Source organism: Pseudomonas turukhanskensis (assembly GCF_027922365.1).
Lineage (GTDB): Bacteria > Pseudomonadota > Gammaproteobacteria > Pseudomonadales > Pseudomonadaceae > Aquipseudomonas > Aquipseudomonas turukhanskensis.
Window position 1 is genome coordinate 57,672 of the sequence record NZ_BSFN01000007.1, and the last position, 112,440, is coordinate 170,111.

The 112,440-nt window shown below is 60.6% G+C and carries 108 protein-coding genes and 4 tRNA genes (2 of these 112 running past the window's edge); 50 read left to right on the forward strand and 62 right to left on the reverse strand.

Translation table 11 applies throughout. The features are described 5' to 3' along the window. From nuoL to PKE98_RS13740, 21 genes are all read right to left on the reverse strand, one after another. On the reverse strand, positions 1 to 1,256 hold the 5' portion of the coding sequence (nuoL, locus tag PKE98_RS13640; protein ID WP_271195848.1) for an NADH-quinone oxidoreductase subunit L. 595 nt of this gene lie to the left of the window's left edge; only the first 1,256 of its 1,851 coding nucleotides appear in the window; it begins with the start codon at positions 1,254 to 1,256; its stop codon lies off the left edge, out of view. After that, positions 1,253 to 1,561, reverse strand: coding sequence for an NADH-quinone oxidoreductase subunit NuoK (nuoK, locus tag PKE98_RS13645; protein WP_108094510.1), 309 nt, complete (start codon positions 1,559 to 1,561; stop codon positions 1,253 to 1,255). The genes nuoL and nuoK overlap by 4 nt, the downstream gene beginning before the upstream one ends. After that, positions 1,561 to 2,067, reverse strand: coding sequence for an NADH-quinone oxidoreductase subunit J (gene nuoJ, locus PKE98_RS13650; protein ID WP_271195849.1), 507 nt, complete (start codon positions 2,065 to 2,067; stop codon positions 1,561 to 1,563). Before nuoJ ends, nuoK begins: the two co-directional genes overlap by 1 nt. 61 nt (positions 2,068 to 2,128) lie before the next feature. Next, on the reverse strand, positions 2,129 to 2,677 hold the full coding sequence (gene nuoI / locus PKE98_RS13655; RefSeq protein ID WP_373877856.1) for an NADH-quinone oxidoreductase subunit NuoI: 549 nt from the start codon (positions 2,675 to 2,677) through the stop codon (positions 2,129 to 2,131). Between the two features lie 12 nt (positions 2,678 to 2,689). Beyond that, a complete protein-coding gene (nuoH, locus tag PKE98_RS13660; RefSeq protein WP_108094513.1) occupies positions 2,690 to 3,697 on the reverse strand; it encodes an NADH-quinone oxidoreductase subunit NuoH in 1,008 nt (335 codons plus the stop codon). Next, positions 3,694 to 6,411, reverse strand: coding sequence for an NADH-quinone oxidoreductase subunit NuoG (nuoG, locus tag PKE98_RS13665; protein ID WP_271195851.1), 2,718 nt, complete (start codon positions 6,409 to 6,411; stop codon positions 3,694 to 3,696). Before nuoG ends, nuoH begins: the two co-directional genes overlap by 4 nt. Before the next feature lie 153 nt (positions 6,412 to 6,564). After that, positions 6,565 to 7,929 (reverse strand): NADH-quinone oxidoreductase subunit NuoF, encoded by a 1,365-nt coding sequence (gene nuoF, locus PKE98_RS13670; RefSeq protein ID WP_271195853.1) that lies wholly within the window; start codon positions 7,927 to 7,929, stop codon positions 6,565 to 6,567. Beyond that, positions 7,926 to 8,423, reverse strand: a complete 498-nt coding sequence (gene nuoE / locus PKE98_RS13675) for an NADH-quinone oxidoreductase subunit NuoE (protein WP_271195854.1) — start codon at positions 8,421 to 8,423, stop codon at positions 7,926 to 7,928. Before nuoE ends, nuoF begins: the two co-directional genes overlap by 4 nt. Positions 8,424 to 8,425: 2 nt before the next feature. Continuing rightward, positions 8,426 to 10,207 carry an NADH-quinone oxidoreductase subunit C/D gene (nuoC, locus tag PKE98_RS13680; protein WP_271195855.1) on the reverse strand — a complete coding sequence of 594 codons (1,782 nt, stop codon included), beginning with the start codon at positions 10,205 to 10,207 and terminating at the stop codon, positions 8,426 to 8,428. Positions 10,208 to 10,275: 68 nt separating this feature from the next. Then, positions 10,276 to 10,950 (reverse strand): NuoB/complex I 20 kDa subunit family protein, encoded by a 675-nt coding sequence (locus PKE98_RS13685; protein ID WP_271195856.1) that lies wholly within the window; start codon positions 10,948 to 10,950, stop codon positions 10,276 to 10,278. Between the two features lie 10 nt (positions 10,951 to 10,960). Continuing rightward, the gene (locus PKE98_RS13690) at positions 10,961 to 11,353 is read right to left on the reverse strand and encodes an NADH-quinone oxidoreductase subunit A (RefSeq protein WP_373877861.1); all 393 of its coding nucleotides are present in this window, start codon (positions 11,351 to 11,353) and stop codon (positions 10,961 to 10,963) included. 415 nt (positions 11,354 to 11,768) lie between these two features. Beyond that, on the reverse strand, positions 11,769 to 12,257 hold the full coding sequence (locus tag PKE98_RS13695) for a DUF4442 domain-containing protein (protein ID WP_271195858.1): 489 nt from the start codon (positions 12,255 to 12,257) through the stop codon (positions 11,769 to 11,771). A 251-nt stretch (positions 12,258 to 12,508) separates the two neighbouring features. Continuing rightward, complete coding sequence (locus PKE98_RS13700) at positions 12,509 to 14,104, reverse strand: isocitrate lyase (protein WP_271195859.1); 1,596 nt, start codon at positions 14,102 to 14,104, stop codon at positions 12,509 to 12,511. Positions 14,105 to 14,606: 502 nt separating this feature from the next. Then, positions 14,607 to 15,416 carry a secretin N-terminal domain-containing protein gene (locus PKE98_RS13705; protein ID WP_271195860.1) on the reverse strand — a complete coding sequence of 270 codons (810 nt, stop codon included), beginning with the start codon at positions 15,414 to 15,416 and terminating at the stop codon, positions 14,607 to 14,609. After that, entirely contained in the window at positions 15,413 to 16,066 is a 654-nt protein-coding gene (locus PKE98_RS13710; protein ID WP_271195861.1) for a DUF7931 domain-containing protein, read from the reverse strand. The genes PKE98_RS13705 and PKE98_RS13710 overlap by 4 nt, the downstream gene beginning before the upstream one ends. Before the next feature lie 7 nt (positions 16,067 to 16,073). Then, a complete protein-coding gene (locus PKE98_RS13715; protein ID WP_271195862.1) occupies positions 16,074 to 16,502 on the reverse strand; it encodes a GNAT family N-acetyltransferase in 429 nt (142 codons plus the stop codon). Further along, the gene (locus tag PKE98_RS13720; protein WP_271195863.1) at positions 16,495 to 17,661 is read right to left on the reverse strand and encodes a ribosomal protein uL16 3-hydroxylase; all 1,167 of its coding nucleotides are present in this window, start codon (positions 17,659 to 17,661) and stop codon (positions 16,495 to 16,497) included. The genes PKE98_RS13715 and PKE98_RS13720 overlap by 8 nt, the downstream gene beginning before the upstream one ends. A gap of 77 nt (positions 17,662 to 17,738) precedes the next feature. Further along, the gene (gene purB, locus PKE98_RS13725; RefSeq protein WP_271195864.1) at positions 17,739 to 19,109 is read right to left on the reverse strand and encodes an adenylosuccinate lyase; all 1,371 of its coding nucleotides are present in this window, start codon (positions 19,107 to 19,109) and stop codon (positions 17,739 to 17,741) included. A 130-nt stretch (positions 19,110 to 19,239) separates the two neighbouring features. Beyond that, positions 19,240 to 19,860: a high frequency lysogenization protein HflD gene (hflD, locus tag PKE98_RS13730; RefSeq protein WP_271195865.1), complete on the reverse strand. Its 621-nt coding sequence runs from the start codon at positions 19,858 to 19,860 to the stop codon at positions 19,240 to 19,242. Next, a complete protein-coding gene (gene mnmA / locus PKE98_RS13735; RefSeq protein WP_271195866.1) occupies positions 19,857 to 20,975 on the reverse strand; it encodes a tRNA 2-thiouridine(34) synthase MnmA in 1,119 nt (372 codons plus the stop codon). Before mnmA ends, hflD begins: the two co-directional genes overlap by 4 nt. A gap of 71 nt (positions 20,976 to 21,046) precedes the next feature. Then, a complete protein-coding gene (locus PKE98_RS13740; protein WP_271195867.1) occupies positions 21,047 to 21,487 on the reverse strand; it encodes an NUDIX hydrolase in 441 nt (146 codons plus the stop codon). Between the two features lie 322 nt (positions 21,488 to 21,809). Between PKE98_RS13740 and icd the strand changes: the two genes are divergently transcribed. Then, on the forward strand, positions 21,810 to 23,066 hold the full coding sequence (gene icd, locus PKE98_RS13745) for an NADP-dependent isocitrate dehydrogenase (RefSeq protein ID WP_271195868.1): 1,257 nt from the start codon (positions 21,810 to 21,812) through the stop codon (positions 23,064 to 23,066). Positions 23,067 to 23,147: 81 nt separating this feature from the next. Here icd and cspD read toward each other — a convergent pair whose 3' ends face one another. Continuing rightward, positions 23,148 to 23,414, reverse strand: a complete 267-nt coding sequence (gene cspD / locus PKE98_RS13750; protein WP_271195869.1) for a cold shock domain-containing protein CspD — start codon at positions 23,412 to 23,414, stop codon at positions 23,148 to 23,150. A 226-nt stretch (positions 23,415 to 23,640) separates the two neighbouring features. On the opposite strand from cspD, the gene clpS reads away from it, so the two are divergent. Next, entirely contained in the window at positions 23,641 to 24,003 is a 363-nt protein-coding gene (clpS, locus tag PKE98_RS13755; RefSeq protein ID WP_108094532.1) for an ATP-dependent Clp protease adapter ClpS, read from the forward strand. 29 nt (positions 24,004 to 24,032) lie between these two features. Further along, positions 24,033 to 26,303 (forward strand): ATP-dependent Clp protease ATP-binding subunit ClpA, encoded by a 2,271-nt coding sequence (clpA, locus tag PKE98_RS13760; RefSeq protein ID WP_271195870.1) that lies wholly within the window; start codon positions 24,033 to 24,035, stop codon positions 26,301 to 26,303. A gap of 71 nt (positions 26,304 to 26,374) precedes the next feature. On the opposite strand, the gene infA is transcribed toward clpA, so the two are convergent. The 4 genes from infA to trxB all read right to left on the reverse strand — a co-directional run bounded on the left by infA (position 26,375) and on the right by trxB (position 29,144). Continuing rightward, positions 26,375 to 26,593 carry a translation initiation factor IF-1 gene (infA, locus tag PKE98_RS13765; RefSeq protein ID WP_002553999.1) on the reverse strand — a complete coding sequence of 73 codons (219 nt, stop codon included), beginning with the start codon at positions 26,591 to 26,593 and terminating at the stop codon, positions 26,375 to 26,377. Between the two features lie 100 nt (positions 26,594 to 26,693). Then, on the reverse strand, positions 26,694 to 27,401 hold the full coding sequence (locus PKE98_RS13770; protein ID WP_271195871.1) for an arginyltransferase: 708 nt from the start codon (positions 27,399 to 27,401) through the stop codon (positions 26,694 to 26,696). Positions 27,402 to 27,455: 54 nt separating this feature from the next. Beyond that, positions 27,456 to 28,136 carry a leucyl/phenylalanyl-tRNA--protein transferase gene (gene aat / locus PKE98_RS13775; RefSeq protein WP_271195872.1) on the reverse strand — a complete coding sequence of 227 codons (681 nt, stop codon included), beginning with the start codon at positions 28,134 to 28,136 and terminating at the stop codon, positions 27,456 to 27,458. 60 nt (positions 28,137 to 28,196) lie between these two features. After that, entirely contained in the window at positions 28,197 to 29,144 is a 948-nt protein-coding gene (gene trxB / locus PKE98_RS13780; RefSeq protein ID WP_271195873.1) for a thioredoxin-disulfide reductase, read from the reverse strand. A 324-nt stretch (positions 29,145 to 29,468) separates the two neighbouring features. On the opposite strand from trxB, the gene ftsK reads away from it, so the two are divergent. From ftsK to cysG, 6 genes are read left to right on the forward strand one after another with little or no spacing between them, the layout of a single operon-like run. Then, positions 29,469 to 31,919 (forward strand): DNA translocase FtsK, encoded by a 2,451-nt coding sequence (gene ftsK, locus PKE98_RS13785; protein ID WP_271196033.1) that lies wholly within the window; start codon positions 29,469 to 29,471, stop codon positions 31,917 to 31,919. Between the two features lie 49 nt (positions 31,920 to 31,968). Then, positions 31,969 to 32,598, forward strand: a complete 630-nt coding sequence (gene lolA / locus PKE98_RS13790) for an outer membrane lipoprotein periplasmic chaperone LolA (RefSeq protein ID WP_271195874.1) — start codon at positions 31,969 to 31,971, stop codon at positions 32,596 to 32,598. A gap of 34 nt (positions 32,599 to 32,632) precedes the next feature. After that, positions 32,633 to 33,958: a replication-associated recombination protein A gene (locus PKE98_RS13795; RefSeq protein ID WP_271195875.1), complete on the forward strand. Its 1,326-nt coding sequence runs from the start codon at positions 32,633 to 32,635 to the stop codon at positions 33,956 to 33,958. Then, complete coding sequence (crcB, locus tag PKE98_RS13800) at positions 33,955 to 34,329, forward strand: fluoride efflux transporter CrcB (RefSeq protein WP_271195876.1); 375 nt, start codon at positions 33,955 to 33,957, stop codon at positions 34,327 to 34,329. The genes PKE98_RS13795 and crcB overlap by 4 nt, the downstream gene beginning before the upstream one ends. Positions 34,330 to 34,344: 15 nt before the next feature. Then, positions 34,345 to 35,625, forward strand: coding sequence for a serine--tRNA ligase (gene serS, locus PKE98_RS13805; protein ID WP_271195877.1), 1,281 nt, complete (start codon positions 34,345 to 34,347; stop codon positions 35,623 to 35,625). Next, a complete protein-coding gene (gene cysG / locus PKE98_RS13810) occupies positions 35,626 to 37,020 on the forward strand; it encodes a siroheme synthase CysG (RefSeq protein WP_271195878.1) in 1,395 nt (464 codons plus the stop codon). Positions 37,021 to 37,142: 122 nt separating this feature from the next. Here cysG and PKE98_RS13815 read toward each other — a convergent pair whose 3' ends face one another. From PKE98_RS13815 to PKE98_RS13845, 7 genes are all read right to left on the reverse strand, one after another. Next, entirely contained in the window at positions 37,143 to 38,141 is a 999-nt protein-coding gene (locus PKE98_RS13815) for a glutathione S-transferase family protein (RefSeq protein WP_271195879.1), read from the reverse strand. Between the two features lie 89 nt (positions 38,142 to 38,230). After that, the gene (locus PKE98_RS13820) at positions 38,231 to 39,229 is read right to left on the reverse strand and encodes a glycosyl transferase family protein (protein ID WP_271195880.1); all 999 of its coding nucleotides are present in this window, start codon (positions 39,227 to 39,229) and stop codon (positions 38,231 to 38,233) included. After that, the gene (locus tag PKE98_RS13825) at positions 39,226 to 39,561 is read right to left on the reverse strand and encodes a TusE/DsrC/DsvC family sulfur relay protein (RefSeq protein ID WP_271195881.1); all 336 of its coding nucleotides are present in this window, start codon (positions 39,559 to 39,561) and stop codon (positions 39,226 to 39,228) included. Before PKE98_RS13825 ends, PKE98_RS13820 begins: the two co-directional genes overlap by 4 nt. Next, positions 39,558 to 39,857 carry a sulfurtransferase complex subunit TusB gene (gene tusB / locus PKE98_RS13830; RefSeq protein WP_271195882.1) on the reverse strand — a complete coding sequence of 100 codons (300 nt, stop codon included), beginning with the start codon at positions 39,855 to 39,857 and terminating at the stop codon, positions 39,558 to 39,560. Before tusB ends, PKE98_RS13825 begins: the two co-directional genes overlap by 4 nt. Beyond that, positions 39,857 to 40,216 carry a sulfurtransferase complex subunit TusC gene (gene tusC, locus PKE98_RS13835; RefSeq protein WP_271195883.1) on the reverse strand — a complete coding sequence of 120 codons (360 nt, stop codon included), beginning with the start codon at positions 40,214 to 40,216 and terminating at the stop codon, positions 39,857 to 39,859. The genes tusB and tusC overlap by 1 nt, the downstream gene beginning before the upstream one ends. Before the next feature lies 1 nt (position 40,217). Next, the gene (tusD, locus tag PKE98_RS13840; RefSeq protein WP_271195884.1) at positions 40,218 to 40,610 is read right to left on the reverse strand and encodes a sulfurtransferase complex subunit TusD; all 393 of its coding nucleotides are present in this window, start codon (positions 40,608 to 40,610) and stop codon (positions 40,218 to 40,220) included. Positions 40,611 to 40,711: 101 nt separating this feature from the next. Further along, complete coding sequence (locus PKE98_RS13845; RefSeq protein ID WP_271195885.1) at positions 40,712 to 41,380, reverse strand: Bax inhibitor-1/YccA family protein; 669 nt, start codon at positions 41,378 to 41,380, stop codon at positions 40,712 to 40,714. Positions 41,381 to 41,510: 130 nt separating this feature from the next. On the opposite strand from PKE98_RS13845, the gene PKE98_RS13850 reads away from it, so the two are divergent. Further along, positions 41,511 to 41,598 (forward strand) — tRNA-Ser (locus PKE98_RS13850). 61 nt (positions 41,599 to 41,659) lie between these two features. On the opposite strand, the gene PKE98_RS13855 is transcribed toward PKE98_RS13850, so the two are convergent. Beyond that, entirely contained in the window at positions 41,660 to 42,022 is a 363-nt protein-coding gene (locus tag PKE98_RS13855) for a hypothetical protein (protein ID WP_271195886.1), read from the reverse strand. A 213-nt stretch (positions 42,023 to 42,235) separates the two neighbouring features. On the opposite strand from PKE98_RS13855, the gene PKE98_RS13860 reads away from it, so the two are divergent. Continuing rightward, the gene (locus PKE98_RS13860; protein ID WP_271195887.1) at positions 42,236 to 43,867 is read left to right on the forward strand and encodes a hybrid sensor histidine kinase/response regulator; all 1,632 of its coding nucleotides are present in this window, start codon (positions 42,236 to 42,238) and stop codon (positions 43,865 to 43,867) included. Between the two features lie 3 nt (positions 43,868 to 43,870). Here the strand turns inward: PKE98_RS13860 and PKE98_RS13865 are convergent, their stop codons facing one another. Continuing rightward, positions 43,871 to 44,515: a LuxR C-terminal-related transcriptional regulator gene (locus PKE98_RS13865; protein ID WP_271195888.1), complete on the reverse strand. Its 645-nt coding sequence runs from the start codon at positions 44,513 to 44,515 to the stop codon at positions 43,871 to 43,873. Positions 44,516 to 44,771: 256 nt separating this feature from the next. Between PKE98_RS13865 and gacA the strand changes: the two genes are divergently transcribed. The 11 genes from gacA to PKE98_RS13920 all read left to right on the forward strand — a co-directional run bounded on the left by gacA (position 44,772) and on the right by PKE98_RS13920 (position 52,786). Further along, positions 44,772 to 45,416, forward strand: a complete 645-nt coding sequence (gene gacA / locus PKE98_RS13870) for a response regulator transcription factor GacA (RefSeq protein ID WP_108094550.1) — start codon at positions 44,772 to 44,774, stop codon at positions 45,414 to 45,416. A 1-nt stretch (position 45,417) separates the two neighbouring features. Further along, entirely contained in the window at positions 45,418 to 47,244 is a 1,827-nt protein-coding gene (gene uvrC / locus PKE98_RS13875) for an excinuclease ABC subunit UvrC (RefSeq protein ID WP_271196034.1), read from the forward strand. A 33-nt stretch (positions 47,245 to 47,277) separates the two neighbouring features. Then, positions 47,278 to 47,835, forward strand: a complete 558-nt coding sequence (gene pgsA / locus PKE98_RS13880; RefSeq protein WP_271195889.1) for a CDP-diacylglycerol--glycerol-3-phosphate 3-phosphatidyltransferase — start codon at positions 47,278 to 47,280, stop codon at positions 47,833 to 47,835. A 65-nt stretch (positions 47,836 to 47,900) separates the two neighbouring features. Next, positions 47,901 to 47,976, forward strand: a tRNA-Gly gene (locus tag PKE98_RS13885). A gap of 43 nt (positions 47,977 to 48,019) precedes the next feature. Further along, positions 48,020 to 48,093: transfer RNA gene (locus tag PKE98_RS13890), tRNA-Cys, on the forward strand. A gap of 149 nt (positions 48,094 to 48,242) precedes the next feature. Continuing rightward, positions 48,243 to 48,328 (forward strand) — tRNA-Leu (locus PKE98_RS13895). A 231-nt stretch (positions 48,329 to 48,559) separates the two neighbouring features. Then, the gene (locus tag PKE98_RS13900; RefSeq protein ID WP_271196035.1) at positions 48,560 to 49,174 is read left to right on the forward strand and encodes a response regulator transcription factor; all 615 of its coding nucleotides are present in this window, start codon (positions 48,560 to 48,562) and stop codon (positions 49,172 to 49,174) included. 69 nt (positions 49,175 to 49,243) lie between these two features. After that, entirely contained in the window at positions 49,244 to 49,576 is a 333-nt protein-coding gene (locus PKE98_RS13905; RefSeq protein ID WP_271195890.1) for a hypothetical protein, read from the forward strand. Between the two features lie 147 nt (positions 49,577 to 49,723). After that, the gene (galU, locus tag PKE98_RS13910; protein WP_271195892.1) at positions 49,724 to 50,563 is read left to right on the forward strand and encodes a UTP--glucose-1-phosphate uridylyltransferase GalU; all 840 of its coding nucleotides are present in this window, start codon (positions 49,724 to 49,726) and stop codon (positions 50,561 to 50,563) included. Between the two features lie 219 nt (positions 50,564 to 50,782). Further along, complete coding sequence (gorA, locus tag PKE98_RS13915) at positions 50,783 to 52,144, forward strand: glutathione-disulfide reductase (protein WP_271195893.1); 1,362 nt, start codon at positions 50,783 to 50,785, stop codon at positions 52,142 to 52,144. Positions 52,145 to 52,150: 6 nt separating this feature from the next. Further along, positions 52,151 to 52,786, forward strand: a complete 636-nt coding sequence (locus tag PKE98_RS13920) for a trimeric intracellular cation channel family protein (protein ID WP_271196036.1) — start codon at positions 52,151 to 52,153, stop codon at positions 52,784 to 52,786. 66 nt (positions 52,787 to 52,852) lie between these two features. On the opposite strand, the gene PKE98_RS13925 is transcribed toward PKE98_RS13920, so the two are convergent. Further along, positions 52,853 to 53,263: a copper chaperone PCu(A)C gene (locus PKE98_RS13925; RefSeq protein ID WP_271195894.1), complete on the reverse strand. Its 411-nt coding sequence runs from the start codon at positions 53,261 to 53,263 to the stop codon at positions 52,853 to 52,855. Further along, complete coding sequence (locus tag PKE98_RS13930; RefSeq protein WP_271195895.1) at positions 53,260 to 55,647, reverse strand: tetratricopeptide repeat protein; 2,388 nt, start codon at positions 55,645 to 55,647, stop codon at positions 53,260 to 53,262. Before PKE98_RS13930 ends, PKE98_RS13925 begins: the two co-directional genes overlap by 4 nt. A 291-nt stretch (positions 55,648 to 55,938) precedes the next feature. Between PKE98_RS13930 and PKE98_RS13935 the strand changes: the two genes are divergently transcribed. Next, complete coding sequence (locus tag PKE98_RS13935) at positions 55,939 to 57,111, forward strand: MFS transporter (protein ID WP_271195896.1); 1,173 nt, start codon at positions 55,939 to 55,941, stop codon at positions 57,109 to 57,111. A 75-nt stretch (positions 57,112 to 57,186) separates the two neighbouring features. Here the strand turns inward: PKE98_RS13935 and PKE98_RS13940 are convergent, their stop codons facing one another. From PKE98_RS13940 to tauA (PKE98_RS13975), 8 genes are all read right to left on the reverse strand, one after another. Next, the gene (locus PKE98_RS13940; protein WP_271195897.1) at positions 57,187 to 59,142 is read right to left on the reverse strand and encodes an acetoacetate--CoA ligase; all 1,956 of its coding nucleotides are present in this window, start codon (positions 59,140 to 59,142) and stop codon (positions 57,187 to 57,189) included. Between the two features lie 105 nt (positions 59,143 to 59,247). Next, positions 59,248 to 60,018, reverse strand: coding sequence for a 3-hydroxybutyrate dehydrogenase (locus PKE98_RS13945; RefSeq protein ID WP_271195898.1), 771 nt, complete (start codon positions 60,016 to 60,018; stop codon positions 59,248 to 59,250). A 73-nt stretch (positions 60,019 to 60,091) separates the two neighbouring features. Continuing rightward, complete coding sequence (locus tag PKE98_RS13950) at positions 60,092 to 61,483, reverse strand: GntP family permease (protein WP_271195899.1); 1,392 nt, start codon at positions 61,481 to 61,483, stop codon at positions 60,092 to 60,094. Positions 61,484 to 61,993: 510 nt separating this feature from the next. Further along, the gene (tauD, locus tag PKE98_RS13955) at positions 61,994 to 62,827 is read right to left on the reverse strand and encodes a taurine dioxygenase (protein WP_271195900.1); all 834 of its coding nucleotides are present in this window, start codon (positions 62,825 to 62,827) and stop codon (positions 61,994 to 61,996) included. Between the two features lie 83 nt (positions 62,828 to 62,910). Next, on the reverse strand, positions 62,911 to 63,768 hold the full coding sequence (gene tauC, locus PKE98_RS13960; protein ID WP_271195901.1) for a taurine ABC transporter permease TauC: 858 nt from the start codon (positions 63,766 to 63,768) through the stop codon (positions 62,911 to 62,913). Continuing rightward, positions 63,765 to 64,559 (reverse strand): taurine ABC transporter ATP-binding subunit, encoded by a 795-nt coding sequence (tauB, locus tag PKE98_RS13965; protein ID WP_271195902.1) that lies wholly within the window; start codon positions 64,557 to 64,559, stop codon positions 63,765 to 63,767. Before tauB ends, tauC begins: the two co-directional genes overlap by 4 nt. Positions 64,560 to 64,679: 120 nt before the next feature. Beyond that, on the reverse strand, positions 64,680 to 65,654 hold the full coding sequence (gene tauA / locus PKE98_RS13970; RefSeq protein WP_271195903.1) for a taurine ABC transporter substrate-binding protein: 975 nt from the start codon (positions 65,652 to 65,654) through the stop codon (positions 64,680 to 64,682). A gap of 62 nt (positions 65,655 to 65,716) precedes the next feature. After that, complete coding sequence (gene tauA / locus PKE98_RS13975) at positions 65,717 to 66,691, reverse strand: taurine ABC transporter substrate-binding protein (protein WP_271195904.1); 975 nt, start codon at positions 66,689 to 66,691, stop codon at positions 65,717 to 65,719. Between the two features lie 484 nt (positions 66,692 to 67,175). Between tauA (PKE98_RS13975) and PKE98_RS13980 the strand changes: the two genes are divergently transcribed. The 12 genes from PKE98_RS13980 (at position 67,176) to efp (ending at position 81,589) form a co-directional block, all read left to right on the forward strand. Continuing rightward, a complete protein-coding gene (locus PKE98_RS13980; RefSeq protein WP_271195905.1) occupies positions 67,176 to 68,210 on the forward strand; it encodes an OmpA family protein in 1,035 nt (344 codons plus the stop codon). A 258-nt stretch (positions 68,211 to 68,468) separates the two neighbouring features. Next, positions 68,469 to 70,292, forward strand: a complete 1,824-nt coding sequence (locus tag PKE98_RS13985; protein WP_271195906.1) for a monovalent cation:proton antiporter-2 (CPA2) family protein — start codon at positions 68,469 to 68,471, stop codon at positions 70,290 to 70,292. Positions 70,293 to 70,752: 460 nt separating this feature from the next. Further along, positions 70,753 to 72,120, forward strand: a complete 1,368-nt coding sequence (locus PKE98_RS13990; RefSeq protein ID WP_271195907.1) for a glutamine synthetase family protein — start codon at positions 70,753 to 70,755, stop codon at positions 72,118 to 72,120. 80 nt (positions 72,121 to 72,200) lie between these two features. Further along, positions 72,201 to 73,490: an NAD(P)/FAD-dependent oxidoreductase gene (locus tag PKE98_RS13995; RefSeq protein ID WP_373877857.1), complete on the forward strand. Its 1,290-nt coding sequence runs from the start codon at positions 72,201 to 72,203 to the stop codon at positions 73,488 to 73,490. Between the two features lie 210 nt (positions 73,491 to 73,700). Then, positions 73,701 to 74,618, forward strand: coding sequence for an AAA family ATPase (locus tag PKE98_RS14000; protein WP_271195911.1), 918 nt, complete (start codon positions 73,701 to 73,703; stop codon positions 74,616 to 74,618). 10 nt (positions 74,619 to 74,628) lie between these two features. Continuing rightward, the gene (locus tag PKE98_RS14005; protein ID WP_373877862.1) at positions 74,629 to 75,591 is read left to right on the forward strand and encodes a DUF58 domain-containing protein; all 963 of its coding nucleotides are present in this window, start codon (positions 74,629 to 74,631) and stop codon (positions 75,589 to 75,591) included. Beyond that, positions 75,588 to 77,579 (forward strand): transglutaminase TgpA family protein, encoded by a 1,992-nt coding sequence (locus PKE98_RS14010; RefSeq protein WP_271195913.1) that lies wholly within the window; start codon positions 75,588 to 75,590, stop codon positions 77,577 to 77,579. The genes PKE98_RS14005 and PKE98_RS14010 overlap by 4 nt, the downstream gene beginning before the upstream one ends. Before the next feature lie 19 nt (positions 77,580 to 77,598). Further along, positions 77,599 to 78,366 carry a CHAD domain-containing protein gene (locus PKE98_RS14015; RefSeq protein WP_271195914.1) on the forward strand — a complete coding sequence of 256 codons (768 nt, stop codon included), beginning with the start codon at positions 77,599 to 77,601 and terminating at the stop codon, positions 78,364 to 78,366. A gap of 169 nt (positions 78,367 to 78,535) precedes the next feature. After that, positions 78,536 to 79,333, forward strand: coding sequence for an acyl-CoA thioesterase (locus tag PKE98_RS14020; protein WP_271195915.1), 798 nt, complete (start codon positions 78,536 to 78,538; stop codon positions 79,331 to 79,333). Positions 79,334 to 79,486: 153 nt separating this feature from the next. Next, complete coding sequence (locus PKE98_RS14025; RefSeq protein ID WP_271195916.1) at positions 79,487 to 79,696, forward strand: hypothetical protein; 210 nt, start codon at positions 79,487 to 79,489, stop codon at positions 79,694 to 79,696. A 147-nt stretch (positions 79,697 to 79,843) separates the two neighbouring features. Beyond that, positions 79,844 to 80,971: an elongation factor P maturation arginine rhamnosyltransferase EarP gene (gene earP, locus PKE98_RS14030; protein WP_271195917.1), complete on the forward strand. Its 1,128-nt coding sequence runs from the start codon at positions 79,844 to 79,846 to the stop codon at positions 80,969 to 80,971. A 45-nt stretch (positions 80,972 to 81,016) separates the two neighbouring features. Further along, positions 81,017 to 81,589, forward strand: a complete 573-nt coding sequence (gene efp / locus PKE98_RS14035) for an elongation factor P (RefSeq protein WP_271195918.1) — start codon at positions 81,017 to 81,019, stop codon at positions 81,587 to 81,589. A gap of 90 nt (positions 81,590 to 81,679) precedes the next feature. Here efp and htpX read toward each other — a convergent pair whose 3' ends face one another. From htpX to PKE98_RS14050, 3 genes are all read right to left on the reverse strand, one after another. Continuing rightward, positions 81,680 to 82,552: a protease HtpX gene (htpX, locus tag PKE98_RS14040; protein ID WP_271195919.1), complete on the reverse strand. Its 873-nt coding sequence runs from the start codon at positions 82,550 to 82,552 to the stop codon at positions 81,680 to 81,682. A gap of 89 nt (positions 82,553 to 82,641) precedes the next feature. Continuing rightward, complete coding sequence (locus PKE98_RS14045; protein WP_271195920.1) at positions 82,642 to 83,094, reverse strand: hypothetical protein; 453 nt, start codon at positions 83,092 to 83,094, stop codon at positions 82,642 to 82,644. A gap of 6 nt (positions 83,095 to 83,100) precedes the next feature. Further along, a complete protein-coding gene (locus tag PKE98_RS14050) occupies positions 83,101 to 84,312 on the reverse strand; it encodes a pyridoxal phosphate-dependent aminotransferase (RefSeq protein WP_108098109.1) in 1,212 nt (403 codons plus the stop codon). 173 nt (positions 84,313 to 84,485) lie between these two features. Here PKE98_RS14050 and msrB point away from each other — a divergent pair, with 173 nt between their 5' ends. Beyond that, a complete protein-coding gene (gene msrB, locus PKE98_RS14055; protein WP_271195921.1) occupies positions 84,486 to 84,878 on the forward strand; it encodes a peptide-methionine (R)-S-oxide reductase MsrB in 393 nt (130 codons plus the stop codon). 96 nt (positions 84,879 to 84,974) lie between these two features. On the opposite strand, the gene PKE98_RS14060 is transcribed toward msrB, so the two are convergent. Together PKE98_RS14060 and PKE98_RS14065 are read right to left on the reverse strand one after the other, a co-directional pair. Further along, entirely contained in the window at positions 84,975 to 86,153 is a 1,179-nt protein-coding gene (locus tag PKE98_RS14060) for an MFS transporter (RefSeq protein ID WP_271195922.1), read from the reverse strand. Between the two features lie 224 nt (positions 86,154 to 86,377). Then, on the reverse strand, positions 86,378 to 87,424 hold the full coding sequence (locus tag PKE98_RS14065; protein WP_271195923.1) for a LacI family DNA-binding transcriptional regulator: 1,047 nt from the start codon (positions 87,422 to 87,424) through the stop codon (positions 86,378 to 86,380). Between the two features lie 266 nt (positions 87,425 to 87,690). Between PKE98_RS14065 and PKE98_RS14070 the strand changes: the two genes are divergently transcribed. The 5 genes from PKE98_RS14070 to PKE98_RS14090 all read left to right on the forward strand — a co-directional run bounded on the left by PKE98_RS14070 (position 87,691) and on the right by PKE98_RS14090 (position 94,194). Further along, positions 87,691 to 89,928, forward strand: a complete 2,238-nt coding sequence (locus tag PKE98_RS14070; protein WP_271195924.1) for a TonB-dependent receptor — start codon at positions 87,691 to 87,693, stop codon at positions 89,926 to 89,928. Positions 89,929 to 90,130: 202 nt separating this feature from the next. Further along, positions 90,131 to 91,456, forward strand: coding sequence for an LLM class flavin-dependent oxidoreductase (locus tag PKE98_RS14075; RefSeq protein ID WP_271195925.1), 1,326 nt, complete (start codon positions 90,131 to 90,133; stop codon positions 91,454 to 91,456). 112 nt (positions 91,457 to 91,568) lie between these two features. After that, positions 91,569 to 92,609 carry an L-glyceraldehyde 3-phosphate reductase gene (gene mgrA / locus PKE98_RS14080; protein ID WP_271195926.1) on the forward strand — a complete coding sequence of 347 codons (1,041 nt, stop codon included), beginning with the start codon at positions 91,569 to 91,571 and terminating at the stop codon, positions 92,607 to 92,609. 2 nt (positions 92,610 to 92,611) lie between these two features. After that, a complete protein-coding gene (locus tag PKE98_RS14085; protein WP_271195927.1) occupies positions 92,612 to 93,928 on the forward strand; it encodes an aliphatic sulfonate ABC transporter substrate-binding protein in 1,317 nt (438 codons plus the stop codon). A gap of 17 nt (positions 93,929 to 93,945) precedes the next feature. Further along, positions 93,946 to 94,194: a DUF3077 domain-containing protein gene (locus PKE98_RS14090; RefSeq protein ID WP_271195928.1), complete on the forward strand. Its 249-nt coding sequence runs from the start codon at positions 93,946 to 93,948 to the stop codon at positions 94,192 to 94,194. Positions 94,195 to 94,254: 60 nt separating this feature from the next. On the opposite strand, the gene PKE98_RS27140 is transcribed toward PKE98_RS14090, so the two are convergent. Genes PKE98_RS27140 through PKE98_RS14100 form a run of 3 tightly spaced genes read right to left on the reverse strand, consistent with a single transcriptional unit; the run spans position 94,255 to position 95,630 of the window. Then, on the reverse strand, positions 94,255 to 94,341 hold the full coding sequence (locus PKE98_RS27140; protein ID WP_373877863.1) for a hypothetical protein: 87 nt from the start codon (positions 94,339 to 94,341) through the stop codon (positions 94,255 to 94,257). A gap of 33 nt (positions 94,342 to 94,374) precedes the next feature. Then, complete coding sequence (locus PKE98_RS14095; RefSeq protein ID WP_271195929.1) at positions 94,375 to 95,070, reverse strand: MOSC domain-containing protein; 696 nt, start codon at positions 95,068 to 95,070, stop codon at positions 94,375 to 94,377. Further along, positions 95,067 to 95,630 (reverse strand): MarR family winged helix-turn-helix transcriptional regulator, encoded by a 564-nt coding sequence (locus tag PKE98_RS14100; RefSeq protein ID WP_271195930.1) that lies wholly within the window; start codon positions 95,628 to 95,630, stop codon positions 95,067 to 95,069. Before PKE98_RS14100 ends, PKE98_RS14095 begins: the two co-directional genes overlap by 4 nt. A gap of 140 nt (positions 95,631 to 95,770) precedes the next feature. Between PKE98_RS14100 and PKE98_RS14105 the strand changes: the two genes are divergently transcribed. The 3 genes from PKE98_RS14105 to PKE98_RS14115 all read left to right on the forward strand — a co-directional run bounded on the left by PKE98_RS14105 (position 95,771) and on the right by PKE98_RS14115 (position 96,615). After that, on the forward strand, positions 95,771 to 96,001 hold the full coding sequence (locus PKE98_RS14105) for a thioredoxin family protein (protein ID WP_271195931.1): 231 nt from the start codon (positions 95,771 to 95,773) through the stop codon (positions 95,999 to 96,001). A gap of 66 nt (positions 96,002 to 96,067) precedes the next feature. Beyond that, the gene (locus PKE98_RS14110; RefSeq protein WP_271195932.1) at positions 96,068 to 96,322 is read left to right on the forward strand and encodes a DUF2024 family protein; all 255 of its coding nucleotides are present in this window, start codon (positions 96,068 to 96,070) and stop codon (positions 96,320 to 96,322) included. 8 nt (positions 96,323 to 96,330) lie between these two features. Beyond that, positions 96,331 to 96,615 (forward strand): Rho-binding antiterminator, encoded by a 285-nt coding sequence (locus PKE98_RS14115; RefSeq protein WP_271195933.1) that lies wholly within the window; start codon positions 96,331 to 96,333, stop codon positions 96,613 to 96,615. Positions 96,616 to 96,654: 39 nt separating this feature from the next. Here the strand turns inward: PKE98_RS14115 and PKE98_RS14120 are convergent, their stop codons facing one another. After that, the gene (locus PKE98_RS14120) at positions 96,655 to 97,668 is read right to left on the reverse strand and encodes an AraC family transcriptional regulator (RefSeq protein ID WP_271195934.1); all 1,014 of its coding nucleotides are present in this window, start codon (positions 97,666 to 97,668) and stop codon (positions 96,655 to 96,657) included. A 112-nt stretch (positions 97,669 to 97,780) separates the two neighbouring features. On the opposite strand from PKE98_RS14120, the gene PKE98_RS14125 reads away from it, so the two are divergent. From PKE98_RS14125 to PKE98_RS14135, 3 genes are read left to right on the forward strand one after another with little or no spacing between them, the layout of a single operon-like run. Continuing rightward, a complete protein-coding gene (locus PKE98_RS14125; protein WP_271195936.1) occupies positions 97,781 to 99,256 on the forward strand; it encodes a flavin-containing monooxygenase in 1,476 nt (491 codons plus the stop codon). Then, positions 99,240 to 100,178: an alpha/beta hydrolase gene (locus PKE98_RS14130; protein ID WP_271195937.1), complete on the forward strand. Its 939-nt coding sequence runs from the start codon at positions 99,240 to 99,242 to the stop codon at positions 100,176 to 100,178. The genes PKE98_RS14125 and PKE98_RS14130 overlap by 17 nt, the downstream gene beginning before the upstream one ends. A gap of 1 nt (position 100,179) precedes the next feature. Then, entirely contained in the window at positions 100,180 to 100,941 is a 762-nt protein-coding gene (locus tag PKE98_RS14135) for an SDR family oxidoreductase (RefSeq protein WP_271195938.1), read from the forward strand. Between the two features lie 106 nt (positions 100,942 to 101,047). Here the strand turns inward: PKE98_RS14135 and PKE98_RS14140 are convergent, their stop codons facing one another. Together PKE98_RS14140 and PKE98_RS14145 are read right to left on the reverse strand one after the other, a co-directional pair. Continuing rightward, a complete protein-coding gene (locus tag PKE98_RS14140; RefSeq protein ID WP_271195939.1) occupies positions 101,048 to 103,501 on the reverse strand; it encodes a TonB-dependent siderophore receptor in 2,454 nt (817 codons plus the stop codon). Between the two features lie 293 nt (positions 103,502 to 103,794). Further along, on the reverse strand, positions 103,795 to 104,592 hold the full coding sequence (locus tag PKE98_RS14145) for a cytochrome c (protein WP_271195940.1): 798 nt from the start codon (positions 104,590 to 104,592) through the stop codon (positions 103,795 to 103,797). Positions 104,593 to 105,264: 672 nt separating this feature from the next. Here PKE98_RS14145 and PKE98_RS14150 point away from each other — a divergent pair. Both PKE98_RS14150 and PKE98_RS14155 read left to right on the forward strand, forming a co-directional pair. Beyond that, the gene (locus PKE98_RS14150; RefSeq protein ID WP_271195942.1) at positions 105,265 to 106,470 is read left to right on the forward strand and encodes an acetyl-CoA C-acetyltransferase; all 1,206 of its coding nucleotides are present in this window, start codon (positions 105,265 to 105,267) and stop codon (positions 106,468 to 106,470) included. A 164-nt stretch (positions 106,471 to 106,634) separates the two neighbouring features. Next, the gene (locus tag PKE98_RS14155) at positions 106,635 to 108,779 is read left to right on the forward strand and encodes a 3-hydroxyacyl-CoA dehydrogenase NAD-binding domain-containing protein (RefSeq protein WP_271195943.1); all 2,145 of its coding nucleotides are present in this window, start codon (positions 106,635 to 106,637) and stop codon (positions 108,777 to 108,779) included. A 431-nt stretch (positions 108,780 to 109,210) separates the two neighbouring features. Here the strand turns inward: PKE98_RS14155 and PKE98_RS14160 are convergent, their stop codons facing one another. Genes PKE98_RS14160 through PKE98_RS14175 form a run of 4 tightly spaced genes read right to left on the reverse strand, consistent with a single transcriptional unit; the run spans position 109,211 to position 110,117 of the window. Beyond that, the gene (locus tag PKE98_RS14160; RefSeq protein ID WP_271195944.1) at positions 109,211 to 109,495 is read right to left on the reverse strand and encodes a hypothetical protein; all 285 of its coding nucleotides are present in this window, start codon (positions 109,493 to 109,495) and stop codon (positions 109,211 to 109,213) included. 44 nt (positions 109,496 to 109,539) lie between these two features. Further along, on the reverse strand, positions 109,540 to 109,731 hold the full coding sequence (locus tag PKE98_RS14165; RefSeq protein ID WP_271195945.1) for a hypothetical protein: 192 nt from the start codon (positions 109,729 to 109,731) through the stop codon (positions 109,540 to 109,542). 19 nt (positions 109,732 to 109,750) lie between these two features. Beyond that, on the reverse strand, positions 109,751 to 109,957 hold the full coding sequence (gene ptrC / locus PKE98_RS14170) for a type III secretion system co-regulatory protein PtrC (RefSeq protein WP_271195946.1): 207 nt from the start codon (positions 109,955 to 109,957) through the stop codon (positions 109,751 to 109,753). Between the two features lie 25 nt (positions 109,958 to 109,982). Then, a complete protein-coding gene (locus PKE98_RS14175) occupies positions 109,983 to 110,117 on the reverse strand; it encodes a hypothetical protein (protein WP_271195947.1) in 135 nt (44 codons plus the stop codon). Positions 110,118 to 110,462: 345 nt separating this feature from the next. Here PKE98_RS14175 and PKE98_RS14180 point away from each other — a divergent pair, with 345 nt between their 5' ends. Then, on the forward strand, positions 110,463 to 111,191 hold the full coding sequence (locus tag PKE98_RS14180) for an amidotransferase (RefSeq protein ID WP_271195948.1): 729 nt from the start codon (positions 110,463 to 110,465) through the stop codon (positions 111,189 to 111,191). Positions 111,192 to 111,277: 86 nt separating this feature from the next. Here PKE98_RS14180 and PKE98_RS14185 read toward each other — a convergent pair whose 3' ends face one another. Then, positions 111,278 to 112,297, reverse strand: a complete 1,020-nt coding sequence (locus PKE98_RS14185; protein WP_271195949.1) for a lipase secretion chaperone — start codon at positions 112,295 to 112,297, stop codon at positions 111,278 to 111,280. A 62-nt stretch (positions 112,298 to 112,359) separates the two neighbouring features. Further along, on the reverse strand, positions 112,360 to 112,440 hold the final stretch of the coding sequence (gene lipA / locus PKE98_RS14190) for a triacylglycerol lipase (protein WP_271195950.1). The gene runs 852 nt beyond the window's last position; 81 of the gene's 933 nt are visible here — the last part of the coding sequence; the start codon falls outside the window, past its right edge; the stop codon is at positions 112,360 to 112,362.

Genomic DNA, 112,440 nt, shown 5'->3' on the forward strand with positions numbered 1-112,440 from the left:
GCATACAGCAAACCGGTGTGGCCACTGGCGAAGGCTTCCCAGAGGATCTCATCCTTGGAGTAGAAGCCGGCAGTCACGAACGGCAGGGCGGCCAGAGCGGCACCACCGACGATAAAGCTGGCATAGGCCAACGGCAGTTTCTTCCACAGGCCGCCCATCTTGAAGATGTTCTGCTCGTGGTGGCAGGCAACGATCACCGCACCGGAGGCAAGGAACAGCAGGGCCTTGAAGAAGGCGTGGGTCATCAGGTGAAAAATCGCCGCGTCCCAGGCACCAACGCCCAGGGCCAGGAACATGTAGCCGATCTGGCTCATGGTCGAGTAGGCGAGGATGCGCTTGATGTCGGTTTGTACCAGTGCGGCGAAACCTGCCAGCACCAGGGTCACAGCGCCGACGATACCGACCAGCTCGAGAATTTCCGGGGTCAGCAGGAACAGGCCGTGGGTACGGGCGATCAGGTAGACGCCAGCGGTCACCATGGTCGCCGCGTGAATCAGTGCGGAAACCGGGGTAGGACCGGCCATTGCATCGGCGAGCCAGGTTTGCAGCGGCAGCTGGGCCGATTTACCGACGGCGCCACCCAGCAGCATCAGGGTCGCCCACCACAGCCAGGTATCACCAGCCACCAGTTTCTGTGGCGCCAATACCATCAGCTCCTGAATGTTCAGGGTGCCCAGGTGCTGGAACAGCAGGAACAGGCCGATGGCCATAAACACGTCGCCGATACGGGTGACGATAAAGGCCTTCAGTGCCGCGTTACCGTTGTTGCGGTTGCTGTAGTAGAAGCCGATCAACAGGTAGCTGCACAGGCCCACACCTTCCCAACCGAAGTAGAGGAACAGCAGGTTATCGCCGAGCACCAGGAACAACATGCTGGTGATAAACAGGTTGGTGTAGGAGAAGAAACGGGAGTAACCGTCTTCACCACGCATGTACCAGGAGGCGAACAGGTGGATGAGAAAGCCCACGCCAGTAACGACACCGAGCATGGTCAGCGACAGGCCGTCCAGGTACAGGGTGAAACTTGGCGCAAAGCCGTCTACCGACATCCACTGCCACAGCACTTGGGTGTACACGCCACCCTCCGGCGGGTTGACGTTGAATTGGTAGATCAGAAAGGCGGTGGTCAGGGCCGACAGGCCAACCGAACCCACGCCGATCAGCGCCGAGAGGTTTTCCGACCATTTGCCGCGGGAAAAGGACAGCAGCAACCAGCCGATCAGGGGGAACGTAAACGTCAGAAATAGAAGGTTCATCCGCGCATCTCGCTGGCAGCGTCGATATCGAGGGTGTGGAAGCGGCGATACAGCTGCAGCAACACGGCCAGGCCGATACTGGCTTCGGCGGCAGCCAAGCTCAGTACCAGAATGAACATGACTTGCCCGTCAGGCTGGGCCCAACGACTTCCGGCGACGATGAATGCCAAGCCCGCAGCGTTCATCATGATTTCCAGGCTCATCAGCACGAAGAGGATGTTGCGGCGCACCATCAGGCCAACCAGGCCGAGGCAGAACAGCACACCCGCGACGGCTAGGCCGTGCTCCAGGGGGATCGAATTCATCATTGGATTTCCTTCGCCTCTTGACGGCCGAGGTGGAATGCAGCGACCACCGCTGCCAGCAGCAGCATGGAGGCCAGTTCAACCACCAGTAGGTAAGGACCAAACAGACTGATACCGACGGCCTTTGGGCCAACCGTGGTCAAACCGACAGCACCAACGCTAGGGCTGCCAAACAGGACGTAGAGCAGCTCGGCCAGCAGCAGCAGGGCAAGAATGGCTGGGCCAACCCAGATGCCCGGCGTCAGCCAGGCACGTTCCTGGGTCGAAGCAGCCGGGCCGAGGTTGAGCATCATCACCACGAAGACGAACAGCACCATGATGGCGCCGGCGTAGACGATGATTTCCAGCGCACCGGCAAAGGGAGCACCGAGGCTGAAGAAGGTCATCGACACGGCCAACAACGAAATGATCAGGTAGAGCAGGGCGTGCACGGGGTTGGTGTTGGTGATCACTCGTAGAGTGGACACCACCGCCACGCCGGACGCGAAGTAGAAAGCGAATTCCATAGTCAGTTTCCCACGACGGATACAGGCAGCCAGCGGCCGGTCAGGATCAATTGAGTGCGCATTACGGCAGCAGCCCCTTGACGTTGATCGGCTCGGCTTCGTTCTGTGCCGCGCCCTTTGGTTTCCCGGCAATGGCCATACCAGCCACGCGGTAGAAGTTGTAGTCCGGGTTTTTGCCAGGGCCGGAAATCAGCAAGTCTTCTTTCTCGTACACCAGGTCCTGACGCTTGAGCTCGGCCATTTCGAAATCCGGCGTCAGCTGGATAGCGGTAGTCGGGCACGCTTCCTCGCACAGACCACAGAAGATGCAGCGCGAGAAGTTGATGCGGAAGAACTCCGGATACCAACGACCGTCGTCGGTTTCGGCTTTCTGCAAGGCAATACAACCGACCGGGCAGGCTACGGCGCACAGGTTGCAGGCTACGCAGCGCTCTTCACCATCGGGGTCGCGGGTAAGCACGATACGGCCACGGTAGCGCGGCGGCAGGTACACCGGCTCTTCCGGGTATTGCAGGGTGTCGCGGGGGCGGAAGGCATGGGAGAACACCATCACCAGGCTGCGAAGCTGGGTGAAGGTGCCATGCACGATGTCGAATACGTATTTGAGCATGGTCATTCTCCTTTACTGAGCCACGCCGGCCGGGGTGTTGAGCAACACCACGGCAGCGGTCACCAGCAAATTGATCAGGGTCAGCGGCAGGCAGAACTTCCAGCTGAAATCCATCACCTGGTCATAGCGCGGGCGCGGAATAGAGGCGCGCAGCAGAATGAACAACATGATGAAGAAGCCGGTCTTGAGCGCGAACCATACGAATGACAACGACGGCAGGATATTGAACGGGCCATGCCAGCCGCCGAAGAACAGGGTAACCAGCAGCGCCGAGATGAGCACGATACCGATGTATTCACCCACGAAGAACATGCCCCACTTCATGCCGGCGTATTCGATGTGATAACCGTCGGCCAGCTCTTGCTCGGCTTCCGGTTGGTCGAACGGGTGACGGTGAGTTACGGCCACGCCAGCGATAAAGAAGGTACAGAAGCCGAAGAACTGCGGAATGATGAACCACAGGTTTTGCGCCTGGTATTCAACGATTTCACGCATGTTGAACGAGCCCGCCTGAATCACGATGCCCATCAGCGACAGGCCCATGAACACCTCGTACGACACGGTTTGTGCCGAGGCCCGCAAGCTGCCGAGGAGGGCGAACTTGTTGTTGCTCGACCAACCGGCGAACAACACCGCGTACACCGAAAGACCAGCCATGGCGAAGAAGAACAGCAGGCCAATGTTCAGGTCCGCCACGCCCCAGGTCGGGGTGATCGGGATAATCGCGAAGGCGATCAGCAGGCAGCTCATGGCGACAACCGGAGCCAGGGTGAAAATCACCTTGTCGGCGAACGGTGGCGTCCAGTCTTCCTTGAAGAACATCTTGATCATGTCAGCAGCGATCTGAAACGCACCGAACGGGCCGACGCGGTTCGGACCATAGCGGTCTTGCCACAGTGCCAGCAGGCGACGTTCCACCCAGCTCAATAGCGCGCCGCAGACGACGACCGCGAGCAGAATGACGATGGCCTTGAGTACGGCGATGATCACGTCGATCACTTCAGGAGTGAACCAACTCATTGCGCGGCCTCCTGCAGCGAATCAGCTGTTTTGCCAGCAATCGCGGCGGGAATGCCCGCCAGACCTACCGGCAGGGCGACCAGACCGGCGCTGAGCTCTTCGCTTACACGCAGCGGCAGACGCAAGGTCTGCCCGGCCACGTTGAGGCTGACCAGCGCGCCGTCGTTCACGCCCAGGCGGGCGGCTTCGGAACTGGCGACAGCCACGTAGGCCTCTGGAATGCGCTGTTGTACCGGCGCGGCGCGCGAGGAGTTCTCTTCGCTACCAAACAGGTGATGCACCGGCACAACCTGCCAGGTGCCTGGCGCCGGGTTGAACGCGCCCGGTGCAGTGGCGAACCAGCTCAGACCATCACCTTTGCTTTCGATCAGGCGGGTGCCCGGGTCACCGGCGCGCAGGTGGCCGCCGACTTCGTCCTGGAATTTGTTCCAGGCTTGCGGCGAGTTCCAGCCCGGCGACCAGGCGAATGGCACCTGCTGACGCGGCTCGGCGGAGCCCGAGTAACCTTCCATGGAGAAGGCGAAGGCGGTGTCTTGGTCTTGCGGAGTGCGCGGTTCGTGCACGCTGATATTGGCGCGCATCGAGGTGCGACCGCTGTAACGCAGCGGCTCACGGGCCATTTTCAGGCCTTTGATGCGGAACGCGGCGCTCGGTGCGGCTTCGACGATACCGGCCAGCAACGGCGTGCTGGCAGCGGTGGCGGCGGTGACGTGGTCGAGCTGGGTCCAGTCAACGTCCTGGCCGAGCAGGGTGCTGCGTAGGGCGTGCAACCAGCGCCAGCCTTCGTGAACGAGGATGTTGGCGTCGTAGTAGGTGGGGTCGAACACCTGGAAGAAGCGCTGCGCGCGGCCTTCCTGGCTGACCAGGGTGCCATCGCCTTCGGCGAAGCTGGCAGCCGGCAGCACCAGATGGGCGCGGGCGGTGGTATCGGTTTGCTGGTGATCGGCCACGATCACCACTTTGGCAGCGGCAAGGGCAGCATCCACCAGGGCCTTGTCGGCACGGGTGTACAGATCGTTTTCCAGCACCACAATGGCATCGGCCTTACCGTCGACTACCGCTTGCAGCGCGGCGTCAGCGCAGTTACCGCCGAGCATGGTCAGGCCGAGGCTGTTGGCTTCGCCGACGACCAGGCTCAGCGAACCATTTTTCTCGCGCAACTTGAGGGCCTTGGCGATGTTGGCGGCCGCTTCGATTAGGGCCTTGTTGCCCAGCGAGGTGCCGGCAATGACCAGCGGACGCTTGGCCGCCAGCAGGCTGTTGGCGATGCGCTGAGCCAGTTCCAGAGCTTCGGCATCCAGGCCGGCAACGGCCGGGGCGCTGGCGTCGATGGCGTGGGCCACGGCAAAACCAATGCGCGCCAGGTCGTCGGGCGCGGCGTGCACGCACTCTTCGGCGACGTCATCGAGCTTGGTGGCGTCGAGGCTGGCGATGTACAGCGGGTTCAGCGCGTGCTGGCCAATGTTCTGCACGGCCGCGTTGAGCCACGGCTGAATCTTCATGGCTTCGGCCATGTCTTCGGCCTTACCTTTTACGGTCTGGCGCAGGGCCAGGGCGATGCGGGCGGCGGTCTGGGTCAGGTCTTCGCCGAGGACGAATACGGCATCGTGCTCTTCGATTTCGCGCATGTTCGGAATGGGCAGCGGGCAATTTTGCAGCACGTCCAATACAAGGCGCAGGTTGTCCAACTCGTTAGCTGCGATGCCTGAGTAGAAATGCTCGGCACCCACCAGCTCGCGCAGGGCGTAGTTACTTTCCAGGCTGGCGCGTGGCGAACCGATACCGACGATAGTGCGGCCGCGCAATAGATCGGCGGCAGTGTCGAGGGCCGAATCGACGCTCAGTTTCTGGTTGCCAGCCGTCAGCAGGGGCTGACGTGGGCGATCGGTCCGGTTGACGTAGCCATAACCAAAACGACCACGGTCGCAGAGGAAATACTGGTTAACGGAGCCGTTGTAACGGTTTTCGATGCGGCGGATTTCGCCGTAACGCTCACCGGGGCTGATGTTGCAGCCGCTCGAGCAGCCATGGCAAATGCTCGGCGAGAACTGCATGTCCCACTTGCGGTTGTAGCGCTCGGAGTGGGTTTTGTCGGTGAACACACCGGTCGGGCAGACTTCGGTGAGGTTGCCGGAGAACTCGCTTTCCAGCACGCCGTCTTCAACGCGACCGAAGTACACGTTGTCGTGAGCGCCAAATACGCCCAGGTCGGTGCCGCCAGCGTAGTCTTTATAGAAGCGCACGCAGCGGTAGCAGGCGATGCAGCGGTTCATCTCGTGGGCGATGAAGGGGCCGAGTTCCTGGTTCTGGTGGGTGCGTTTGGTGAATCGATAACGGCGCTCGTTGTGGCCGGTCATTACCGTCATGTCTTGCAGGTGGCAATGGCCGCCTTCCTCGCACACCGGGCAGTCGTGCGGGTGGTTGGTCATCAGCCATTCGACGACGCTGGCGCGGAACGCCTTGGACTCTTCGTCGTCGATGGAAATCCAGGTGTTGTCGGTGGCGGGGGTCATGCAGGACATGACGATACGACCGCGGGTGTCGTTTTCGTCGGTGTACTGTTTCACCGCGCACTGGCGGCAGGCGCCGACGCTACCGAGCGCCGGGTGCCAGCAGAAGTACGGAATGTCGAGGCCAAGGGACAGACAGGCCTGTAACAGGTTGTCAGCTCCATCGACTTCGAGCGCTTTGCCGTCTACGTGGATAGTGGCCATATTCAAGTTTCTTCGTTGGCCCGTTGTTGGTCTGGGAAACCCGCGTTGTGTGCGGTTTTCGCCACCCTCAACTGGCGGGCGTGGCTAATAGAATCACGGTTCGATGGGGCCAGAGCGCTGGGTGAAGCATTCACTGGCCGCCGTCGCTAAAACTCAGGCGCTGACAAACTGCACAGGCGCCACCGGGGCTGCGCTGCGGGAAATCCCCGCTTCGAACTCCGGTCGGAAATATTTGATCGCGCTGCCCAGTGGCTCCACGGCACCCGGTGCATGCGCACAGAAGGTTTTGCCAGGGCCGAGGAAGTTGACCAAGCCTTCGAGGGTTTCGATATCGCCGGGTTGCCCCTTGCCGGTCTCGATGGCGCGCAACACTTTCACGCTCCACGGCAGACCATCACGGCACGGCGTACAGAAACCGCAGGACTCACGGGCGAAGAACTCTTCCATGTTGCGCAGCAGGCCGACCATGTTGACGGTGTTGTCCACCGCCATGGCCAAGCCGGTACCCATACGCGTGCCGACTTTGGCAATGCCGCCGGCATACATTTGCGCGTCGAGGTGCTCGGGCAACAGGAAGCCGGTACCGGCACCGCCGGGCTGCCAGGCTTTGAGGGTGAAGCCGTCGCGCATGCCGCCGGCGTAGTCTTCGAACAGCTCGCGACCGGTCACGCCGAACGGCAGCTCCCACAGACCAGGGTTTTTCACCTTGCCGGAGAAACCCATGAGCTTGGTGCCCATGTCTTCGCTGCCCGGACGGGCCAGACCCTTGTACCACTCGATGCCGTTGCCAACGATGGCCGGCACGTTGCACAGGGTTTCAACGTTGTTGACGCAGGTCGGCTTGCCCCACACGCCGACAGCGGCAGGGAAGGGCGGCTTCGAGCGAGGGTTGGCGCGGCGGCCTTCGAGGGAGTTGATCAGCGCGGTTTCTTCACCGCAGATATAACGCCCGGCGCCGGTGTGCACGAACAGCTCGAAATCAAAACCGCTGCCGAGAATGTTCTTGCCCAGCAGGCCGGCGGCCTTGGCTTCCTCAACGGCGCGGTTGAGGTTGGCGGCGGCATCGACGTATTCGCCCCGCAGGAAGATGTAACCGCGATAGGCCTTGAGCGCCCGCGCACTGATCAGCATGCCTTCGATCAGCAAGTGCGGCAGCTGCTCCATGAGCATGCGGTCTTTCCAGGTGTTGGGTTCCATTTCATCCGCGTTGCACAGCAGGTAGCGGATGTTCATGGATTCGTCTTTGGGCATCAGCCCCCACTTCACGCCCGTGGGGAAGCCGGCACCACCACGGCCCTTCAGGCCGGAGTCTTTTACGGTTTGCACGATCTCGTCCTGCGACAGATCGGCGAAGGCTTTGCGCGCGGCGGCATAGCCGTCTTTGGCCTGGTATTCCTCCAGCCACACGGGCTGCGCGTCATCACGCAGGCGCCAGGTGAGCGGGTGGGTTTCCGGCGTGCGGGCAATGCTGTTGGCCGGGCCGAAGGAGGTCAGGCGGTTGGTCGAAGCGGACGTCATACGTAAGCCTCCAACAGTTTCGCCACGCCGTCGGCTTGTACGTCGCCGAAGGTATGGTCGTCGATCATCAGCGCTGGGGCCTTGTCGCAGTTACCCAGGCAGCACACGGGCAGCAGGGTAAAGCGGCCGTCGGCAGTGGTTTGGCCGAGACCAATGCCCAACTGCTGTTGAATGCTGCTGACCACGGACTCATGGCCGCCGATGTAGCAGACCATGCTGTCGCACACACGAATAACGTGGCGGCCGACCGGCTGGCGGAAGATCTGGCTGTAGAACGTGGCCACACCTTCAACGTCGCTGGCAGGAATGCCGATGATTTCGCCGATGGCGGCAATGGCGCCGTCCGGCACCCAACCACGGGCTTTTTGTACGATCTTCAGCGCTTCGATGGAGGCCGCGCGCGAATCCTCGTAGTGGTGCAACTCATGCTCGATGGCCGAACGCTCGGCATCGCTGAGGGTGAAACGGTCGGTTTGAATCAGCGTGGTAGTCATAGTTAGCGGTCCACGTCAGCCATAACGAAGTCGATACTGCCCAGGTACGCGATAAGGTCCGCGACCATGCTGCCGCGGATCACCGAGGGGATCTGCTGCAGGTGCGGGAAGCTCGGCGTACGAATACGGGTGCGGTAGCTCATGGTGCCGCCATCGCTCGTCAGGTAATAACTGTTGATGCCCTTGGTCGCTTCGATCATCTGGAAGCTCTCGTTGGCCGGCATGACCGGGCCCCACGACACTTGCAGGAAGTGCGTGATCAAGGTCTCGATGTGCTGCAGGGTGCGCTCTTTGGGCGGCGGCGTGGTCAGCGGGTGGTCCGCCTTGTACGGGCCTTCCGGCATGTTGCGCAGGCACTGGTCGATGATCTTGATGCTCTGGCGCATTTCTTCCACGCGCACGATGCAGCGGTCGTAGGCGTCGCCATTGACGGCCAGCGGCACTTCGAATTCGAAGTTTTCGTAGCCCGAATAAGGGCGTGCTTTACGCAGGTCGAAGTCCAGGCCGGTGGAGCGCAGGCCGGCACCGGTAATACCCCATTCCAGGGCTTCCTTGGTGTTGTACTGGGCAACGCCAATGGTACGGCCACGCAGAATGCTGTTTTTCAGGGCGGCTTTTTCGTATTCGTCGAGGCGTTTTGGCAGCCATTCAACGAAGTCTTTCACCAGTTTTTCCCAACCGCGCGGCAGGTCGTGTGCCACACCACCGATGCGGTACCAAGCCGGGTGCAGGCGGAAACCGGTGATGGCTTCGATCACGGTGTACGCGCGCTGGCGGTCGGTAAAGGTGAAGAACACCGGCGTCATGGCGCCGACGTCTTGAATGTAGGTACCCAGGAACAGCAGGTGGCTGGTGATGCGGAAGAACTCGGCCATCATGATGCGGATAACGTCGACCTTTTCCGGCACCTTGATTCCGGCCAGCTTCTCGACCGAAAGCACGTACGGCAGGTTGTTCATCACGCCGCCGAGGTAGTCGATACGGTCGGTGTACGGAATGAAGCTGTGCCAGGACTGACGCTCGGCCATCTTCTCGGCGCCACGGTGGTGGTAACCGACTTCCGGCACGCAATCGACGATTTCTTCACCGTCCAGCTGCAGCACGATGCGGAAGGCACCGTGGGCCGAAGGGTGGTTGGGGCCGAGGTTGAGGAACATGTAGTCCTCGTTCTCGTTGCCGCGCTTCATGCCCCAGTCTTCCGGGTTGAAGCGGGCGGCTTCTTCTTCCAGGTTCTGCTTGGCAACCGAGAGGCTGAACGGGTCGAACTCGGTGGCGCGTGCCGGGTAGTCCTTGCGCAGCGGGTGACCCTGCCAGGTCGGCGGCATCATGATGCGGGTGAGGTGCGGGTGGCCGGCAAAGGTGATGCCGTACATGTCCCAGACTTCGCGCTCGTACCAGTTGGCGTTGGGCCAGATATTGGTGACGGTCGGCAAGTTGAGGTCGCGCTCGGACAAGGCGACCTTGATCATCACGTCACTGTTACGCTCGATCGACATCAGGTGGTAGAACACCGTGAAGTCGGCGCCCGGCAGCCCGCGGCGCTGGGTGCGCAGGCGCTCGTCGACGCCGTGCAGGTCGTAGAGCATCACGTAGGGTTTGGGCAACTGACGCAGGAAGGTCAGTACCTCGATCAGGCGTTCACGGGCCACCCACAGCACCGGCATGCCGGTGCGGGTTTGCTGCGCGGTAAACGCATCGGCGCCGAAGCGCGTGTTCAGTTCGTTGACGACGTCTTGGTCGTCTGCCTTGTAAGGCGGGATGTACAGAGCGGTGTCTGCAGTCATGGTCTCGGTCGCTATCAGTCAACGTAAAGGGTGAATCCGGCGGGCTTTCTGGGTAAGAAAAAGCTAGATCACACTTCGTCGGGGCTGCGCAGGTTGGTTACCTGAATACGCTGTTCACGGCGCTGTTCCTTTTGCGACGGCATATCGGCGCGGTACACGCCTTGTTCGCCGACGACCCAGGAAAGAGGGCGACGCTCCTGGCCAATCGATTCCTGCAACAGCATCAATGCCTGCAGGAATGCTTCTGGGCGCGGAGGGCAGCCGGGCACGTAAACGTCCACGGGCAGGAATTTGTCCACCCCCTGAACGACAGAGTAAATATCGTACATGCCGCCGGAATTCGCGCAGGCGCCCATGGAGATAACCCACTTGGGCTCGAGCATTTGCTCGTACAAGCGCTGAATGACCGGAGCCATTTTTACAAAACAGGTACCTGCGACCACCATGAAGTCGGCCTGACGGGGTGATGCACGAATTACTTCGGCACCAAACCGGGCGATGTCATGGGGAGCGGTAAAGGCAGTCGTCATCTCCACGTAGCAGCAAGAGAGACCGAAGTTGTACGGCCACAGGGAGTTCTTACGCCCCCAGTTGACCGCACCGGTCAGTACGTCCTGCAATTTGCCCATGTAGATGTTTTTGTGGACTTGATCCTCTAGAGGATCGGAAACGGTCTCCCGTTCGCCGATCGGATACTGCTCATTCGGCGCATCCGGGTCGATCCTGGTGAGTTTGTATTGCATCGCCAAAGCCTCATTGTTTTAGCTTCGCCTGCCGCTTGCGACGACCTTCGGGAGCCCAATCAAGAGCACCGATGCGCCATAGGTAGACAAGACCTGCCAACAGAATTGCTATAAAAACTGTAGCTTCAATAAAGCCGGCCCATCCGCTTTCGCGAACAGACACCGACCAGGCGAAGAGAAAGAGGGCTTCAACGTCGAAGATCACGAAAAGCATCGCGACCAGATAGAATTTTGCCGACAGGCGCAGGCGCGCGTTGCCGGTGGGCAGCATGCCGGATTCGAATGGTTCGTTTTTGCTGCGACCCCAGGCCTTGCTACCGAGCAGGCTGGATACACCGAGCATGAAGGCACACAGGCCAACAACACCCAACAGGAAGATGGCAAAGCCCCAGTTGTGGGACATGGTCACGACGGCTTCAACAGGCATGCCGGTACTCCTTAGACAAGCATCGGCGAAATCATGGAAAGTGAAAGTTGCTGGTTCTCAATGCTTAGCCAGCAATCTAATTTTCGTAATTTTATGCGTGTCTGGCTTAGTAAGTAAATTTTTCCTTATAAAAAATTAACTTACGGGCCAACATGTTAGCGCTGCAAATCGCGCAAAGCCCCGTGCGACGGGGTTATGGCGCTTTCTAAGTCCTTAGTCGTATATCCGCGATTTTGTTGTTTATGACTGCAAAGTGTGCTCTAGATGATATTCATTGTTATTTAGAGGGTTTGCATTCACGTCTGACTGCTCAAACAGGATAGTTGCTGTTTGCATAGATGCGAGCGAAGCCCGTGGGGGAAGTAAGCAGCGATGTTACGGTTGTGGTGGATCAACGCTTTTTACTCACCCAGGCCCACAGCATTTCGCAACGAATCGGCTCGATTCCAGCCTCGTCAGTCACCGTTACGCTTACTACGACTTCGCCTTTTTCGTGCGTGCCAATGGCTTCAATCTGTTGCGCGGTTAGCACGGCGGTTGCCTGCAATGCGCCAGTGGCGCGCTTCAGATAATCCACCTTCAGGCTTTTGATCAGCGGCAGTTTGTCGTCCGGCACATTCATGCCCACCAGAAAGCCGGTCGCGGATTCGGCCAGTAATACCATTGCCGCAGCATGTACGCCGTTGATGTGGTTTTGCACCGGGCGGCGGTTGGCGAGGCTCAACACGGCGCGGTCGAACGTGAGTGAGTGCACGCGCACCTTGGCGGTACTGGCGAATTTCACCTGAGAGCCGAAAAGCAGGGAGAGGGCAGGAGTGCGCAGGGCGTGCGGCAGCTTGCTGATGAGGGTGACGGCGCGGTTGAGGCGGTTGGTGGGCATACGGGGCTCCTGATGAGGGGGGAGCCTATGTTCGGCGTCGCCTGCGGCTCAACCCAACCTACGACGGGACACGCGCCAGTGTAGGAGCGAGCTTGCTCGCGAACCCTAAAAGCGGAGCGCTTCGCCAGCAAGCTGGCTCCTACAAAGAGAAAGTCACGTGCTGGATATTTTCATCAGGCATAAAAAAGGCGAACCGAAGTTCGCCTTTTTCTTCACACCTTGAGCCGAGGCTCAGGAGTCAATTCCGTGAATCAATGGAATTGGTTCATGGTGTTGTCTTTACCGCTTGCTTTCAGAGCGGCTTCGCCAGCGAAGTACTCTTTATGGTTGTCGCCGATGTCGGAGCCAGCCATGTTCTGGTGCTTGACGCAGGCGATACCCTGACGCAGTTCCTGACGCTGAACGCCTTTCACGTAGGCCAGCATGCCTTGGTCGGCGAAGTAGCCTTTTGCCAGGTTGTCGGTGGACAGCGCAGCAGTGTGGTAGGTCGGCAGGGTGATCAGGTGGTGGAAGATACCAGCCTGTTGCGAGCCGTCGCGTTGGAAGGTACGGATCTTCTCGTCGGCAACCTGAGCCAGCTCGGTTTCGTCGTAGTCGACGCTCATCAGCTTGGCGCGGTCGTAAGCGGAAACGTCTTTGCCTTCGGCAACGAATGCATCGAACACTTGCTGACGGAAGTTCAGGGTCCAGTTGAAGGACGGGCTGTTGTTGTAAACCAGCTTGGCGTTCGGGATTACCTTGCGGATCTCGTTAACCATGGCAGCGATCTGGCCAACGTGTGGCTTCTCGGTTTCGATCCACAGCAGGTCAGCGCCGTTCTGCAGCGAGGTAATGCAGTCCAGGATGCAGCGAGCTTCGCCGGTGCCAGCGCGGAACTGGAACAGGTTGGAAGGCAGGCGCTTAGGACGCAGCAGTTTGCCGCCACGGTTCAGAACCACGTCACCGTTGTTCAGCTCGGAAGCCGAAACTTCTTCGCAGTCCAGGAAGGAGTTGTACTGGTCGCCCAGGTCGCCTGCTTCTTTGGTTACCGCGATTTGTTTGGTCAGGCCGGCACCCAGGGAGTCGGTACGGGCAACGATCACGCCGTCGTCCACGCCCAGTTCCAGGAATGCGTAGCGAACTGCGTTGATCTTGGCCAGGAAGTCTTCGTGCGGAACGGTCACTTTGCCGTCTTGGTGGCCGCACTGCTTCTCGTCAGAAACCTGGTTTTCGATCTGGATGCAGCAAGCACCCGCTTCGATCATTTTCTTGGCCAGCAGGTAGGTGGCTTCCGGGTTACCGAAACCAGCGTCGATGTCGGCAATGATCGGTACTACGTGGGTTTCGTAGCCGTCGATTTGAGCCTGGATTTCGTCTGCTTTGACTTTGTCGCCGGAAGCGCGGGCGGCGTCCAGGGCGGTGAACAGCAGGTCCAGCTCACGGGCGTCAGCCTGGCGCAGGAAGGTGTACAGCTCTTCGATCAGACCGGAAACGGCGGTCTTCTCGTGCATGGATTGGTCTGGCAGCGGGCCGAAGTCCGAACGCAGGGCAGCAACCATCCAGCCGGAAAGGTACAGGTAGCGCTTGTCGGTAGTCTTCAGGTGCTTTTTGATCGAGATCAGCTTCTGCTGACCGATGAAGCCGTGCCAGCAGCCCAGGGACTGGGTGTAGACGGAGGAGTTAGCGTCGTACTCGGCCATGTCTTTGCGCATGATAGCGGCGGTGTACTTGGCGATATCCAGACCGGTTTTGAAGCGGTTCTGAGCGCGCATACGAGCGACGGACTCTGGGTTGATCGCACTCCAGCTATTGCCGGCGGTTTCTTTCAAAGCGGCTACGGCTTTGATGTCATTTTGATAAGCAGACATGGTCAATCCTTCAAAGTTGATGATTGGTTGAGCACGACACTTCCCTTTTCAAAACCGGACAAGCAAAGCGGTCTTGCAGCGGGCGGTGTACTGCAGGGCAACGAGATATCGACTGAGACGGGATTGAAGCTGAGGAGGGGGCAGAGGGGGCGTACAGGTCGATGGCGTCAGCTGCATTGGCACTTGCTGGTTCGTGGAAACCGATGGGTGTCGTCGTAGGCTGAAGCTGCCAATCTGGCTGTTACGTTAAACGCTTCCCCGTCCCTCAGGACAACTTCGTTCCAGTCGCAATCTCGTCGAACTGCCTTTTGAGCGGTAAAACACGAATCGAATCTACGGTAAGCAGGTTGCGATCCGGAGACCTGTGTAAAGGCCTCTGATTAGCGGGAGCGGGGCCATCATGCCTCTGCGCAGGCACTTCGTCAAACGTTTTGTAGTGCTTTTTTCTTACTACTACATATTGTTCGACGTGCGACCGGATGGTCACTAATTCGCCCTGTAGTCAGTCCAGGGCATCGACCTTGAGGCGCAGCGTCATGTCGTCGCGGCCTTGGGTGGAGCGGCGCTGCACAAAGCCGCTCTGGTCGGACTGGGCGTTCTCATTCACGCCACCGATGGTGATCCATTCGCCGAGGCGTCCGGTGACCTTGGTGTCGGTGTTTTGAATGTTGATCGCGCCTTGCTGGGTTTGGCTCAGGCGGTCGTTGTTGTTGCTGATGCTGACGTGCACCAGGTCGCCGGTGAGGCTGGCGGTGACATAAAAGCCGCGCATTACATTGCGGTACTCGGTGTTGTTGTAAGGTCGCCCATAGCTGTCGACGCTGGTATTGGTCAGCGGCACGCTCTGACCCACCTGAATCAGTGCGGGATAGCCTTCGTTGGTTTGTACCTGCTGGGTGCCGCCGTTGCGGCTTTGGGTGCTGCGATTGATGATGCGCACCTGATCACGACCATTGACTTCACCACGCCCCGTTTGCACCTCGGCATTGCCGGCGCTGATTGTGCTGTTTACCGAGTAACCCTGGTCGTTCATATGGTTGCTGTCGGTGGTCTCGACGCTGATCAGCAGGCGTTTGGGTTGCTTGTCGATCTGCTTGAGCAGGTCGCGCACTTCCTGCAATTTTGCCGGCGGCGCATTGACGATCAGTTGGTTGCCATAGTTGCTGGCCCGGCCTTCGTTGCCCAGTACCGATTGCACCACCGGCAATACGTCGTCGGCGGTGCGGTAGTTCAGTGGCATCACTTCGGTCGCCGCCAGCACGGGTAAGCTGATGCTCAAACAAAAGATGGCAAGCAGGGCGCGCAAGGTCATACCAGAAGACTCCGTAAATCCAGGTCGGTGACGCTGACGTCCCAGGCCTGATCGAATTTGTTTTGCAGAACCCGTACTTGGCCCGGGTCGTTATACAGTGCGTAGCCGACGATCTGTTCCAGCTTGGGTCGCAGCAGCAAGCCGTTAGTATCGGCCAGCAGGTAAGCCGTGTCTTCGTAGGTATAGCTGGGGTTGAGCTTGCGGATTTGCAGGCTGCTGGACAGTCGTCGCGACAATTGCAGCAGGCGATGGCCATCCTTCACGGCGCTGGTGGAATCGTTCAGCAAGATGCGCAGGCGGTTTTTCGGGTTGGCCAGCAGAAATTGGGTGCACGCCTCTTGCACGCTGCTGTGGTTGTACAGCCAGCGTTCGAGGTCGGGGGTATAGATGCACAGGCTTCGTTGCGCCTGCTGCATTAGCGCGAGGGCGTGGGCCTGAGCCTGCTCGGGCTGCGTGAAGTGCTGGAGGTGGCGTTCGCCGCCTAGGTGGAAGGGCGCGGGTTCGCGGCGCTCCGGTTGGGCTTGGAGCGGCGGTGGGTTGTGCACGGAAAAACTGCCCGGCGAGACAAACTCGATGGCGGGCAGTTCGGTGGGTGAAGTGTCCGCGGCACCTTCCGTGGTGGCTGATTGCGGTTCGTCGTTGTCGATCATCCTGACCTCACTTACTGGTGCGTTTCATCTCTACGTGGGGGATGCCGGCGTCGAGAAACTCGCCACTGACAACGGTAAAGCCTAGACGCTCGTAGAAGGCCGTGGCGTGAACCTGGGCACTGAGCATTTGCTCTTTGAGCCCGCGGCGTTCGGCTTCGTTGATAACCGCGGTCATCAATGCTTCGCCGACTTTCAGCCCGCGCCAATCCTTGAGTACCGACACTCGACCGATATGGCCGTCGGGCAGCAGGCGGGCGGTGCCGATAGCGTAATCGCCATCGACTGCCAAAAAGTGCACCGCTTCGACATCTTCGGCATCCCATTCCAGCTCAGGCGGTACCGCCTGCTCGGCAATGAATACGGTCTCGCGGATTCGGCGCAGGTCAGCGTTGTCTTTTTGCCAACTGGCGACCCGCACTTGCACGTTGCTACTCATCTGCAAACTCCAGACTTCCTTGTTTGACCAGTTCCAAGACGAGGTTACGCCCTTCGTCATCGGCCAGCCATTGGCCGAGGTTTTCCATGTGCAGCACATCGGCCGAGCAGATCAGCTTCAGCAGCTCGCGTAGGCTGGCCGACAGCAGGCGGCTCTGGCCGCTGGCGAACAGCACCAGGTCTTCGCCGACTTCGGACCAGGCCAAGCGGGCGCTTGGGTTGCGAACCAGCATGGCGCCGTTCTCGATCTGGTCGAGCAACTCGTCTTCGCTCAGCTCGGTGCCGGCTACCAACTCCGGGTATTTGGGCTCGGTCATGAACTGGCCGAACCAGGTCATCAGCAAGCGTTCATCGCCCATGTGCTCGTTGAGCAGCGCCTTGAGGCGGTCCAGCGAATCACGCTGGATCTGGTGCGGGTCGCTGGCCGGCTGGGTGCCGGCGTCGCTGTAGCGTTCTTCGTCCGGCAGAAATTGGCTGAGGAAGTCTGTGAAATGGGTCAGAACTTCTGCGGCGCTAGGGGCGCGGAAACCCACGGAATAAGTCATGCAATCATCCTCGGCGGTGCCATAGTGAGCCAAACGTGGCGGCAGATAGAGCATGTCGCCGGGCTCCAACACCCATTCGTCGGTCTGTTCAAAGTTGGCCAGAATGCGCAGGTCCGCATGCTCGAGCATGGGGCTGTCTGAGTCGCACATCTGGCCGATTTTCCAGCGCCGGCGTCCCTGGCCCTGGAGAAGAAAAACGTCGTAGTTATCGAAGTGCGGGCCCACGCCGCCACCTGGGGTGGCAAAGCTGATCATCACGTCGTCGATGCGCCAGCTGGGCAGAAAGCGGAAGTTCTGCAGTAGCTCGGCGACTTCCGGTACGAATTGGTCGACGGCTTGTACCAGCAGGGTCCAGTCGCGCTCGGGCAGGTCGGCGAAAGCGTCCTCTGCGAACGGGCCGCGACGCAGCTCCCATGGCCGCTCGCCGTGCTCAAGGATCAGGCGCGACTCGACTTCTTCTTCCAGCGCCAGGCCGGCGAGTTCGTCGGGGGAGATGGGGCTTTCAAAGTCGCTGATGGCTTGGCGCACCAGCAAGGGTTTCTTCTGCCAGTAGTCGCGCAGGAATTCGCGAGCGGTAATACCACCGAGCATCTGAAGCGGAATATCAGGATTCATAGCTAAGCCCTTGAAATTGTTCTAAGCCCATAAATAAAAACGCCCGGCACTGCCGGGCGTGCGCAGGGCGGTAGCGATCAGATGCGCTTGGCCTGGGCGGCGGCGTTGCCCGCGTAGCCAGCCGGGGTCAGGGCGCGCAACTGCACTTTGGCCTCGCCTGGGATATCCAGCCCATCGATAAAAGTCTGCAGTGCTTCGCTGCTGATGCCTTTGCCGCGGGTCAGCTCCTTGAGCTTCTCGTAAGCGTTCTCTACGCCGTAGCGGCGCATGACGGTTTGCACCGGCTCGGCCAACACTTCCCAGCAGGCGTCGAGGTCGGCAGCAATGCGCTGTTCGTTGAGCTCCAGCTTGCTGATGCCCTTCAAGGTGGCTTCGTACGCGATCACGCTGTGGGCGAAGCCGACGCCGAGGTTGCGCAGTACGGTGGAGTCGGTCAGGTCGCGCTGCCAGCGGGAAATCGGCAGTTTGCTGGCCAGGTGCTGCAGCAGAGCGTTGGCGATACCCAGGTTGCCTTCGGAGTTTTCGAAGTCGATTGGGTTGACCTTGTGCGGCATGGTCGACGAGCCGATTTCGCCAGCGATGGTGCGCTGCTTGAAGTAGCCGAGCGAAATATAGCCCCAGATATCGCGATCGAAGTCGATCAGGATGGTGTTGAACCGCGCCACGGCGTCGAATAGCTCGGCAATATAGTCGTGCGGCTCAATCTGGGTGGTGTAGGGGTTGAAGCTCAAGCCCAGTTCGCCTTCGATGAATTGCTTGGCGTTGGCTTCCCAGTCGACATCCGGGTAGGCCGACAGGTGGGCGTTGTAGTTGCCCACCGCGCCGTTGATTTTACCCAACAGCGGCACGGCTGCGACCTGAGCGATCTGGCGCTCCAGGCGGTAAACCACGTTGGCCAGCTCTTTGCCCAGGGTGGTAGGCGAAGCCGGTTGGCCATGGGTGCGCGAGAGCATCGGCACGTCGGCAAAACGGTGGGCCAGTTCGCGAATGGCGTCGGCCAGTTGCTGCATCAGCGGCAGCAGCACGGTGTCGCGGCCTTCGCGCAGCATCAGAGCGTGGGACAGGTTGTTGATGTCCTCACTGGTGCAGGCGAAGTGGATGAACTCGCTGACGGCGGCCAGTTCAGGCAGCTTGGCGGCTTGTTCCTTGAGCAGGTATTCCACGGCTTTGACGTCGTGGTTGGTGGTGCGCTCGATTTCTTTCACACGTTCGGCGTGTTCAATCTGGAAGTCTTCGGCCAGGGTGTTGAGCAGGGCGTTGGCTTCTACCGAGAAGGGTGCAACTTCCGGGATGCCGGTGTGGGCGGCCAGGCGCTGCAACCAGCGAACCTCGACCATGACGCGGAAACGGACCAGGCCGTATTCGCTGAAGATTGGGCGCAGAGCGCTGGTTTTGCTGGCGTAACGGCCATCAACGGGGGATACCGCGGTGAGCGAGGAGAGCTGCATGGGGCGTTCTCGGACAGTCGGGCGACGAAAAGGGGCGCGAATTATACATAGAAAAGACTCGCCTGGCCCGCGCTGCAACGATCAGCGACGCGCGGGCTTGTCGGCGAGTTTTCGGTTTGCCAGCGAGCTGCTAGCCGCGAACCAGTGGGTAGAGGTCTTTAAGCAACTTACGGCGGTTGAGTACCAGCTGCCAGCGATGGCCTCCCAACTGACGCCAGAGGCGCGCTGAGCGGATGCCGGCCAGCAGTAACGCACGAATTTTTGCCGCATTGCTTGGCTGCTGCAGATTGCGCATGTCGCCATGCACCTGAATGCGTTGGCGGAAGGTGCTCAGGGTGTCCTGATACAGGCCGCCGCTGGCAGCGATCACGTTTTCGTGCACCAGGCCGAAGTGCTGCACCTGTTGCTGAATCTGGTCGAGACGCTTGCCGATGGTTTCGAGCATGTCCTCGCGCTTGGCCAGCTTGCGCTCCAGGCCCAGCAGGGCGAGGGCGTAACGCAATGGCTCGCGTTGCAGGGTGTTGGGGTCGCGTTCCAGTGCGCTGAGCAGGGCGCGGTAGCCGTTGCGCAGATTGATATCGTCGCCGCCGTACACATCCAGCGTGGTTTGCGGGTCGCGCACCATCAGGCTGCCAAGCATGCAGCCCAGTGCGCCTTCGCTGATTTGCCCGGTACGCGCTACCTGGTCCACCAAAAACGCCGCCTCAAACACACCGCCGAGGGCAATCAGTTGTTCCTGAGTGGGCGTCATGCGCGCTTTTCCTTACTGCTCCAGGGTTCTGCTACTTCTATTACACCGCCGCCCAGGCAGATTTCGCCGTCGTAGAACACCACGGACTGGCCCGGCGTCACCGCGCGCTGTGGCATGGCGAAGATGGCGCGATAACCGGTGGCGGTTTTTTCCAGGGTGCAGGCCTGGTCGCCCTGGCGGTAACGGACCTTGGCGGTCAGTTGGCGCGGGGTGCTGAGGTCGATCGGATTGACCCAATAGATTTCCGAGCAGAGCAGGGCGCTCGAAAACAGCCACGGGTGTTCGTTGCCCTGGCCGACTACCAGCACATTGCGCTCGAGGTCTTTGATCAGCACGTACCACGGCTCTTCGCCGGCATCTTTCAAACCCCCGATACCCAGCCCCTGGCGCTGGCCAATGGTGTGGTACATCAGGCCGTGGTGGCGGCCGATCACTTCACCTTCGGTGGTCTCGATATTGCCGGGCTGGGCGGGAAGGTACTGCTTGAGGAAGTCGCTGAAGCGGCGCTCACCAATAAAGCAGATGCCGGTGGAGTCTTTCTTCTTCGCCGTTGCCAACTCGTGCTTTTCGGCAATGGCGCGCACTTGCGGCTTTTCCAATTCGCCGACCGGGAACAGGGTTTTGGCCAGTTGTTCGCCACCAACGGCGTGCAGGAAGTAGCTCTGGTCCTTGTTCGGGTCCAGGCCCTTGAGCAGTTCGGTGCGGCCGTCGATATCGCGGCGGCGCACGTAGTGGCCGGTGGCGATCAGGTCGGCACCAAGCATCAACGCGTAATCAAGGAAGGCTTTGAACTTGATTTCACGGTTGCAGAGGATGTCCGGATTCGGCGTGCGGCCGGCTTTATATTCAGCCAGGAAGTGCTCGAACACGTTGTCCCAGTACTCGGCGGCGAAGTTGGCGGTGTGCAGCTTGATGCCGATCTTGTCGCAGACCGCCTGCGCGTCAGCCATGTCATCCATGGCGGTGCAGTATTCGGTGCCGTCGTCTTCCTCCCAGTTCTTCATGAACAAGCCTTCCACCTGGTAACCCTGCTCCAGGAGCAGAACGGCAGAAACGGAGGAGTCGACACCGCCGGACATGCCGACGATCACGCGGGTAGAGGAATTGTCACGCATAGGGATTCGGATGCAGGGCTTTTCGGAAAAACGCGATTCTATCAGGCCGACCGGTTAAACGGTGATCGGCGCTAGTCACGCAGCAGTGCAAGGGGGAAGCGTTCGCCGCCGAGATAGTCATCGATGCAGCGCACGACCAGCTCGCTACGCCAGCGTTCGGGCTGCGCGACCAGTTCTTCGCGCGTGAGCCATTGCGGGCCGATGATGCCGTCGTCCAGCTGATAGTTGTCGCGTTGCTGCAAGGCCTTGGCGGCAAAGCACACGCGCTGGTAGGTCACCCCGTTGCTCGGGGCGGTATAAAGGTAGATGCCGGTGACGGCCGTCAGCTCTACGTCCCAGCCAGTTTCTTCCAGCGTTTCCCGAATAGCGGCCTGCATGAGACTTTCGTCGGCTTCCAAGTGGCCGGCAGGCTGATTAAATACAGCGCGCCCGTCGGCGGTTTCTTCCACGAGCAAGAAGCGGCCTTGTTCTTCTACGATGGTGGCCACGGTGACGTGAGGGGTAAAGCGCATGTGTAACTCCTGTGCGATCAGCGCGCGGTAAGGTGGTCAGGCCGGCGCCAAAAAAGGCAATATCGGGTCAAGCTGCTAGGCTGAAAAGCGCCGCTATGCGTCGCCAAATGTAGTGAGCATGTAGTTTGACTACAGAGATAGGCTTGATGCCGTATTCATGCGGCCTGCAGCGGGTGTTTAGTCCTATAAATAAGAGAAAAGTGCGTGACTTTCTGTAGAAATACTACAAGAATGGCCCGCCTTTCCGAGACCAATTCAAGTTCCATATCGCCGCGCCAACCGCGCGACGGGATGTCAGACCACGAAAGCAACGGAGTCCAGCATGGGATACCAAAAGATCCAGGTGCCAGCAACCGGTGACAAAATCACCGTCAATGCCGATATGTCCCTGAATGTACCGAACAACCCAATCATCCCTTTTATCGAGGGTGATGGTATTGGGGTAGATATCAGCCCAGTGATGATCAAAGTCGTTGATGCTGCCGTAAACAAAGCCTACGGCGGCGAGCGCAAGATCTCCTGGATGGAAGTTTACGCTGGCGAGAAAGCTACTCAGGTTTACGACCAGGACACCTGGTTGCCGAAAGAAACCCTGGAAGCCGTACGTGATTACGTTGTATCGATCAAAGGTCCTTTGACCACTCCGGTTGGCGGCGGCATTCGTTCCCTGAACGTGGCCCTGCGTCAGGAGCTCGATCTGTACGTTTGCCTGCGCCCAGTGCGTTGGTTCACCGGTGTACCTAGCCCGGTTAAAAAGCCTCAAGACGTCGACATGACTATCTTCCGTGAAAACTCGGAAGACATTTATGCCGGTATCGAGTGGAAAGCCGGCTCGCCGGAAGCTGAAAAAGTCATCAAGTTCCTGAAAGAAGAAATGGGTGTTACCAAAATCCGTTTCGACCAGGACTGCGGTATCGGCGTCAAGCCGGTGTCCAAGCAAGGTACTCAGCGTCTGGTGCGTAAAGCACTGCAATACGTGGTCGATAACAACCGCGACTCGCTGACCATCGTGCACAAAGGCAACATCATGAAGTTCACTGAAGGTGCCTTCAAAGATTGGGGCTACGAAGTCGCCAAAAACGAATTCGGTGCCGAGCTGCTCGATGGCGGCCCTTGGATGCAATTCACCAACCCGAACACTGGCAAGAAGGTTGTAGTTAAAGACGCCATCGCCGACGCCATGCTCCAGCAGATCCTGCTGCGCCCGGCCGAGTACGATGTCATCGCTACCCTGAACCTGAACGGTGATTACCTCTCCGACGCCCTGGCGGCCGAAGTGGGCGGTATCGGTATTGCTCCGGGCGCCAACCTGTCCGACAACATCGCCATGTTCGAAGCTACCCACGGCACAGCGCCTAAGTACGCTGGTAAAGATCAGGTGAACCCAGGTTCGCTGATTCTCTCCGCCGAAATGATGCTGCGTCACATGGGCTGGACTGAAGCGGCCGATCTGATCATCGACGGCGTCAACGGTGCCATCTCGGCTAAAACCGTTACCTACGACTTCGAGCGTTTGATGGAAGGTGCAACACTGCTGTCGTCTTCCGCGTTCGGCGACGCCATGATCAAGCACATGTGATCATCGCGTAGCGATAAAAAAAGGCCGGTCTAATGACCGGCCTTTTTTATGCGCATTCATTCTAGCCCGAACGGCTAAAAATCACGCATCAGAGGTAACTGCCTGTGGCTGAGTAACCGCCACGGGAGGGGCGTCGGCTGTCTGGGTGATCGAGCTGATGTTTACCGCGTGCAGACCTTTGGGGCCTTGAATAATATCGAAGCTGACCGGCTGGCCTGCTTTGAGGGTTTTGTAACCGTCCATCTGGATAGCCGAGTAGTGGGCGAACAGGTCCTCATCTCGGCCGTCAGCCAGGATAAACCCATAGCCCTTGGCGTTGTTGAACCACTTGACCTTACCGCTAAGCATGCTGATATCCCTCTGCAAATACACCCACCACTGGGGTATTATCCGTTACGACTCCGCGCGGCAAGCACCGCTTTGGTAAGCGCGCAGACCCTGATACCCTCGATTGGGTATTCTCTGTTTGTAACACTGATTTACTGATAGTCAAGGCGACCGCACGACCGTCTGCGAAGTCGGTCAAAATCTTGTCTGTCGTCCCACTCCCACAATTACGAACCTTTCATCCCACATGCGTGTAAGTAGCCAGATTCGACTAACATTCAATCAGGACCATCCCGAGCCGCATGAGGATGACGCCTCCGGCTTGGCCGTTCAGGAAGCCAAGCCCGCGTTGCAGGCACCACCGATGTATAAAGTGGTTTTGTTCAACGACGATTACACCCCGATGGATTTTGTTGTCGAAATTCTTGAAGTGTTCTTCAGTTTGAACAGAGAAGTGGCAACCAAAATCATGCTGACCGTTCATACAGAGGGACGGGCAGTGTGCGGCGTGTTCACCCGCGATGTTGCAGAGACCAAGGCAATGCAGGTCAACCAATACGCGAGAGAAAGCCAACACCCGCTACTCTGTGAGATAGAGAAAGACGGTTAATTGCGACTGCTTGGTTATGAGGTGAAGCTATGTTGAATCGAGAGCTCGAAGTCACCCTCAATCTGGCCTTCAAGGAGGCCCGCACCAAGCGTCATGAGTTCATGACGGTTGAGCACCTCTTGTTGGCCCTATTGGATAACGAGGCTGCCGCCTCGGTCCTGCGTGCCTGCGGAGCGAATCTGGACAAGCTGCGCAATGATTTGCAGGAGTTTATCGACTCCACTACGCCCCTGATCCCTCAGCACGATGAAGAGCGCGAAACCCAGCCAACCCTGGGCTTTCAGCGTGTGCTGCAGCGCGCGGTATTCCACGTGCAGAGTTCGGGCAAGCGTGAAGTGACCGGTGCGAACGTGCTGGTGGCCATTTTCAGTGAACAGGAAAGTCAGGCGGTCTTCCTGCTCAAGCAACAAAGTGTCGCGCGTATCGATGTGGTCAACTTCATCGCCCACGGTATTTCCAAGGTTCCCGGCCACGCCGATCACACCGACAACGATCAGGAAATGCAGGACGAAGAGGGCGGTGAATCCTCCTCGTCGAGCAATCCGCTGGACGCCTATGCCAGCAATCTCAACGAGGCTGCGCGTCTGGGTCGTATCGATCCGTTGGTGGGGCGCGAGGGTGAAGTCGAGCGCGTCGCGCAGATTCTCGCCCGTCGCCGCAAAAACAACCCGTTGCTGGTGGGCGAGGCGGGGGTGGGTAAAACGGCCATCGCCGAAGGCCTGGCCAAGCGCATCGTGGACGGTCAGGTTCCGGATCTACTGGCAGACAGCGTGGTCTATTCGCTGGATCTCGGCGCCTTGCTGGCCGGCACCAAATACCGCGGTGACTTCGAGAAGCGCCTGAAAGCGTTGCTCAACGAGCTGCGCAAACGCCCGCACGCCATTCTGTTTATCGATGAAATTCACACCATTATCGGTGCCGGCGCTGCCTCTGGTGGCGTAATGGATGCGTCGAATCTGCTCAAGCCCATGCTGTCATCCGGCGAGATTCGCTGCATTGGTTCCACCACCTTCCAGGAATTCCGCGGCATCTTCGAAAAAGACCGTGCGCTGGCCCGTCGCTTCCAGAAGGTGGATGTGACCGAGCCCTCGGTGGAAGACACCATCGGTATTCTGCGTGGCCTCAAAGGCCGTTTCGAGCAGCACCACGGTCTGGAGTACAGCGATGAGTCGCTGCGCGCTGCCGCAGAGCTCGCCTCGCGCTATATCAACGACCGCCATATGCCCGACAAGGCTATCGACGTTATCGACGAGGCAGGGGCCTACCAGCGCCTGCAGCCGGTCGAAAAGCGCGTGGCCCGTATCGAGGTGGAGCATGTCGAAGATATCGTCGCGAAAATTGCGCGCATTCCCCCGAAACATGTCACCAGCTCCGACAAAGAGCTGCTGCGTAACCTTGAGCGTGACCTGAAGCTGACCGTATTCGGCCAGGACGCGGCCATCGATTCGCTGGCAACTGCCATCAAGCTTTCGCGTGCCGGTCTCAAGTCGCCGGACAAACCGGTCGGTTCCTTCCTGTTCGCCGGGCCTACCGGTGTGGGTAAAACCGAGGCGGCGCGGCAGTTGGCCAAGGCCATGGGTATCGAGCTGGTGCGCTTCGACATGTCCGAGTACATGGAGCGCCACACCGTTTCCCGCTTGATTGGTGCGCCTCCAGGCTATGTTGGGTTCGATCAGGGCGGTCTGCTCACCGAAGCGATCACCAAGATGCCGCACTGCGTCTTGCTGCTCGACGAAATCGAGAAGGCTCACCCGGAAGTCTTCAACCTGCTGCTGCAGGTGATGGACCACGGCACCCTGACCGATAACAACGGCCGCAAGGCGGACTTCCGCAACGTTATTCTGATCATGACCACCAACGCCGGTGCCGAAACGGCAGCGCGGGCCTCGATCGGGTTTACCCATCAGGACCACTCCACCGACGCCATGGAAGTGATCAAGAAGAGCTTCACGCCAGAGTTCAGAAACCGCCTGGATACCATTATCCAGTTCGGTCGCCTGAGCCACGAAGTGATCAAAAGTGTGGTCGACAAGTTCCTCACTGAGTTGCAAGCGCAACTCGAGGACAAGCACGTCACACTGGAAGTCAGCGACGCGGCGCGCAATTGGCTGGCCACCGGTGGCTACGACACGCAAATGGGCGCCCGCCCAATGGCGCGTCTGATCCAGGACAAGATAAAGCGTCCGCTGGCAGAAGAAATTCTGTTTGGCGAGCTGGCCGAGCACGGCGGTGTGGTGCACATCGATGTGGTCGACGGCGAGATGACGTTCGGCTTCGAAACCACGGCCGAAATGGCGTAGCCGTTTCGGCGGGTTAAAGCCGCACCAACAAAAATGCCCAGCAGAAGCTGGGCATTTTTATTCGTACTGGCTTAGCGCGCGCGGTAAGTGATGCGGCCCTTGCTCAGATCGTACGGCGTCAACTCAACACGTACTTTGTCGCCGGTAAGAATGCGGATGTAGTTCTTGCGCATCTTTCCGGAGATGTGCGCGGTTACGACGTGCCCATTTTCCAACTCCACGCGAAACATGGTGTTAGGCAGGGTGTCGACGACAGTGCCTTCCATTTCGAAGCTGTCTTCTTTCGACATGCAGTAAAGCCCTCGGTATCCAATGAATGGCCCGGTGCAACTGGCGCCAGGCAAAAGCGGCGTGCATTGTGCCCGAAAACAGCCCCAGTCGCCAAGGTATTCAGGTGAGGGTGATCCACCGCTGATTGACGAACAGCTCAATCGGCCGGTATTGGGTCTTGTAATTCATCTTCCGGCAGCTCTTGATCCAATAGCCCAGGTACACCGCGTGCAGCCCTATACGGCGGGTTTCGGCTATTTGCCAGAGAATGGCGTAGCGCCCGAGGCTGCGGCGTTCTTCGTCCGGATCATAGAATGTGTAAACCGCCGAAAGGCCGTTGGGCAGCACGTCCGTCACCGCAATGGCGACCAGGCGGCCGTCGAGGCGGAACTCATAGAAGCGCGAGAAGGGCAGGTCACGCACCAGGAACGTGGTGAACTGGTCGCGATTGGGTGGGTACATATCGCCATCGGCATGGCGCTCTTCGATGTAGCGGGCGTAAAGCGCGTAATACTCTTCGTTGAAATTCGGCCGAACGGCGCGCACTTGCAGGTTTTCGTTGCGCTTGAGTATCCGCCGTTGCTGCCGATTGGGCTGGAACAGTGCCGCCGGAATGCGCGCCGGCACACAAGCGGTGCAGCCTTGGCAGTGGGGGCGGTAGAGGTGGTCGCCGCTGCGGCGAAAACCCATTTCCGAAAGTTCGGCATACACCTCCACATCCATGGGCTGACTGGGGTCGAGGAACAGCGTGGTCGCTTGTTCATCGGGCAGGTAGCTGCAGGGATGGGGTTGAGTGGCATAGAACTTAAGGCGCGCCAGCTCGGTCATGGTCAACACTCTTGAGAGCCTGGGCTTAAGTGTATGCCAGGGTTCCGGACTCGACTAGGCGACCCAGTCCGCTGTGCTCGGTTCATTGAGGTGGCGGGCCAGAAAACCGGCAAATTCAGCGCGTGGAATAGGCCGCGCGCCGAAGCTATGCAGGTGCTGAGTGGGCATCTGGCAGTCGATCAGCACGAACCCCCACGCCCTGAGATGCGCCACCAGCGTGGCGAAGCCGACCTTGGAGGCGTTGTCGGCATGGCTGAACATCGACTCGCCAAAAAACAGCCGCCCCATCGCCAGCCCGTATAACCCGCCGACCAGCGTGCCGTTTTCGCGCACTTCTACCGAATGGGCAAAACCCTGCTGATGCAGCTTCAGATAGGCGGCCTGCATGGCATCGGTGATCCAGGTGCCGTCGGCATAGCTGCGCGGCCCGGCGCAGGCGGCAATTACTGCCGCGAAGTCCTTGTCGAACGTGACCTGGTAGCGCCCTTGGCGGATAACCTTGGCCAGGCTGCGCGAGACATGGATTTCGTCCGGGAACAGTACCGTGCGCGGGTCAGGCGACCACCACAAGATCGGCTGCCCTTCGGAAAACCAGGGGAAGCAGCCGTGCCGATAAGCTGCCACCAGGCGCTCGGCGCTCAGGTCGCCGCCGGCTGCCAGCAGCCCGTCGGGATCGCGCAAGGCTTTCTCTAAAGGCGGGAATTCGAGGGTGGTGCGTTGCAGCCAAGTGAGCATGGTCAGGCCCGGCCGAAGAGAGGAGGGCGGGCCGCCAGGGCCCGCCAAACGAGGCGTTGTCTACAGGTCCAGGTATTTCTCGGCATCCAGCGCGGCCATGCAACCGGCGCCGGCCGAGGTAATGGCCTGGCGGTACACGTGGTCGGCTACGTCACCAGCGGCGAACACGCCTTCGATGTTGGTGGCCGTCACGTTGCCTTCACTGCCACCTTTGATCAGCAGGTAGCCGTCGCGCATTTCCAACTGGCCAGTGAAGAGGTCGGTGTTAGGTTTGTGGCCGATGGCAATGAACACGCCGGCCAGGGGCAGTTCCGAGGTCTCGCCGGTGTGGCTGTCGCGCAGGCGCACGCCGGTGACGCCTTTGTTGTCGCCCAGTACTTCGTCCAGGTTCTGGTTCCAGTGCAGGCGCATATTGCCGTTGGCGGCTTTTTCGAAGAGCTTGTCCTGCAGGATTTTCTCGGCGCGCAGCTTGTCGCGACGGTGCACCAGGTGCACTTCCTTGGCGATATTGGACAGGTACAGCGCTTCTTCGACGGCCGTGTTGCCGCCGCCGATTACCGCCACAACCTGGTTGCGATAGAAGAAGCCGTCGCAGGTGGCGCAGGCCGAAACGCCCTGGCCGGCGAATGCTTCTTCGGACGGCAGCCCCAGGTATTGGGCGGAGGCGCCGGTGGCGATGATCAGTGCATCGCACGTGTAGGTGCCGCTGTCGCCTTTGAGGGTGAACGGCTTGCTCTGCAACTCGGCGGTGTGGATGTGGTCGTAGACAATCTCGGTATCGAAGCGCTCGGCGTGCTTTTGCATGCGCTCCATGAGGGCCGGGCCTGTGAGGCCTTCAACGTCACCGGGCCAGTTGTCCACTTCCACGGTGGTAGTCAGTTGGCCGCCGGGTTGAATACCAGTAATAACCAAAGGTTTGAGGTTGGCTCGTGCGGCATACACGGCAGCGCTATAGCCGGCGGGGCCGGAGCCCAGGATGATCAGGCGCGAATGCTTGACTTCACTCATAAAAAGACCCCATAAGCCTTTGTCACAAAAGAGAATGCGTGCTCAAATTGGGCCGCATGAAAGATGTTGGCAGCTATGCTACACCGAAGCAGCAGAGGCCGGCAAAACGCACCGCAGGCACGCCTGGGCGCGTGGCAACAAGCGGGTAAATCCGTACAATGCAGACTGCGTGAAAACGTAGCGAGCGAAGGTTTGGCAAGGCAAAAACAGTTGGAAAAGCGCAGTTGACACTTAGTCAATGAGCATTTTCCGCCTGTTTTTAACGCCGCTAAACCGAGCGCAGTCGTTTTCACACGGTCTGAATGGCCGAGTTTTTCGCCGGCAATCGTTAGTTGGACGCGCCACAAGCGCAGGAAAAGACGCGTTTTGAAGAATTCCACCACCACCGCTCAAGCACCAGTCTGGCGTCAGCAATTGCACTACCGGCTCAAGGAAGGTGCATTGATCGCCCTCGGTGCGCTTTGCCTCTATCTGTGGATGGCATTGCTCACCTACGACCAGAACGATCCGGGCTGGACCCACACCAGCAACGTGGTGCAAGTGCAGAACGCCGCTGGCCGCGCCGGAGCCTGGTTCGCCGACATCCTGTTCATGGCCCTCGGCTACTTCGCTTACCTCTTTCCTGGCCTGCTGGTCATCAAGACCGTGCAGGTGTTTCGCAACCGTCATGAGCCGTGGCAGTGGAACGGCTGGCTGTTTTCCTGGCGCCTGATCGGCCTGGTGTTTCTGGTACTTTCCGGCGCCTCGCTGGCCTATATCCACTTTCATTCCGGCGGCACCATGCCGGCCTCTGCCGGGGGCGCGCTGGGCGAGAGCCTCGGCCAACTTGCCGTCGCTGCACTGAACGTGCAAGGCAGCACCTTGCTGTTTATCGCCTTGTTCCTGTTTGGCCTGACGGTGTTCAGCGACCTGTCGTGGTTCAAGGTCATGGACATCACCGGCAAGATCACCCTCGACCTCTTTGAACTGATCAACAGCCTGATCAACAACTGGTGGAGTTCGCGCGTGGAGCGCAAACAGCTGGTTGCGCAGCTGCGTGAAGTCGATGACCGCGTTAGCGAAGTCGCCGCTCCGGTGGTGCACGACCGCCGTGAACAGGCCAAAGTCAAAGAGCGCATCATCGAACGCGATGACGCCCTGAGCAAACACATGACCGAGCGCGAAAGCCGCCCGGCGCCGATCATTACCCCGCCAGCAGCGCCCAAGGCCGCCGAGCCGAGCAAGCGCGTGCAGAAAGAGAAGCAGGTATCCCTGTTTGTCGACAGCGCGGTGGAAGGCACCTTGCCACCGATTTCCATCCTCGACCCGGCCGAGAAGAAGCAGAAGAAATTCTCCCCGGAATCGCTGGAAGCCATGTCGCGTCTGCTCGAAATCAAGCTTAAGGAGTTTGGTGTCGAGGTGATCGTCGAATCCGTGCACCCGGGCCCGGTCATTACCCGTTTTGAAATCCAGCCGGCTGCCGGCATCAAGGTCAGCCGCATTTCCGGCCTGGCCCGCGACCTGGCGCGCTCACTGGCGGTTATGAGCGTGCGGGTGGTTGAAGTGATTCCCGGCAAGACCACCGTCGGTATCGAAATTCCCAACGAAGACCGCCAGATCGTGCGCTTCTCCGAAGTGCTGTCCTCGCCCGAGTACGACGACGCCAAGTCGCCCGTCACCTTGGCGTTGGGCCACGACATTGGCGGCCGTCCTGTCATCACTGACCTGGCACGCATGCCGCACCTGCTGGTGGCCGGTACTACCGGTTCCGGTAAGTCGGTGGGCGTGAACGCCATGATTCTGTCGATTCTTTTCAAGTCCGGCCCGGAAGATGCGCGCCTGATCATGATCGACCCGAAGATGCTCGAACTGTCGATCTACGAAGGCATTCCGCACTTGCTGTGCCCGGTGGTCACCGACATGAAGGAAGCGGCCAACGCCCTGCGTTGGAGCGTTGCCGAGATGGAGCGCCGCTACAAGCTGATGTCCAAGCTGGGCGTACGTAACCTCGCCGGTTTCAACCGCAAGGTCAAAGATGCCGAAGAAGCGGGCGAGCCGATTGCCGATCCGCTGTACAAGCGCGAAAGCATTCACGACGAAGCACCGCTGCTGCACACGCTGCCCACCATCGTGGTGGTGGTCGACGAGTTCGCCGACATGATGATGATCGTCGGCAAAAAGGTCGAAGAGCTGATCGCCCGTATCGCGCAAAAAGCCCGCGCGGCCGGTATTCACCTGATTCTTGCCACCCAGCGCCCGTCGGTGGATGTAATCACCGGTCTCATTAAGGCCAACATTCCCACCCGTATGGCGTTCCAGGTGTCGAGCAAGATCGATTCGCGCACCATTCTCGATCAGGGTGGCGCCGAACAACTGCTTGGTCACGGTGACATGCTGTATCTGCCACCGGGCACCGGTTTGCCGATCCGCGTTCACGGCGCGTTTGTGTCTGACGAAGAAGTGCACCGCGTGGTGGAGGCCTGGAAGCTGCGCGGCGCGCCGGACTACATCGACGACATTCTCAATGGTGTGGAAGAGGCCGGCAGCGGCTTTGACGGCGGCAGTGGTGGTGGTGAAGGTGGCGAGGGAAGTGAAGAAGACCCCCTGTACGACGAAGCGGTGCGTTTCGTGACCGAAAGCCGCCGCGCCTCGATTTCCGCCGTGCAGCGCAAGCTGAAAATTGGCTACAACCGCGCCGCGCGCATGGTCGAGGCGATGGAAATGGCCGGTGTGGTTACCGCCATGAACACCAATGGCTCGCGCGATGTGGTTGCCCCAGCGCCGATTCGCGACTGACGGCGCCTGTTTCCCCTTTTTTATGTGTAACCCAATGACGAGGATTTCCATGCGCCTGATCCGCTTGCTGTTGCTGGCTGCCATGGCTGTTACCGCGATTCCGGCGCAAGCCGACGATGAAGCCGCTGTGCAAAAGCTCACCCAGTTGCTCAGCCAGGCTCAAACCATCACGGCACGTTTTTCCCAGATTACCGTGGATGGCAGCGGCTCTACTTCGCTGCAGGAAACTGCCGGTGAGTTGGCGCTCAAACGCCCGGGCCTGTTCCGCTGGCATACCGACGAGCCGCAAGAGCAACTGCTGGTGTCCAACGGTCAGCAAATCTGGCTGTATGACCCCGATCTGCAGCAAGTCACCATTCAAAAGCTCGACCAGCGTCTGACCCACACACCAGCGCTGCTGCTGTCTGGCGATGTTTCGGAAATTCGTCAGAACTTCGATATCAGCTTCAAGGAAGCGGGCGACGTGGTGGACTTCACCCTCAAGCCCAAAGCCAAGGACACCCTGTTCGATAACCTGCGCTTGTCGTTCAAGAGAGGCGTGATCAACGACATGCAACTGATCGACAGCGTGGGCCAGCGCACCAATATCCTGTTTCTGGGCGTGAAGATGAACCCGGCGGTGGACGCCAAACAGTTCACCTTCGAGGTGCCTGCCGGCGCCGACGTCATCCAGGAATAACCGACCGCTTTTCTACGAGACGCCTGCGCCTGCCATGGACCTGTTCCGCAATACCCCCGTCGCTCAACCTCTGGCTGCTCGTTTGCGCGCGGCCAGCCTGGACGAGTACGTCGGTCAGGAGCACCTGCTGGCCCGTGGCAAACCGCTGCGCGAAGCGTTGGAGCAGGGCGCGCTGCATTCGATGATCTTCTGGGGGCCGCCTGGCGTGGGGAAAACTACCCTGGCGCGGTTGTTGGCCCAGGTTTCCGATGCACACTTCGAGACGATTTCTGCGGTGCTGTCCGGCGTGAAGGAAATTCGTCAGGCGGTCGAAGTGGCTCAGCAACACGCTGCGCAGTATGGCCGCCGCACCATTCTGTTTGTCGACGAAGTACACCGCTTCAACAAGTCGCAGCAGGATGCGTTTTTGCCGTACGTAGAAGACGGCACGCTGATCTTTATTGGCGCCACCACGGAAAACCCTTCGTTCGAACTGAACAACGCCTTGCTGTCACGGGCGCGCGTCTATGTATTGAAAAGCCTCGACGAAGAAGCCCTGCGCAAGTTGGTGCACCGCGCTCTTACCGATCCGAAAGGCCTGGGTGACCGCCGCCTCACGCTGCCGGACGAAAGCTTCAAGATTCTTATGGCCGCCGCCGACGGCGATGGCCGTCGCCTGCTGAACTTCCTCGAAAACGCTGCCGATCTCGCCGAAGACGATGGCGAACTGAGCGTGGACCTGCTGCAGAACCTGCTGGGCGACAGCCGCCGGCGGTTCGACAAGGGCGGCGAGGCCTTTTACGACCAGATTTCCGCACTGCACAAATCCGTGCGCGGCTCCAGCCCCGACGGCGCGCTGTACTGGTTTGCGCGCATGCTCGATGGCGGCTGCGACCCGCTGTATATCGCCCGCCGGGTAGTGCGCATGGCCAGCGAAGACATCGGCAACGCCGACCCGCGCGCCCTGACCTTGTGCCTGAATGCGTGGGATGTGCAGGAGCGTCTGGGTAGCCCCGAAGGTGAGCTGGCGGTGGCGCAGGCCATCGTCTATCTGGCCTGCGCCCCGAAGAGCAACGCCGTCTACAGCGCTTTCAAGGCCGCCATGCGCGATGCCGCCGAGCAAGGTTCGCAAGAGGTGCCATTGCACCTGCGCAATGCCCCGACCAAGCTGATGAAAGAGCTTGGCTACGGCGACGAATACCGCTACGCCCATGACGAGCCCGATGCGTACGCCGCCGGCGAAGATTACTTCCCCGACGCGCTCGAGCCCCGGCAGTATTACCAGCCGGTGGCGCGTGGCCTGGAACTGAAAATTCGCGACAAGCTCAACCACCTGGCCGCGCAAGACCGGGCCAGCCCACGGCAGCGGAGAAAACCATGATTCGTCTGATTCTCGCGGTAGCCCTCGGTGGCGCCGTCGGCACCTTGGTGCGCTTTGCTACTGGCACCTGGATCGCAGCCAACTGGCCGCAGCATTTCAGCCTCGGCACGTTTCTGGTGAACATTGTCGGCTGCCTGTTGATTGGCTTGTTGTACGGTTTCTTTTTGATGCGCCCGGAACTGCCGATAGAATTGCGCGCAGGTCTGATTGTCGGCTTCCTCGGTGGCCTGACAACGTTTTCTTCCTTTTCCCTCGACACACTGCGCCTGCTGGAAAGCGGGCAGTTGCCACTGGCCCTGGGCTACGCGGCGCTCAGTGTGTTCGGCGGCCTGCTCGCCACCTGGGCGGGCTTGCTCCTGACCAAACTCTGATGATGAGAGACGAACATGCTTGATCCGAAACTGATCCGTAGCGAACTGCACGCCATCGCCGAGCGCCTGGCCACCCGTGGCTATCAACTGGATGTCGCGCGCATCGAGTCGCTCGAAGCGCAGCGTAAAACCGTGCAGAGCAACACCGAGCAGTTGCAGGCCGAGCGTAACGCCCGTTCGAAATCCATCGGCCAGGCTAAGGCCCGTGGCGAAGACATCGCGCCGCTGATGGCTGACGTTGATCGTATGGCCACAGAGCTGGCTGACGGCAAAGTGCAGTTGGAAGGCATTCAAGCCGAGTTGGATAGCATCCTGCTGGGTATCCCCAACCTGCCGCATGAATCCGTACCGGTGGGTAAAGACGAAGACGACAACGTCGAAGTGCGCGCCTGGGGTACACCGACCACCTTCGATTTCCCGATTCAGGACCACGTCGCCCTGGGCGAACGGCATGGCTGGCTCGATTTCGAGCGCGCGGCCAAGCTGTCCGGCGCCCGCTTTGCCATTCTGCGCGGCCCGATTGCCCGCCTGCACCGCGCCCTGGCGCAGTTCATGATCAACCTGCACACCGGCGAGCACGGTTACGAAGAGGCTTACACCCCTTACCTGGTGCAAGCCCCGGCGCTGCAAGGCACTGGCCAGCTGCCGAAGTTCGAGGAAGACCTGTTCAAGATCAGCCGCGAAGGCGAAGCCGATCTGTACCTGATTCCGACTGCTGAAGTGTCGCTGACCAATATTGTCAACGGCGAGATTCTCGATGCCAAGCAACTGCCGCTGAAGTTCGTGGCTCACACGCCGTGCTTTCGCAGCGAGGCAGGCGCATCTGGGCGTGATACGCGCGGCATGATCCGTCAGCACCAATTCGACAAGGTCGAGATGGTGCAGATTGTCGAGCCGAGCACTTCCAACGAAGCGCTGGAAGGGCTGACTGCCAACGCCGAGAAGGTGCTGCAACTGCTTGGCCTGCCATACCGAGTTCTGGCGCTGTGCACCGGCGATATGGGCTTTGGCGCGGTAAAGACTTACGACCTCGAAGTGTGGGTGCCGAGCCAGGATAAATACCGCGAGATCTCCTCCTGCTCCAACTGCGGTGACTTCCAGGCCCGTCGTATGCAAGCGCGCTGGCGTAACCCGGAAACCGGCAAGCCTGAATTGGTGCACACCCTCAACGGCTCCGGCCTGGCCGTAGGCCGTACCCTGGTGGCCGTGCTGGAAAACTACCAGCAGGCCGACGGCTCCATCCGTGTGCCGGACGTGCTGAAGCCGTATATGGGTGGCCTTGAGGTCATCGGTTAAATGGAGTATTTGCCGCTGTTTCATAACCTGCGCGGGCAACGCGTGTTGGTGGTTGGCGGCGGCGAAATCGCCTTGCGCAAGTCGCGGTTGGTGGCCGATACCGGTGCTGTGCTGCGGGTTGTGGCGCCGCAGATCGATAGCCAGTTGGCGGCGCTGGTGGCCGCCAGCGGCGGCGAGCCGTTGCTGCGCGGTTACGGCGAATCAGATCTGGATGGCTGCGTGCTAGCCATTGCAGCAACCGACGACGAGCCGCTGAATGCCCAGGTATCGCAAGACGCTCGCGCTCGCGGCGTGCCCGTTAATGTGGTGGATTCGCCCGCGCTGTGCAGTGTGATCTTTCCTGCCATCGTCGACCGCTCGCCCTTGCTGGTAGCGGTTTCCAGTGGCGGCGACGCGCCTGTTCTCGCGCGCCTGATTCGCGCCAAACTGGAAACCTGGATTCCCGCCGCTTATGGCCAGTTGGCCGGCTTGGCCAAGCGCTTTCGGGCGCAGGTTAAAGACCGGTTTCCGGATTTGCAGCAACGCCGCGTGTTCTGGGAAGACGTGTTTCAAGGGCCTATCGCCGAGCGCATGCTGGCCGGGCAGGGCAGTGAAGCCGAGCGGTTGTTACAGGCACGCCTGGACGGCGAAACCGGTGAGGTTAAAGGCGAGGTGTATCTAGTGGGCGCTGGCCCCGGCGACCCCGACCTGTTGACCTTCCGGGCCTTGCGTCTGATGCAGCAGGCCGACGTGGTGCTCTACGACCGCCTGGTGGCGCCGGCCATTGTCGAACTGTGCCGGCGTGATGCCGAGCGCATCTATGTCGGCAAACAGCGCGCCGATCACGCCGTGCCGCAGGAACAACTCAATCAGCAATTGGTCACCCTCGCCAAGCAAGGCAAGCGCGTGCTGCGCCTGAAGGGCGGCGACCCATTCATCTTCGGCCGTGGTGGCGAAGAAATCGAAGAGCTGGCCGCCCATGGCATTCCCTTCCAGGTCGTGCCGGGCATCACTGCAGCCAGTGGTTGCGCCGCATACGCCGGTATTCCGCTTACCCACCGGGACTATGCGCAGTCGGTGCGTTTTGTCACCGGCCACTTGAAGGACGGCAGCACCGATCTACCCTGGCCAGACCTGGTGGCGCCAGGGCAGACGCTGGTGTTCTATATGGGGTTGGTCGGCTTGCCGTCGATCTGCGAGCAGTTGGTGCTGCACGGTCGCAGCAGCGACACGCCGGCGGCGCTCATTCAGCAAGGTACCACCCACAATCAGCGCGTATTCACCGGCACGCTCGGCAATTTGCCGAAGTTGGTAGCCGAGCATGAAGTGCATGCGCCGACGCTGGTGATCGTGGGGGAAGTGGTGACGTTGCGCGAGAAGCTTGCGTGGTTTGAAGGCGCGCAGGCCGGTCTCTAAACACGCGACCACCGTCATTCCAGCGAATGCGGGAATCCAGAATGTCGCGGCGGGCGAAGATGTGGGTTTTATCCAAAAATTCTGGGCCCCCGCCTGCGCGGGGGCGACGGGATATGCCTTTCTCAGGCCTGGCTGGCGGAACGCCCAACCAAGCGGTCGCGATCATGCGCCCGCAGGAAATCTTGCAACGGCCCTTTCGGCACCACCCCGGTCGGGTTGATGGTCAGGTGGCTGGCGTAGTAGTGGTGCTTGATATGCTCAAAGTCCACGGTTTGCGCCACGCCCGGCCATTGATACAGCTCACGCAACCAGTTCGACAGATTCGGGTAGTCCTCAATGCGCTTGAGGTTGCACTTGAAGTGGCCGTGGTACACCGCATCAAAGCGAATCAACGTCGTGAACAGGCGCCAGTCGGCTTCGGTGATCTGCTGGCCCGTCAGGTAGCGGTTTTTGTCCAGCAGCGTTTCCAGTGATTCGAGGGTGTTGAACAGGCCGTCGAAGGCTTCTTCGTAAGCTTCCTGCGTCGTCGCAAAGCCAGCGCGGTAAACCCCGTTGTTCACGTTAGGGTAGATGCGCTCGTTCAGAGCATCGATTTCGCCGCGCAGGGCTTCGGGGTAGAAGTCCAGGTGGTTGCCGGTCAGCTCGTCAAATGCCGAGTTGAACATGCGGATGATCTCGGAAGATTCGTTGCTGACGATGCGCTCGAGCTTCTTGTCCCACAGCACAGGCACGGTTACGCGGCCGGTGTAATGGGCGTCGTCGGCGGCGTAGCGCTGGTACATGAGTTGGAGGTCGTCCAACGGGTCGCCGGTGGAGCCGTGGGCAGTGTCAAAGGTCCAGCCGTTTTCGCGCATCAGCCAGCTGACCACCGATACATCGATCAGGCTTTCCAAGCCTTTGAGCTTGCGGAAAATAAGGGTGCGATGTGCCCACGGGCAGGCCAGCGACACGTAGAGGTGATAGCGGCCAGCCTCGGCCTTGAAGCCGCCTTCACCACTGGGGCCGGCCTCGCCGGTAGCGGTTACCCAGTTGCGGCGTTGCGCGTTTTCGCGTTTGAAACGACCACCATCGGCGGTGTTGTACCACTGGTCTTGCCACTGGCCATCGACTAATAAACCCATGACTCGATTCCTCTGCTCTTTAGCGTTGGAGAGGAGTCTATGCCGATCGGTTCGAACGAATGGCGCAAAATGCGCCTCTAAAATATCGATTAAATCGATTTGTTTCGGTTTTGCCAGTGGATTTCCGCTTGGGCGAAAGCCGCTTCGCGCGGGATATCCAGACCACGCAATGCCACGGCAATGGTCGCCATGACGGCCATTCGGCCATAACTGTCTTCCACTTTACCGCGCCAGAACGCCAGCAGATGCTCAGGCGCCAGTCGCTCGGGTTTTACATGGCGTTGCGGTGACAGAGCGGGCCACTCTTCATCCCAACTGGCGCCCGCTTCGGTGCCGTACAGGTGTGAAGTCGCATCCGGGTTGACCTCGATTTCGCCGCCATCGCCTTTGATCACGATGGCTTTGTCGCCCAGCAATTGGCTCGCTTCGCGGTGTGCAGCCTGATAGCCCGGGTGAAATATGCTTTGCAAGCCGCAGCGGGCGCCAAGCGGATTCAGCACTCGGGCTAGCGAGTGAATGGGCGAGCGCAGGCCTAGGGTATTGCGCAAGTCGATCATGCGCTGCAGTTGCGGCATCCAGTCCAGCAGCGGGAAGAACGCCAGATTGTGTGCGTTGAGTGCCTGCTCGGTGGCTGCCCAGTCTCGGCACAGGGGAATGCCCAACAGGTCGAGCAACTGTTCGCTGTACAGGCGGCCGGCGGTATGGGCGCCGCCACCGTGCATCAAAATACGCACGCCACTGTTGGCCAGGCATTTGGCCGCCAGCAGATACCACGGAAGATGGCGTTTTTTGCCAGCGTAGGAGGGCCAGTCGATGTCCACCTGCACGCTCGGCGCGTTCAACCGCGCGCGTACGGCTTGGGTAAAGCCGGCGAGCTCTTCGGGGCTTTCTTCCTTGTGGCGCATCAGCATCAGAAAAGCGCCGAGTTGGGTGTCCTCAACCTTTCCATCGAGCAGCATGCCCATGGCCTCGCGGGCCTCGTCCTGGGTCATGTTGCGCGCACCGCGCTTGCCCTTGCCGAGGATGCGCACGTACTGGGCAAACGGATGTTCGGCGGGAGTGGAGAGGGTCAGCGGCTGAGCGGTCATAGGCAGTTGGTCGGCTTCGGCAGGCCCGCCAGTTTGGCGGCCAATTTGGCTGGGGTGCCTTTGAACAGGCGATTGAGGTGCAGACTGTTGCCTTTGTCGGCGCCCAGTTTCAGCGCGGCATATTTGATCAGTGGGCGGGTGGCCGGGGATAGCTGGAATTCGGCGTAGAACGCGCGCAGCAGGTGCAGCACTTCCCAGTGCTCGGCACTCAGGGTCAGTTCTTCCTGCGCGGCCAAGGCTTCGGCGGCGGCCGGCGACCAATCGTTGAGGTCGGCGAGGTAGCCGTCCTTATCCAGGGCCAGGGATCGGTCGGCAACGATCAGGTGCGTCATAGCCAGCTATTGACCTTGGCAAAGGTGGCGCAGAGTTCCACGAAGGCCGGGTAGTCCACCACCTGAACACGGGGCGGCGCTGCGATGGCACGTGCTTGCAGGTCTTCTTCCAGCGCGAACAGCGCTATCGTGTCGGGCATAAGGCCAAGGGCCTGCAGCTGAGCGCTGCCCGGTTGCAGGGCGTAGGTGGCATCGCCGGTTAACAACAGACCATCGCCAGGCCCGAGTAGGCGCAGGCAACTGACCAGGCGGGAATCGCTGAAGGGCGAGTGGGAAAGCATATGCAATGTGGCCATTAGAGCGTAATCACCTGGTCGTATTGGCCTAACAGGGCAGTGAGCGCCGCGTCATTCAGGGTTTCTGTGGCGGGGCTCAGTGCCTGATGGAGCAAACCACGTTCTTCGAGGCTGCGGACCGAGCTGTACAGCGCGTCCACACCGAATAGCGGCAAGGCCTGCAAATTGGCGGTGAGGTCTTTCTGCTGAACCGGCGCAGCATGTTGCCCAGGTTGCAGCTGGAACACACCGTCATCGAGAAACAGCATGGCGATGGGCAAATCGAAGGCGCCGCCGGCCAGCGCGATATCGAGTGCTTCGCGAGCGCCAGGCCCGGACCACGGCGCCTGGCGGCAAATGATCAACAAAGACTTGGCCATTTCACGGGCCTCCGAAGCAGACAAGGCGGTCAGCCAGTTGTGTGGCCTCATGCAACTGGCCGAGCCCGGAAAGCTCCCATGGCTTGGCCAGGCTGGCGGCATCGCGCTCATAGCGCTGCGCCTCTTCGTCATTGAGCACGCCACGGCGCAGGGCAGCGGCAATGCACACTACGCCATCAAGCTGGTGGTCGCGCACCAAGGCGCTCCAGGCAGCGGCGGTATCCCATTCATCTTGCGGGGTAACGGGCGTGCTGGCCGCGCTGTATACCCCGTCCTGATAGAAGAACACCCGCACAATCTCATGACCGCCGGCCAGCACTGCTTCGGCAAAACGCAGGGCGCGGCGCGAGGAGGGCGCATGGGGCGCAGAGAACAGGGCAATGGCGAATTTCATAATGCAGACCGATCAGAAAAACTGGCGGAATAATACGGCGTTTGCGCGGCGCAGGCATAAAAAAGCCCGCTTGGCGCGGGCTTTTTGTGGAGCGGGGTGAATCAGTCGTCGCTGCTCATGATGCCGAAAATCTGCAGCAGGCTGACGAAAAGGTTGTAGATCGAGATGTAAAGGCTGATGGTTGCCATGATGTAGTTGCGTTCACCGCCATGAATGATCTGGCTGGTCTGGAACAGAATGCATACCGACGAGAACAGCACGAAACCGGCGCTGATCGCCAACTGCAGGCCGCTGATCTGGAAGAAGAAGCTGGCCACTGTGGCGCCGAGCAGCACGAAGAAACCGGCAGTGATAAAACCGGCCAGGAAGCTCATGTCCTTGCGGGTAGTCAGCACGTAGGCGGACAGGCCAAAGAACACCAGGGCTGTCATGGCAAAAGCCGAGGAAATAACCTCACCACCGTTGGGCATGCCCAAGTAGCGATTGAGGATCGGGCCGAGGGTGTAACCCATGAATCCGGTAAGGGCGAAGGTGGAGAGCAGGCCCCAGCCCGAATCACGCAGTTTTGCGGTAAGGAAAAACAGACCGTAAAAACCGATGAGTACGACAAAGATGTTTGGGTAAGAAACGCGCATCTGCTGGGCGACATAAGCGACCACGCCGCTGAAGGCGAGGGTCAGGGCCAGAAGCCCGTAAGTGTTGCGCAGTACGCGGCTGACTTCTTGCTGCTCGACCTGCGCGTGGCCGAGTGCGTAATCTTGTTCGTGCATGGCGACACTCCTGATAGACGGCTTAATAGGTTCCGTGACCTTAGTCGCTGGGATCATACCAGAGCACTTGGCGCTGCCAACCTACAGAGTTTGACAGTGTGTTTCGTTCCGGTATGATCGCCGGCACTTTGGAGGTGTGGCCGAGCGGTTTAAGGCAGCAGTCTTGAAAACTGCCGACTGTAACAGGTCCGTGAGTTCGAATCTCACCGCCTCCGCCATCTCTATAAAACAAAAGCCCCGCATTGCGGGGCTTTTGTTTTTCCAGCGTTTTTTATTCCATCAGCGCGATGCGCTGGTCGGCGTGCACGGCGCGGCAGCGCTGGCGCCGGTCAGGCTTTCGACGTTGTCTAGCACCTTGTTGCCCTGGCTGACTTTCTGCGCGTGCTCGGCAGCTTGCACTTGTTGGGCGTAGCCGGTGGAGTTGCCGCTGAGGTTCTGCTGAGTCTGCAGCACCGAGTTGGTGATCGCCAGCAGGCTGCGGCCGGTGGAAATCAAGTCGGCGGTGGCGTTGGGCGCGCAAGGGCCGTTTGCGGTTTGCACATTGTTCAGCCCCTGAGTTTGCGTGTTCTGCGGCAGGCAGCCGGAGAGTGTCGCCAAAAGCGGCAGTGCAAATAGCGTGGTGAAAATTCCTTGGCGTTTCATATGGTTCTCCCTATTGGTCACCGGCGTATGGGTGCCGTGCCGCGGCTGGATGTCGAGGCGAGGGAAATCAGTCTAGGGAGCGTGGTGGGGGCGAGGAATAGTACGGGTGTACTAGGGTAGCCGTCGCCTCGGGCTGTTAGGCTCTTGCCGCCGAAGGCAGGGCCGCTTACGTTGCGGCGCTACGGTTGGAAGAGTCATTGCAAGGATTTGCTTATGTCTGCAAGCGTCAGTCGTTCCCACGATACGGAACACGCTCAGGCGGTTGTTCGCCTGATCATCACACCCATCGCCATCAGTTACATGCTCTGGGTCTATCACGAGTCGATCATCGACCGTGAGGTGGCCTGGCTGATTTCCTGCCTGGGTTTTCTGTTCTGCATGGGCTCGGTGCTGCTATGGCTGGATATCCGCCGGCGGCCCGGTAACCGACCCGTCCGGCGCATTCTCACCCTGTTGAGCGATTTTTCCTGCATCACTTTCACCATGGCTTCCGGCGGCGCGGCAATGTTGCCGGTGTACGGCATTCTACTGTGGGTCACGGTGGGCTATGGCCTGCGGTATGGCTCGCGCTATCTGCTGGTGGCCACCGTAATGGGTGTGGGCTCCTTGGTGATAACCGCGAGCACCTCCAGCTATTGGCAGTCGCAGCCGTTTCTCATCATGACTCTGTTGATCACCACGGTTATGGTGCCCGGCTATATGCATGCGCTATTGAAACGCTCGCAGCTGGCCGCTGAAGCCGAGCGGGCGGCGAACCTGGCCAAGTCGCGATTTCTGGCCCAGGCAAGCCATGACCTGCGCCAACCCATTCACTCCATCAGCTTGTTCACTGCCTGTTTGCGCGATGGCAACCTGTACCCCGAGCAGCAGCGCCTGGTAGACAATATCGACAAGTCCCTGCATAGCGTTTCGCGCCTGTTTCGCACCATTCTCGATATGTATTCGCTGGACAGCGGTCGCGTAACTCCGGCATTCGAAACGGTCGCGCTGCACAGCTTGCTCCAGCACCTGGTGCAGCAAAACACCGAGGCCGCGCGTTGGGCCGGCGTTTCCATTCGTGTGCACTGTGCGCCGCTGTATGTGCGTGCCGATGCGGGGCTGCTCACCACCATGTTGCAGAACCTACTGTCCAACGCCCTGAAATACGCGCCCGGGAGGCCCTTGCTGATTGGCGTTCGCCGCCGAGGGGAGGGCGTGACCATCGAGCTGTACGACAAAGGGCTTGGCATCGCCGAAGGCAATCTGGACAGCATCTTTGAAGAGTTCTTTCGCGTTCGTCAGGCCAAGGGCAAAGACGTCGAAGGCATGGGCCTGGGCTTGGCCATTGTCAAACGTTTGGGGCTCTTGATGGATCTGACCATTCGGGTTCGCTCGCAGGAAAGCCGGGGAACGCTGGTTGCCATCGATGGCCTCGTGTGTCGGCCTGCGCCGGTCGTGCCGCGCCAAGCGGCGGTGCAGCGGGCAGTGCTGCCACCGATGCTGGACGGGCTTCGCGTATGCCTGATCGAAGACGATCACAACGTTCTGCTCGCCACCGCGACGCTGCTGCAGAAGTGGGGCTGTGAGGTGGAGACTCACGCCTCCATCCCGCGCAGCAACAACCCATTCGATTTGGTGATTACCGACTTCGACCTTGGCACCGAAGCCTCGGGCGCTGACTGCATCTCTTACGTGCGCCAACTGAGCGGGCGCAATATCCCCGCCATCATCGTCACGGGGCACGATGTGCGCCGGGTTCAGGACGCGGTGAACGATGAGAGCGTTCCGGTGCTGCCAAAGCCGGTGCTGCCAGCGGAGCTGCGTTCGTTGCTGGTGGCGTTCAAGTTGGAGCGGCAAGTGTCTTGAGGGTTAGTCCAGTCCCGCTTTCGCAGCCAGCGCTGCGGCGGCGGTGCGGGTGCTGACGTCCAGGGTATGTAGCAAGGAGGAGACATGAATACGCACGGTGAACGGAGAGATATCCAGTTCGCGGGCGATTTCCTTGTTAGAGAGGCCCCGGGCCACCAATTGCAGAACCTCTTGCTGGCGAGGGGTTAATTGGTCCAGTGCGTGGCCGGATTTGACGAATTCAGGCAAGCCAGCCGGGCCGAGCGTCAACACGAATTCACCGGCACTGACAGCCTGCAACGCGGCAATGATTTGATCGGGCGGCGTCGCCTTGCCGATAAACCCATCGGCGCCGGCAGCCATCACCTCATCGATCAACGCCCGATCTTCGACCATCGACACGATCACGATAGAGCTGCGCTTGAACGCCTGGCGCAAGGCTGTCACAGCCTGCGGGGATTGTCCGGGAAATAGCAGGTCGAGCAAAAACAGGCGCGGGGCTGCGCCATCGCGGGCCAGTCGCAGAACATCTGCCATATCGCCAGCTTCCAACACGCACGCGCTAGGGAACATCCGCTGAACAATCCGGCTAAGTCCGTCGCGGAAAACAGGGTGGTCGTCGGCAACTATGATCCGATCTTGTTGTAGCTCTTTTGTTACATCAGTCATGGCCTCAGCCTAAAGTCATATCCGTCGCGGCGCCACTATCTGGTTCTCAGTCCTGATCAGGCGCGCGCAGCGCGGGGCAATACGGATGTTTGTGAGCGCGATTGCCGTGAAGGTACAAAGACAGAACTCAATATCCTGACGTTGGCTAATTGACGTTATTGCGCCAAGCTAGGTGCTGCGGTGAGTTTTTGTTAAGGTGTTCGCCATCCCATAAGACCGCTTTGGTAAGCGGCTTTGACGCACAACGAGGTGTCGCTTGATTAGGGTGCTAGTGGTCGATGACCACGATCTGGTTCGGACCGGTATTACGCGTATGCTCGCCGACATTGATGGCCTCCAGGTCGTCGGTCAGGCCGACTCCGGCGAGGAGTCGTTGAAAAAAGCTAGAGAAGTGAAGCCGGATGTCGTGCTGATGGATATCAAGATGCCCGGTATCGGTGGCCTTGAAGCCACGCGCAAACTTCTACGCAGTCATCCCGACCTTAAAGTTATCGCCGTCACCGTGTGTGAGGACGATCCTTTCCCCACGCGCCTGTTGCAGGCGGGGGCTGCCGGCTATTTGACCAAAGGTGCGGCGCTGGAGGAAATGGTGCAGGCCATTCGCATGGTGTTTGGCGGGCAGCGCTATATAAGCCCGCAAATCGCCCAGCAATTAGCGCTTAAATCGTTCCAGCCGCAAACCAGCGGCTCGCCGTTCGATCTATTGTCGGAGCGGGAAATCCAGATTGCGTTGATGATCGCCGGTTGCCAGAAAGTGCAGACCATCTCGGACAAACTCTGCCTGTCGCCCAAAACGGTAAACACCTACCGCTACCGCATTTTCGAAAAACTGGAAATCACCAGCGACGTGGAGTTGGCCCTGTTGGCGGTACGCCACGGGATGGTTGATGCCACCAGTTGAAATGAGCGAGCCGTTTGATTCCAGCGCGTTTCTGGCCACCAGCAGTGGTCGCCCCGGCGTCTATCGCATGTTCGATGCCGAAGCCAAGCTGCTATACGTGGGCAAAGCCAAAAACCTGAAAAAACGGCTGGCCAGTTACTTTCGCAAAACGGGTCTGGCGCCTAAAACAGCTGCACTTGTGGCCAAGATCGCGCAGATCGAAACCACCATCACCGCCAACGAAACCGAAGCGCTGCTGCTTGAGCAGACGCTGATCAAGCAGTGGCGGCCGCCGTACAACATTCTGTTGCGCGACGACAAATCCTATCCCTACGTGTTTCTCTCCGACGGTGCCTTTCCGCGGCTGAGCATTCACCGTGGGGCGAAGAAACTGAAAGGCCGGTATTTCGGGCCTTACCCAAGCGCCGGAGCCATTCGCGAAAGTTTGAGCCTGCTGCAGAAAACCTTTCTTGTTCGTCAGTGTGAAGACAGCTATTTCAAGAACCGTACTCGCCCGTGCCTGCAATACCAGATCAAGCGCTGCAAAGGGCCCTGCGTGCCGAATCTGGTGACCGCCGAGGAATATGCCGAAGACGTTCGCCACTCGGTGATGTTTCTGGAAGGGCGCAGTAATGCACTGACCGATGAGTTGTCCTCCGGCATGGAGCAGGCAGCCATGAACCTGCAGTTCGAGCAGGCCGCCGAATTGCGAGACCAGATTGCCTTGCTGCGCCGGGTTCAGGACCAGCAGAGCATGGAGGGTGGTAATGGCGATGTGGACGTTATCGCCGCGATGGTCAATCCAGGTGGCGCCTGTGTGCACCTGATCAGCGTGCGTGCCGGTCGGGTGTTGGGTAGCAAGAATTTCTATCCGCAGGTGGCGATCGAAGAGGGCGTTGGTGATGTGCTGGCTGCTTTTCTGGCGCAGTACTACCTCGGCAGCCACGAGCGCGATTTGCCTAGCGAATTGATCGTAAACACCGATCACGAAGACTTTCCGGTATTGATCGAAGCCATTCATTCGCTACGCGGCCGTGAGTTAGCCATCAGCGTCAAAGTGCGCGGCACGCGGGCGCGCTGGCAGCAGTTGGCGGTTACCAATGCGGAACTGGCGCTGGCGTCACGCCTGGCGGATCGTCAGCATATCGCTGCGCGTTTCGAAGCACTGGCACAAGCGCTGAACATGGACGAAATTCCGCAGCGCATGGAATGCTTCGACATTAGCCATTCCAGTGGCGAAGCGACCGTGGCGTCTTGCGTGGTGTTCGGGCCCGAAGGGCCGCTCAAGTCCGATTACCGCCGTTACAACATTGAAGGCGTGACCGGTGGTGATGACTATGCCGCTATGCACCAGGCACTGACCCGTCGCTTCAGCAAGATCAAAGACGGTGAGGGAAAGTTGCCCGATATCCTTCTGGTCGACGGCGGCAAGGGCCAGTTGGCCATGGCCCGCGACGTATTGCAGGAGCTCGCGGTTCCAGACCTGATTTTGCTCGGCGTGGCCAAGGGCGTCACCCGCAAACCGGGGCTCGAGACGCTGTACCTGAACGATGCCGCCCACGAATTCACCTTGCCCGGTAACTCACCTGCACTGCACCTTATTCAACAGATTCGCGATGAATCTCACCGGTTTGCCATCACCGGTCACCGTGCGCGCCGCGGCAAAACCCGGCGCACCTCGAATCTGGAGGAAGTGGCGGGAGTAGGGCCCAAGCGCCGTCGCGAATTGCTCAATCACTTCGGTGGGCTGCAGGAACTGGCGCGCGCCAGTACCGAAGAAATCGCCAAAGCGCCTGGAATCAGCAAAAAGCTCGCCGAGTCGATTTATGCAGCACTACACAGCGAGTAGAATGCCCGCTCACCTCGCTGCCTAGTTGTGCCGATGAATATTCCCAACCTGCTTACTGTTCTGCGCGTTCTGCTGATTCCGATTTTCCTGTTGCTGTTCTATTTGCCGTTCTCATGGAGCTATCTGGCTGCCAGCGCCGTATTTGCCGTGGCAGCTGCAACCGATTGGCTTGATGGGTATCTGGCACGCAAATGGGAGCAGAGCACGCCATTTGGCGCATTCCTCGACCCCGTGGCCGACAAGCTGATGGTGGCCGTGGCACTGGTGGTATTGGTGGAAGAGCACCACACCATCTGGCTGACCGTTCCGGCCGCTATCATTATCGGCCGTGAGATCGTAATTTCCGCGTTGCGCGAATGGATGGCCGAGCTGGGCGCCCGTGCCCATGTGGCGGTCTCCAACCTTGGGAAATGGAAGACGGCAGCACAGATGCTCGCTCTGGTTATTCTGTTGGCCAGCCCGCCATCCGAAACCTTCCGTGTGATAACCGGCTTCGGCCTCTTGATCATCGCTGCAGCGCTGACGCTATGGTCGATGGTGCATTACCTGATTGCCGCCTGGCCGCACCTGAACCCCAACAAAGATAAATAAACTTTTTTGAATCAAGGGGTTGACGGGGTGTCTGGATTCTATAGAATGGCGCCCGTCACCAAGACGCGGGAATAGCTCAGTTGGTAGAGCACGACCTTGCCAAGGTCGGGGTCGCGAGTTCGAGTCTCGTTTCCCGCTCCAATTTGTTGACGTTGACGCCGCTGTTTGCGGCGTCTTCGTTTGAGGCCGAGTAGCAAAATGGTTATGCCGCGGATTGCAAATCCGCTTACGCCGGTTCGATTCCGACCTCGGCCTCCATTATAGAACAGCCCCGTAGATCGTTGATCTACGGGGCTTTTTCTTTCCGGTCAGGCGAAAAACCTGACACCCGAAAACTTGCTTAGCGACCGATGGCTGTATATATTCCGCCCTCGTTCTGCGCCGCAGCGGTATCGCCGGCCACCATCGCCCGGATGGCGAAATTGGTAGACGCAAGGGACTTAAAATCCCTCGTTCTTTGAACGTGCCGGTTCGACCCCGGCTCCGGGCACCACATGTAAAACAAAGGCCTACAGCGACCACTCGCCGTAGGCCTTTGTCGTTTATCCCCCTCTGCTTCTCCTCTCTATAAATGCCCTACGCAGTCTGCGACGCTGAGTCGCGTCTGAATTCTTCTGTATTTCCTACAGGTTTTGCGCTTTGGTACTAGGATTTCATGGCGAGCTCGCGCTAGTGCGGGGCTCGGTCCTTAATTAGTGATCGAGGTGATTATTTGGCTAGGGTATTGATTGCCGATGACCATGAAGTAATCCGCATGGCGACTCGTCTTATGCTGGAAAACGCTGGGCATGAGGTGGTAGGTGAGGCGAGCAACGGCGTTGAAGTGGTGAGTGAGGTGCGCAACCTTTCTCCCGACCTGATCATTCTGGATATGGATATGCCGCATCTGGACGGTTTTGCTGTGCTGCAGCGCCTGCATGCCGAGCCCGATCCAGCCAAGATCATCGTTTTCTCCGGCCTTGATGCCAGCCGTTATGCTGTGCGTTGTGCGCGGGCCGGTGCTTCCGCATTTGTGCCCAAGGACAGTGACCCCAAACAGCTGATCAGCGCGGTGCAGGTGGTGTTGTCAGGCTACAAGCTGTTTCCGATCAACGAGTATTCCTCGGTGGATGGCAGTGCCACCCTGGCCTCGGAGAAGGAGTTGATCGAGACACTCTCCGATCGTGAGCTGACAGTATTACGCGCCTTGGGGCGTGGTCATCGAATCAGGGACATCGCCAGTGAGTTGTTGCTGAGCGAAAAAACCGTGAGCACGTATAAAAGCAGGCTGATTGCCAAGTTGCAGGTGGGCAATTTTCTGGAATTGGTTGAGTTGGCCAAGCGCAACGACCTGGTCTAGCCGAGCAATGTGAACCGGACAGCGGTGTAGGCGATCTAATGGCAAGTCGTCCAGTTAAAGGCAAATCCTATGAGCAGGCTTGTAATTGCGTTGCTGACATTCGCTGTGCTGCCTGTCGGCATGCTGAGTGCAGCGGAAATTGTTAGTCAGCAACGCACCATTACCCGCACTTACGTCAGCCCAGGTGCCAGCGGCAGCGTCGAAGAATATAGCCGTCAGCAGGGCAGTAGCGGCTACGGCGGGTACACCGTGCCGGATAACCGTTATGACAACGGCAACCGTTACCAGAACAACAGTTCAACCCAGACTCGCGGCAATGTTCAGCAAAGCATTGAGTACCCCGGTATTGGCGAATTTCAGCGTCAGCCCGGTAGCCGTTCGGTACAAGACAATCGTCGCTAGACGGCAATATTTGCGATTCGTTGGAACTATCTGCGCTAGGGTTTCTCTATCGTGGCGTGGTCGCCCTGTGGCGGACCATTGTAAGGCGAGTGCCGCCTGATTAGACTGCGCGGCACTAACGGTACGACCCTTCTTTCAAGGACTCACATGATCAAGAAATGCTTGTTCCCGGCTGCTGGTTACGGTACTCGCTTCCTGCCAGCGACAAAGGCCATGCCCAAGGAAATGCTGCCGGTGGTGAACAAGCCGCTGATTCAGTATGGCGTTGAAGAAGCCCTGGAAGCCGGGCTCTCGGAGATCTCCATTGTTACTGGCCGTGGCAAGCGTGCCCTGGAAGACCACTTCGACATCAGCTACGAGCTGGAGCACCAGATCAAGGGCACCGACAAGGAGAAATACCTGGTTGGTATCCGCCGTCTGATCGACAACTGCAGCTTCTCTTACACCCGTCAGGTAGAAATGAAAGGCCTCGGCCACGCCATTCTCTCCGGCCGCCCGCTGATCGGTGATGAACCCTTCGCCGTGGTGCTGGCGGACGACCTGTGCGTCAACCTCGATGGCGACGGCGTGCTGACCCAGATGGTCAAGCTGTACAACCAGTTCCGCTGCTCGATCGTGGCGATTCAGGAAGTGCCGAAGGACGAAGTTTCCAAGTACGGCGTTATTGCCGGTGAAATGATCCGCGACGACATCTACCGCGTTAACAGCATGGTCGAGAAGCCAAAACCTGAAGACGCGCCGTCGAACCTGGCGATCATCGGCCGCTACATCCTGACCCCGGACATCTTCAAGCTGATCGAAGAAACTGAGCCAGGTAAAGGCGGCGAAATCCAGATCACCGACGCTCTGATGAAGCAGGCTCAGGACGGTTGCGTACTGGCCTACAAATTCAAAGGCCAGCGTTTCGACTGCGGCGGTGCAGAAGGCTATATCGACGCCACCAACTTCTGCTTCGAAAACTTCTACAAGACCGGCAAAGCTTACTAAGCCAACCCCGGGTCGCAAGAGAGCCACCTTCGGGTGGCTTTTTTGTGCCCGGTGTTTGCGCTTATTTAACGTAGGGCGAATATCCGCAGCGCGGATATCCGCCGCTTCGCCATCCGAGAATTGGCGAATATCGCTCGGGGGCGATATTCGCCCTACGCCCGCCGCTCCTCCAGGGGGGCAGTGTTGCGCTATGCTGCCCGCCAGCCCAAGGAGATTTGCATGACGTACGATTTTGACCTGTTCGTGATTGGTGCCGGTTCCGGCGGTGTGCGTGCTGCGCGTTTTGCGGCGGGCTTCGGCGCCAAGGTGGCCGTTGCCGAAAGCCGTTATCTGGGCGGTACCTGCGTGAACGTGGGCTGCGTGCCGAAAAAACTATTGGTGTATGGCGCCCATTTCGCCGACGAATTCGAGCAAGCCAGCGGTTTTGGCTGGACCTTGGGCGCCAAGCCGGATTTTGATTGGGCCACGCTGATCAGCAACAAGAACCGCGAAATCCAGCGTCTGAACGGCATCTACCGCAACCTGTTGGTCAACAGCGGCGTCACCTTGCTGGAAAGCCATGCCAAGGTCGTCGATGCGCACCACGTTGAAGTGGACGGTAAAACCTTCAGCGCCGAACACATTCTGATCGCCACCGGTGGCTGGCCGCAGATTCCCGATATCCCTGGCCATGAACATGCGATCAACTCCAACCAGGCGTTTTTCCTCAAGGAGCTGCCCAAGCGGGTACTGGTGGTAGGCGGTGGCTATATCGCCGTGGAGTTCGCCTCGATTTTCAACGGCCTGGGCGCCGAGACGACCCAGCTCTATCGCGGCGAGCTGTTCTTGCGCGGCTTTGATGGCGCCGTGCGCAAGCATCTGAAAGAAGAACTGACCAAGAGCGGCATCAACCTCCAGTTCAACGCCGATATCGCGCGCATCGACAAACTGGCCGACGGCAGCCTGCAAGCCACGCTCAAAGACGGCCGCGTGCTGGCCACCGACTGCGTGTTCTACGCCACCGGCCGCCGGCCGATGCTGGATAACCTTGGCCTGGAAAACACCCAGGTGCAGCTCGATGACCGCGGCTTTATTGCCGTCGACGATCAGTTCCAGACGCACGAGCCGTCCATTCTCGCGCTCGGCGACGTCATCGGCCGCGTGCAGCTCACGCCAGTCGCCCTGGCCGAAGGCATGGCGGTGGCCCGTCGGCTGTTCAAGCCGGAGCAATACCGCGCTGTGGACTACCAGCACATCCCCACCGCTGTATTCAGCCTGCCCAATATCGGCACCGTGGGCCTGACCGAAGAACAGGCGCGCGACGCCGGCCACAACGTTGTGGTTTACCAAAGCGACTTCAAACCCATGAAGCTGACACTCACCAGCAGTCAGGAACGCACGTTGATGAAGCTGGTGGTGGATGCCGACAGCGACAAGGTGCTGGGCTGCCATATGGTCGGCCCGGATGCCGGCGAAATCGTCCAGGGCCTGGCCGTAGCGCTCAAGGCCGGCGCCACCAAGCGCATCTTCGACGACACCCTCGGCGTGCACCCCACGGCTGCCGAAGAGTTTGTGACCATGCGCACGCCTGTCGGTGCCTGATTGAACATCGAAACCCTGTTCTACCTGAGCGACCTGTTCGGCGTGGCGGTGTTTGCCGTCACGGGAGCGCTGATGGCCGGGCGCAATGCCATGGACCTGTTCGGCGTGCTGGTGATTGCCCTGGTCACAGCGTTGGGTGGCGGCACGTTGCGCGACCTCATCCTCGACAACCACCCTGTCAGCTGGATCGGCAACGAGCTGTACCTGGTCGTCGCGTCCGTTGGGGCATTGGGCACCGTGCTCTGGGCGCGCTTTATCAAGCCGCTGCCGGAAAAAGCACTGCTCATCGCCGACGCCTTCGGACTGGCGGTGTTTACCGTGATTGGCACCGAGGTCGCGCTACGCGATGAGGTGCCGGTGAGCACGGCGGTGATCATGGGTGTGATGACCGGTGTAGCGGGGGGCGTTCTGCGCGACGTGCTATGCAACCAGATTCCGCTGATCTTTCAGAAGGAAGTGTATGCCACCGCCTGTATTGCGGGGTCGCTGGTATACATGGGGTTATTGCAGCTGGGTAGCGGCCATTGGGCGGCGACCGGGGTGGCGATGCTGGTGGTGTTGGCGACGCGAATCGCGGCCATTTACTGGGGGCTGGCGTTGCCGCGGTTTCATTTGATGGATCGAAAAAAACACCGAGGCTGAAACCGCTCCTGCAAGAGAATGCGTAGCCCTGTAGGAGAGGCTTCAGCCTCGAGCTTTGTCTACCGACTAACGCCGAACGTCAGCCTGAACCTGCCGCTGCCCAGCCTTCTCGAACTGCAATATCACCGGCAGCACGTCACCCGCCTGCAACGCCCGTTTCAACCCCATCACGATATGCGTATGCCCAGGCGCCAATACCTGCTGCCCACCGGCCGGAATGCCGATGGATTTCAACGGCTGCACGCTGCGCACCGCGCCCAGTTGCACAGTGGTCAACAGCTTTACCGAACTGGCCAGCGGGCTGCTTGCACCGACCAAACGGTCCTGCTCGGCGCCGTAGTTGCGTAAGGTCAGATACACCTCGGCTTGCTGCGCCGACGTGACCGCCGCCCACGGCTCGATCACCTCGACCGAACCCGCCGCCCACAACGAAGGGCTGACCCATAACGCCGCAATGATCAGGGCAGGGCGCCTCATTTGTTCGGTGCCTGTTGCAGCTCCGGGTCATCCGGGTTCTGTTGTTCCAGCTCCGCTTGCAGCACTTGCACTTTTTGCGGTTGGCCGGCTTCGTGCCAGTAGCTGATCAACGCCATGCGTGCGTTGCGGTTGGTGGGCTGACGTTTTAGCAGTGCGTCCAACTGATTGCGTGCCTCTTCCGGTTTGCCCAGGTCGTGCAGGGCAATGGCGTAGATGTAGGTGAACTGCGGGTCGTCTGGCGTCAGCTGTGCCGCCTTGGCCAGGGCGGCCAGGGCCTTGTCGCGCTCACCGGCGCGAATCAACGTCAGGCCCAGGCTGTGTTGCAGCAGGCCGGCCTTGGGGTGTTTGGCCATCGCGTCGTTGAGCAGTTGCAGCGCCGGCGCGTGTTGGCCTTGCGCGTCGAGCAACTGGGCGAGGCTGACCACAGCCGGCAGGAAGTCCGGATTGCGTTGCAGCGCCTCACGCAGTGCCGCCTCCGACTGCCCGCCACGGCCGGTGTTCTGATACAGCATGGCCAAGTTGAGGTTGGCCTCGGCGCGGTCGCGCAGCGCTTGCTGGGTTGTTTCGTACTCCTCGATTACCGGCCGCCACAGTTTGTCGATGGCGGCCCGTTGCTGCGCGGGAATATTGGCCAACTGCGAGGCGGCCGCCATGCGTACGGCCCGCACCGGGTCGCTCAGGCGTGGGGTCAGCAGGCTGATAAATTGCTCTGCTGAGCCCATGGCTGCAACGGCGTCGACGGCGGCGGCGCGCACCTGCGGGGCCGGATTGTTCAAGGCAATGGCCGCTTGCTCCAGCGCGCGCTGGCTCGGGTAAGTCGGCAATTGCGCCAGCACAGTGGCACGGCGAATGGCTGGCAAATCGGTGCGCGCCAGCTGCTGCAGCAGCATGCGCGCTGCGCCGGGCGAACCATGGCGCGCGGCGAAGAGGGCATCGGCATAACCGCCGTCATGCACCGGCGTGTCGCCATACCAGATCTTGAACTGCTCGGCGATCTTGCTGCTGGCGCCTTTATGGCAGGCGGCGCAGGCGTCGGTGCTGCCAATTTTTGCCGAGTGCGCCGGGTTGGGAATGCTCAGGCTATGGTCGTGCCGGTAGTCGTTGACCATATAGAGCTTGCCCGGCATATGGCAGTCCACGCATTGCGAGCCCGGCTGCCCAGGCTTGTGCTTGGTGTGTTCGGGCGCTTCATAGTTCTTGGGCTTGAGCCCGGCACCGTCGATGCCGGCGCGCACCGGTTTGCCCGAGGGGTTGTGGCATTGCAGGCAGACGCCATTGCCCGGCGCTTTGAGCTGATTGCTGTGGGGGTTGTGGCAGTCGGTGCAGGTCACGCCTTTAGCGAACATCTTGCTTTGGGTGAAGGAGCCGTACTCGAATACTTCCTCCTTGATCTTGCCATCCACCTGATACAAATCGGCGGTCAGCGCCGCTGGCAGGTAGTCGTCCAGCAAGCGGTTCTTATGCGTATAACCGTCGCCCAGTGGCGCACGGCGCGCGTGGCAGCGGCCGCAGGTTTCCACCTGGGTGATGGCGTCTGCGCTTGCCAGGGCGGTGCCGAAACCTTTGTCCGGTTGCTGCTTGTTGAGGTTTTTCCCGGCGCTCCATTGCAGGTGACGCGAGGCCGGGCCATGGCAGCTCTGGCAGCCAACGCCGAGGTTATTCCAGGTGCTATTGAAGCTGTCGGCGGTAGGGCTGAAATTGCGTTTGAAGTCGGTGGTGTGGCATTCCACGCACATAAAGTTGGCGTTCTGCGTGGGTTTGCTCCAGTGCAGGTCGTCACGAAAATCCACCTTTTCGCCGGGGTACATCTCGAACCAGCGCTGCTTCTGCGTATCCCACGCGACACCTGAGGCTTGCAGGCGGCCTCCGGGCATTTCCAGCAGGTATTGCTGCAAGGGCTCGATACCAAAGGTGTAGGCCACCTTGAAGTCGGCGGGTTTGCCGTCGGGCCCTGGGGTATTGATCCAGTACGCGCCGTCGCGCTGGCTGAAGTGGCTGGTATCCACGTCGCCTTTGTAGGTGCTGTTGTTGAAGTCGCCGAGCACGTTGCCGGCGGTGGCGGGTAGCATGGCTTTCTGGTGATGGGAGCCAGTCCAGGCTTTGGTTTGTTCGCTGTGGCAGGCGACGCATTGCCCTTCATCGACAAAGGTAGCCGGCGGTTGCTGCGGCTCGCTGCTGGCCACCGGTGCCGAGGCGACCGTGGTCGGCACCACAGGCGCGGCGGTGTGCTGGCGGTACAGCCAGATCGGCAGGCTGATCAGCAGCACTACCGCAAAAATGATCAGCGCAACAGGGCGGTTGGCAGGCTTGTCGTTGGCTTCAGACGCCGCGAGCGGGGGCGTTGTGGAAGGGGCGGGTGTGTTCTTCTTTTTGTGCTTCGGCATGCAAACATCCGTTGTTCTGACGAGCGCGTTTCACGGTTGGCTTGCAGCTTCAGCGAGGAGGGCGAGGCTGTCAAACGTTGGTCGTTGCCACGCACACCACACATGTAGGAGCGAGCTTGCTCGCGAATCCAGCAAACGATGGGCGCGCTCTATGTTTGCAAGGTTCGCGAGCAAGCTCGCTCCTACGAAAAGCGCGGACGGTGCAAATTAATAGCCACCTAACGGATTTTCCCCCAGTCCGATTTCCCGTACGCTAGCCGTCCTTTCCTGCTGTGCGTGACGAGCCTTCCGATGAGCCCCACCCACCTGACCATGACCCGCGGCATGGTGCTGTTGTTTGCCTTTTGCTGCGGCGTAATCGTGGCCAATATCTATTACTCCCAACCCATCATCGAACTGATCGCGCCAGACATCGGCCTGTCCGCGACGGCGGCCAGTCTGATCGTTTCCCTGACGCAAATCGGTTATGCCTTGGGTATGTTATTTCTGGTGCCGCTGGCCGACCTGCTGGAAAACCGCAAACTGATGATCGTCACCGCGCTGGTGTCGGTCGCCAGCCTGTTGGCGGCGGCGTTTACCACCCAGCCCCATGCATTCTTGCTGGTGTCGTTGATGATCGGCCTGAGCACGGTGTCGGTGCAGATCCTGATTCCCCTGGCGGCGCATCTGGCGCCCGAAGCCTCTCGGGGCCGGGTAGTAGGCGGCATCATGGGCGGGCTGTTGCTGGGCATTCTGCTGGCCCGGCCACTGTCCAGCCTGATTGCCGACCACTTTGGCTGGCGTGCAGTGTTTATGGTGGCGGCGGCGGTCATGACCGCCATCGTGGTAATTCTGGCGACCACAATGCCCAGGCGGCAGCCGGATCACAGTGCCACCTACGGCCAATTGCTGCTGTCGCTGGGTAATCTGTTCAAACGCGAACCGGTGCTGCGCCAGCGAGCGATGATGCAGGGGTGCATGTTCGCCACCTTCAGCCTGTTCTGGACCGCCGTGCCGCTGGAGCTGGCACGTAACCATGGGCTGTCGCAAACCCAGATCGCTTTGTTCGCGTTAGTGGGTGCCATTGGCGCCGTCGCCGCGCCAATCGGTGGGCGGCTGGCCGACGCCGGGCATACGCGGGTAACCACGCGCCTGGCCCTGGTGTTGGCGGTGCTGTGTTTTCTGCCCGCGTTTTTTCCGCCCACCAACAGCGTGATCGCCCTGGCGCTGACCGGCGTGGTGCTGGATTTCTGCGTGCAAATGAATATGGTGCTGGGCCAGCGTGCCATTTACGCCCTGGATGCCAGCAGTCGCGGGCGCCTGAATGCGCTCTATATGACTGCCATCTTCGTCGGCGGCGCGCTGGGTTCGGCATTGGCCAGCGCGTTGTTCGACCACACCGGCTGGCTCGGCATCGTGGCTCTCGGCAGTGCGTTTCCCTTGCTGGCGTTGGCCGTATTTGTGCTCAGTGAGCGCAAGCGCTGAAGGGGCTATGGGAGCGAGCTTGCTCGGGAAGCGTGCAAAAAGCATTCGCGAGCAAGCTCGCTCCTACAAAGCCTTTCAGTTCTGCAGTTCGGCCAACCCTTCAAACAGCTTCAACGCTTCAGGATTGGCCAGCGCATCGGTGTTTTTGACCGGCTGACCATGCACCACATTGCGCACAGCCAGTTCGACGATCTTGCCGCTGATGGTGCGCGGAATATCCGCCACGGCAATCACCTTGGCCGGCACATGACGTGAGGTGGTATTGGCGCGAATCACCTCGCAGATACGCGCTTTCAAGTCGTCATCCAGCGTAACGCCATCACGCAGCCGCACAAACAGCACCACCCGCACATCGCCCTGCCATTGCTGGCCAATGGCGATGGATTCCAGCACCTCTTCTACCTTTTCCACTTGCCGGTAGATTTCCGCCGTGCCGATGCGTACGCCGCCGGGGTTGAGCACTGCGTCCGAGCGGCCATGAATGATCAGGGTGCCGCGCGGGGTTTCTTCGGCGTAGTCGCCGTGGGCCCAGACGCCGGCAAAGGTGTCGAAGTAGGCCGCCTTGAATTTTTCCCCGTCCGGGTCGCTCCAGAAACCGACCGGCATGCTCGGGAAGTGCTTGCTGCACACCAGTTCGCCTTTTTCGCCAACCACCGGCTGGCCGGCGTCATTCCAGACCTCCACCGCCATGCCCAACCCCTTGCACTGCAATTCGCCGGGGTACACCGGCAGTACGGGGTTGCCGAGCACGAAGCAGGACACGATATCGGTGCCGCCCGAAATCGAAGACAGGCACACGTCCTTTTTCATGGCGCGATACACGTACTCGAAGCTCTCGTGTGACAGCGGCGAGCCGGTGGAAAGAATGCCCTTGAGGCGGCTCAGTTGGTGGCTTTGATTGGGAACGACCTCTGCCTTTTCCAGCGCTGCCAGGTACTTGGCGCTGGTACCGAATACGGTGATGCGCTCGGCATCAATCATGTCCATCAACCGCTCGGGGCCAGGCTGGAACGGCGAGCCATCGAACAGCACCAGGGTGGCGCCGAGGGCGAGGCCCGATACCAGCCAGTTCCACATCATCCAGCCGCAGGTGGTGTAGTAGAACAGGGTGTCCTTGGCCGTCAGGTCAGTGTGCAGGCCGTGTTCCTTGAGGTGCTGCAGCAGCACGCCGCCGGTGCCATGCACGATGCACTTGGGCACGCCAGTGGTGCCGCTGGAATAGAGGATGTACAGCGGGTGATCGAATGCCACCGGGGTAAACGTCGGCTCGCCACCGGGTTGGAAAAACTCGCTCCACATCGCCACCGGCGCGCTGCTGCGGTAATCCTCGACGCGGGCGTCGGCGCGCGCGTAGGGCACCACAATCAACTGCTCCAGCGTCGGCATTTGCGCGAGGATTTCATTGAGCTTGGCGGTTTGGTCGGTGTGGGTGCCGGCGTAGCGGTAACCAGCGGCTGCAATCAGCACCTTGGGCTCGATCTGGCCAAAACGGTCGATCACGCCCTGGGTGCCGAAGTCGGGCGAGCACGATGACCAGGTTGCACCCAGGCTGGTGGTCGCCAGCATGCCGACCACCGTCTGCCAGGTGTTGGGCATCATCGCCGCCACCCGGTCGCCGGGGCCGACGCCGAGCCTGGCCAGCGCCAGTTGCAAGCCGGCCACCTGCGCGGCCAGTTCGGCGTAGCTCAGTGTCTCGCGGCTGCCATCCTCACCAATGGCCACCAGGGCCGGGTGGTCATCGCGGCGACGCAACAAGTGTTCGGCGAAATTCAAGCGCGAGCCCGGGAACCAGCGCACGCTCGGCATGGCCGCGCCTTCTTCCAATACGCCGCTGGACGCGCTGCTAAAGCGCACCTCAAAGAAATCGACAATCGCCTGCCAGAAGGCCTCGCGCTCCGCCACACTCCAGGCATGCAGCTGTGGGTAGTCCGCCAGTTCCAGGCTGTGGCGTTGATTGATAAAGCGGCGGAAGGCATCCATCTGCGTGCTCGCGATACGGGCGGCGGAGGGTGTCCAGAGCGGCTGAGTCATGGCGTGGTCCTAGGCGGGGCTTGGCGTGATTGTAGGGTCTGGCACGCACTAGCAGGAGCGGCGTGTTTACGATGTGGACGCCGCTTCGCTTCAATGGGTTCCGCCTTAACGTGCCAACCACCCACCATCCATATTCCACGCCGCACCGCGTACCTGCACCGCTGCATCGCTGCACAAAAACAGCGCCAGCTCGCCCAGTTGTTCAGGCGTGACAAAGTCCAGCGACGGTTGTTTTTCGGCGAGCAAATCATGCCGCGCCTGTTGGGCGTCGCCGCTGGCCAGGGCGCGGTCGTCGATCTGTTTTTGTACCAGCGGTGTCAGCACCCAGCCGGGGCAGATGGCGTTGCACGTCACGCCGATGGTGGCGGTTTCCAGTGCGACGCTTTTGGTCAGGCCGACCAGCCCGTGCTTGGCCGCCACATAAGCGCTTTTGCCGGCGGAAGCTGCCAGGCCGTGGGCAGAGGCAATATTGATGATGCGGCCCCAGTTGCGCGTACGCATGCCCGGCAGCGCCAGGCGTGTGGTGTGGAAGGCAGAGGTGAGGTTGATGGCGATAATGGCGTCCCAGCGCTCCACCGGAAATTCTTCCACCGGCGCTACGTATTGGATGCCGGCGTTGTTGACCAGAATGTCGATGCCGCCGAATTCGTGTTCGGCGTAAGCCATGAGCGCTTCGATCTCCGCCACCTTGGACATGTCGGCCGGGTGGTGCCTGACCTTGCCACCCAATGCTGCCACTTGATCGATGGCTGCCTGGGCATCGCCAAAGCCATTGAGCAACAGGTTGGCGCCGGCTTTGGCCAGTACCAAGGCGATGCCCAGGCCGATACCGCTGGTGGAGCCGGTAACCAGTGCAGTTTTGCCGTGCAGACTCATATAACTCTCCTTGGGCAGGCGAACCAATGGCCCGCCACGCCTCTGTTAGTCCGGTTAAACAGTGGCCTCGGTGTTAGACGATGCCGGTAGCGTAGAAGGTGCCAATCACCACAAACACGGCGAGCGTCTTGATGAGGGTGATGCCGAAAATGTCTTTATAAGCTTCGCGGTGCGTGAGGCCGGTTACCGCCAGCAGGGTGATTACCGCGCCATTGTGCGGCAGGGTATCCATGCCGCCGCTGGCCATGGCGGCGACGCGGTGCAGCACTTCCAATGGGATATTGGCGGCGTTGGCAGCCTCGATAAAGGTGTGTGACATGGCCGCCAGGGCGATGCTCATGCCGCCCGACGCCGAGCCGGTAATACCGGCGAGCAAGGTAACGGTAACGGCTTCATTCACCAGCGGATTGGGGATGGTTTTCAGCGCATCGGCCAGTACCAGAAAACCCGGCAACGAGGCGATCACCGCACCAAAACCGTATTCCGAAGCGGTATTCATCGACGCCAGCAACGCGCCGCCGACCGCCGTTTTAGTGCCTTCAGCCAGCCTGCTTTTAATCGCCCGGAAGCCGCAGATCAGCACCAGCAAAATACCCAGCAGCAACGCTGCCTGCACCGCCCAGATACCAGTGAGCTTGGCCACTTCGCTGGTTACCGGTTGCGCCATGCCCGGCAGTTGCAGGCTATGGGTGGTGCCGTAGAGCTGGGGAATCCAGCGGGTAAACAGCAGGTTGGCCACGCCCACCAGAATCAGCGGCGACAGTGCCAGCCACGGGTTGGGCAGGGCGATATCTTCGGCTGTTTCCGGCTCATTGCGCAGCTCCGTGCCATAGCCTTCGCCAGCGGCCTTGGCTTTGCGCAGCTGGCGGCGCAGGTAAAGCATGCCGGCGGCAAACACGAACACGGTGCCGATCACGCCCAGCCATGGCGCTGCCCATGAGGTGGTGCCAAAGAACGTGGTGGGAATGATGTTCTGGATCTGCGGCGTGCCGGGCAGGGCGTCCATGGTGAAACTGAACGCACCCAGGGCAATGGTGGCCGGAATCAGGCGCTTGGGAATATCGCTCTGGCGGAACATCTCGGCGGCAAACGGATACACCGCAAACACCACCACAAAGAGCGACACGCCGCCGTAAGTCAGCAAGGCGCACACCAGCACGATCACCAGCATCGCCTGGCGGGTGCCGAGCAAGCGAATGGCGGCCGCCACGATGGAGCGCGAGAAGCCCGAGAGCTCAATCAGCTTGCCGAACACGGCGCCGAGCAAAAACACCGGAAAGTAGAGTTTTACGAAGCCGACCATCTTCTCCATAAACACGCCGGTAAACGCGGGTGCCACGGCCGAGGGGTCGGTTAGCAATACTGCGCCGAGGGCGGCGATGGGGGCGAACAGAATGACGCTGTAGCCGCGGTACGCTGCGAGCATCAACAAGGCTAAAGCGGCGAGGGCGATGAGCACGCTCATTAGGCAATCTCCTGATGCCCGGCGACGGGGCCGTCGGGCGGTCTTGTTTTTATTGAGTTAAGGCGTTGCTGTATGGAGTAGCGAAGCGGCGAATTGATTCGGCGCTTTTTCCGTAAGAAGGGCGCGTGGCTGAGGGCGAAGGTGGGGCGAGGCTGAGCAGGACGCTCATGGCGAATCTCCTGACGAATCTTGTTTTTGTTCTGCGTGCGGTCTGTGCCGTGCAGGGAGCATTAGCGAGATGTGTGCCAGGTTCTTAAGTTGTTGAAATATAAAGCTAAGTTCTAGTTCTTGATGGGGGCTTGTTCAGCTTTGTCTCTGATTTGAGACGGGCGGGATTAAATCGCGAGCGCAAAGCCTGCTGCGGGGCTTGTCTCTATATGGAGAGTTGAGTCTTTAAACTGAGATGTGTTTGTAGGAGCGAGCTTGCTCGCGAACCCTGAAAACCTCGGTTTCGGATCCCGTTTGCGGGCTTCGCGAGCAAGCTCGCTCCTACAGGGGATCGTGTTGTGATTAAAACGGCTTGTCGCCAAGGATGGTGGCGCGCTGCATCACCCGCCGCGCCGGGCGGTAGTCGTCTACGGCGTAGTGCTGGGTTACGCGGTTATCCCAGAAGGCGATGTCGTTCTCCTGCCAGCGCCAGCGCACGAAGAATTCGGGCTTGGTGGCGTGGGCGAACAGAAACGTCAGCAGCGCCTGGCTTTCCGCGGGCTCCAGTTCGTTGATCTTGCTGGTGAAGCCTTCGCTGACAAACAGGGCCTTGCGCCCGCTTACCGGATGGGTGCGGACCACCGGGTGCGATTGCGGCGGATGCTTGCGCCGGGTTTCGTCCCAGCGGGCGTAGTCTTCTGGCGTGCTGCCGTAGCGTTCCAAGGGAAACGAGCGGGTGAAATCGTGGGTTGCGGTCAGGCCGTCCAGCAGGTTCTGCAGCGGTGCCGACAGCGCTTCAAAGGCCGCGATGCCGCTTGCCCACAGGGTATCGCCACCTCTGGGCGGCAGCAGCTTGGCGCTCAGCACGGCGCCCATGGCCGGCTCTGGCAGGAAGGTGACGTCGGTGTGCCAGATGGCGTTGTCGCGCACATCGGTGACGGCCGTGTCCAGAATCAGTACTTCCGGCTGCTCGGGCACGTTGGGGTAAATAGGGTGGATATGCAGATCACCAAAGCGCGCGGCAAAACGGGCTTGCTGCTGCGGGGTGATGGGCTGATTGCGGAAGAACAGCACCTGATGGTCGAGCAGCGCTTGTTCGATAGCGCGCTGGTTGGCGTCGCTCAAGGGTTCGCTGAGGGTAATGCCTTCTACTTGCGCGCCGAGGGCGGAACTCAAAGGGGTGATGTGCAGGCTCATGGTCGATCTCGTACGTGGCAGTGGGATGCAGCGCAAAGGGGTTGAACGCGCGCCGGTCGTTGCCGGCGCGTCATGAAAAAGGGTTAGTGGCTCTGGCCGTGCCAGGGCACCAATCGTCTCTGCAGGGCCCGCAGGCTCATCTCCAAGGCAAAGGCGATGACGGCGATGACGAGAATCCCGAGAATCACCACATCGGTGACCAGAAACTGCGCCGCCGACTGCACCATAAAACCCAGGCCGCTGGTGGCGGCGATCAGCTCGGCCGCCACCAATGTCGACCAGCCCACGCCCAGGCCAATGCGCACACCGGTGAGGATGTCGGGCAGGGCGCTGGGCAGAATCACATGGCGAATCAACTGGCTGCGGGTAGCGCCCAGCGATTGCGCTGCGTGCAGTTTGGCGGGGTCGACGGTGCGCACGCCGGTGGCCGTGGCAATGGCGATGGGGGCGAAAATCGCCAGGTAAATCAACAGCACCTTGGACAGCTCACCAATGCCGCACCAGATCACGATCAGGGGCAGATAGGCCAGCGGCGGAATCGGGCGGTAGAACTCGATCAGCGGGTCGAGAATGCCTTGGGCAATGCGGTTGCGGCCAATGGCGATACCCACCGGAATGGCGGTGAGCACGGCAATCAGCAACGCCAGGCCGATACGCCCCAGGCTTGCGCCCAGGTGCTGCCAGAGCGTGGACTCCATATAGCCGGTGGTGGCCAGCAACCAGCCTTTTTGCAGCACAGCCGAAGGCGGCGGTAGAAACAGTGGCTCGATCAGGCCGAAGGCGGTTACCGCCCACCAGAGCGCCACCAGGCTGACCAGGGTCAGGGCGCTGATCAGGCGAGTGCTCAAGGCCCGGCGTTGGGCCGGCGCGCTGGGCAGGTCGCCCAGGGCATCGGCGCTGCTCACTTGTTCCGTGTTCAGGCTGGCTTCATAACTGGTCATACACGGGCCTCCGCTTGCAGGGCCAAACGTTGGTTGAACACCTGCGCCAGCACGTGCTCACGGGTTTCGATAAACAGCGGGTCGGACTTGATCGCCCGTGCCGGCTCGCCGGCGGCATAGCGCTGGCCGAAATCCAGGTGCAGGCGCTCGACGATCTGCCCGGGGTTCGGCGCCAGTAGCACCAGGTCGGTGGCCAGAAACACCGCTTCTTCGATGTCGTGGGTAATCAGAAACACCGGTTTGGCGCTGCGTTGCCACACCTGCAACAACAGCTCTTGCATCTGTTCGCGGGTAAAGGCGTCGAGGGCGCCGAAGGGTTCGTCCATCAGCAGCACCCGCGGGTCGGCCGCCAACGCACGGGCCAGGCCCACGCGCTGCTTTTGCCCGCCAGACAACTGCCACACCTGGCGCTGCTCGAAACCGGCCAGATCAACCAGGGCGAGCATTTCGCGCGCTTTGGCTTCGCGCTGCGGGCGAGCGACACCAGTCAATTGCAGGCCGAAGGCGACGTTGTCCAACACGTTCTGCCAGGGCAGCAGGGCGTCGTCCTGAAACACCACGCCGCGCTCGGCGCTCGGGCCTTTTACCGGCACGCCGTCGAGGGTGATGCGCCCACTGCTGGGGGCCACGAAGCCGGCAATCAGGTTGAGCAGCGAGGTTTTGCCGCTCCCGGACGGGCCGAGGGCAACCAGCAACTGCTGCGGCCCCAGGGTCAGGGAAATATCGGCCAGCACCGGTGCGGTAGTGCCCGGGTACTGTGCGCTGATGCGCTCCAGTTCTAATAAGGCCATGGCGTGTCTCGCTCTGGTTGGGTCCAAAATTCTGGGTCCCCGCCTGCGCGGGGACGACGGTGCTTTTAGCCACCTTCCGTCATTCCCGCGTAGGCGGGAATCCAGGAAGGGGTACATCGGTTATTGAACGAACTTGGTGCTCACATACGGCGAGTAATCCGCCAACACGCCATCGGCCTTGCCCTGTTCCTTGAGGAATACGGCAGTGGCGGCGATGTCTTTGGCGGTCTGGCCGTCGAGCAGGGTTTTCTGTTCGGCGCTTTCCGGGAAGGTGGAGCCGGCCAGCAATTCAGGCACGTCGGCGGCATTGGCGCCGGTCAGGCGGGCGATTTCTTTCACCTGCGCGGAGTCGGCGGTCCAGGCGGCCTTGTTGGCGTTGTAGGCGGTATACGCGTCGATGCTGACCTTGGCGAACTTGGCCAACACCTCAGGGTGTTTCTCGGCGAAATCCTTGCGCGCTACCCAGACTTCGAAGGTCGGTGCGCCCCAGGTGCCCACCTCGGCGGCATCGGTAAGCACCTTGCCGTCTTTCTTGATTTCGCCCAGTGCCGGCGACCACACAAACGCGCCGTCGATATCGCCACGCTTCCAGGCGGCGGTGATTTGCGCCGGGTTGAGGTTGACGACTTTTACCTTGGTAGGGTCGATGTTCCAGTGTTTCAGCGCGCCGAGCAGGCTGTAGTGGGAGGTCGACACAAACGGGGTGGCGATGGTCTTGCCGATCAGGTCTTCGGGTTTTTCAATCTTGCTGCCTTTGCGTACCACCAGGGCTTCGGCCGAGTTGATCTGCGCGGCAACCACGAAGGTCACGATGGGCAAACCACGGGTAGCGGCGGCGGCGAGCGGGCTGGAACCGAGGTTGCCGATCTGCACATCACCGGAAGCGATGGCGGTGACCACTTCGGCGCCACTGTTGAATTTGCGCCAGTCAAGTTTTTCGCCGATGGCTTTTTCATAGCCACCGTTGGCCTGCGGCACTTTGCTGGGGTCGATACCGGTCTGGTAGCCGATGATGATGTCTTGGGCTTGTACGGTGAAGCTGAGGCCGGCAACTACCAGGCTGGCGAGCAGGCGGCGGGAAAAGGAAAAGCTCATGGTCATGCTCCAACGGAGTAACCCTGATGGCGCTGGCCACCAAGGTTGAAGTTCAAATCGGCTTATTTGACGAACTGGTTGCTGACGTATGGCGAGTAGTCCGCCAGTACGGCATCGACCTTGCCTTGCTCTTTGAGGAAACCGGCGGTGTTGGTGATGGCCTTGGTAGTCGGCTCGCCGAGCGCGGTGACCTGATCACTGGCCAGCGGGAACACATTGCCTTCCAGCAGCACCGGAACGTCTTCAGCTTTGGCGCCGGAGAGTTTTACGACCTTGGCAACATTGTCCTTGTCGGCCAGCCAGGCTTTCGGGTCTTTGCGGTAGGCGGCGTAGGCGTCGAGGGTGGTTTTGGCGAACGCGCTGACGATTTCCGGGTGTTTCTCGGCGAAGTCTTTGCGCACGATCCAGGCATCGAAGGTCGGAGCACCGAGCTTGCTCAGTTCACCCGAGGTGATCAGCACGTTGCCGCTTTCCTTGGCTTTGCCCAGGGCCGGGTCCCATACGTAGGTGGCGTCGATATCGCCACGCTGCCAGGCAGCGATGATGGCCGGCGGTGCCAGGTTCACGATCTCGACTTTCTTGGGATCGATGTTCCAGTGCTTGAGGGCGGCCAGCAGGCTGTAGTGACCGGTAGAGACGAAAGGCACGGCGACTTTCTTGCCGACCAGATCTTGCGGCGAGTTGATGCCCGAGCCGTTACGGGCTACCAGGGCTTCGGCGGCGCCGATCTGGGTGGCGATCAAAAAGGTTTCTACCGGCAGTTGGCGGGTCGCCGCGGCAGCGAGCGGGCTGGAACCGACATAACCGATCTGCACATCACCGGAGGCCACGGCGGTGATCACTTCGGCGCCGCTGTCGAATTTGCGCCAGTCGATTTTGCTCTTGCTGGCCTTTTCATAAGCGCCATCGGCCTGGGCCACTTTGGCCGGGTCTACGGTGGTCTGGTAGGCAACGGTGAAATCGGCAGCTTGAGTGCTGATGGCAAAACCACTGAAGGCCAGGGCGGCCAGCAGGCGGAGCGGGGTGAGCGCTTTCATTTTTATACTCCTCAACGGGCTCCGAGCGCTGCGTTGAGCGGGCGGACCTCTGGACGGTAACTAGAAGAAGACGATGTCCGGTGGTCCGGTGATGCAGAGAATAATGGTTCTAAGAATTTAGAAATAAATACTATTTGGTTATTAGCTTAGGTGTGGCGATTTGGTTGCACAGCCCGGGATTACCCGCTGTAGGAGCCAGCTTGCGGGCGAACCCTGGAAACGCTAAAACGCCGTGGGCAAGCACCCGGCGGCCGGCGAGCAGGGGTGTTCGCAGCGGATGTCAAAAAAACGTGAAATTTATTTGTTGAACCGAAAGAAATGCCCCGATATCTCAGTTGAGCAAGCTAGAGGCCACGGCTGGCGTAGGGCCAGCTCGGAAAAATTTGTTTGGCAGGGTTAGCGGCAGTGGCGTTTGTCTACTACGTTGTCTTTGTCGATTAAACGCATCGTTAATCTGCGCACAATCTATATGGGGACTTTACGGATGAAATTGCAAAACACCTTAGGCGTTGTAATCGGTTCGCTGATCGCCGCCAGCTCTTTCCAAGCGTTGGCTCAGGGCCAAGGTGCGGTTGAGATTGAAGGCTTCGCCAAGAAGGAATACTTCGACAGCCAGCGTGATTTCAAAAATGACGGCAACCTGTTTGGTGGCTCCATTGGCTACTTTCTGACTGACGACGTAGAGCTGCGCCTGGCCTACGACGAAGTCCACAACGCCGTCACCAACGACGGCCAGAACGTCAAAGGCTCGAACACGGCCCTCGACGCGCTGTACCACTTCAACGCCCCAGGTGACACCCTGCGTCCGTACCTCTCGGCCGGCTTCTCCGACCAGAGCATCGACCAGAATGGCAGCGGCGGCCGTAACGGCTCAACCTTCGCCAACGTTGGCGGCGGTGCCAAGCTGTACTTCACCGAAAACTTCTACGCCCGTGCCGGCGTTGAAGCCCAGTACAACATCGACCAGGGCGACACCGAGTGGGCGCCAAGCGTGGGTATCGGTGTGAACTTCGGCGGTGGCAAGAAAGCTGCCGAGCCAGTGCCGGCTGCAGCGCCTGAAGTGTGCTCGGACAGCGACAACGATGGCGTGTGCGACAACGTCGACAAGTGCCCGGACACCGCAGCCAACGTCACCGTTGATGCTGACGGCTGCCCAGCGGTTGCCGAAGTGGTTCGCGTTGAACTGGACGTGAAATTCGACTTCGACAAATCGAAAGTCAAAGAAGAAAGCTATGGCGACATCAAAAACCTGGCTGACTTCATGAAGCAATACCCAGACACCTCCACCACCGTGGAAGGCCACACCGACTCCGTGGGCACCGACGCCTACAACCAGAAACTCTCCGAGCGCCGTGCCAACGCCGTGCGTGAAGTGCTGGTTAACCAGTACGGTGTAGGTGGCGAGCGTGTTAACGCTGTGGGTTATGGCGAATCCAAACCGGTTGCCGACAACGCCACCGACGCGGGCCGCGCTGTAAACCGTCGCGTAGAAGCGGAAGTGGAAGCTCAGGCCAAGTAATTAGCCTGATGCTTTAGAAAAACCCGGCCTCGGCCGGGTTTTTTTATGGAGCCTCAAAGCGATTCTCCAATCCGTAGGAGCCAGCCAGCTTGCTGGCGAAGCTTTTTGCCCTAGCGTGCCATGCATCAAGAGCTTCGCGAGCAAGCTCGCTTCTACGGGAAGGGCGTGCCTGCCGTCGCACGTGCGCACATCTCACCATGCAACCCATGCGGTTTTTACCGATAATCCCCAGCCTTTCACCACCAACGGAGCACGGGCATGGAGCATGGCGATAGTTTTCTACAGTCGGGAGTGGTCTTCCTCCTGGCGGCCGTGCTGGTAGTGCCGTTGGCCAAGCGTCTGCAACTGGGCTCGGTATTGGGTTATCTGCTGGCTGGCGTACTGATCGGCCCCTCGGTGCTGGGCCTGATCGGCAACCCGCAAAGCGTGGCGCAGATATCGGAACTGGGCGTGGTGTTGCTGCTGTTCATTATTGGGCTGGAACTTTCACCCCGGCGGCTTTGGGTGATGCGCAGGTCGGTGTTTGGGGTAGGTCTGGCGCAGGTGCTGGTCTGTGGTCTGCTGATTGGTAGCATCGCCTACAGCATGTTCAACCAGCCCTGCAACAGCGCGCTGATTCTCGGCCTGGGCCTGGCGCTGTCCTCCACCGCGTTTGGCTTGCAGATACTGGCCGAGCGCAAGGAACTCAGCAAACCCCACGGCCGCCTGGCCTTCGCCATCCTGCTGTTTCAGGACATCGCCGCCATTCCGCTGATTGCCCTGATTCCCATGCTGGGCAGCGCGCACCAGGGCACCTCGGCTGGCGACGAGGTCGGCCAACTGGCGAAAATCATCATCAGTATCGCCATCGTCGTCATCGGTGGGCGCTATTTGCTGCGCCCGGTGTTCCGAGTGGTAGCCAAAACCGGCCTGCGTGAAGTGTCGACGGCCACCGCGCTGCTGGTGGTGCTGGGCACGGCGTGGCTGATGGAGCTGGCTGGCGTGTCCATGGCGCTCGGCGCGTTTCTCGCCGGTTTGCTGCTGGCTGACTCCGAATACCGGCATGAATTGGAGGCACAGATCGAGCCCTTCAAAGGCTTGCTGCTAGGGCTGTTTTTCATGAGCGTAGGCATGACGGCCGACTTCGTGTTGCTGCTCAACGAGCCCTGGATAGTGCTGGGTTTTACCTTGATTCTGGTCTGCGCCAAGTTGCCCATACTGTTTGCCATAGGCCGCTGGCTGGGCGCATTGGATCGGCGCTCGGCCTTGGCATTGGCCGTTGTATTGGCCTCAGGCGGCGAGTTCGCTTTTGTGGTGTTCAAAATGGCCCATCAGCATGGCCTGTTCACAGACCGCTTGCTGAGCTTGGTGGTGCTGTCGATTACCTTGTCCATGGCGCTCACGCCGTTGCTGCTGCTGGCCATTGGCAAACTGTTCAAGCCGCAGCCAGTGGCCGAACGCGAACCACCCGAAGAGTACCGGCAGTTCAACGCCGACGCGCCGCGCGTGGTCATCGCCGGCATGGGCCGCATGGGGCAGATCGTGGCCCGTGTGCTGCGCGCGCAGCGGGTGCCGTTTGTGGCCCTGGATACCTCGGTGGAAAGCATTGAGCAGCAACGCAAGCTCGGCAGTATGTCGATCTTCTACGGCGACCCGCTGCGCCCGGAAATCCTGCACGCGGCCCATGTCGACAGCGCCGAGCTGTTTATTGTCGCCACCGACAACCCTGAGACCAATATCGAAACCGCGCGGCTGGTGCGCAAGCTGTACCCGCACGTAAAGGTGATTGCCCGGGCGCGCAACCGCCAGCACGTGCACCATTTGATGGACCTGGAGGCCACCGCGGTGCGCGAGACCTTCCACTCCAGCCTGGAAATGGGGCGGCTGATTCTGCTGCACCTCGGTTTGAGCCATGACCAGGCCAATGCGCGTATTCGCCGTTTCCGCCATCACGACGAAGAAGTGCTGCGCCAACAGCATCTGGTCTACAACGACGCGGCTGCGGTAATCCAGACCGCCCGTGAAGCGCGTGCCGAGCTGGAAAATCTGTTCGAGGCGGACGTGATTGAAGAGCGTGCTGCCATTCGCACGGATTTGCCCTAACGCCATTCTGCGTAGGTTGGGTTGAGCCATCGGCGAAGCCCAACGTGTGCGCGGCAGAGTCTGCACGCGGAACCCTGCGGGTTCCCTGTTGGGCTTCGCGGGCTCAACCCAACCTACGACGGCGAGGTGGGATGAATGTTTACCTGCGCCGAAACTAAACATAGTCAGATTTGAATTTAAGCCATCATGGCCGCTGTGTGACTCTGCTAAGCATCTGTTTACAGAGCCTTTCTATTGAGCACCTCGCTTCCCATCGAATTGGCTTTCTGGGCCTTGTGGCACTGCCGCCATGCCCGTCCGCCAGACGCCGCTTTTCTCTAATCAGGCCTTAGCGCCTGCCAACGTGCCCCTGCACGTTTTCTGCATAGCCGTTCACGCAGCACGACACCTGAGGGTGCCTCGTTTGTGCGCGGTTGTTTGTCCACGGCCCTGGCCGTGGACGCAAAAAGAGAGAAGCCCCATGAGTTTTGCCCACACGCAAGAAGCCCGCGATTTTCTTGAACAGAACCCCGATATCGAGGCGTTCGAGCTCTTTATCATCGATAACAACGGCGTACCGCGCGGCAAGTTGCTGCACCGCGATGAGCTGCTTGCTGTATATGAGACGGGCCGGCCGCTGCCCAGCACCATCCTGGGCCTGACCATCAACGGCGATGACGTGGAAAACTCCGGGCTGGTGTGGGACGTGGGCGATATCGACTGCCGCGCCTACCCAGTGGCCGGCAGCCTGACCCGTTTGCCGTGGCGCCTGATGCCTACTGCCGCCGTGCAGGTGAGCATGCATGGCGAGGAGGGCATGCCCGCGGCGATTGCCGACCCGAGGCGCCTGCTGGAGAAAGTGATCAACGAGTTGCAAGCCGACGGCTATTACCCGGTGATGGCCGCCGAACTTGAGTTTTACCTGCTGGACCAGAAGCGCGATGCCCATGGCCGCCCGCAACCGGCGCTGGATGCCGACGGCGGTCGCCCTTATAGCACCCAGGTGTACGGCCTGCGCGAGCTGGAGCAGATCGAGCCCTTCCTCGCCGACCTGTATGCCGCCTGCAAAGCCCAGGGCATTCCGGCGCGCACAGCGATTTCCGAATACGCCCCCGGCCAGGTGGAAATCACCCTGGAACACCGCACCGACGCCCTGCAAGCCATGGACGAAGCGGTGCGCTACAAACGACTGGTAAAAGGCGTGGCGCACAAGCACGGCATGACCGCCTGCTTTATGGCCAAACCCTTCGACCATATCGCCGGCACCGGCATGCATATGCACGTAAGCCTGGCCGACAAGGATGGCCGCAACCTGTTCGCCAGCGAAGCGCCGGAAGGTACGCCGCTGCTCAAACAGGCGGTGGGCGGCATGCTGTCGACCTTGCTCGACTCGTTGCTGTTCTTCTGCCCGAACGCCAACTCATATCGCCGTTTTCAGGCCAACAGCTACGCGCCGCTTGCGCCGACCTGGGGCGTTGACAACCGCACCGTGAGCCTGCGGGTGCCGGGCGGCCCGGCCAATAGCCGGCATATCGAACACCGCATCTGCGGCGCTGATGCCAACCCGTACCTGGCTGCCGCCGCCATTCTGGCCGGCATTCATCGCGGCATTCGCGAACAGCTCGACCCGGGTGCGCCGATTGAAGGCAACGGGTACGCCCAGGCCACCGAGGTACTGCCCACCGATTGGCTGACCACGCTGCGCGCGCTGGAGAAATCTGCCTGGGCCCGTGACGCCTTGGGGGAGGATTTTCTGCGGGTATTCCTCGCGGTGAAAAACGCCGAATACCGCCAGTTTATGGGCGAAGTCGGCGAGCAGGACTGGCGCTGGTACCTGCAACAGGCCTGAATAATTTCGTAAGCCCCCGGCCCCGTATGCGTTCCTACAGGGCGAACTCCGAGAGGACGGATAGATTCTGGATGAATGTTATGACTTCGCAACGCAGCAATTCCTACTACACCGCCACGCTGAATGAAGAAACCAGCTACCCCCGCCTTGAAGGCGAAGTGCGGGTGGATGTGGCCATTATCGGCGGCGGGTTTACCGGTGTTTCCACCGCCCTGGAACTGGCCGAACGCGGGCTGAAAGTGGCCATTATCGAAGCCAAGAAAATCGGCTGGGGCGCCACCGGCCGCAATGGCGGCCAGGTCACCGGCAGCCTGTCCGGCGATGAAGCCATGCGCAAACAAATGCGCGCCAAGCTGGGCGATGACGTCGATGATTTCATCTGGAACCTGCGCTGGCGCGGCCACGAAATCATTAAAAAGCGCGTGGAGAAGTACAACATTCAGTGCGACCTCAAACACGGTCACCTGCATGCGGCCTACAAACCCAGCCATATGGAAGGCCTGAAAGCCAACTACGAAGAAGCGGTTCGCCGTGGCATGGGCGATGACGTGCGCATCGTTAGCGCGGCCGAGATGCCCCGCCTGCTGGAAACCGACATCTACCACGGCGCCCTGCACAATAAACGCAATATGCACCTGCACTCGTTGAACCTGTGCCTGGGTGAAGTGCGAGCCGCCGAAAGCCTGGGCGCCCTGGTATTCGAAGAGTCGCCCGTGCTGGAGATCATCCACGGCGACCTGCCGGTGGTGGTCACCGAGCACGGGCGGGTGGTGGCCAACTCGGTGATCCTCGCCGGCAATGCCTACCACAAGCTGGAAAAACGCAAGATGGCCGGCATGATCTTCCCGGCCTCTGGCGGCATCGTCGTCACCAAACCCCTGGGCGAGGAGGTGGCCGCCAAGCTCAACCCGCAGGACCTGGCGGTATACGACTGCCGCTTTGTGCTCGATTACTACCGCATGACTGCCGACAAACGCCTGCTCTTCGGTGGCGGCGCCAACTACTCAGGCCGTGATTCGCGCGATATCGCCGGCGAATTGCGCCCGGCCATCGAGCACACTTTTCCACGCTTGAAAGGCGTGGAGATCGAGTTTCAGTGGAGCGGCATGATGGGCATCGTCATCAACCGCATTCCACAGTTGGGCAAACTGTCGAAAAACGTCTGGTACGCCCAGGGCTACTCGGGCCATGGTGTGGCCACCACCCATATCGTCGGCGAGATAATGGCCAATGCGGTGACCGGCTCTCTGGAAAAATTCGATACCTTTGCTGGCGTGAGCCATATCCGCCTGCCGTTTGGCGATTGGGTGGGCAACCAGATGTTGGCGGTGGGGATGTGGTACTACCAGATGCTTGAACGGTTGCGTTAAGGCTTGGCGTATCGGCGGATATCCCCTTGGGATATTCGCCCCACCTTCTGCGCCCATTCCGTAGGGCGAATATCGCTGAAGGCAATATCCGCTGTTAAACGTCATGCAAATGCCAACTCCCTTGGCAAATACGTCAGCAAAGGTAACCGAGCCTTTGCCATCACGCCTCACCCCGGTAGCATCCGGGGTTCGTGGACAAAGGGGCTTTGCATGCATACCAAACTCGACGCCTGCCTGGATGCGGTCAATCAGATACTGCTGGGCAAGGAGCCTCAGGTCCGTCTGGCCCTGACTTGTCTGCTGGCCCGCGGCCATTTATTGATCGAGGATTTGCCCGGCATGGGCAAAACCACCCTGAGCCATGCTCTGGCCAACGTGCTGGGCCTGAACTTTCAACGAATTCAATTCACCTCCGACCTGTTGCCCGGCGACATTCTCGGCACCTCGGTGTTCGACAAGGACACGGGCTTGTTCGTGTTTCATCCCGGGCCGATTTTTGCCGAATTGGTGCTGGCCGATGAGATCAACCGCGCCACGCCGAAAAGCCAGAGCGCGCTGCTTGAAGCCATGGAGGAGGGCCAGGTAACGATCGAGGGCGCCACCCGGCCGCTACCCGAGCCATTTTTTGTAATCGCCACGCAAAACCCGGTCAGCCAGGGCGGCACCTTTGCCTTGCCCGAATCGCAGCTCGACCGTTTTCTCATGCGCCTGTCGCTGGGCTACCCGGCCAAGGCCGCAGAAAAAGCCTTGTTGCTCGGCGAGGCACGGCGCGAAATGTTGCCGCGTCTGGACGCGGTACTCAGCCACGAGCAATTGGCCGCTCTGCAAGCCGAAGTGCCCAAGGTGCGGGCCAGTGATGCCGTGGTCGATTACGTGTTGCGCCTGGTAGAGGCAACCCGCACCCAACCGCAATTTGCCTGGGGCCTGTCGCCACGGGCCAGCCTGGCATTGCTGGCGGCGGCGCGGGCCTGGGCATTTCTGGCGCAGCGCGACTATGTGATTCCCGAAGATGTGCAAGCGGTGCTGCCGTCTGTGGTGGGCCACCGCCTGCGCGAGCGTGCCGACCCGACCGGGCACGGTGGCGGCACCCTGGTGCAATGGCTGCTGCGCGAAGTACCAGCGCTTTAATGGCGGGGGGCTGATGGCCGTGTTCAAACAACGTTGGCAGCGCTGGTTGCAACGGCGCATTCCGCCGGCCACCAGCGTGCTGCTGACTCAGCGACGGATTTTCATAATTCCGACCCGTATCGGCGCCGCGTTTTCCTTAGCGTTGCTGCTGATGCTGATGGCCGGGATCAATTACCAGAACAGCCCGGCCTACGGCCTGACGTTCCTGCTGGCGGCGGTGTTTGTCATCGCCATCTTGCACACCTACCGCAATCTGGCCGGCCTGACCTTGCACGCCGCCGGCGGCAGCCCGGTGTTTGTCGGCGAGCAGGCGACCTTGCGGGTGCGCCTGTCGAGCAATGGGCGGGCGCATCAATCTGTCGCCCTGGGCTGGCCGCCGCAGGACCTGCAGCACTTCGATGTACCGGCCAACGGTCTGGCCGAATGCGAGTTGATTGTGCCCGCGCGCAAGCGTGGCTGGCTGCGGCCGGGGCGGCTGCGGGTGGAGAGCCGCTTTCCCCTGGGCATTCTGGTGACCTGGAGCCTGGTGGATCTGGACCAGGCCGTGCTGGTGTATCCGCGCCCCCTGGCCGGCGACATGCCGGTGGCCGCCGGTACCCGTGAGGATGATGAAGACCAGGGCGCGCGGGTGCTGGGGCAGGGCGCCGACGATTATCAGGGGCTGAAAACCTATCAGCCGGGCGACTCCAAACGGCGTTTGCACTGGAAAGCCTATTCCCGTGGCCACGGCCTGCTGGTCAAGGATTTTGCCGCCCTGGCCGGCCGCGATCTGTGGCTGGACTTCAGCGAACTGCAAGGCGATAGCGAAATGCGCCTGTCGGTGCTGTGCCATTGGGTGCTATCGCTGTCCGAGCGCCAGCAGCCGTTTGCGCTGCGCTTGCCGGGTTTGGTATTGGGCCCGGACAACGGCCAGACCCACCGCGAAGCCTGTTTGCGTGCCCTGGCCTTGTATGGGCAGGAGAACGTGCGATGAGCGCGGTGCAAGCGATTCCACGGATCAGCCTGCTGTGGCTGTTGGTGGCCCAGGTGCTGGTGATCATCCCGCACCTGGCGCATTTGCCGTTGTGGATTGTCGCGTTGTGGCTGGTGTGTGCCGGTTGGCGCGTGCAGATCTACCGCATGCGCGCGCAGTACCCGGCCACCTGGCTGAAGTCCGGCCTGACCGTGGGCATTGTCGGGGGCGTGTATCTCTCGCGCGGCAGCCTGATCGGGTTGGACGCCGGTGTGGTGCTGTTGATCGCCGCGTTTATTCTCAAGCTGGTGGAAATGCGCAGCCGGCGCGATGCCCTGGTGCTGATTCTGCTGGGCTTTTTTGCCGTGGTGACGGTGTATCTGTTTGATGACCGACTGACTACGGTGGCCTTTACCCTGTTGCCGGTAACCGGTTTGCTGGCGGCGCTGATTGGCTTGCAACAAAGCCCGCTGCAGCAAAGCCCTTGGCAGCCGTTGCGCTTGGCCGCCAGCCTGCTTGCGCAAGCCCTGCCGCTGATGCTGCTGTTGTTTCTGTTCTTTCCCCGTTTCGGCCCGTTGTGGTCGCTGCCGATGCCGGATCAGCGTGGGGTAACCGGGCTGTCGGACAGCATGGCGCCTAACGATATTGCCGAACTCAGTCGCTCCGACGCGCTGGCCTTTCGTGCCAGCTTCGAGGGGGCGCCCCCGCCACGCAATCAGCAGTACTGGCGCGCGCTCACCTTCGACAAATTCGAGGGCCGGCGTTGGTCGCAGTCCTCTGAAGTGCGCTGGACGTCGGCGCCGAGCTGGACGCCGGCGGGTGAGCCCATCCGATACCGAATCATCATGGAAGCCAGCAGCAAACCCTGGTTGTTCGGTATCGACCTGGCCACTACCGAGTTGGAACGCACCCGCTTGATGAGTGACTTCCGCCTGGAGCGGCGTGAACCCGTGGACCAGAAGCTGGTGTACCGCGTCACCTCCTGGCCCCAAGCCCTGCGCGAGCCCACGATGGTCAAGCCGGCGATACGCCGGGTGCTCCAATTGCCCGCCGACGGCAACCCCCGTAGCCGTGCCTGGGCGCAGCAGCTCAAAGACCAGTACCCCGACCCGCAAGCGCTGGTGCAGGCGGTGCTCCAGCACTTCAACCGCGAGCCGTACTTTTACACCCTGCGCCCGCCGCCGGTGGGCGAGAACAGCATCGATGACTTTCTGTTCGATACCCGCCGTGGTTTTTGCGAGCACTACGCGGGTGCCACGGCCTTTGTATTGCGCGCGGCCGGGGTGCCAGCGCGGGTGGTAACGGGTTACCAGGGCGGCGAGCTGAACGTCTCCGGCAATTACATTCAGGTACGCCAGTTCGACGCCCACGCCTGGGTGGAGTATTGGCGCGAAGGCACGGGCTGGACGAGCGTCGACCCTACTTTCCAAGTGGCCCCGCAACGCATCGAACAGGGCTTGGAGCAAGCGTTGGCGGGCGAGCAGAGCTTTCTGGAAAATTCGCCGCTGTCGTTGCTGCGCTATCGCCACATCGGCTGGCTAAATGACTTGCGCATGAGTTGGGAAAACCTCAACTACGGCTGGGAGCGTTGGGTGCTGGGCTACCAGCAGGGCACCCAACTGGAGGTGCTGCAGAAGTGGTTCGGCCGCCTGGACTCCGGTGATTTCGTGTTGGCGTTGGTAGGCGGCGGCGGGGCGGTATTGCTGCTGGTGGCGCTGTGGCTGTTCAAACCCTGGCGCCGCGAGCGCGATGTGCACCAGCGCCTGTACCTGCGCTTTGAACGGCTGCTGGCCCGTCACGGTGTGCAGCGCCAGCCAGGGGAGGGCGCGCGCGCCTTTGCCCAGCGGGCGGAGCTGGCATTGCCGGCTCAGCTGGGGCACATTCGTGCCTTTGCCGATGCCTTCGAGGCACAGCGCTATGGCGGTGCGCCAAGCGCACCGGATCACTTGCAGTGCCACCTGCGTGCCCTGCGGCGAGCCCTGCCTATACGCTTGTTACGGCGCGATTGACGCCTGAGGTTGTTATCCCATGTCTGAATTTCTCGACGCCGTCGTGGCCCGCGTGCTGCAGCTGGAAGTCAACCTGCTGGCAGGCCGCGAACGCATGGCCGCGCACACCGACCCCGAGGCTTTGCATGATGTGCGCATCGCCATCCGCAAGCTGCGCAGCTTGCTGCGGCCGTTTCGCAAACTGATTGAACACGATCCGTTGGTGAACGCGGCCGCGGAACTCGGGCGCATTAGCAGCGCCGTGCGGGACAACGAAGTGCTGCTCGGCGAGCTGCGTCGCCATGGCGGCCTGGACGCGCTGGCAACGCGCTGGCAGCAGGCGTTGCCAACGCAGTACGAAAGCTTGCTGCACAGCGCCGAAGCGTTACGTCTGCAGCGCGCGCTGGATCTGTGGCCAAGCTTCTTCCGCCAGTCACTGCACGATGCGGCGCCGGAGCACCTCAAAGCCTATGTCACGCGTCAGCTGGCCAAAGAAAGCAAACGCCTGAGCGAGGCGATGGCCGACCCGGCGCATGACCGCCATCGGCTGCGCATTCTGATCAAACGTGTGCGCTACTGCGCCGACACCTATCCGCAGTTGGTCAATCTGGCGCCCAAACACCTCAATGCCCTGCGCCGCGCGCAAAACGCCCTGGGCGCCTGGCACGACCGCCTGCAATGGCTGGCACGGGCCGAGCAGGAGCTTGAGTTGGCGCCGTTGGTGGCACAGTGGCGCAAGGAACTGGCGCAGGCCGAACAACGTTCGGATGTGGCGCTGGAGAAGCTTGGGCGCGTGTTTTCGTTTTAACCCTTCCAGCGCCCTGGGCTTGAGCCTCGAGCTTTTCGCTCTCGGCGCAAAACCATGGAAAGGTCCAAATTCCCCGGCTAATTGGCTAAACCGGCACTTCCCGACGCTTCCGTCCTTGCGGTGACTTCCCCTACCATCACGTACGCCTTTTTCCCTGTACGAGAGTTCTATGACTTTTTCCGAGCTGATCAACGCGGTGCGCAGCAACCCGCAGGCCGTGGTGGTGCCCGCCGAATGGGGCCAGGGCCGCGCCGGCTTTGGCGGGCTGGCCGCCATGCTAGTGTATGAGGCCATGCGTGCCGTGGTGCCGGCCGATCGCCCGGTGCGCTCTCTAGCCATTACCTTTGTCGGCCCGCTGACAGTGGACGTGCCGGTTAGCCTGCAAGCCGAGGTGCTGCGCGAGGGTAAAGCGGTCAGCCAGGTGCTCGGCCGTGCGGTGCAGAACGGCCAAGTGGTGACCATTGTTCAGGGCAGTTTCGGTGCCGGGCGTGAGTCGGCTATCGACGTGCCGGCGCTGCCAGCGCCGGTGATGAAACGTGTGGAGGACAGCCCCGAGCTGCCGTATCTCAAAGGCGTTACTCCGGAATTCACCCGCTACCTAGCCATGCGTTGGGCCGTGGGCGGCATGCCGTTCAGCAATACCCCGTCGCGGGAAATGGGCGGTTATGTGCGCTTGCGCGGCGAAGAGCAGGTGAGTGCCGTGGAGGTGTCGCACCTGTTGGCGTTGGTCGACGCTTGGCCACCGGCGGTGCTGCCATTTCTGCGCAGCCCGGCGCCGGGCAGTTCGCTGACCTGGACCATCGAGTTTGTGCAGCCGATCCCACAGCTGAATACGGATGAATGGTGCCCGTACCTCGCGCAGATCGAATACGCCCGCGATGGCTACGGCCATATCGCCGCGCAACTGTGGACGCCGAGCGGGGAGCTGGTGGCCTTGAGTCGCCAGACCGTGACTGTTTTCGGCTAAGCCCCGCGACCTTCTGCAAGAGCGAGCACGCTCGCTCTTGCCCCTCGCTCCACGCCCAATCTGCTTTAGGCATAGCCACTATCGACCCTACTGATTTCCGCGCGAGCGAGACGGCCAGTAAGGTAGCCCCCATACAGTGATCTGGAGGTGGTTATGGCTCATATCAACATCATGTCCGTGGTTGGCAGTGCCGTTCCGACTGGCCTGCGCGGCGCCGGCGTTCTCGCCTGCTGGTACGTGATGGTCGATGGTGTGGCGCGCTCCGGCCCGTACACCTCGTTTGAGGCTGCGGCCGCGAGCAAAACCCTCTGGACCTTCGAATCCCTGCTGCGCAGCAAGCCATCGCACACGCTTGTTGCCTGACGTTTTCACGCTGCTCCCCCGGCGTACTTGGCAACCTCCCCGTTGCCTGTTTTTTTCCTGTGCTGCTCCGCACCTTTAGCCCGCCTATATGGCGGGCTTTTCTTTGGGCGGGGTTAAACTGCGCCATCTTTGTTCGGAAGCCTCAGTGTGAAGTGGGACATTTTCTGCAGCGTGGTCGATAACTTCGGCGACATCGGTGTGACCTGGCGTCTGGCTCGGCAATTGGTGGCCGAGCAGGGCGCCGAGGTGCGCTTGTGGGTCGATGATCTGGCCGCATTTGCGCGTATTTGCCCGGATGCCGATGCCGGCCAGGCGCAGCAGTGGCAGCAGGGCGTCGAGGTGTGTCGCTGGCCGCAGCAGTGGTTGCCGGTGCTTGCCGCCGATGCGGTGATCGAGGCCTTCGCCTGCACCTTGCCTAACGACTATGTGCAGGCGATGACGCAGCGGGCACGGCCGTCGCTGTGGCTGAACCTGGAATACCTGAGCGCAGAAGCGTGGGTGGAGGGTTGCCATGGCTTGCCGTCCTTGCAATCCAATGGTCTGCAGAAGTTTTTCTTTTTCCCCGGCTTTAGCGAAAAAACCGGCGGCTTGTTACGTGAGCGTTCTCTGATCGCCGAGCGTACTGCGCTGCAGCAGAATGCGGCACAGCGTCTGGCGTTTCTGGCCACGCTTGGAGTGGCGCCGCAAGTCGATGCCTCGTTCTTGTCCCTCTTTGCCTACGAAAACGCCGGGCTGTCGGAATGGCTCGATGCGCTGGCTGCTGCGCCGCAGCCCAGCCATCTTCTGGTGCCGGAGGGCAGGGTGCTGGGCGACGTGCAACGTTGGCTTGGTGTTCCGGAGTTAGCTGCGGCTGATGTGCTTCAGCGCGGTAACCTGCGGGTGCAGGTGCTGCCCTTTATGTCGCAGCACGATTACGACCGTCTGCTGTGGTGCTGTGATTTCAATGCCGTGCGCGGTGAAGATTCCTTCGTTCGTGCGCTGTGGGCCGGGCGGCCCTTGGTGTGGCACATCTATAAACAGGCCGATGACGCCCATCTGGAAAAACTCCAGGCGTTCCTGGCGCTGTATCAGCACGGCTTGTCACCTATTGCGCAGGAGGCGCTGGTCGAATTCTGGATGGCGTGGAATACGGGGGCGGGCATTGCCGCCGGCTGGGAAAATTTACGCAGCGTGCAGGGCGAACTGGCTAGGCATGCCGAAGAGAAGGCTCTGCAATGGGCCTCTCAGGCCGATCTTGCGACGGCGCTGGTACAGTTTTACCGAAATTGGCTATGATACGCGGCCTAGAATTTTGTAAATCCATCCAATTCGGATATTCGTATGAAAACCGCACAAGAAATGAAGCCTAACAGTGTGGCCCTGATCGACGGCCAACCGTGGCTTATCCAAAAGGCCGAGTTCACCAAATCCGGTCGTAACAGCGCCATCGTTAAAATGAAGTTGAAGAACCTGCTGTCCGGTTCCTCCACTGAAACCGTTTACAAAGCCGACGACAAAATGGAACCAGTAATCCTGGACCGCGTTGCCGTGACTTACTCCTACTTCAGCGAGCCGAACTACGTCTTCATGGACGAAGAGTTCAACCAGTACGAGCTGAACTCGGAAGACCTGGAAAGCGTTCTGCCATTCATCGTTGATGGCATGACCGACGTCTGCGAAGCCGTATTCTTCGAAGGCAAAGTGGTTTCGGTAGACCTGCCGACCACCATCGTGCGTCAAATCACTTACACCGAAGGTTCGGCTCGTGGCGATACCTCGGGCAAAGTGATGAAGCCTGCCAAGCTGGCTAACGGCACCGAAGTCAAAGTAGCTGACTTCTGCGAGATCGACGACTGGATCGAAATCGACACCCGTACTGGCGAGTACAAATCGCGCGCCAAAGCGCCGGTTTAATTACCGCCCAGAAAAAAGCCCCGCTGATGCGGGGCTTTTTTTTGCCTGGCTTTTAGCTAGCAGCGCCCTTGTTCAGGACGCTGCATTGGCTTAGCGGCGAGCTTGCAAAGCAGCGATACGTGCTTCCAGCGGCGGGTGGGTCATGAACAAGGCTTTAAGGCCTTCGCGCACGCCACCGTTGATGCCGAACGCGGTCATGGTTTCCGGCATATGCACCGGCACACCTTGTTCCGAGCGCAGGCGCTGCAGGGCGCCGATCATGGCGGCGGTGCCGGCCAGGTTGGCACCGGCTTCGTCGGCACGGAACTCACGGCGGCGCGAGAACCACATGACGATCGTGCTGGCCAGAATGCCCAGTACCATTTCGGCAAAGAAGGTGGCGACGTAAAAACCGATGCCGTTGCCTTCTTCGTTCTTGAGCAACACCTTGTCGACGAAGTTGCCGAAGATACGCGCGAAGAACATAACGAAGGTGTTCACCACGCCCTGAATCAGCGCCAGGGTCACCATATCGCCGTTGGCTACGTGGCCGATTTCGTGGGCCAGTACGGCTTTCACTTCATCGGGCGAAAAACGCTCCAGCAGGCCCTGGCTGACGGCGACCAGCGCGTCGTTACGGTTCCAGCCGGTGGCGAAGGCGTTGGATTCATAGGCAGGGAAAATACCGACTTCCGGCATTTTGATCCCGGCGTTGCGCGACAGCTCTTCAACGGTTTGCAACAGCCACTGTTCGTGACGGGTGCGCGGTTGGCTGATGATCTGGGTACCAGTGCTCATCTTCGCCATCCACTTGGACAGGAAGAGCGACACCAGCGAGCCGGCGAAACCGAAAACACCGCAGAAGATCAGCAGGCTGGTGTAATTCTGGCCCGTGAAGCGATCCACCCCGAGCAATTTGAGGGTGATGCTGGCGATAAGCAGAACCGCCAGGTTGGTGGCCATGAACAACATAATGCGCATCATGGTGTGAGGTTTCTCCTTTGAGCAAAGACATACGACTAGTGCGGGCTATATAAGGGCGCCCCCCCGCCCTATACAACTCGGCTTCTATTTCAAACTGTGTCGTTTGAACCGTTGAGGGTGCTGGTAAACAGCAGGCGGGTGAGCCGTGCGATGCGCTCGCCGTGTTGCTGCTGCAATGCTTCACGCAACTGGTGGGCGAGGGTGGAATGCACCCGACGCACGCTGGGGGGCAGGGCATCGCCATCTGGCAGAGCATGAGGCACGCCGCGCGACAGGCGCAGAAAGCCTTTCTCGGTGAGCACCGCCTGGTCCAGGGCATCGTAATGAATGGTCGACTCGTAGCGCAGATAACCCTCATCGGCCAACCACAGCAACGCGCCGAGGCACGCCTGGTGGCGTTTGCTCGGCAGGCCGAACTCGTCCGGCTCTTCGCGGCCGATCAGGTCTTCGACATACAGGCCCACCTTGCGCGGGAAGGCCAGGTACAGCGCCAGAAGACCTGTCGCTGCATCTTTATAGAAGTCGTCGATCTGCAGGTCCATGGCGGCTTATTGACTGTAGGTCTTGAGGAAGTTGCCGATGCGCCCGATGGCCTGGTCGAGGTCATCCAGACGTGGCAGGGTCACCACCCGGAAGTGATCCGGCCACGGCCAGTTGAAGGCCGTTCCTTGTACGACAAGAAGTTTCTCGGACAGCAAGAGATCGAGCACAAACTTCTCGTCGTTATGGATCGGGCACACTTTCGGGTCGATTTTCGGAAACGCGTACAGCGCGCCCATCGGCTTCACGCAGCTCACGCCCGGAATGCTGTTGAGCAGTTCCCAGGTGCGGTTGCGCTGCTCCAGCAGACGGCCCTGTGGCAACACCAGGTCATTGATGCTCTGGTAGCCGCCCAGCGCGGTCTGAATGGCATGCTGGCTCGGCACGTTGGCGCACAGGCGCATATTGGCCAGGATGTCGATGCCTTCGATGTAGCTCTGGGCCTTGTGCTTGGGCCCGGAAATGGCCACCCAGCCAGAGCGGAAACCCGCCACGCGGTACGACTTGGACAACCCGTTGAAGGTCAGGCACAGCACGTCCGGCGCGAGCGAAGCCGTGGAAATGTGTACGGCCTCGTCGTAGAGAATCTTGTCGTAGATTTCATCCGAGAACAGAACCAGGTTGTGCTGGCGCGCCAACTCGACCATGCCTTCCAGTACTTCCTTGGAATACACCGCGCCGGTCGGGTTGTTCGGGTTGATGATGACCAGCGCTTTGGTATTGGGCGTGATCTTGGCCTTGATGTCGTCCAGGTCCGGCCACCAGTTGGCCTGCTCGTCGCACAGGTAATGCACCGGGTTGCCTCCGGCCAGGCTGACGGCGGCGGTCCACAGCGGATAGTCCGGTGCGGGAATCAGCACTTCGTCGCCATTGTTCAGCAACGCTTGCATCGACATGACAATCAGCTCGGACACTCCGTTGCCCAGGTAAATGTCCTCGATGCCAACGCCTTCTACCTGCTTTTGCTGGTAGTACTGCATAACCGCTTTGCGGGCGCTGAACAGGCCTTTGGAGTCGCTGTAGCCCTGGGCAGTGGGCAGGTTGCGGATCACGTCCTGCAGAATTTCCTCAGGGGCTTCGAAACCGAACGGCGCCGGGTTGCCGATATTCAGCTTGAGGATGCGATGGCCTTCCTCTTCCAGACGTTTGGCGTGCTTGAGCACCGGCCCGCGGATGTCATAGCAGACGTTGGCGAGCTTGTTCGATTTGCTGACCTGCATGTAGGAGTCCTGAATAAAAAGTGCCGGCGTTGTAGCAAGGCGCTGTAGGCCGTGCGGCTTGGCAGTCTGTAACGCGGATGACAGACTGGCGTCTAAAGTGCGGCAATCATACGTGTGGCCCGAGCCTTAAAAAAGGTACAGCACGGGCTTTTTTCAGCCAAAGAGGTGACCCCATGGACAAGCTTGAAAAACCGCTGGATACCTGGCGCGAGGAGCTCTCCGACGAGCAATTCCACGTCTGCCGAATGGGCGGCACAGAGCGCGCCTTCACCGGCAAATACCACGACGACAAAACGCCCGGCGTGTACCACTGCGCCTGCTGCGATGCCGAGTTGTTCGACTCCCAGGCCAAGTTCGACTCCGGCACCGGTTGGCCCAGCTACTACCAGCCGGCTTCAAACGCCGCCATCACCAGCAAGGACGACTTCAGCCACGGCATGCACCGTATCGAAGTTACCTGCGCCAAGTGTGACGCCCACCTGGGCCACTTGTTTCCCGATGGCCCGCCACCGACCGGCATGCGCTACTGCATCAACTCGGCGTCGCTGAAGCTGGTGCCGCGCTAGGCAATGCCCTGTAAGAGCCAGCTTGCTGGCGAACGCGGCCACTCGGTTCATACCGCTTTGCCAGCAAGCTGGCTCTTACAAACGCAAAACCCGCCGTTAGTGCAGGGGAATATCGTGGGGGACCGCCTTGAGCCGCGGCAGCCACCAGGCCACCGCGACATTCAGCGTTAACAGCAGCACCGCAAACACCGGCAACAGTGGCAAGCCCATGTGCGCGCTTAGCCACAAACCACCGAACCAGGCGCCCGCCGCGTTGCCAAGGTTGAAGGCGGCGTGACTGAGCGTGGCCGCCAGGCTGGCCGACTCGCCGGCCTGTTCCACCAGCAACAACTGCAAGGGCGTGGACACGGCAAAAGTGGCAATGCCCCAGCCCAGCAGAATCAGCAGGGTTGGAATTTGCAGATGACCAAAGAAATACAAGCCCAACACGAGTAGCGCACTGGTGGCCAAGGCCTTCGGCACCGCCCGTTGCACGCCCTTGTCAGCCAGGCGGCCGCCAAAGATATTGCCCAACGTCAGACCGATGCCCATCAGCAGGAGGGCGCCATTGCTCTGGTCCGGCGTAAAACCGGTGACCTCGCGCAGAAACGGGCTGATGTAGGTAAACAGGGTAAACAGCGACACCGAGGTCAGGCTGCACACCAACAGCGCATGCAGCACCGGCGGGCGAAAAATGCCGGCCCAACTGCCTGCTGCACTGCGCACGGGCCTGGCCGTGGCCGGTAGCCAGAAAAACTGCGCCACGACGGTGACCGCACCAATGCCGGCGACCACAAAAAACGTCACCCGCCAACTGGTGGTTTGCCCCAGCCACGCACCCAGCGGCACGCCTAGCACGTTGGCGATGGTCAGGCCGCTGATCACCATGGCCATGGCCGACGCTTGCCGATGGGGCGGCGCCAGGTCGCGAGCGAGCAGGGTGGCGCAGCCGAAAAAGCCGGCATGGCTGATGGCGGTGGCCAGGCGCGCAGCCAACAGCCAGTGATAATCCGGTGCCAGCGCGCAGGCCAGGTTGCCGAGGGTGTAGGCCAGCATCAGCAAAATCACCGCTTGCCGGCGTGGCGCGCGGTCGAGCATCGGTCCCAACAACGGCGCGCCGACCACCACGCCCAAGGCATAGGCGCTGACCAGCAGCCCGGCTTCAGCCAGGCTTACATGCAGATCGGTGGCCAGTTCGGGCAGCAAGCCCATGATGATAAATTCACTGCTGCCCACCACAAAACCGCCAAGGGCGAGGGCAAGAAGGGGCAGGGACATAAGGGTGCGGGCGTGCATTCAGCGGGGGTTCCAGATCGGGGCGAAGCAACGTCGCGGCTCGTGGCGGCAGGTTGTTTCGGGTAGTGCGGGATGGGTATTACCCTCACGATTCTGGATTCCCGCCTTCGCGGGAATGACGGCGAAGCATTTAGTGACTCCGTCGTCCCCGCGAAGGCGGGGATCCAGAATAGGCCGGCAAACGATGATTTAACCGTAGGCCGCCTAAAAAGAGGCCGCGCATTTTAAGCGCTTTCACGCTCCACCAGTTCGCAATCGAGCAAATTAAGTCGCTCAAGCGGCTCGCTCGCTTCGACCACGCCCAACGCCTGCAACACCCGTAATGCCGCCACCTCGCCAATCTGCTGGGCCGGCGGCTTGATGGTGGTAAGGCTCGGCAGGAGCATTTCTGCGAACGCGTAATCACCAAATCCCATTACCGCGCAGTCTTGGGGAATGCGCACGCCGGCGCGCTGGCCCGCCAGCAAACCGCCGGCGGCGAGGTTGTCGTTGGCGAAGATGATCGCGTCTGGGCGCGGCGAGCGTTTCATCAGCGCGTCCATGGCCTGCTTGCCGCCCTCGAACGGCGTGGCATCGCTGCTGGGCACAAACACCCATGGCTCAAGGCCAGCCTCCCGCAAGGTCTGCGCATAGCCATCGCGGCGCTCCAAGGCGCTGAAGTCGCCGGCCACGCTGTTTTGCACAAAGGCAATGCGCTGGTAGCCCTTGCCCAACAGATACTGCGCCGCGCGCACGCCCACCTCATGGTGCAGAAACCCCACCTGCATCGGCGTGCGCTCGGGGCGGTAGTCCCAGATTTCCACCAGGGGAATATCCGCCTCGGTCAGCATCTTGTCGGTGCCCGGCGAGTGGAAATGGCTGGTCACCACCAACGCCGCCGGCGACCAACCGAGAAACGCGCGCACCGCGTTCTCTTCCTGCTCTTCAGAGAAATAGCTGGAAGCCAGTAACAGCTGATAACCATGGGCGGCGAGGGTGTCGCTAAAGCCCTGAATGGTATTGGCAAAGATCGGCCCGGAGATGTTCGGAATCACCATGCCCACGATGCGCCCGCGCGCCGACGCCAAGCCGCCGGCCACCAGATTCGGCACATAACCCAGCTCGTTGACCACCGCCTGGATGCGCTCGCGCAAATCCGGGGAAACCTGCTCCGGCTGATTGAAATAGCGCGACACGGTAATGGCCGAAACGCCCACCTGTTTGGCCACGGTGCTCAAGGTGACGCGGCCGGCGCCACGGCGTTTGCGGGTGGGTTCTTTGACGCTGCTCACAGTAAAAGCCGTTCCTGGGCGGGAAAGTGGCGGCCACGTTAGCGCTAACAAAACAACATTCGTAAATCACTTTATGGAATATAAAAGTAATTTAATAGTATTTGACGCTCTATAAAACGTCCGCTGATACTGGCGATGTTAGCGCTAACAAGCGCCATGCTGTCGCCACGCACTGCCACTCGTACGAGCGAGACCAGACACCGACAGCCTCAACCCAAGCCCACCGCAGCAGTGGGCAACGTCTGGTCTACAAGGGGCAGTTCACGATGCAAACCACCACTACGTTTATCGCCCGTCGCAGCCCGTTGGCTGTGGCGGTTTTGTTGGCTGTACTCGGCCAGCACGGCGTGGCCGCCGAACAGCCGGCCACCACCAGCGCACAGACCGACGATGCACCGGTACTGAGCGCCGTTACCGTTACCGCCACCCGCCGCGAAGAGTCGCTGCAAAAGGTGCCGGTTGCCGTCTCGGTGGTCGATGGCGAGCAACTGGAGCGCGACAACCGCAACAACGTCTCCACCATCGTTCAGCAAGTGCCTACCCTCAACTACCGCAGCGGCGCGTCGAACAAAGACACCTCGCTGTTTATTCGCGGTGTGGGCACCATCACCACCTCGCCAGGCATTGAGCCCACTGTGGCTACCGTGATTGACGGCGTGGTGCTGGGCCGCCCGGGCCAGTCCACCCTCGACCTGCTGGACCTTGAGCGCATCGAAGTGCTGCGCGGCCCGCAAGGCACGCTGTTCGGCAAAAACGCTTCCGCTGGCGTACTCAACATCATCAGTAAAGAAGTGCCGGATGAAACCCACGGCTACGTCGACTACTCGCACTTCGGCGGCGGCAACGAAAACCGCCTGCGCTTTGGCATCGGTGGGCGCCTGACCGACACCCTGAAAGGCTCGCTCACCACCTTGCTCGGCAAGTACGACGGCAACGTGAAAAACGAATACAACGGCGACGACGCCAACGGCTACGACCGCAAAGGCGCGCGCGGCAAGCTGGAGTTCGAACCCAACGACGAACTCAAAGTCACCCTGATCGCCGACTACACCCAAGGCAAAGACACTATCCCCAACGGCGTGCTGACCAAGGTCGGCCCGGTGTGGGGCCAGGCCGTGGACAGCAGCATCAGCCCCAGCGACCACAACCGCAGTATCAACAGCGAAATGAACACCCGCGTCGACGACCGCAACCAGGGGCTGTCCGGCCAAGTAGACTGGGCGCTGGGCGACTTCACCCTGACCTCCATCACCGCCTGGCGCGGCTGGAACAACACCCAGTACCAGGACGGCGACCGCCTCGCAGGCATTTTCCCCGGTGCGCCGCAGTCCCACGACAAAGGCCAGCTCGACTACAACCAGTACTCGCAGGAATTGCGCCTGGCCTCGCCCAAAGGCGAGTTCAACGAGTACGTGCTCGGCGCCTTCTACATGCACGGCAAGAGCGAAGAAACCTACCAGCGCGCGGTTACCCCGGTCAGTCTGGTGACGCAAAGCGGCCGCGCCGACTACGAGGCGATCAACGACAGCTACGCGCTCTTCGGTGAAAACACCTTCAACTTCACTGAAGATTTTCGCGGCATTCTCGGCCTGCGCTACACCCACGACGACCTGGAATACAAACACGAGCGCGTCGTCACCGCCCCGGCCGCTGGCATTCAGCCCAACTTCGCCAGCGACGGTTCGGTGGACGAGGACGGTTTCACCGGCCGCGCCGGTTTCCAGTACGACATCAACGACAACCTGACCAGCTACATCACCTACTCGCGCGGCTACAAAGGCCCGGCGTACAACGTGTTCTTCAACATGCAGCCGCGTGACACCCAGCCGCTGAAGCCGGAAACCTCCAACTCATGGGAAGTGGGCCTGAAAAGCAGCGCCTTCAATAACCGCCTGACCGCCAACCTGGCGGTGTTCCACACCGAGTATGAAAACTACCAGGCCAACTTCTACGACGTAGTCGCCGGCACCGTGGTAACCCGCCTGATCAACGCCGGCAGTGTGAAAACCGAAGGGGTGGAACTGGATGCTGCCTTCCAGGCCACCAGCCAGCTGAAATTCAGCGGCGCCCTGGCTTACACCCATGCCCGCGTCGACGAATTCACCTGCCCGGTGGGTGCGGCGTCCACCTGCGATATCAACGGCAAACCGCTGCCGTTCAGCCCGGACTGGAAAACCTACGTGCGCGCCGACTACAGCATCCCGCTGGACAACGGCCTCGACGTGGAGCTGAGCACCGACTACGCCTGGCAAGACCAGGTGCAGTACAGCCTCGACCAGAACGAAAACACTATTCAGGGTGCCTACGGCATCTGGAACGCCAGCGTCGCACTGGCCGACTACAACCAGGGCTGGCGCGTGGCGCTGCTGGGCAAAAACCTGGCAGACAAGAGCTACTCCAATGGCCTGGCCTACAGCGGCACGCCAGTGCTCAACTACGCCTACCGCTCGGTGCCGCGTGATGACGAGCGCTACTTTGGCGTAGAGGTGCGTAAGGATTTCTAAACCAATACCGATGTAGGGCGAATATCGCCAAAGGCGATATCCGCCGATTCACCGTGCTAGATCCGACGGCGGATATCCGCGATGCGGATATTCGCCCTACATTCGGCGCATCACCGAGACCGTTTCACCTCCGCGTGCAAAACCCCGTGGCAACCGCCGCAGAGCGAGCCACGGCTTTTCCGTCAGAGCAGGTACAGATGTTATGAGCAAGCAACCGCGTCAACTCAGCCTCGGCGCATTCTTGATGGCCGGCGGGCACCATGTCGCCGCGTGGCGCCACCCCGACGTGCAAGCCAACCCGCTGGATTTTTCCAGCTACAAACGCACCGCGCAGATCGCCGAAGCGGCGCTGTTCGATGCCATTTTTGTCGCCGATAGCGTGGCCGCCAGCACCGACGCCATCGCCAGCCACACCTCGCGCTCGGTGTACTTCGAACCGCTGACCTTGCTGGCGGCCTTGAGCGCCGTTACCGAGCGCATCGGCCTGATCAGCACCGTCACCACCAGCTACAACGAGCCCTACCATGTGGCGCGTAAATTTGCCTCGCTGGACCACCTTTCCGGCGGCCGCTGCGGCTGGAACCTGGTCACCTCAGACGCCGCCGCCGAGGCCTACAATTTCGGTCGCGACGCCCATATTCCCCACGCCGAGCGTTACGCCCGGGCTCGCGAGTTCCACAAGGTGGTCACCGGCCTCTGGGACAGCTGGGCCGACGACGCGTTTGGGCGCGACAAAGAAGCGGGCCAGTTCTACGAGCCGACCAAGCTGCACGTGCTTAACCACGTAGGCGAACACTTCAACGTGCAAGGCCCGTTGAACGTCGCGCGCTCGCCCCAGGGCCGTCCGGTGATTGTGCAAGCAGGCTCCTCGGAAACCGGCCGCGAGCTGGCCGCCGAAACCGCCGAAGTGGTGTTTACCGCGCAAACCTCGCTGGCCAAGGCCCAGGCGTTTTACGCCGACCTCAAAGGCCGCCTGGCCCAATTCGGCCGCCGCGAAGACTCGCTGAAAATCATGCCCGGCGTATTTGTCGTGGTGGGGCAGAGCACCAGCGAAGCGCGGGAAAAATTCGAGCAGTTCCAGGAGTTGGTCGAGCCGCAAGTAGGCGTCGCCTTGCTCGGCCGCATGCTCGGCAACTTCGACCTGTCCGGCTACCCGCTGGACGGCCCGTTGCCCGAACTGCCGCTGACCGAGAACGGCCAGCAAAGCCGGCAGAAACTGCTGACCGAACTGGCTGGCGCGGAAAACCTCACCCTGGCGCAACTGGGCCGGCGCATTGCCGGCGGGCGAGGGCACTACAGCCTGATCGGCACCGCCAGCGATATCGCCGATGAACTGCAAGCCTGGTTCGAAGGCCGCGCGGCCGACGGCTTCAACGTGCTGGTGCCGCATTTGCCAGCGGGCCTGGAAGACGTTGCCAACTACGTTGTGCCCGAACTGCAACGCCGCGGCCTGTTCCGCACTCAGTATCAAGGCAGCACATTGCGTGAGCACCTGGGGCTCAGCCGCCCAGCTAATCAATTTTTTTAACCCGCAACCGCAGTCCCGCTTTGTAGGGTGTGCTTCGCGCACCAGGCGATATCGCTGTGCACCCCATGGTGCGCAGAACACACCCTACAAGAGCCGACCGTGAGGAATTTCCATGACGTATCTCGCCAACCCCGACCGCTATCAATCCATGCCTTACCGCCGCGTTGGTCGCAGCGGCCTGGTGCTGCCGGCCTTGTCGCTCGGCCTGTGGCACAACTTCGGCGACGCCACGCCCATCTCCACCCAGCGCGCCCTGCTGCGCACGGCGTTCGATCTGGGCATCAACCATTTCGACCTGGCAAACAACTACGGCCCACCCTACGGCAGCGCCGAAACCAATTTCGGCCGCCTGCTCAAGGAAGACTTCAGCAGTCACCGCGACGAACTCATCATCTCCACCAAAGCCGGCTGGGATATGTGGCCCGGCCCCTACGGCCAGGGCGGCAGCTCGCGCAAATACCTGATCTCCAGCCTCGACCAGAGCCTGCAACGCCTGGGGCTGGACTACGTGGATATCTTCTATTCGCACCGCTTCGACCCCCACACGCCGCTGGAAGAAACCGCCGGCGCGCTGGCCAGCATCGTCGAGCAGGGCAAGGCGTTGTATATCGGCATCTCCTCCTATTCGGCCGGCAAAACCCGTGAAATCACCGCGCTGCTGCGTGAGCGCCAGGTGCCGCTGCTGATTCACCAGCCGGCCTACAACCTGCTCAATCGCTGGATCGAAAAAGACCTGCTCGATGCCACCGACGAGGTCGGCGCCGGCGTTATCGTATTTACCGCCCTGGCCCAGGGCCTGCTCAGCGACAAATACCTCAACGGCGTACCGCAGGACTCACGCGTCAATCGCCCGGGCGGCGGCTCGCTGCTGCCCTCGCACCTGTCGGACGCCAACATCGAGCGCGTGCGCAACCTCAATGAAATCGCCAAGCGCCGTGGCCAGAGCCTGGCGCAACTGGCCCTGGCCTGGACCCTGCGCGACCCACGGGTGACCTCGGCCCTGATCGGCGCCAGCCACCCGGAGCAGATCATCGAAAACGTCGCCGCGCTGAACAACTTCGCATTCACTGCCGAGGAACTCGCCGAAATCGACCGCTTCGCCGTCGAGGGCGGAATCAACCTCTGGGAAAAACCTTCCACCGATTGGGAATGACCATGCCTGTAATCAAGTGGGCTGCCGCGCTTCTGGCGCTGGTGGCCACCAGCCAACTGGCCTTTGCCGACCCCGCCAGCTTGCGCATCGGTTACCAGAAAGGCTCGGCCAGCCTGGTGCTGGCCAAAGAACACAAACTGCTGGAACAGCGCTTTGCACAAACCGCGATCAAATGGATCGAGTTCCCCGCCGGCCCGCAAATGCTCGAAGCGCTGAATATCGGTGCGCTGGACGTTGGCTCGACCGGGGATATTCCGCCGCTGTTCGCCCAGGCGGCCGGCGCCGATCTGCTGTATATCGCCGCCGAGCCGGCCAAGCCGCAGGCCGAAGTGATTGTGGTGCGCCCCGGCAGTCCGCTGCACAGCGTGGCTGAGCTCAAAGGCAAGAAGGTGGCATTTCAGAAAGGTTCCAGCTCGCACAACCTGCTGCTGCGGGCACTGAACAAAGCCGGCCTGGCCATTGGCGATATTCAGCCCGTGTACCTGTCGCCGGCCGACGCCCGCGCGGCGTTTGAGCAGGGCAGTGTGGACGCCTGGGTCATCTGGGACCCGTACTACTCCGCCCTGGAACTGGAAGGCAAAGCCCGCGTGCTGGCCAACGGCGAAGGCCTGAGGTTGATCGGCCCGTTCTTCCTCGCCGCCCGGCCCTATGCACAGGCCAACCCCGACTTTGTGCACGCCTTGCTCGACGAACTGGGCAAAGCCGAAGCCCTGACCCGCAGCGACAAAGCCGCCAGCATTCAACTGCTCGCCGAGTTTATGGGCCTGCCGCCGGCGGTGATCGAGCAAACCTTCAGCCACCGCCCGGCGTCGCCGCCGATTGCCGTGAGCGACGAGATTGTTCAGGCGCAGCAGGCTACGGCGGACCTGTTTTTCGCCAATCGGCTGTTGCCTAAAAAAACTGGATGTCGCCAAAGCAGTCTGGAAGCCCTGATCCGACCTGCTCTTGTAGGGTGTGCTCCGCGCACCAACGATTGCCGGCCCACCGCCGGCGATAGGTCGGCCGCGATGTTTTTGATCGTCGTGCGACATTTCCCGCTGAGGCACACGGCTCAAAAAAGCCGTTGCCAGCTGCGCCAACGCGGCCCTATAGTCCGCCGTCGCTGCACATCAGCGAGCGGGTTTGGCGACCCGATTAACCACTGGCGCACCAGCGCCGCAACCAATCCTGCAGGCGCTTTTTTTTGCCCGCAGGATTGTTTATGGCGGCTGTGCGCGGGATACCTTCGGGTATGCCGGATTCCTTTGGTTGCCGGTTCGCCAACCCGCGTACAGCCGTCACCCAATCGTTTGGCGACGATGGGTGACGGTTTCACTTAACCAAAGGAAATCGTGTCATGAACAAAAAATCCAACGTAACCACGCTTGAACCCTTCGACCTCGCAGGCACGGAACCGCTGTTCCTGGTCAACGCTGGCGTACCCATCGATGAGGCGCTTTCACGAGCTGCCGACCTGATGATGTACGTTGAAACCCTGGCCGCTGCCGACTCGCTGATGAACAAAGATCACGAGCGAGCCATTTTGCAAACACTCAGTGAAATGGCCAAAGCGCTGACCAAAGCGTGCCGTAGCGCCGTAGCCTGACGGGCATTTGCCGCGCGTGCAGAAGGGGGCGAAAGTCCCCTTCATTACTGCTTTGTTTTTCTACAGTCCGCGCCGGTACTGCCTCGGCGTCACGCCGTTCCAGCGTTTGAATGCATGCATGAAATTCGACATTTCGCCGTAACCCAACTGCGCCGCACCGCCAGAGGCCTGAGCAATTGCTCAGCCAGCCGGCCCTGCCAGGCGAGGCGCCCAATCTTCAACCTGACGCTTTTCCAGACGCCGTTCCAGCGTGCGACGCCAGGAACTGGCCAGCGGCAAGGCCAGGCACTCGCACAGCACCTGCAAGTCGACATCCTGGCTGAACAGCACACCAGACAACCGTGCCAGTGGCCACTGCGGATGTGGCCGCGCTTGCACCTGCAAGGTTTGTCCGGCCTGCACCACGCCCGGTTCCAGCACCCGGTAATACCAGCCGGTACGGCCACTCTGTTGCACCCGCAGCGCCATATCGCGCACGCCAAAGCGATCGCTTAACTTCCAGCACGGCATGCGCCCTTGCGACACCTCCAACAACGCCGTACCGGCCTGAATGCGGTCGCCCAGGCAGACGGTCTGTTCGGTCCAGCCGCGGGTGCTGAAGTTCTCGCCAAAGGCACCGGGGCTGGCCAGCAAGGCGTGGTTACCCAGTTCTTCGGCCCAGGCTTCGTAGTGGTCGAGCGGGTAGTGGTGAATGGCTTTTTCTACGCCGCCGTGCACGCGCAAATCGCCTTGCTCATCGCTATCCAGACCGCGCACGGTGACCTGCAACGCGCCGGTCACTGGCTCTTTGACGATGGCACTAAGTGTGCCCGGGCGGCTGAATGGCACCGCGCGGCCAGTGAGTAGGGTGTCGAGTGTTACTGCCTCGGTAGTCATTCAGCTTCCTCCGCTGTATGGGCACGATGCTCCCAGCAAATCAACTCCACCTCGGCCGGCGCCAGCGGCTCCTGCGTAAGGCCGCAGTAGGGCACACCGTCGACGCTCTGGTGGTAACCGCAGCTCTTGCACAAACCAAAACCCGGCACGTCTTCGGTGCGCTGGATGGTGCGCAGCAGCTCCGTAAGCAACCCCTCCAACTGAACCGCGCCAGCGCCCATTTGTGCCGCGGCGTTAGCCAGAAACGCGGGCGGCATCACCTCGGCCACCAGGCTGCGGGCCTGTTCGCTGAGCGCCAGGTGCACGCTGCGCCGGTCGCGTTGGTCCTGGGTTTTGCTAATCAACCCTTTGGCTTCCAACGCCTTGAGCGACTGCGACACGGTGCCCTTGGTCAGCCCCAGGTAGTCAGTAACTGCCAGCGGGGTATTGGAGTAGCGGTTGCACCGCGCCAGGTACACCAATGCACTGAGCTGAATAGGTTGCAGCTCGGCTAGCAGCGGGTGCTGGCGAAACCACACACGGTTCAGGCTGGACAGTCGTTCAAGCAAATCGAAGAGCACCTTGAGCGTCCTCTCGGTGGCGGGGAAATAGTAAATCGTAATAGATGGTATCGAATAAATACTATTTCGGCAAAAGCAGTCTCAAGCGTAGCCTTCGCCCTGTATCGAATCGATACCAATTACTGATCTGGAGAAACGCCATGACCACTGCTCGTTACTACCACGCTGGTTGCCCCGTTTGCATTGAAGCGGAACAGACCCTTTTGGGCCTGCTCGACCCCAGCATCAATGTTGAAATCGTGCACCTGGGCGAACAAGCCCAACGCGTCAGCGAAGCCGAACAAGCCGGGGTGAAATCGGTACCCGCGCTGGTGGTGGAAGGCCAGGTGCTGCACCTCAACTTCGGCGCCGCCATTGCCGATCTCAAATAACCCCTGCCGAACCCGCTCGCTCCATTTCGGGCAGAGCGGGTGTAGGCCGCCCCGAGAGAGAACAGCATGAACGTCAAAATTTTCGATACCCATGTGCGCACCCGTGCCGGTCGCTACTTGCACTTCGATGTGGTGACCGCCGGCGGCGACAACGCCCAGGCCAGCCAGATTGCCAGCGACTGGTTGACTGCCCAAGGGATGCCCGCCGATGACATTCAGCAAAGTCATTGCCAGTACTGCCACAGCGAAATCGCCACCCCGGCGGTGGTGGAAGCGATCAATACACAGGGCTACTACATCATCACCTTGCAAGGGTTTTAGGAGGCCATATGCAACGCTGCCAACCGCTTGACTGCGACCTGCACGATTTCCTGGAAATCGCCTGCATGCACGCCTACCCGTTGCGCGTGGAGTTGGTGGACGGCAGCGAATTTCAGGCCCAGGCACTCACCACGCGCACAACGCCGAGCAAAGAGGAATTTCTGCAATTGCGGGGCACGGACGGCGAGCGTGAAGTACGCCTCGACCAGTTGCTTGCCATCACACCGTTGAGTGCCCGGGCGCTGTTTGGTCGGGTGGAGTTGGGCAATCGGGTTTGCGCGGTAGCGCCCTAGCTTCTGTGCGGTGTGCCATGCGCGCACTGCAAAAGCGCGCTAAGTCCCGCGCCGGTATTGCCCCGGCGTCACGCCTTTCCAGCGTTTGAACGCGTGCATGAAATTGGACATTTCGCCGTAGCCCAAACGCTCGGCTATCTCTTCTATGGTCAGCCCGCCGGTGGCCAGCAACTCTTCGGCCAGCGCCTGACGCACTTCTTCCAGCAATTGCCGATAGCTGCTGTTTTCGGCCAGCAAGCGGCGTCGCAGGGTGCGGCTGGTCATATGCAGTTCGCCCGCCAGTTGCTCCATATCCGGCAGGCGCCCCGGGTAGGCTAGCAGCCGGTCTCGGATGCGCCCGCTCAGCCCCGAGCGCACGCGCCGTTTGGTGAGCAGCGCCTGGCATTGCTGTTCGCAGCTATGCATCACTTGCGGGTTGGCGCCGGGCAGCGGTCGGTCGAGCAGGGCGCGGTCGTACACCAGGCGGTTTTCGGCGGCGCCGAACTCGGGCGCAATACCCAACAGTTCCACGTAGCGACTGTTATCGGCCGGCGAAGGGGTGGTCAGGGTCAGGCGTTTGAGCGGCACGTGTTGCGAGGTCAGGCCGCGCTGAATGCTCAGTAAGCCGGCCAGGTCGCGCTCCAGCACAAAGCTGGCGATGGCCGGCGGTAAGTGCTGGGCGTCGAACAGAAAGTGGGCTTCGTCGTCGCGCTCTTCCAGGGTCATGCCGACGAAGGCGTAAGTCAGGTCGAGGTAGCGCAGGCCCAGGTGTGCGGCGGCGCGAAAGGTGGCACTGCTGAGCATGGCAAAACCCCAGATGCCATAGGTGTTGAGCTGATAACGCAGGCCGGCCTTGAGGCCAATGCCGGGCACCGGGCCCAAGGCCGCCACCAGGTTGCCAAGCAGGTGCAACTCCTGGGTCGCGTCGATTTCTGCGCCGGGGTCGGCCAGGCGGGAAAGGTCCAGCCCGGTACCGGCCAGGCACGTGTCCAGCGCCAGGCCCTGGTCTAGGCCGAACTGGGTGAGCAGTTGGGCACTGATGGCGCTGCGGCGCGCGGGCCAGGTGGCTGCCATATTTTGTCCGGAAATCACAATGGGGTGGCCGACTATGCCATAACCCTTGGCGGTTTGGCGTTCTAGTCTTAGCGCCGTGGCTACAGCCACTTGACCATCAGGGATAACAACAATGAATAAGACATCCCCGTCAGCAGCGCCCGTGCGCGTGCTGATCATCGGCGCCGGTTTCGCCGGTATGGGCCTGGCCATCCAGTTGCAACGCGCGGGCATCACCGATGTGCTGCTGCTGGAAAAAGCCAGCGACCTGGGCGGCACCTGGCGCGACAACCGCTACCCCGGCGCGGCCTGCGATGTGCCCTCGCACCTGTATTCGTTTTCCTTTGCCCCCAAAACCGACTGGAGCCGCAAGTTTGCGCCCCAGGCGGAGATTTTTGCCTACCAGCAACAACTGGCCGACACCTACAACCTGCGCCCGCGTATTCGTTTCAACACCGAAGTGAGCAATGCGGTGTTCGATGCCGAGGCGGGGCTGTGGCAGGTGACCTGCACCGACGGCACCGTGTTCAGTGCACCGGCACTGGTCACTGCCTGCGGCCAACTCAACCGGCCGCTGCTGCCACGGGTTGCCGGGCTGGAAACGTTCAAGGGCGAGGCCTTTCATTCGGCGCGCTGGAATGCCAAGTACGACTTGAGCGGCAAACGCGTGGCGGTGATCGGCACCGGCGCCAGTGCGATTCAGTTCATTCCGCAAATTGCCCCTAAGGTGGCGCAGTTGCACGTGTTTCAGCGCTCGGCGGCCTATGTGATCGGCAAGCCTGACCGGGCGTACCGTCCTTGGGAGCTCGCGGTGATGCGCCGTTTGCCGTGGCTGCAGAAAATCGACCGCGGCCTCAAATATGTGCAGCACGAGGCGCGGGTGCTGGCCTTTACCGTGGTGCCGCAAGTGATGAAGGCCATGCGCTTGAACTTTCGCTGGTACCTGCACCGCAGCATCAGCGACCCGGCCCTGCGCCAGCGCCTGGTGCCGGACTACCCCATGGGCTGCAAGCGCATCCTGATTTCCAACGACTACTACCCGGCACTGGCGCGCGCCAATGTCGAAGTGGTGGACGGCGAAATTACCGAGGTGACCGAAACCGGTGTGCGCACAGCCGATGGCCGCGAGCGGACAGTGGACGCGATCATTTACGGCACCGGCTTCGCCGCCACCGATTTTCTTGCGCCCATGCAAATTACCGGGCTCAACGGCCGCGATCTGAACGAAGCCTGGAAGGAGGGCGCCGAGGCCTATCTGGGCATCAGCGTCAGCGGTTTCCCTAACCTGTTTATCCTCTACGGCCCCAATACCAACCTGGGCCACAACTCCATTTTGTACATGCTCGAAAGCCAGTTCGCCTACGTGGTGGGCGGCATTCAGCAATTGCAGCAGCATCAGCTACGGTACATGGACCTCAAGCCCACGGTGCAGGCCGCGTTCAACCACAGGCTGCAAAAAGCCGTGGACCACTCGATCTGGCAGCAGGGCTGCGACAGTTGGTACAAGACCGCCAGCGGCAAGAACACCGTCAATTGGCCGGGCTTCACCTTCACCTACCGCCACTACACCCGCCGCCCGGAGCTTGCGAACTATGACTGCATTCGTTGAACCGCCACGCCTGGGCCAGCGCATTCTGGCCCGCGTGCTGCGCACTAGCCTGATACTGCTGTTCCGCAGCCTGATTCGTCCGCCCATGCCCATTGCCGGCCAGCGCGCGATTCTGCGCGCGCTCACGGCATCATCGGTGATCCCCCGCAGCGTGCGCCGGGTAAACAGCACCTTGGCCGGCATTGCCTGTGAGTGGCACCGCCCGGCCAGCGATACCGAGCACGTGATGCTGTACTTGCACGGCGGCGCGTACCTGATCGGCGCGCCTTCCACCCATCGAGGTATTGCCGCCCAATTGGCCCAGCGCGCCAAGCTGGCCGTGTGTGTGCTGGATTATCGACTGGCACCGGAGCACCCGTTCCCCGCTGCGTTGGAAGACGGCGTAGCGGCGTACCAGGCGCTGTTGGCGCAAGGCTATCGCAGCGAACAGATCGTGCTGGGCGGCGACTCGGCCGGCGGCAACCTGGCCCTGGGCCTGGTGCTCAAGTTAAAAGCGGCGGGCTTGCCACTGCCGGCGGCGCTGGTGTGTTTCTCGCCACTGACCGACGCCAGCCTTACCCAACTGCACCAACCGCCAGCCGGCGATCCGTTGCTGAACCTCAAGTGGATCGCGCAGGCCGGCTCGCTGTTTTGCCCCGCGCACATCGACCGCCGCGACCCGTTTCTGTCTCCGGTGTACGCCGACCTCAGCGGCCTGCCGCCATTGCTGATTCAGGTGGGTGAAGACGAAGTGTTGCTCAACGACAGCCTGCGCCTGGCCGAGCGTGCCACAGCCGCTGGTGTGGCGGTGCAGCTGCAGCGTTATGCCGGCTGCTGGCACGTATTCCAGGCCCACGCCGGGTTGCTGGATGTGGCCGACCTGGCACTGAACCGCGTAGCCAGCTTTATGAATGAGCAACTCGCCCACCCGGCAGGAGGCTGAGATGGACAACATACTGATCACCGGCGCCGCCTCCGGCATCGGTGCCGCCACGGCGCGGTTGTTCCACGCCAAGGGTTGGCAGGTAGGGCTGGTGGATATCAACGGTCCCGCATTGGCCGAGCTTGCCGCCGAGTTGGGCGGGCTCTGGCACGCACGGCTGGACGTCACCGATAGCGCCGAGGTGCAGCGCGTGCTCAGCGAATTCTGCGCACTGCACGGCGGGCAATTGCGGCTGCTGTTCAACTGCGCCGGCATTCTGCGCTTTGGCTTGTTCGAGCAAATCAGCCAGGCCGAGCATGCTGCGATTCTGAACATCAACGTGCTGGGCCTGCTGAATATGACCCACGCGGCGTTTCCCTACCTCAAGGCCACGCCGAGCGCCCAGGTTATCAATATGGGCTCGGCATCCGGGCTGTACGGCACGCCGCATATGGCCAGCTACTCGGCCTCGAAGCTGGCGGTGCGTGGGCTGACCGAGGCGCTGGACCTCGAATGGCGTGGTCATGGCATTCGGGTAGGGGATCTGATGCCGCCGTTTGTGCGCACGCCGATGGTGTCCAGTCAGCAGTTTGAACCGCCGGCGTTGCGACGCTTAGGTGTGAATTTGACTGCCGAAGAGGTGGCCGATGCCTGTTGGCAACAAGCCCATGGAGCGGCCGTGCATCGGCCGATCAGTTTGCAGTTCAAGCTGCTGTACTGGCTGGGCCAGGTGTCGCCAGCGTTTATGACGCGCTGGCTGATGGGGGTTATCAGTCGACCTTGAATCGAAGTTCGTCACCCTTCCCAAAACCGTTCCCGAACCCGGAAAAGGGGACTTTGACTCATTAAAAACGCCGACTGATTAGCCGGCGTTTTTATGCGTTAAACCGTTAAAAATCGGCTTTCAAGGTCAGGGTGTAGTTGCGTGGATCGCCGAAGACACCGCTGGCGTTCAACCAGCCTACGGACGAGTAGTAGCGGCGGTCGAAGACGTTGTTGGCGTTGACGGCGATGCTATACGTCTTATCGAACTGGTATGCGATGCGACCGTTCCAGACGCTGTAGCCACCTTGTTCGATTTTGCCCAGGCCGAAGTTTTGGTTGTACGTCTTGCTTTGCACGGTGCCACCCGCGCCGACGCTAAACTTGTTGTATTCGCCGGGCAGCCTGTAGTCGCCCCAAATCCGCAACATGTGCATCGGGGTGTAAGAGTTGTACGCGTTGCCTGCTTGCGACGGCAGATCCGGGTCGTCGCCTGGGTCGTTGAGGTTTTCGGTATGGGTGTAGGTGTAGCCCGCATACAGTTGCAGGTCGGTGATTACCTCGCCGCTGATCTCCGCATCCAAACCCAGCGAACGCGCCTTGCCGCCGGCCACGTAGCAGTTCGGGCAGGAGTCATCGAGCAGCGCGGCTTTGTTTTTCTGGTCGACGCGGAAGATCGCGAACGACGTATTGACCCGCCCATCCAGCAGCTCGCCCTTGAGGCCCAGCTCGTAGTTGCTGCCTAGAATGGGTTTCATGGGGGCGCCCTTAACATCGACGACAGTCTGCGGTTTGAAAATGTCGGCGTAGCTGATGTAGGCCGACCATTCGGGTGTCAGCTCATAGATAAAGCCGCCATAGGGGCTGACTTCACCCGTCTCTTTGGAAGAGGAGGGAAAGGTAACGCCGGTCACAATGCGTTCGAGGTTGTAGTCATACTTGTAGTTACTGGTGCGTGCGCCGACCACCATTGTCAGTGGATCCAGCAGTTTGTAGCGCACCACGCCGTAAATGCCGGACTGGGTGATTTTTGCCTGGCTGTAGGCGGAGTAGTTGGGGTTGCTGAGCATCGTGTCGCGGCTGGGTTCTGGCGGTGAGACCGGGTCGTAGATGTTTACGACGCCACCTGGGTTGATGTTGCCGCCTTGCAGGTCATCGGTACGCAGTTCGCTGGCGTTGGCACCCACCACCACTTCGTGTTCGCGGCCCAGGTTTCTGAATTTGCCGGTTAGATTAAGATCCGCGGCCTTGTTTGTGTTCTCGAACTCATAGAGGTAGGCCCGGTTTATACCGCCTGTGCCTGTAGCCGGGTCTACCGCGCCCCGTTGCCAGCTATAGAACATATCGTTGGTTTCACGCACGTAGGTGGCGGCCCCTTTAAGACGCCAATCTTCATTGAAATCGTGGGTGATATCGCTGAAGTATGTCGTCTGCTTGTTGTTCCATTTATTCCAATCCGCTCCGGTGTAGGTAGAACGACTGATGTCCAGCGCGCTGCCGTCTTTGGCTCGGGGCAAACCGCCGAAAAACGGTTTCGAGTGCAGATCCTCAACGCTTGCGCCTGCAGCGATCACCGTACTGTCGGTGATGTCGTACTCAAGCATCGCGTACAGCACATTCTTAGTGCTGTTGGCGTCGTCGTAAAAGTACTCACGGTCTTCGTGGGCAGCTACCACGCGGCCACGCAGCGAACCATCGGAGGTCAACGGCGTACTGCCGTCGATGGATTGCCGGTAGTTGTCCCAGCTACCGGCACTGGCTTCAATCGATAATGAAGGCTCCGCCTTGGGGCGTTTGCGCACCAGGTTTACCGCGCCACTGGCCTCGCCGGCACCTTGCAGCAGGCCGTTGGCGCCGCGCAGGATTTCGACCCGGTCGTATATCTGCGTGTCGGAGGTAAAGCCGCTGCCTACGCCGTAATAACGGCGGTCCATGGCTACCCCGTCGTATTGAAACGTTTCAACTTCAAAACCCCGGGAGTAAATGTACTTGCCGCCAGACGGGCTCTGGTAGGTGGTGATGCCGGTGGTGCGCTCCAGCACTTCGTTCAGGGTGTTGAGGTTCTGATCGTCCATCGCCTTACGCGTAACGATGGTTACCGACTGGGGAATGTCTTTGAGCTTGTGCTCCCCCTTGCCGATGGTGGCGACATTGGAGGTGTAGCTGCCGCTGTCTTCGGTGGTGGCACCAAGCGCCTGGCCGGTGATGTTGGCGGGCGACAACGCAGCCGCATCGTCGGCGTTGAGGGGGCGCAATGTCACGCTGTTGCCGTTGAGCTCGTAAGTCAGGCCGCTGCCCTGCAGTAATTGGTTCAGCGCTTGTGCTGGCTCAAGGTTGCCTTTGAGCGGCTGCGTGCGCAGGTTTTTGATCGCATCCGGGCTGTACAGCAATTGCAGGTCGGCTTGCTGTGCCAGTGCGTTAAGCGCGCCGACAAGGCTTTGCGCAGGAATATCCAGCGCTACCGGTTCGGCCGTCGCCAGCTGAGAGCTGCCGAGGGCCAGGACGAGCAGGGTGGGCGACAGCAATGCGCGGGTTTTCTTGTGTACCGCAGCGGCCAGAGGAGAGAGCTGAAGGTTGTACATGTGGAGTCTCTGAGAATTGGCAGTATGTGCTTATAAGAGGTATTCGCATTTATGAAACGAATGACACCGAAAAAACCGGAAAAAAAACTTTTCAAGCGCGCGGAATTTTTTCGGCGGGAGCAGAAGGGCGGTGCAGGCTTGGGCGTGGAAAGTGGGATGGCCAGGCCGATCCCTGTGCGAGATGAGGTTATTTTTGTCGCGACTGTGCGGCTTTACGGTAGGTCGCTAACCCCGGAAACGGTTGCCGCGACCTGTATTTGAAGGGGCACTCCTCCTACATCAAACCAGACTGCCTATGAAGCCTTACGCCCCGCCATATGCCGCAAATACCCAATCAACTGCCGCAGCTCCTCATCACTGAGCACCTGCGCCGAAAACCCCGGCATCTTGCCCTGCGGCCAGCGCCGCAGGCTTTGCGGGTCGCGGATATAGCGAGCCAGATAACCCTCGGCAAAGTATTCAGTGGGGTTGTGCGGCACATTCAGGTCCGGCCCGAACTGCGCATCGCCAGCGCCATTGAGGCGGTGGCAAGCCATGCAGTTTTTCTGAAGTTGAGCAAAGCCGGCCTGCACCTCGGCGCTGGCGTCGGCCGCCGGCATTAGCGCCGGAAACCGCTCAGCGACTGGCGCAATGCGGCTGATCTTGGCCACCTGAAACGGCCACTGCTCAGGGCCGATATGGCTAACCTCCGGTGTGGTCCACACCAGGTAAAACGGCCCGGCGCTGGGTTTGCCGTTGCCCAGCGCTGGCCAGGGCTGGGCCGGGTCTTCAATGGCCAGCCACGCGCGGCTGCCGGTGGTTTGCAGCAGGGGCCCGGCGGGCAGCTCGGCGGCAAAGCCATCCAGGGCGACCATTTGCAGGTGGTCGCTGGCTTTTACCCCGTCCAACAGCACCGCCACCGGGATGGCGCGGTAGTGCATGGGGCGCTCGTAGGCGACGTCCTGGGCAATGTCGATGTCCTGCAATTGCGGGTGGTTGAGTAGCTCGGCAGTGCTCAGGGTGCGGGTGCCGGAGGGCAGGGTGAGGGTGAGGTCGGCTGCCAGGCTGGGCAAGCTCAGTAGAACAAAAATACCGGCGAACAACGCGCGCATGGATGGGCTCCATCAAGTGATGCTGCGCACCCTAGCACAGCAAAAAGCATCGCGGCTGAAGCCGCTCCTACGGTCAGTACAACCTGTAGGAGCGGCTTCAGCCGCGACGCTTTTACCTCAGGAAACAATGCGCTCAGCTTATCAGCCGCGAGAGATTGGGAAGAATCAAAACGACGGTGGTGGCAAAGAGTATCCAGCCGGCTTGGCGGATTTTAGGTTTCTTGATCATGGCTGTCGGCCTTTGTTCTTGTTGGCATGCCCAGGCCTTGGCTACGTCCAGCCCCCGACATGCCGTGGCTCAGTAGAAAAATCGCCCCGGCAAAACCCGGCAGCGACGCCCTAGCTCTATGAACGTTAGCTCTGTAGACGATAGGGGCCGGGTCACACGTGGCTTAGAAGACTTGGTATCAAGAAAAGCGCTGCTTGCGCCCGGCGGTTATGCCAAAACCTGATATCGGCGACCAACCCCTGTTCCAGACACCTCGCTGCCAGACCCTTAGTGCGCCGTCGGTCACGACCATTCGTCTGAGCACAGTGGTCAATGGCCCTGAGCATTTCGGTCATTGAGCCTGCGCCATGGGGGGGTAAGGTGTAGCGGCATACAACAACAGGCCAGGTGCGCGGCTGCGCACTGCCGATAGCCAGTCCTTCAGCAGAAGGCCAGAGGATGTCATGACCGAAGCATTCATTTTCGATGCGGTGCGTACCCCGCGCGGCAAGGGCAAAAAGGACGGCGCGTTGCACAGCGTCAAACCCGTCAACCTGATGGCCGGCTTGCTGGTCGCGCTGCAAAAGCGCAACAACCTCGACACCAGCCAGGTGGACGACATCGTGCTGGGCTGCGTAACCCCGGTGGGCGACCAGGGTGCCGATATCGCCAAGACAGCGCCCATGGTGGCCAAGTGGGATGTGAGTGTGTCTGGCGTGCAAATCAACCGCTTCTGCGCCTCCGGCCTTGAAGCCATCAATCTTGGCGCGATGAAAGTGCGCTCCGGTTTCGAAGACCTGGTGGTAGTTGGCGGCGTCGAGTCGATGTCGCGCGTGCCCATGGGCTCGGACGGCGGTGCCTGGGTGATGGACCCGGAAACCAACCTGAGCACCAGCTTTGTGCCACAAGGCATTGGTGCCGACCTGATCGCCACCCTCGAAGGCTTTAGCCGCACTGACGTCGACTCGTTCGCCTTGCGCTCGCAGCAAAAAGCCGCCCGCGCCAGCGCCGATGGCTCGTTCAAGAAGTCGCTGATTCCGGTCGCCGACCAGAACGGCATTGTGCTGCTCGACCACGACGAATTTATCCGCGGCGATTCCACCCTGGAGGGCCTCGGCGCGCTCAAGCCAAGTTTCGAAATGATGGGCCAGATGGGTTTTGATGCCACCGCCATCCGCCAGTACAGCCATGTGGAGCGCATCAGCCACGTGCACACGCCGGGCAACAGCTCCGGCATCGTCGACGGCGCCGCCGCCATGCTGATCGGCTCGGCGGCCAAGGGCAAAGAGCTGGGCCTGAAGGCTCGGGCGCGCATCGTGGCCACCGCCGTCACCAGTACCGACCCCACCATCATGCTCACCGGCCCGGCGCCGGCTACCCGCAAAGTGCTGGCCAAGGCCGGCCTGAGCGTGGACGACATCGACCTGTTCGAAGTGAACGAAGCCTTCGCCTCGGTGGTGATGAAGTTTATGAAAGACATGGGCGTGAGCGAAGAGAAGGTCAACGTCAACGGCGGCTCCATCGCCATGGGCCACCCGCTGGGCGCCACCGGTTGCGCCATTCTCGGCACGCTGCTCGATGAGCTGGAGAAACGCAACCTGCGCTACGGCCTGGCCACTTTGTGCGTAGGCGGCGGTATGGGTATCGCCACCATCATCGAACGCATCTAAGGAGCTTTCAGAAGCTACTGCGCTTGATCAGGCTGCGTTGGAATCCGTTTCGGAATGCTCATTGGCTACAGCCAACTCCGCTTCCTCAATCGGCTTCCGCCTTGCCTGCTCTTCGCTCGCTACGCTTCTGAAGAGCTCCCCCACTATCGGGGTAGGAAAAAGAAATGACTGACGCCATCCGTTATGAAAAAGGTCAGGACAATATCGTCGTCCTGACCATCGATATGCCTGGCCAGAGCGCCAACACCATGAACGCCGTTTACCGTGAAGCCATGGCCGCGATTGTCACGCGCCTGGAAGCGGAAAAGGCCGACATCGCCGGGGTCATCGTCACCTCCGCGAAGAAAACCTTTTTTGCCGGCGGCGACCTCAATGAACTGGTGAAAGTCACCAAGGCCGACGCCAGCGATTTCTACCACATGATCCTCAATATCAAGGCCCAACTGCGCCGCCTGGAAACCCTGGGCAAGCCGGTGGTGGCCGCCATCAACGGCGCGGCGCTGGGCGGCGGTTGGGAAATCTGCCTGGCCTGCCACCACCGCATTGCCCTCGATAGCAGCGCGGTGCAACTGGGCCTGCCGGAAGTGACCCTCGGCTTGCTGCCGGGCGGCGGCGGGGTGGTGCGAATGGTGCGCCTGCTCGGCCTGGAAAAAGCCCTGCCGTACCTGGCTGAAGGCAAAAAGGTACGCCCGGCCGAAGCGCTCAAGGCCGGCCTGATTCATGACATCGCCGCCGACCGCGACGAGATGCTGGCCAAGGCCCGCGCCTATATCGCCGCCAACCCTACTGCTGTGCAGCCGTGGGACGTGAAGGGCTACAAGATACCCGGCGGCACGCCGTCGAGCCCGAACGTGGCGCAGATGCTTGCCATCGCGCCCTCGGTATTGCGTGACAAAACCAAAGGTTGCTTCCCAGCGCCGGAGAAAATCATGTGCGCCGCAGTGGAAGGCGCCCAGGTCGACTTCGATACCGCACAACTGATCGAAGCACGCTACTTCACCGAGCTGACCACCGGCCAGGTGGCAAAAAACATGATTGGCACCTTCTGGTTCCAGCTCAATGAAATCAACGCCGGCGGCTCGCGGCCCAAAGACCAGCCCCACTACACAACGAAAAAGGTCGGCGTACTGGGTGCCGGCATGATGGGTGCCGGCATTGCCTATGTGTCAGCGGTGGCCGGTATCGAGGTGGTGCTTAAAGACGTGTCCATCGAGGCCGCCGAAAAAGGCAAAAGCTATTCGGCCACCTTGCTCGACAAGAAGGTTAGCCGCGGTCAGATGACCGCCGAAAAACGCGACGCCATTCTGGCCCGCATCATGCCCTCGGTAGATGAAGCCGACTTCGCCGGTTGCGATTTAATTATCGAAGCCGTATTCGAAGACCGCGAGCTAAAGGCCAAGGTCACCGCCGCTGCCGAACGCCATGCGCTGGCCGATGCCGTGATTGCCTCCAACACCTCGACCTTGCCGATTACCAGCCTGGCCAAGGCCGTGGAAAAACAGGACAAGTTTATTGGCCTGCACTTCTTCAGCCCGGTCGACAAGATGCCGCTGGTGGAAATCATCAAAGGCGCCCACACCAGCGATGAAACCCTGGCCCGTGGTTTCGACTACGTCATGCAGATCAACAAGACGCCGATTGTGGTCACCGACAGCCGCGGCTTCTTTACCTCGCGCGTGTTCGGCACCTTTACCAACGAAGGCCTGGCCATGTTGGGCGAAGGCGTTAACGCCGCGATGATCGAGACCGAAGCGCGCAAGGCCGGCATGCCGGTCGGGCCGCTGGCGATCAGCGACGAAGTGTCGATGAGCCTGATGAACCATATTCGCCAGCAGACCGTGAAAGACCTGGCGGCAGAAGGCAAACAGATCCCCAACCACCCGGCGTTCGACGTGGTCGACCTGATGCTCAACGAATACAAACGCCCGGGCAAAGCGGCCGGCGGTGGTTTCTACGAGTACCCGGCCGGCGGCAAGAAACACCTGTGGCCGGAGCTCAAGGCGCGTTTTGAAAAAGCCGATGCGCAAATCTCGCAAGAAGACGTACGCGACCGCATTCTGTTTATTCAGGCAATTGAAACCGTGCGCTGTGTGGAAGAGGGCGTGTTGCTGTCCACGGCCGACGCCAACATCGGCTCCATCTTCGGCATCGGCTTTGCCGCCTGGACCGGCGGGGCGCTGCAATTTATCAACCAGTACGGGCTGCAAGACTTCGTCGCGCGGGCGCAGTACCTGGCTGAGCAATATGGCGAGCGCTTCCTGCCGCCGGCGTTGTTGCTGGAGAAGGCGGCTAAGGGGCAGGGGTTTTAAGCGGTGTTGGTTTGACGAATCTGGATCCCAGCCTGCGCTGGGATGACGGAGTTTTTTGAATACCACCGTCATCCCAGCGAAGGCTGGGGCGCTGCAATTTATCAACCAGTACGGGCTGCAAGACTTCGTCGCGCGGGCGCAGTACCTGGTGAGCAATATGGCGAGCGCTTCCTGCCGCCGGCGTTGTTGCTGGAGAAGGCGGCTAAGGGGCAGGGGTTTTAAACGGTGTTGGTTTGACGAATCTGGATCCCAGCCTGCGCTGGGATGACGGAGTTTTTTTGAATACCACCGTCATCCCAGCGAACGCTGGGCCCCCCCACAAGCCGAAACGCGTTCAGCTTGTGATCTCGTAGGGTGTGCTCCGCGCACCGGGCTATTACCGCGTGTACGCCTGCTCCGCGTCGACGACGGAGATTTTCTGAATACCACCGTCATCCCAGCGAAGGCTGGGATCCAGAATTCAAGGCCGAACCCTCACGATCCGCCATTGCACCTACTACAAACCGTCCAAACCCCATCTCCCGCTTACTCGGCGGATTCCCTGCAACTTGCCGCAGGCTGGCGCTCACCGCCAAATTTGCGGCAATCGCGGTGTTGCATTCAATGGCGCGCGCCACCGAACCGATGGACGCCTGGCCGATGCCTAACAGGGCAAAGCCGTTGGTGATCACGGTAAAGCCGGCGAGGGCGAGGAAGTTTTTGCAGGGCAGGGTCATGGCGTCCTAAACCTTTTCGATAAGGGTGAATGGGCGTTGCTGGCTTAGCCGTGCACCACCGGTGGCAGTGCATGGCCGATAGGTTCAATCAGGGAAATGGGCGCATCACGGCTGACGGCCTGGTGTTGCACACGGTCGTAGCTGAAGCTGAGGCTCAGCAGGGTAATGGCGGTGAGGGTGTAAACCCCCACGCCAGCCCAGGCGCCGTTGCGTACGTATCTGGCCGTCTGGCTCATGGATTTTCTCTCCTGACGCTTAGCGGCCGCAGCCGGCGTCTGCACCGCAGACCAACTGGCTGATGGCTTGGCGTTCGCTGATGTGCGTTGGCATCTTCAAGGTCACCAGGTGGCCGTCGAGCAACTGAATGGCGACTTCGCTTTCGAAGTGCAAACCGCTGTCGTCGAGGGTGGCGTAGGTGACGCCATAGGCGTTCTGGGATGTGGCGCTAAACAGGCTGCCCATGGCGATCTCCTTGGTGGTCATGCACTCAGTGGCGAACGGGTTTCTGCTCGGCTTTCACCGGGGCAGGGGCCTGGTCGCGGTTGCGATACAGCTCAGCATTCAAATGGCTGGCAAACGCCGAGGCGGCTACAAGGCTGGCAATGGCTCCGAATTTGTTCATGGCGATAATCCTCATCTGGGGTGGGCGGTGTTGCCCGATGGGTCGCATCATTGCCGAGCGCGGCAAAAGCCAGAAGTGAATGGGCAGCATGGTGACTATCGAAGGCAGTGATACAGCGGGGCGGCACTATCATCAGAGGGCGAGGTGGCGTGCGTGGATGCTCAACAAACTGACCACTTCGTAAAATTTTATTGACGAAAGCGCAGGCGGCATTTCCGGGCCCGCTTTCACAAATAAATCGGTGAAAGCAAGACCGCTGGCGGTTTATGGGTTTCTTTGCGCGCGCCGCTATGTTAAATAAAACAAACAGCTGGCCTTCACCTACATCGCTTCAGGAAATCCCTTATGTCGTTACGTATCTGCATTCTGGAAACAGACATTCTGCGTCCGGAACTGGTTGACCAATATCAGAGCTATGGCCGGATGTTCGAGCAGTTGTTCGCCCGCCAGCCTATCGCCGCCGAGTTCATCACCTACAACGTGGTGGACGGCAATTACCCCGCAGATACCGAGCGCTTCGACGCCTACCTGGTCACCGGCAGCAAAGCCGACTCCTTCGGCACTGACCCGTGGATTGAAACCCTCAGAACCTACCTGCTGGACCGCTACCAGCGGGGCGACAAACTGCTGGGTATCTGCTTCGGCCACCAATTGCTGGCCCTGTTGCTGGGCGGCAAAAGCGAGCGCGCGCACCAGGGTTGGGGCGTGGGTACCCACCGTTATCAGGTAGCCGAACAACCGAGTTGGATGAGCCCGGCGATGGACGAGCTGACCCTGCTGATCAGCCACCAGGACCAGGTTACATCGCTACCGAAAGACGCCACCGTGATCGCCTCCAGCGATTTCTGCCCGATTGCGGCGTATCGCATCAACGACCAGGTGCTGTGCTTCCAAGGCCACCCGGAATTTATCCACGACTATTCCCGCGCGCTGCTCGACATCCGTCAGCAACACCTCGGTGAGCAGATTTACAAAAGCGGTATCGACAGCCTGCAACACGACCACCACGGCACCGCCGTAGCCGAGTGGATGATGCGCTTTGTGGCGCAAGATAAGGCCGCGCAGCCGGCCTGATAGGTGTTCAGGTCAAAAAAAGAGGCCCACGCTCCACACAGTGACCCTGTGTGAGGCGTGGGCCTCGTTCCTTGAAGCACTAATGATCAGTTGCTGGCTGAGAGCTCCACCGCCGCATCGAGCCGCAGCCGCTCGTTTTCATTGAATTGCTCGTTGGCCAATTGCTGGATGGCTGTTTCCTTGTCGCCGTCGCTCAAGCCCTTCTGGTTTTGGATCTGCGCCTTAGCTGCAGCGAAGGTGGCGATGCGCTGTTTCCAGCCAGCACGCTGCTGGTCCAGCGCTTCCAGGCGAGTTGTGGCCTCGGCGCCCACCAGTTGCTGACGCAACGCCCGCACGTCTTCGGCGCTGGCGCCCTGGGCACGCAGTTGCTCGGTTTGCGCATGCAGCTCGCTCTGCAATTGCGGCATCACACTTTCCTGTAATTCCTCCGGCAAGCCGGCGCGCAGTTGGTCCATGGCTGCGCCTTTGGCGGCGGCATCCAGTTTGTCGTCGTGCTGGATGGCCAGGCGTTGCAGGGTGAACTGGTTATAGGCTTCTTCGCTGGCAAAAAACGCTTGGTGAGCCTCGGTGGTGAACACGCGGGCACGCAGGGCCTGCACGGCGCTTTCGCGTTGGCGCAGGGCGTCGAGGTTGGCCAGTTGCGGCAGGTCGCGTTCGAGCAGCACGAGCTCGCGTTTGTAGTCGATGTAGTGGCTGAGCAGCGCTTGGGCCTGTTCCTGTGCCGGCTGCGGCAGTTGGCTGGCGATATAGGCACGCAGGCGCTTGACGCTGTCTTGCAGCGATTCCTCACCATAGGCGCTGAGGAAGTAATCGAAAATACGGCGAATGTCGCCGGTAATGATCAGGTTGCCGGCGCCATCGACCTGAAAACTGCCGTCCACCTGGGTGCCTTTGAACGACGGCGGCAAGGGGGCGAGGGTGGCGGGTAGAGGGGCGACTTGGCTAGTCACCAGATCAGTGGGCGTCTGTACGGCGGCGGCCGGTTTGGCAGCGTTTGGCGTAGCGACCACAGGGCCTGGGGCGCTGGTGTCCAGCGGCTGCAGATAGAGCATCACCGCCACACACACGGCGAAGGAAACGGGCAGCAACAGCAGCAGTTTTTTCATTGATGTTCACTCCAACCAGAAACCCGCAAACCGGGCCCGGCGGGGCCCGGCTGTCCGTGAAATTACAGGCCGGCGTTTTTCAAACGGTTGGCTTGCTGACGGTACACGGTGACCGGATCGGTCTCGAACAGGCTGGTGAGGCC

Bases quoted from the DNA above. Each gene is read 5' to 3' on its own strand.
- PKE98_RS14090 (WP_271195928.1), top strand. From the start codon at position 93,946: ATGAACAAAAAATCCAACGTAACCACGCTTGAACCCTTCGACCTCGCA.
- mgrA (WP_271195926.1), top strand. From the start codon at position 91,569: ATGACGTATCTCGCCAACCCCGACCGCTATCAATCCATGCCTTACCGC.
- PKE98_RS13855 (WP_271195886.1), bottom strand. From the start codon at position 42,022: ATGAAACGCCAAGGAATTTTCACCACGCTATTTGCACTGCCGCTTTTG.
- nuoG (WP_271195851.1), bottom strand. From the start codon at position 6,411: ATGGCCACTATCCACGTAGACGGCAAAGCGCTCGAAGTCGATGGAGCT.
- PKE98_RS14115 (WP_271195933.1), top strand. From the start codon at position 96,331: ATGCAACGCTGCCAACCGCTTGACTGCGACCTGCACGATTTCCTGGAA.
- PKE98_RS13690 (WP_373877861.1), bottom strand. From the start codon at position 11,353: ATGTCCCACAACTGGGGCTTTGCCATCTTCCTGTTGGGTGTTGTTGGC.
- cysG (WP_271195878.1), top strand. From the start codon at position 35,626: ATGGAGTATTTGCCGCTGTTTCATAACCTGCGCGGGCAACGCGTGTTG.
- nuoK (WP_108094510.1), bottom strand. From the start codon at position 1,561: ATGAATTCGATCCCCCTGGAGCACGGCCTAGCCGTCGCGGGTGTGCTG.
- nuoE (WP_271195854.1), bottom strand. From the start codon at position 8,423: ATGACTACCACGCTGATTCAAACCGACCGTTTCACCCTCAGCGATGCC.
- PKE98_RS14025 (WP_271195916.1), top strand. From the start codon at position 79,487: ATGGCTCATATCAACATCATGTCCGTGGTTGGCAGTGCCGTTCCGACT.
- PKE98_RS14135 (WP_271195938.1), top strand. From the start codon at position 100,180: ATGGACAACATACTGATCACCGGCGCCGCCTCCGGCATCGGTGCCGCC.
- trxB (WP_271195873.1), bottom strand. From the start codon at position 29,144: ATGAGTGAAGTCAAGCATTCGCGCCTGATCATCCTGGGCTCCGGCCCC.
- ptrC (WP_271195946.1), bottom strand. From the start codon at position 109,957: ATGGGCAGCCTGTTTAGCGCCACATCCCAGAACGCCTATGGCGTCACC.
- PKE98_RS14120 (WP_271195934.1), bottom strand. From the start codon at position 97,668: ATGGCAGCCACCTGGCCCGCGCGCCGCAGCGCCATCAGTGCCCAACTG.
- pgsA (WP_271195889.1), top strand. From the start codon at position 47,278: ATGAATATTCCCAACCTGCTTACTGTTCTGCGCGTTCTGCTGATTCCG.
- htpX (WP_271195919.1), bottom strand. From the start codon at position 82,552: ATGATGCGCATTATGTTGTTCATGGCCACCAACCTGGCGGTTCTGCTT.
- lolA (WP_271195874.1), top strand. From the start codon at position 31,969: ATGCGCCTGATCCGCTTGCTGTTGCTGGCTGCCATGGCTGTTACCGCG.
- PKE98_RS13795 (WP_271195875.1), top strand. From the start codon at position 32,633: ATGGACCTGTTCCGCAATACCCCCGTCGCTCAACCTCTGGCTGCTCGT.
- PKE98_RS13935 (WP_271195896.1), top strand. From the start codon at position 55,939: ATGAGCCCCACCCACCTGACCATGACCCGCGGCATGGTGCTGTTGTTT.
- PKE98_RS14000 (WP_271195911.1), top strand. From the start codon at position 73,701: ATGCATACCAAACTCGACGCCTGCCTGGATGCGGTCAATCAGATACTG.
- PKE98_RS14015 (WP_271195914.1), top strand. From the start codon at position 77,599: ATGTCTGAATTTCTCGACGCCGTCGTGGCCCGCGTGCTGCAGCTGGAA.
- nuoC (WP_271195855.1), bottom strand. From the start codon at position 10,207: ATGACTGCAGACACCGCTCTGTACATCCCGCCTTACAAGGCAGACGAC.
- PKE98_RS14125 (WP_271195936.1), top strand. From the start codon at position 97,781: ATGAATAAGACATCCCCGTCAGCAGCGCCCGTGCGCGTGCTGATCATC.
- PKE98_RS14140 (WP_271195939.1), bottom strand. From the start codon at position 103,501: ATGTACAACCTTCAGCTCTCTCCTCTGGCCGCTGCGGTACACAAGAAA.
- nuoI (WP_373877856.1), bottom strand. From the start codon at position 2,677: ATGCTCAAATACGTATTCGACATCGTGCATGGCACCTTCACCCAGCTT.
- PKE98_RS14010 (WP_271195913.1), top strand. From the start codon at position 75,588: ATGAGCGCGGTGCAAGCGATTCCACGGATCAGCCTGCTGTGGCTGTTG.
- cspD (WP_271195869.1), bottom strand. From the start codon at position 23,414: ATGCTTAGCGGTAAGGTCAAGTGGTTCAACAACGCCAAGGGCTATGGG.
- aat (WP_271195872.1), bottom strand. From the start codon at position 28,136: ATGCTCACTTGGCTGCAACGCACCACCCTCGAATTCCCGCCTTTAGAG.
- PKE98_RS14085 (WP_271195927.1), top strand. From the start codon at position 92,612: ATGCCTGTAATCAAGTGGGCTGCCGCGCTTCTGGCGCTGGTGGCCACC.
- PKE98_RS13740 (WP_271195867.1), bottom strand. From the start codon at position 21,487: ATGCGCTTTACCCCTCACGTCACCGTGGCCACCATCGTAGAAGAACAA.
- tauC (WP_271195901.1), bottom strand. From the start codon at position 63,768: ATGACCAGTTATGAAGCCAGCCTGAACACGGAACAAGTGAGCAGCGCC.
- PKE98_RS13710 (WP_271195861.1), bottom strand. From the start codon at position 16,066: ATGATCGACAACGACGAACCGCAATCAGCCACCACGGAAGGTGCCGCG.
- PKE98_RS14130 (WP_271195937.1), top strand. From the start codon at position 99,240: ATGACTGCATTCGTTGAACCGCCACGCCTGGGCCAGCGCATTCTGGCC.
- nuoF (WP_271195853.1), bottom strand. From the start codon at position 7,929: ATGACGTCCGCTTCGACCAACCGCCTGACCTCCTTCGGCCCGGCCAAC.
- nuoJ (WP_271195849.1), bottom strand. From the start codon at position 2,067: ATGGAATTCGCTTTCTACTTCGCGTCCGGCGTGGCGGTGGTGTCCACT.
- PKE98_RS13715 (WP_271195862.1), bottom strand. From the start codon at position 16,502: ATGAGTAGCAACGTGCAAGTGCGGGTCGCCAGTTGGCAAAAAGACAAC.
- PKE98_RS14165 (WP_271195945.1), bottom strand. From the start codon at position 109,731: ATGAGCCAGACGGCCAGATACGTACGCAACGGCGCCTGGGCTGGCGTG.
- uvrC (WP_271196034.1), top strand. From the start codon at position 45,418: ATGAGCGAGCCGTTTGATTCCAGCGCGTTTCTGGCCACCAGCAGTGGT.
- PKE98_RS14180 (WP_271195948.1), top strand. From the start codon at position 110,463: ATGTCGTTACGTATCTGCATTCTGGAAACAGACATTCTGCGTCCGGAA.
- galU (WP_271195892.1), top strand. From the start codon at position 49,724: ATGATCAAGAAATGCTTGTTCCCGGCTGCTGGTTACGGTACTCGCTTC.
- tusB (WP_271195882.1), bottom strand. From the start codon at position 39,857: ATGGCCACATTGCATATGCTTTCCCACTCGCCCTTCAGCGATTCCCGC.
- gorA (WP_271195893.1), top strand. From the start codon at position 50,783: ATGACGTACGATTTTGACCTGTTCGTGATTGGTGCCGGTTCCGGCGGT.
- PKE98_RS13720 (WP_271195863.1), bottom strand. From the start codon at position 17,661: ATGAATCCTGATATTCCGCTTCAGATGCTCGGTGGTATTACCGCTCGC.
- mnmA (WP_271195866.1), bottom strand. From the start codon at position 20,975: ATGCGTGACAATTCCTCTACCCGCGTGATCGTCGGCATGTCCGGCGGT.
- PKE98_RS13985 (WP_271195906.1), top strand. From the start codon at position 68,469: ATGGAGCATGGCGATAGTTTTCTACAGTCGGGAGTGGTCTTCCTCCTG.
- purB (WP_271195864.1), bottom strand. From the start codon at position 19,109: ATGCAGCTCTCCTCGCTCACCGCGGTATCCCCCGTTGATGGCCGTTAC.
- tauD (WP_271195900.1), bottom strand. From the start codon at position 62,827: ATGAGCCTGCACATCACCCCTTTGAGTTCCGCCCTCGGCGCGCAAGTA.
- PKE98_RS14050 (WP_108098109.1), bottom strand. From the start codon at position 84,312: ATGCAGGTCAGCAAATCGAACAAGCTCGCCAACGTCTGCTATGACATC.
- efp (WP_271195918.1), top strand. From the start codon at position 81,017: ATGAAAACCGCACAAGAAATGAAGCCTAACAGTGTGGCCCTGATCGAC.
- PKE98_RS13820 (WP_271195880.1), bottom strand. From the start codon at position 39,229: ATGACCGCTCAGCCGCTGACCCTCTCCACTCCCGCCGAACATCCGTTT.
- PKE98_RS14175 (WP_271195947.1), bottom strand. From the start codon at position 110,117: ATGAACAAATTCGGAGCCATTGCCAGCCTTGTAGCCGCCTCGGCGTTT.
- PKE98_RS14145 (WP_271195940.1), bottom strand. From the start codon at position 104,592: ATGCGCGCGTTGTTCGCCGGTATTTTTGTTCTACTGAGCTTGCCCAGC.
- tusD (WP_271195884.1), bottom strand. From the start codon at position 40,610: ATGAAATTCGCCATTGCCCTGTTCTCTGCGCCCCATGCGCCCTCCTCG.
- PKE98_RS13995 (WP_373877857.1), top strand. From the start codon at position 72,201: ATGACTTCGCAACGCAGCAATTCCTACTACACCGCCACGCTGAATGAA.
- crcB (WP_271195876.1), top strand. From the start codon at position 33,955: ATGATTCGTCTGATTCTCGCGGTAGCCCTCGGTGGCGCCGTCGGCACC.
- PKE98_RS13770 (WP_271195871.1), bottom strand. From the start codon at position 27,401: ATGACCGAGCTGGCGCGCCTTAAGTTCTATGCCACTCAACCCCATCCC.
- PKE98_RS14095 (WP_271195929.1), bottom strand. From the start codon at position 95,070: ATGACTACCGAGGCAGTAACACTCGACACCCTACTCACTGGCCGCGCG.
- PKE98_RS13940 (WP_271195897.1), bottom strand. From the start codon at position 59,142: ATGACTCAGCCGCTCTGGACACCCTCCGCCGCCCGTATCGCGAGCACG.
- PKE98_RS14110 (WP_271195932.1), top strand. From the start codon at position 96,068: ATGAACGTCAAAATTTTCGATACCCATGTGCGCACCCGTGCCGGTCGC.
- PKE98_RS13695 (WP_271195858.1), bottom strand. From the start codon at position 12,257: ATGCCCACCAACCGCCTCAACCGCGCCGTCACCCTCATCAGCAAGCTG.
- PKE98_RS13905 (WP_271195890.1), top strand. From the start codon at position 49,244: ATGAGCAGGCTTGTAATTGCGTTGCTGACATTCGCTGTGCTGCCTGTC.
- PKE98_RS13815 (WP_271195879.1), bottom strand. From the start codon at position 38,141: ATGGGTTTATTAGTCGATGGCCAGTGGCAAGACCAGTGGTACAACACC.
- PKE98_RS14020 (WP_271195915.1), top strand. From the start codon at position 78,536: ATGACTTTTTCCGAGCTGATCAACGCGGTGCGCAGCAACCCGCAGGCC.
- PKE98_RS13865 (WP_271195888.1), bottom strand. From the start codon at position 44,515: ATGACTGATGTAACAAAAGAGCTACAACAAGATCGGATCATAGTTGCC.
- PKE98_RS14155 (WP_271195943.1), top strand. From the start codon at position 106,635: ATGACTGACGCCATCCGTTATGAAAAAGGTCAGGACAATATCGTCGTC.
- PKE98_RS13925 (WP_271195894.1), bottom strand. From the start codon at position 53,263: ATGAGGCGCCCTGCCCTGATCATTGCGGCGTTATGGGTCAGCCCTTCG.
- tauA (WP_271195904.1), bottom strand. From the start codon at position 66,691: ATGAAAGCGCTCACCCCGCTCCGCCTGCTGGCCGCCCTGGCCTTCAGT.
- PKE98_RS14070 (WP_271195924.1), top strand. From the start codon at position 87,691: ATGCAAACCACCACTACGTTTATCGCCCGTCGCAGCCCGTTGGCTGTG.
- hflD (WP_271195865.1), bottom strand. From the start codon at position 19,860: ATGACGCCCACTCAGGAACAACTGATTGCCCTCGGCGGTGTGTTTGAG.
- msrB (WP_271195921.1), top strand. From the start codon at position 84,486: ATGGACAAGCTTGAAAAACCGCTGGATACCTGGCGCGAGGAGCTCTCC.
- PKE98_RS13685 (WP_271195856.1), bottom strand. From the start codon at position 10,950: ATGCAATACAAACTCACCAGGATCGACCCGGATGCGCCGAATGAGCAG.
- tauA (WP_271195903.1), bottom strand. From the start codon at position 65,654: ATGAGCTTTTCCTTTTCCCGCCGCCTGCTCGCCAGCCTGGTAGTTGCC.
- PKE98_RS14060 (WP_271195922.1), bottom strand. From the start codon at position 86,153: ATGCACGCCCGCACCCTTATGTCCCTGCCCCTTCTTGCCCTCGCCCTT.
- PKE98_RS13990 (WP_271195907.1), top strand. From the start codon at position 70,753: ATGAGTTTTGCCCACACGCAAGAAGCCCGCGATTTTCTTGAACAGAAC.
- PKE98_RS13950 (WP_271195899.1), bottom strand. From the start codon at position 61,483: ATGAGCGTGCTCATCGCCCTCGCCGCTTTAGCCTTGTTGATGCTCGCA.
- PKE98_RS14160 (WP_271195944.1), bottom strand. From the start codon at position 109,495: ATGACCCTGCCCTGCAAAAACTTCCTCGCCCTCGCCGGCTTTACCGTG.
- icd (WP_271195868.1), top strand. From the start codon at position 21,810: ATGGGATACCAAAAGATCCAGGTGCCAGCAACCGGTGACAAAATCACC.
- PKE98_RS13980 (WP_271195905.1), top strand. From the start codon at position 67,176: ATGAAATTGCAAAACACCTTAGGCGTTGTAATCGGTTCGCTGATCGCC.
- PKE98_RS13945 (WP_271195898.1), bottom strand. From the start codon at position 60,018: ATGAGTCTGCACGGCAAAACTGCACTGGTTACCGGCTCCACCAGCGGT.
- clpA (WP_271195870.1), top strand. From the start codon at position 24,033: ATGTTGAATCGAGAGCTCGAAGTCACCCTCAATCTGGCCTTCAAGGAG.
- nuoH (WP_108094513.1), bottom strand. From the start codon at position 3,697: ATGAGTTGGTTCACTCCTGAAGTGATCGACGTGATCATCGCCGTACTC.
- PKE98_RS13700 (WP_271195859.1), bottom strand. From the start codon at position 14,104: ATGTCTGCTTATCAAAATGACATCAAAGCCGTAGCCGCTTTGAAAGAA.
- tauB (WP_271195902.1), bottom strand. From the start codon at position 64,559: ATGGCCTTATTAGAACTGGAGCGCATCAGCGCACAGTACCCGGGCACT.
- PKE98_RS14045 (WP_271195920.1), bottom strand. From the start codon at position 83,094: ATGGACCTGCAGATCGACGACTTCTATAAAGATGCAGCGACAGGTCTT.
- PKE98_RS13930 (WP_271195895.1), bottom strand. From the start codon at position 55,647: ATGCCGAAGCACAAAAAGAAGAACACACCCGCCCCTTCCACAACGCCC.
- PKE98_RS13825 (WP_271195881.1), bottom strand. From the start codon at position 39,561: ATGACGCACCTGATCGTTGCCGACCGATCCCTGGCCCTGGATAAGGAC.
- PKE98_RS14105 (WP_271195931.1), top strand. From the start codon at position 95,771: ATGACCACTGCTCGTTACTACCACGCTGGTTGCCCCGTTTGCATTGAA.
- clpS (WP_108094532.1), top strand. From the start codon at position 23,641: ATGCGTGTAAGTAGCCAGATTCGACTAACATTCAATCAGGACCATCCC.
- PKE98_RS13705 (WP_271195860.1), bottom strand. From the start codon at position 15,416: ATGACCTTGCGCGCCCTGCTTGCCATCTTTTGTTTGAGCATCAGCTTA.
- tusC (WP_271195883.1), bottom strand. From the start codon at position 40,216: ATGGCCAAGTCTTTGTTGATCATTTGCCGCCAGGCGCCGTGGTCCGGG.
- infA (WP_002553999.1), bottom strand. From the start codon at position 26,593: ATGTCGAAAGAAGACAGCTTCGAAATGGAAGGCACTGTCGTCGACACC.
- serS (WP_271195877.1), top strand. From the start codon at position 34,345: ATGCTTGATCCGAAACTGATCCGTAGCGAACTGCACGCCATCGCCGAG.
- PKE98_RS14150 (WP_271195942.1), top strand. From the start codon at position 105,265: ATGACCGAAGCATTCATTTTCGATGCGGTGCGTACCCCGCGCGGCAAG.
- PKE98_RS13860 (WP_271195887.1), top strand. From the start codon at position 42,236: ATGTCTGCAAGCGTCAGTCGTTCCCACGATACGGAACACGCTCAGGCG.
- PKE98_RS13845 (WP_271195885.1), bottom strand. From the start codon at position 41,380: ATGCACGAACAAGATTACGCACTCGGCCACGCGCAGGTCGAGCAGCAA.
- PKE98_RS14185 (WP_271195949.1), bottom strand. From the start codon at position 112,297: ATGAAAAAACTGCTGCTGTTGCTGCCCGTTTCCTTCGCCGTGTGTGTG.
- PKE98_RS14075 (WP_271195925.1), top strand. From the start codon at position 90,131: ATGAGCAAGCAACCGCGTCAACTCAGCCTCGGCGCATTCTTGATGGCC.